This window comes from Pseudomonas sp. LARHCG127 (assembly GCF_052871455.1).
Genome location: NZ_JBIXJT010000004.1, coordinates 1 through 112,941, shown reverse-complemented (window position 1 = coordinate 112,941; position 112,941 = coordinate 1). Strand labels below are relative to the sequence as shown.

At 60.9% G+C, this 112,941-nt stretch carries 106 protein-coding genes, 4 tRNA genes and 1 pseudogene (1 of these 111 only partly in view); 66 read left to right on the top strand and 45 right to left on the bottom strand.

From position 1 onward, the window contains the following. The 8 genes from ACIPQ1_RS08640 to ACIPQ1_RS08605 form a co-directional block, all read left to right on the top strand. Positions 1–297, top strand: the end of a protein-coding gene (locus ACIPQ1_RS08640) for an ATP-binding protein (protein WP_186709229.1). The gene continues 1,173 nt to the left of window position 1, outside the view; only the last 297 of its 1,470 coding nucleotides appear in the window; the start codon falls outside the window, past its left edge; the stop codon is at positions 295–297. 225 nt (positions 298–522) lie between these two features. Next, entirely contained in the window at positions 523–1,782 is a 1,260-nt protein-coding gene (locus ACIPQ1_RS08635) for a D-mannose isomerase (protein ID WP_411386689.1), read from the top strand. 116 nt (positions 1,783–1,898) lie between these two features. Continuing rightward, on the top strand, positions 1,899–3,200 hold the full coding sequence (locus ACIPQ1_RS08630; protein WP_411386690.1) for an ABC transporter substrate-binding protein: 1,302 nt from the start codon (positions 1,899–1,901) through the stop codon (positions 3,198–3,200). A gap of 143 nt (positions 3,201–3,343) precedes the next feature. After that, on the top strand, positions 3,344–4,252 hold the full coding sequence (locus tag ACIPQ1_RS08625; protein ID WP_003198535.1) for a carbohydrate ABC transporter permease: 909 nt from the start codon (positions 3,344–3,346) through the stop codon (positions 4,250–4,252). Next, complete coding sequence (locus tag ACIPQ1_RS08620) at positions 4,245–5,090, top strand: carbohydrate ABC transporter permease (RefSeq protein ID WP_003198539.1); 846 nt, start codon at positions 4,245–4,247, stop codon at positions 5,088–5,090. Before ACIPQ1_RS08625 ends, ACIPQ1_RS08620 begins: the two co-directional genes overlap by 8 nt. Before the next feature lie 2 nt (positions 5,091–5,092). Beyond that, positions 5,093–6,253 (top strand): ABC transporter ATP-binding protein, encoded by a 1,161-nt coding sequence (locus tag ACIPQ1_RS08615; RefSeq protein ID WP_411386691.1) that lies wholly within the window; start codon positions 5,093–5,095, stop codon positions 6,251–6,253. A 200-nt stretch (positions 6,254–6,453) separates the two neighbouring features. Next, a complete protein-coding gene (locus ACIPQ1_RS08610; protein WP_186709222.1) occupies positions 6,454–7,800 on the top strand; it encodes a carbohydrate porin in 1,347 nt (448 codons plus the stop codon). A gap of 270 nt (positions 7,801–8,070) precedes the next feature. Then, positions 8,071–8,925 (top strand): D-hexose-6-phosphate mutarotase, encoded by an 855-nt coding sequence (locus ACIPQ1_RS08605; protein WP_250963226.1) that lies wholly within the window; start codon positions 8,071–8,073, stop codon positions 8,923–8,925. 140 nt (positions 8,926–9,065) lie between these two features. Here ACIPQ1_RS08605 and ACIPQ1_RS08600 read toward each other — a convergent pair whose 3' ends face one another. Further along, positions 9,066–9,926, bottom strand: a complete 861-nt coding sequence (locus tag ACIPQ1_RS08600) for a MurR/RpiR family transcriptional regulator (protein ID WP_170842276.1) — start codon at positions 9,924–9,926, stop codon at positions 9,066–9,068. 196 nt (positions 9,927–10,122) lie between these two features. On the opposite strand from ACIPQ1_RS08600, the gene zwf reads away from it, so the two are divergent. Genes zwf through ACIPQ1_RS08585 form a run of 3 tightly spaced genes read left to right on the top strand, consistent with a single transcriptional unit; the run spans position 10,123 to position 12,975 of the window. Then, positions 10,123–11,592, top strand: coding sequence for a glucose-6-phosphate dehydrogenase (gene zwf / locus ACIPQ1_RS08595; protein WP_186709220.1), 1,470 nt, complete (start codon positions 10,123–10,125; stop codon positions 11,590–11,592). Further along, positions 11,579–12,292: a 6-phosphogluconolactonase gene (gene pgl / locus ACIPQ1_RS08590; protein WP_411386692.1), complete on the top strand. Its 714-nt coding sequence runs from the start codon at positions 11,579–11,581 to the stop codon at positions 12,290–12,292. Before zwf ends, pgl begins: the two co-directional genes overlap by 14 nt. 17 nt (positions 12,293–12,309) lie before the next feature. Then, positions 12,310–12,975, top strand: coding sequence for a bifunctional 4-hydroxy-2-oxoglutarate aldolase/2-dehydro-3-deoxy-phosphogluconate aldolase (locus ACIPQ1_RS08585; RefSeq protein WP_411386693.1), 666 nt, complete (start codon positions 12,310–12,312; stop codon positions 12,973–12,975). A 270-nt stretch (positions 12,976–13,245) separates the two neighbouring features. Here ACIPQ1_RS08585 and ACIPQ1_RS08580 read toward each other — a convergent pair whose 3' ends face one another. Continuing rightward, complete coding sequence (locus tag ACIPQ1_RS08580) at positions 13,246–14,433, bottom strand: aminotransferase class V-fold PLP-dependent enzyme (protein WP_446533945.1); 1,188 nt, start codon at positions 14,431–14,433, stop codon at positions 13,246–13,248. A 15-nt stretch (positions 14,434–14,448) separates the two neighbouring features. Next, positions 14,449–14,685 (bottom strand): DUF3820 family protein, encoded by a 237-nt coding sequence (locus ACIPQ1_RS08575; protein WP_053119117.1) that lies wholly within the window; start codon positions 14,683–14,685, stop codon positions 14,449–14,451. Positions 14,686–14,891: 206 nt separating this feature from the next. On the opposite strand from ACIPQ1_RS08575, the gene ACIPQ1_RS08570 reads away from it, so the two are divergent. The 4 genes from ACIPQ1_RS08570 (at position 14,892) to ACIPQ1_RS08555 (ending at position 18,720) form a co-directional block, all read left to right on the top strand. Beyond that, a complete protein-coding gene (locus ACIPQ1_RS08570) occupies positions 14,892–15,356 on the top strand; it encodes a PA2169 family four-helix-bundle protein (protein ID WP_446533944.1) in 465 nt (154 codons plus the stop codon). A 297-nt stretch (positions 15,357–15,653) separates the two neighbouring features. Next, positions 15,654–17,654, top strand: a complete 2,001-nt coding sequence (locus ACIPQ1_RS08565; RefSeq protein WP_446533943.1) for an FUSC family protein — start codon at positions 15,654–15,656, stop codon at positions 17,652–17,654. Beyond that, on the top strand, positions 17,641–17,847 hold the full coding sequence (locus tag ACIPQ1_RS08560) for a DUF1656 domain-containing protein (protein WP_003198565.1): 207 nt from the start codon (positions 17,641–17,643) through the stop codon (positions 17,845–17,847). Before ACIPQ1_RS08565 ends, ACIPQ1_RS08560 begins: the two co-directional genes overlap by 14 nt. Positions 17,848–17,856: 9 nt before the next feature. Next, positions 17,857–18,720, top strand: a complete 864-nt coding sequence (locus ACIPQ1_RS08555; protein ID WP_446533942.1) for an efflux RND transporter periplasmic adaptor subunit — start codon at positions 17,857–17,859, stop codon at positions 18,718–18,720. A 174-nt stretch (positions 18,721–18,894) separates the two neighbouring features. On the opposite strand, the gene ACIPQ1_RS08550 is transcribed toward ACIPQ1_RS08555, so the two are convergent. Further along, on the bottom strand, positions 18,895–19,365 hold the full coding sequence (locus tag ACIPQ1_RS08550) for a MaoC family dehydratase (protein ID WP_014336929.1): 471 nt from the start codon (positions 19,363–19,365) through the stop codon (positions 18,895–18,897). 40 nt (positions 19,366–19,405) lie between these two features. After that, entirely contained in the window at positions 19,406–20,350 is a 945-nt protein-coding gene (locus tag ACIPQ1_RS08545) for an alpha/beta hydrolase (RefSeq protein ID WP_446533941.1), read from the bottom strand. 224 nt (positions 20,351–20,574) lie between these two features. Here ACIPQ1_RS08545 and fadD2 point away from each other — a divergent pair, with 224 nt between their 5' ends. Further along, positions 20,575–22,263: a long-chain-fatty-acid--CoA ligase FadD2 gene (gene fadD2, locus ACIPQ1_RS08540; protein ID WP_446533940.1), complete on the top strand. Its 1,689-nt coding sequence runs from the start codon at positions 20,575–20,577 to the stop codon at positions 22,261–22,263. Between the two features lie 367 nt (positions 22,264–22,630). Continuing rightward, a complete protein-coding gene (gene fadD1, locus ACIPQ1_RS08535; protein WP_411386697.1) occupies positions 22,631–24,322 on the top strand; it encodes a long-chain-fatty-acid--CoA ligase FadD1 in 1,692 nt (563 codons plus the stop codon). A gap of 219 nt (positions 24,323–24,541) precedes the next feature. On the opposite strand, the gene ACIPQ1_RS08530 is transcribed toward fadD1, so the two are convergent. Continuing rightward, on the bottom strand, positions 24,542–24,919 hold the full coding sequence (locus ACIPQ1_RS08530; protein ID WP_186709198.1) for a hypothetical protein: 378 nt from the start codon (positions 24,917–24,919) through the stop codon (positions 24,542–24,544). A gap of 247 nt (positions 24,920–25,166) precedes the next feature. On the opposite strand from ACIPQ1_RS08530, the gene ACIPQ1_RS08525 reads away from it, so the two are divergent. After that, positions 25,167–26,117: a YihY/virulence factor BrkB family protein gene (locus tag ACIPQ1_RS08525; RefSeq protein ID WP_207966961.1), complete on the top strand. Its 951-nt coding sequence runs from the start codon at positions 25,167–25,169 to the stop codon at positions 26,115–26,117. Next, a complete protein-coding gene (def, locus tag ACIPQ1_RS08520) occupies positions 26,114–26,653 on the top strand; it encodes a peptide deformylase (RefSeq protein ID WP_186709197.1) in 540 nt (179 codons plus the stop codon). Before ACIPQ1_RS08525 ends, def begins: the two co-directional genes overlap by 4 nt. Before the next feature lie 109 nt (positions 26,654–26,762). On the opposite strand, the gene ACIPQ1_RS08515 is transcribed toward def, so the two are convergent. The 3 genes from ACIPQ1_RS08515 to ACIPQ1_RS08505 form a co-directional block, all read right to left on the bottom strand. Then, positions 26,763–27,182, bottom strand: a complete 420-nt coding sequence (locus tag ACIPQ1_RS08515; RefSeq protein ID WP_446533939.1) for a GNAT family N-acetyltransferase — start codon at positions 27,180–27,182, stop codon at positions 26,763–26,765. A 290-nt stretch (positions 27,183–27,472) separates the two neighbouring features. Continuing rightward, positions 27,473–28,027 (bottom strand): hypothetical protein, encoded by a 555-nt coding sequence (locus ACIPQ1_RS08510; RefSeq protein WP_250963214.1) that lies wholly within the window; start codon positions 28,025–28,027, stop codon positions 27,473–27,475. Positions 28,028–28,190: 163 nt separating this feature from the next. Further along, positions 28,191–29,222: a LacI family DNA-binding transcriptional regulator gene (locus ACIPQ1_RS08505; RefSeq protein WP_411386699.1), complete on the bottom strand. Its 1,032-nt coding sequence runs from the start codon at positions 29,220–29,222 to the stop codon at positions 28,191–28,193. 216 nt (positions 29,223–29,438) lie between these two features. Here ACIPQ1_RS08505 and ACIPQ1_RS08500 point away from each other — a divergent pair, with 216 nt between their 5' ends. Continuing rightward, positions 29,439–29,972 carry a gluconokinase gene (locus ACIPQ1_RS08500; protein WP_186613539.1) on the top strand — a complete coding sequence of 178 codons (534 nt, stop codon included), beginning with the start codon at positions 29,439–29,441 and terminating at the stop codon, positions 29,970–29,972. Positions 29,973–30,064: 92 nt separating this feature from the next. Continuing rightward, positions 30,065–31,417 (top strand): GntP family permease, encoded by a 1,353-nt coding sequence (locus ACIPQ1_RS08495; protein WP_053182604.1) that lies wholly within the window; start codon positions 30,065–30,067, stop codon positions 31,415–31,417. A gap of 167 nt (positions 31,418–31,584) precedes the next feature. Here the strand turns inward: ACIPQ1_RS08495 and alaC are convergent, their stop codons facing one another. Then, positions 31,585–32,802, bottom strand: coding sequence for an alanine transaminase (gene alaC, locus ACIPQ1_RS08490; RefSeq protein ID WP_434571924.1), 1,218 nt, complete (start codon positions 32,800–32,802; stop codon positions 31,585–31,587). A gap of 208 nt (positions 32,803–33,010) precedes the next feature. Between alaC and ACIPQ1_RS08485 the strand changes: the two genes are divergently transcribed. Both ACIPQ1_RS08485 and ACIPQ1_RS08480 read left to right on the top strand, forming a co-directional pair. After that, positions 33,011–33,673 (top strand): LysE family translocator, encoded by a 663-nt coding sequence (locus ACIPQ1_RS08485; protein ID WP_446533938.1) that lies wholly within the window; start codon positions 33,011–33,013, stop codon positions 33,671–33,673. Positions 33,674–33,753: 80 nt separating this feature from the next. Beyond that, positions 33,754–34,242, top strand: a complete 489-nt coding sequence (locus tag ACIPQ1_RS08480; RefSeq protein WP_250965678.1) for a GyrI-like domain-containing protein — start codon at positions 33,754–33,756, stop codon at positions 34,240–34,242. Positions 34,243–34,253: 11 nt separating this feature from the next. On the opposite strand, the gene ACIPQ1_RS08475 is transcribed toward ACIPQ1_RS08480, so the two are convergent. Together ACIPQ1_RS08475 and ACIPQ1_RS08470 are read right to left on the bottom strand one after the other, a co-directional pair. After that, on the bottom strand, positions 34,254–34,859 hold the full coding sequence (locus ACIPQ1_RS08475) for a pyridoxamine 5'-phosphate oxidase family protein (RefSeq protein WP_250965680.1): 606 nt from the start codon (positions 34,857–34,859) through the stop codon (positions 34,254–34,256). 34 nt (positions 34,860–34,893) lie between these two features. Continuing rightward, positions 34,894–35,379 carry a GNAT family N-acetyltransferase gene (locus tag ACIPQ1_RS08470; RefSeq protein WP_411386701.1) on the bottom strand — a complete coding sequence of 162 codons (486 nt, stop codon included), beginning with the start codon at positions 35,377–35,379 and terminating at the stop codon, positions 34,894–34,896. A gap of 142 nt (positions 35,380–35,521) precedes the next feature. On the opposite strand from ACIPQ1_RS08470, the gene ACIPQ1_RS08465 reads away from it, so the two are divergent. The 4 genes and pseudogenes from ACIPQ1_RS08465 to ACIPQ1_RS08450 all read left to right on the top strand — a co-directional run bounded on the left by ACIPQ1_RS08465 (position 35,522) and on the right by ACIPQ1_RS08450 (position 37,801). Continuing rightward, positions 35,522–35,956, top strand: a complete 435-nt coding sequence (locus ACIPQ1_RS08465; protein WP_186709181.1) for a YybH family protein — start codon at positions 35,522–35,524, stop codon at positions 35,954–35,956. A gap of 67 nt (positions 35,957–36,023) precedes the next feature. Then, positions 36,024–36,368 (top strand): YciI family protein, encoded by a 345-nt coding sequence (locus ACIPQ1_RS08460; protein WP_186709173.1) that lies wholly within the window; start codon positions 36,024–36,026, stop codon positions 36,366–36,368. 60 nt (positions 36,369–36,428) lie between these two features. Continuing rightward, positions 36,429–36,566: pseudogene (locus tag ACIPQ1_RS08455) on the top strand (SRPBCC domain-containing protein); the annotation flags it as partial. Next, a complete protein-coding gene (locus ACIPQ1_RS08450) occupies positions 36,566–37,801 on the top strand; it encodes an RNA polymerase sigma factor (RefSeq protein WP_446533937.1) in 1,236 nt (411 codons plus the stop codon). The pseudogene ACIPQ1_RS08455 and the gene ACIPQ1_RS08450, both read left to right, overlap by 1 nt. A 283-nt stretch (positions 37,802–38,084) precedes the next feature. On the opposite strand, the gene ACIPQ1_RS08445 is transcribed toward ACIPQ1_RS08450, so the two are convergent. The 4 genes from ACIPQ1_RS08445 to ACIPQ1_RS08430 form a co-directional block, all read right to left on the bottom strand. Beyond that, entirely contained in the window at positions 38,085–39,428 is a 1,344-nt protein-coding gene (locus ACIPQ1_RS08445) for an imelysin family protein (RefSeq protein ID WP_250965675.1), read from the bottom strand. 268 nt (positions 39,429–39,696) lie between these two features. Then, the gene (locus ACIPQ1_RS08440; RefSeq protein ID WP_411386703.1) at positions 39,697–41,748 is read right to left on the bottom strand and encodes a putative bifunctional diguanylate cyclase/phosphodiesterase; all 2,052 of its coding nucleotides are present in this window, start codon (positions 41,746–41,748) and stop codon (positions 39,697–39,699) included. A 295-nt stretch (positions 41,749–42,043) separates the two neighbouring features. Beyond that, positions 42,044–42,640 (bottom strand): superoxide dismutase, encoded by a 597-nt coding sequence (locus ACIPQ1_RS08435; RefSeq protein WP_122566812.1) that lies wholly within the window; start codon positions 42,638–42,640, stop codon positions 42,044–42,046. Positions 42,641–42,816: 176 nt separating this feature from the next. Then, positions 42,817–43,419, bottom strand: coding sequence for a LysE/ArgO family amino acid transporter (locus ACIPQ1_RS08430; protein WP_250965673.1), 603 nt, complete (start codon positions 43,417–43,419; stop codon positions 42,817–42,819). Positions 43,420–43,515: 96 nt separating this feature from the next. On the opposite strand from ACIPQ1_RS08430, the gene ACIPQ1_RS08425 reads away from it, so the two are divergent. The 4 genes from ACIPQ1_RS08425 to ACIPQ1_RS08410 all read left to right on the top strand — a co-directional run bounded on the left by ACIPQ1_RS08425 (position 43,516) and on the right by ACIPQ1_RS08410 (position 47,535). Next, on the top strand, positions 43,516–44,409 hold the full coding sequence (locus ACIPQ1_RS08425; protein ID WP_411386704.1) for a LysR family transcriptional regulator ArgP: 894 nt from the start codon (positions 43,516–43,518) through the stop codon (positions 44,407–44,409). 57 nt (positions 44,410–44,466) lie between these two features. After that, positions 44,467–45,459: an NAD-dependent epimerase/dehydratase family protein gene (locus ACIPQ1_RS08420; protein ID WP_446533936.1), complete on the top strand. Its 993-nt coding sequence runs from the start codon at positions 44,467–44,469 to the stop codon at positions 45,457–45,459. A gap of 106 nt (positions 45,460–45,565) precedes the next feature. Continuing rightward, positions 45,566–46,447: an ATPase gene (locus ACIPQ1_RS08415; protein ID WP_411386706.1), complete on the top strand. Its 882-nt coding sequence runs from the start codon at positions 45,566–45,568 to the stop codon at positions 46,445–46,447. 245 nt (positions 46,448–46,692) lie between these two features. After that, a complete protein-coding gene (locus ACIPQ1_RS08410) occupies positions 46,693–47,535 on the top strand; it encodes a cache domain-containing protein (RefSeq protein WP_411386707.1) in 843 nt (280 codons plus the stop codon). Positions 47,536–48,577: 1,042 nt separating this feature from the next. Here ACIPQ1_RS08410 and rapA read toward each other — a convergent pair. Next, positions 48,578–51,424: an RNA polymerase-associated protein RapA gene (gene rapA / locus ACIPQ1_RS08405; protein WP_411386708.1), complete on the bottom strand. Its 2,847-nt coding sequence runs from the start codon at positions 51,422–51,424 to the stop codon at positions 48,578–48,580. A gap of 229 nt (positions 51,425–51,653) precedes the next feature. Here rapA and ACIPQ1_RS08400 point away from each other — a divergent pair, with 229 nt between their 5' ends. The 3 genes from ACIPQ1_RS08400 (at position 51,654) to ccoM (ending at position 52,513) form a co-directional block, all read left to right on the top strand. Further along, complete coding sequence (locus tag ACIPQ1_RS08400; protein ID WP_250966010.1) at positions 51,654–51,995, top strand: aspartate-semialdehyde dehydrogenase; 342 nt, start codon at positions 51,654–51,656, stop codon at positions 51,993–51,995. 95 nt (positions 51,996–52,090) lie between these two features. Further along, on the top strand, positions 52,091–52,252 hold the full coding sequence (locus ACIPQ1_RS08395) for a hypothetical protein (protein WP_003198631.1): 162 nt from the start codon (positions 52,091–52,093) through the stop codon (positions 52,250–52,252). A gap of 144 nt (positions 52,253–52,396) precedes the next feature. Then, the gene (ccoM, locus tag ACIPQ1_RS08390) at positions 52,397–52,513 is read left to right on the top strand and encodes a cytochrome c oxidase subunit CcoM (protein ID WP_025212288.1); all 117 of its coding nucleotides are present in this window, start codon (positions 52,397–52,399) and stop codon (positions 52,511–52,513) included. 252 nt (positions 52,514–52,765) lie between these two features. Here the strand turns inward: ccoM and ACIPQ1_RS08385 are convergent, their stop codons facing one another. From ACIPQ1_RS08385 to ACIPQ1_RS08375, 3 genes are all read right to left on the bottom strand, one after another. Beyond that, the gene (locus ACIPQ1_RS08385; protein ID WP_186704480.1) at positions 52,766–54,241 is read right to left on the bottom strand and encodes an inorganic phosphate transporter; all 1,476 of its coding nucleotides are present in this window, start codon (positions 54,239–54,241) and stop codon (positions 52,766–52,768) included. 365 nt (positions 54,242–54,606) lie between these two features. After that, on the bottom strand, positions 54,607–54,807 hold the full coding sequence (locus tag ACIPQ1_RS08380) for a hypothetical protein (protein ID WP_003184509.1): 201 nt from the start codon (positions 54,805–54,807) through the stop codon (positions 54,607–54,609). 96 nt (positions 54,808–54,903) lie between these two features. Then, positions 54,904–55,026, bottom strand: coding sequence for a hypothetical protein (locus tag ACIPQ1_RS08375; protein ID WP_284739249.1), 123 nt, complete (start codon positions 55,024–55,026; stop codon positions 54,904–54,906). A 350-nt stretch (positions 55,027–55,376) separates the two neighbouring features. Between ACIPQ1_RS08375 and pcaR the strand changes: the two genes are divergently transcribed. The 11 genes from pcaR (at position 55,377) to pcaC (ending at position 66,506) form a co-directional block, all read left to right on the top strand. Next, the gene (gene pcaR, locus ACIPQ1_RS08370; RefSeq protein WP_003184507.1) at positions 55,377–56,219 is read left to right on the top strand and encodes a pca regulon transcriptional regulator PcaR; all 843 of its coding nucleotides are present in this window, start codon (positions 55,377–55,379) and stop codon (positions 56,217–56,219) included. Positions 56,220–56,360: 141 nt separating this feature from the next. Then, complete coding sequence (locus ACIPQ1_RS08365) at positions 56,361–57,707, top strand: aromatic acid/H+ symport family MFS transporter (RefSeq protein WP_446533935.1); 1,347 nt, start codon at positions 56,361–56,363, stop codon at positions 57,705–57,707. A gap of 312 nt (positions 57,708–58,019) precedes the next feature. Continuing rightward, positions 58,020–58,880 (top strand): CoA transferase subunit A, encoded by an 861-nt coding sequence (locus ACIPQ1_RS08360; RefSeq protein WP_186730795.1) that lies wholly within the window; start codon positions 58,020–58,022, stop codon positions 58,878–58,880. After that, complete coding sequence (locus ACIPQ1_RS08355) at positions 58,877–59,656, top strand: CoA-transferase subunit beta (protein ID WP_181290317.1); 780 nt, start codon at positions 58,877–58,879, stop codon at positions 59,654–59,656. The genes ACIPQ1_RS08360 and ACIPQ1_RS08355 overlap by 4 nt, the downstream gene beginning before the upstream one ends. Beyond that, a complete protein-coding gene (gene pcaF / locus ACIPQ1_RS08350; protein ID WP_411386710.1) occupies positions 59,653–60,858 on the top strand; it encodes a 3-oxoadipyl-CoA thiolase in 1,206 nt (401 codons plus the stop codon). Before ACIPQ1_RS08355 ends, pcaF begins: the two co-directional genes overlap by 4 nt. A 38-nt stretch (positions 60,859–60,896) precedes the next feature. Further along, a complete protein-coding gene (gene pcaH / locus ACIPQ1_RS08345; RefSeq protein ID WP_250965740.1) occupies positions 60,897–61,601 on the top strand; it encodes a protocatechuate 3,4-dioxygenase subunit beta in 705 nt (234 codons plus the stop codon). Between the two features lies 1 nt (position 61,602). Beyond that, positions 61,603–62,169, top strand: coding sequence for a protocatechuate 3,4-dioxygenase subunit alpha (gene pcaG, locus ACIPQ1_RS08340; RefSeq protein WP_446533934.1), 567 nt, complete (start codon positions 61,603–61,605; stop codon positions 62,167–62,169). A 316-nt stretch (positions 62,170–62,485) separates the two neighbouring features. Next, on the top strand, positions 62,486–63,781 hold the full coding sequence (locus ACIPQ1_RS08335; protein WP_250965738.1) for an MFS family transporter: 1,296 nt from the start codon (positions 62,486–62,488) through the stop codon (positions 63,779–63,781). A 144-nt stretch (positions 63,782–63,925) separates the two neighbouring features. After that, entirely contained in the window at positions 63,926–65,290 is a 1,365-nt protein-coding gene (locus ACIPQ1_RS08330; RefSeq protein WP_411386711.1) for a 3-carboxy-cis,cis-muconate cycloisomerase, read from the top strand. Positions 65,291–65,302: 12 nt separating this feature from the next. Next, entirely contained in the window at positions 65,303–66,103 is an 801-nt protein-coding gene (gene pcaD / locus ACIPQ1_RS08325; RefSeq protein WP_250965736.1) for a 3-oxoadipate enol-lactonase, read from the top strand. 10 nt (positions 66,104–66,113) lie between these two features. Then, a complete protein-coding gene (gene pcaC / locus ACIPQ1_RS08320; protein WP_030142291.1) occupies positions 66,114–66,506 on the top strand; it encodes a 4-carboxymuconolactone decarboxylase in 393 nt (130 codons plus the stop codon). A 340-nt stretch (positions 66,507–66,846) separates the two neighbouring features. On the opposite strand, the gene ACIPQ1_RS08315 is transcribed toward pcaC, so the two are convergent. The 4 genes from ACIPQ1_RS08315 to ACIPQ1_RS08300 form a co-directional block, all read right to left on the bottom strand. Then, the gene (locus ACIPQ1_RS08315; RefSeq protein WP_446533933.1) at positions 66,847–68,100 is read right to left on the bottom strand and encodes an OprD family porin; all 1,254 of its coding nucleotides are present in this window, start codon (positions 68,098–68,100) and stop codon (positions 66,847–66,849) included. Between the two features lie 587 nt (positions 68,101–68,687). Further along, positions 68,688–70,145: an AdeC/AdeK/OprM family multidrug efflux complex outer membrane factor gene (gene adeC / locus ACIPQ1_RS08310; RefSeq protein ID WP_411386713.1), complete on the bottom strand. Its 1,458-nt coding sequence runs from the start codon at positions 70,143–70,145 to the stop codon at positions 68,688–68,690. Then, positions 70,142–73,306: an efflux RND transporter permease subunit EmhB gene (emhB, locus tag ACIPQ1_RS08305; RefSeq protein ID WP_411386714.1), complete on the bottom strand. Its 3,165-nt coding sequence runs from the start codon at positions 73,304–73,306 to the stop codon at positions 70,142–70,144. Before emhB ends, adeC begins: the two co-directional genes overlap by 4 nt. A gap of 3 nt (positions 73,307–73,309) precedes the next feature. Continuing rightward, positions 73,310–74,467, bottom strand: a complete 1,158-nt coding sequence (locus tag ACIPQ1_RS08300) for an efflux RND transporter periplasmic adaptor subunit (protein ID WP_207967129.1) — start codon at positions 74,465–74,467, stop codon at positions 73,310–73,312. A 267-nt stretch (positions 74,468–74,734) separates the two neighbouring features. Here ACIPQ1_RS08300 and ACIPQ1_RS08295 point away from each other — a divergent pair, with 267 nt between their 5' ends. After that, on the top strand, positions 74,735–75,367 hold the full coding sequence (locus tag ACIPQ1_RS08295; protein WP_186704494.1) for a TetR family transcriptional regulator: 633 nt from the start codon (positions 74,735–74,737) through the stop codon (positions 75,365–75,367). Positions 75,368–75,738: 371 nt separating this feature from the next. Here ACIPQ1_RS08295 and ACIPQ1_RS08290 read toward each other — a convergent pair whose 3' ends face one another. The 4 genes from ACIPQ1_RS08290 to ACIPQ1_RS08275 form a co-directional block, all read right to left on the bottom strand. Continuing rightward, positions 75,739–76,365: a hypothetical protein gene (locus ACIPQ1_RS08290; RefSeq protein WP_446533932.1), complete on the bottom strand. Its 627-nt coding sequence runs from the start codon at positions 76,363–76,365 to the stop codon at positions 75,739–75,741. Positions 76,366–76,528: 163 nt separating this feature from the next. Further along, positions 76,529–77,578, bottom strand: coding sequence for an alkene reductase (locus ACIPQ1_RS08285; RefSeq protein WP_411386715.1), 1,050 nt, complete (start codon positions 77,576–77,578; stop codon positions 76,529–76,531). 34 nt (positions 77,579–77,612) lie between these two features. Beyond that, positions 77,613–78,779: an MFS transporter gene (locus ACIPQ1_RS08280; protein WP_446533931.1), complete on the bottom strand. Its 1,167-nt coding sequence runs from the start codon at positions 78,777–78,779 to the stop codon at positions 77,613–77,615. Positions 78,780–78,796: 17 nt separating this feature from the next. Further along, the gene (locus ACIPQ1_RS08275) at positions 78,797–79,099 is read right to left on the bottom strand and encodes an ArsR/SmtB family transcription factor (RefSeq protein WP_053182660.1); all 303 of its coding nucleotides are present in this window, start codon (positions 79,097–79,099) and stop codon (positions 78,797–78,799) included. Between the two features lie 156 nt (positions 79,100–79,255). On the opposite strand from ACIPQ1_RS08275, the gene ACIPQ1_RS08270 reads away from it, so the two are divergent. After that, the gene (locus ACIPQ1_RS08270) at positions 79,256–79,840 is read left to right on the top strand and encodes an acyl carrier protein phosphodiesterase (RefSeq protein WP_250965516.1); all 585 of its coding nucleotides are present in this window, start codon (positions 79,256–79,258) and stop codon (positions 79,838–79,840) included. 114 nt (positions 79,841–79,954) lie between these two features. On the opposite strand, the gene ACIPQ1_RS08265 is transcribed toward ACIPQ1_RS08270, so the two are convergent. Both ACIPQ1_RS08265 and olsB read right to left on the bottom strand, forming a co-directional pair. Next, complete coding sequence (locus ACIPQ1_RS08265; protein ID WP_186704499.1) at positions 79,955–80,749, bottom strand: lysophospholipid acyltransferase family protein; 795 nt, start codon at positions 80,747–80,749, stop codon at positions 79,955–79,957. Beyond that, positions 80,749–81,504, bottom strand: coding sequence for an L-ornithine N(alpha)-acyltransferase (gene olsB / locus ACIPQ1_RS08260; protein ID WP_411386717.1), 756 nt, complete (start codon positions 81,502–81,504; stop codon positions 80,749–80,751). The genes ACIPQ1_RS08265 and olsB overlap by 1 nt, the downstream gene beginning before the upstream one ends. A gap of 146 nt (positions 81,505–81,650) precedes the next feature. Between olsB and ACIPQ1_RS08255 the strand changes: the two genes are divergently transcribed. From ACIPQ1_RS08255 to ACIPQ1_RS08235, 5 genes are all read left to right on the top strand, one after another. Next, complete coding sequence (locus tag ACIPQ1_RS08255; protein WP_250965514.1) at positions 81,651–82,523, top strand: acyl-CoA dehydrogenase family protein; 873 nt, start codon at positions 81,651–81,653, stop codon at positions 82,521–82,523. A gap of 184 nt (positions 82,524–82,707) precedes the next feature. Next, positions 82,708–83,802 (top strand): serine hydrolase domain-containing protein, encoded by a 1,095-nt coding sequence (locus ACIPQ1_RS08250; protein WP_446533930.1) that lies wholly within the window; start codon positions 82,708–82,710, stop codon positions 83,800–83,802. Continuing rightward, entirely contained in the window at positions 83,799–84,110 is a 312-nt protein-coding gene (locus ACIPQ1_RS08245; protein ID WP_411386719.1) for an amidase, read from the top strand. Before ACIPQ1_RS08250 ends, ACIPQ1_RS08245 begins: the two co-directional genes overlap by 4 nt. A gap of 276 nt (positions 84,111–84,386) precedes the next feature. Further along, the gene (locus ACIPQ1_RS08240; protein ID WP_250965511.1) at positions 84,387–84,977 is read left to right on the top strand and encodes a YceI family protein; all 591 of its coding nucleotides are present in this window, start codon (positions 84,387–84,389) and stop codon (positions 84,975–84,977) included. A gap of 1 nt (position 84,978) precedes the next feature. Further along, positions 84,979–86,136, top strand: coding sequence for a phospholipase D-like domain-containing protein (locus ACIPQ1_RS08235; RefSeq protein WP_186704504.1), 1,158 nt, complete (start codon positions 84,979–84,981; stop codon positions 86,134–86,136). Between the two features lie 133 nt (positions 86,137–86,269). Here the strand turns inward: ACIPQ1_RS08235 and bglX are convergent, their stop codons facing one another. Continuing rightward, positions 86,270–88,561 (bottom strand): beta-glucosidase BglX, encoded by a 2,292-nt coding sequence (gene bglX, locus ACIPQ1_RS08230; protein ID WP_411386720.1) that lies wholly within the window; start codon positions 88,559–88,561, stop codon positions 86,270–86,272. A gap of 250 nt (positions 88,562–88,811) precedes the next feature. Here bglX and ACIPQ1_RS08225 point away from each other — a divergent pair, with 250 nt between their 5' ends. From ACIPQ1_RS08225 to ACIPQ1_RS08200, 6 genes are all read left to right on the top strand, one after another. Then, a complete protein-coding gene (locus ACIPQ1_RS08225; protein WP_250965508.1) occupies positions 88,812–89,420 on the top strand; it encodes a LemA family protein in 609 nt (202 codons plus the stop codon). 40 nt (positions 89,421–89,460) lie between these two features. Beyond that, on the top strand, positions 89,461–90,210 hold the full coding sequence (locus ACIPQ1_RS08220) for a TPM domain-containing protein (protein WP_446533929.1): 750 nt from the start codon (positions 89,461–89,463) through the stop codon (positions 90,208–90,210). A 28-nt stretch (positions 90,211–90,238) separates the two neighbouring features. Continuing rightward, on the top strand, positions 90,239–90,856 hold the full coding sequence (locus tag ACIPQ1_RS08215; protein ID WP_186704508.1) for a TPM domain-containing protein: 618 nt from the start codon (positions 90,239–90,241) through the stop codon (positions 90,854–90,856). Positions 90,857–91,190: 334 nt separating this feature from the next. After that, on the top strand, positions 91,191–92,408 hold the full coding sequence (locus ACIPQ1_RS08210) for a class I SAM-dependent methyltransferase (protein WP_411386722.1): 1,218 nt from the start codon (positions 91,191–91,193) through the stop codon (positions 92,406–92,408). 231 nt (positions 92,409–92,639) lie between these two features. Then, positions 92,640–93,221 (top strand): DJ-1/PfpI family protein, encoded by a 582-nt coding sequence (locus ACIPQ1_RS08205; protein WP_186704510.1) that lies wholly within the window; start codon positions 92,640–92,642, stop codon positions 93,219–93,221. Between the two features lie 71 nt (positions 93,222–93,292). Next, the gene (locus ACIPQ1_RS08200) at positions 93,293–93,637 is read left to right on the top strand and encodes a YegP family protein (RefSeq protein ID WP_250962708.1); all 345 of its coding nucleotides are present in this window, start codon (positions 93,293–93,295) and stop codon (positions 93,635–93,637) included. A gap of 215 nt (positions 93,638–93,852) precedes the next feature. Here ACIPQ1_RS08200 and ACIPQ1_RS08195 read toward each other — a convergent pair whose 3' ends face one another. Continuing rightward, entirely contained in the window at positions 93,853–94,872 is a 1,020-nt protein-coding gene (locus ACIPQ1_RS08195) for a DUF4917 family protein (RefSeq protein WP_446533928.1), read from the bottom strand. Between the two features lie 142 nt (positions 94,873–95,014). Here ACIPQ1_RS08195 and yiaY point away from each other — a divergent pair, with 142 nt between their 5' ends. After that, entirely contained in the window at positions 95,015–96,163 is a 1,149-nt protein-coding gene (gene yiaY, locus ACIPQ1_RS08190) for an L-threonine dehydrogenase (RefSeq protein ID WP_446533927.1), read from the top strand. 41 nt (positions 96,164–96,204) lie between these two features. On the opposite strand, the gene ACIPQ1_RS08185 is transcribed toward yiaY, so the two are convergent. Further along, entirely contained in the window at positions 96,205–97,368 is a 1,164-nt protein-coding gene (locus tag ACIPQ1_RS08185; RefSeq protein WP_446533926.1) for an MFS transporter, read from the bottom strand. Between the two features lie 13 nt (positions 97,369–97,381). Beyond that, on the bottom strand, positions 97,382–98,617 hold the full coding sequence (locus tag ACIPQ1_RS08180; protein ID WP_250962712.1) for an aminotransferase class I/II-fold pyridoxal phosphate-dependent enzyme: 1,236 nt from the start codon (positions 98,615–98,617) through the stop codon (positions 97,382–97,384). 307 nt (positions 98,618–98,924) lie between these two features. Here ACIPQ1_RS08180 and fos point away from each other — a divergent pair, with 307 nt between their 5' ends. Beyond that, positions 98,925–99,341, top strand: coding sequence for a fosfomycin resistance glutathione transferase (gene fos / locus ACIPQ1_RS08175; protein ID WP_250962713.1), 417 nt, complete (start codon positions 98,925–98,927; stop codon positions 99,339–99,341). A gap of 27 nt (positions 99,342–99,368) precedes the next feature. Here the strand turns inward: fos and ACIPQ1_RS08170 are convergent, their stop codons facing one another. After that, entirely contained in the window at positions 99,369–99,653 is a 285-nt protein-coding gene (locus tag ACIPQ1_RS08170) for a type II toxin-antitoxin system RelE/ParE family toxin (RefSeq protein ID WP_250962714.1), read from the bottom strand. Then, positions 99,643–99,882, bottom strand: a complete 240-nt coding sequence (locus tag ACIPQ1_RS08165; RefSeq protein WP_250962715.1) for a CopG family ribbon-helix-helix protein — start codon at positions 99,880–99,882, stop codon at positions 99,643–99,645. The genes ACIPQ1_RS08170 and ACIPQ1_RS08165 overlap by 11 nt, the downstream gene beginning before the upstream one ends. Before the next feature lie 244 nt (positions 99,883–100,126). Here ACIPQ1_RS08165 and ACIPQ1_RS08160 point away from each other — a divergent pair, with 244 nt between their 5' ends. The 3 genes from ACIPQ1_RS08160 to ACIPQ1_RS08150 all read left to right on the top strand — a co-directional run bounded on the left by ACIPQ1_RS08160 (position 100,127) and on the right by ACIPQ1_RS08150 (position 103,312). Beyond that, complete coding sequence (locus ACIPQ1_RS08160) at positions 100,127–101,476, top strand: diguanylate cyclase domain-containing protein (RefSeq protein WP_446533925.1); 1,350 nt, start codon at positions 100,127–100,129, stop codon at positions 101,474–101,476. A 344-nt stretch (positions 101,477–101,820) separates the two neighbouring features. Beyond that, entirely contained in the window at positions 101,821–102,324 is a 504-nt protein-coding gene (locus tag ACIPQ1_RS08155) for a DUF4142 domain-containing protein (RefSeq protein WP_411386727.1), read from the top strand. Positions 102,325–102,403: 79 nt separating this feature from the next. Further along, the gene (locus ACIPQ1_RS08150; protein ID WP_207965300.1) at positions 102,404–103,312 is read left to right on the top strand and encodes an SDR family oxidoreductase; all 909 of its coding nucleotides are present in this window, start codon (positions 102,404–102,406) and stop codon (positions 103,310–103,312) included. A 45-nt stretch (positions 103,313–103,357) separates the two neighbouring features. Here ACIPQ1_RS08150 and ACIPQ1_RS08145 read toward each other — a convergent pair whose 3' ends face one another. The 8 genes from ACIPQ1_RS08145 to ACIPQ1_RS08110 form a co-directional block, all read right to left on the bottom strand. Next, positions 103,358–103,762, bottom strand: a complete 405-nt coding sequence (locus tag ACIPQ1_RS08145; RefSeq protein ID WP_446533924.1) for a low affinity iron permease family protein — start codon at positions 103,760–103,762, stop codon at positions 103,358–103,360. Positions 103,763–103,917: 155 nt separating this feature from the next. Continuing rightward, the gene (locus ACIPQ1_RS08140; protein ID WP_446533923.1) at positions 103,918–105,747 is read right to left on the bottom strand and encodes a hypothetical protein; all 1,830 of its coding nucleotides are present in this window, start codon (positions 105,745–105,747) and stop codon (positions 103,918–103,920) included. A gap of 92 nt (positions 105,748–105,839) precedes the next feature. Beyond that, positions 105,840–107,222, bottom strand: a complete 1,383-nt coding sequence (locus ACIPQ1_RS08135) for an MATE family efflux transporter (protein ID WP_411386729.1) — start codon at positions 107,220–107,222, stop codon at positions 105,840–105,842. A gap of 104 nt (positions 107,223–107,326) precedes the next feature. Further along, positions 107,327–107,404 (bottom strand) — tRNA-Lys (locus tag ACIPQ1_RS08130). A 50-nt stretch (positions 107,405–107,454) separates the two neighbouring features. Next, positions 107,455–107,532: transfer RNA gene (locus ACIPQ1_RS08125), tRNA-Lys, on the bottom strand. Positions 107,533–107,582: 50 nt separating this feature from the next. Continuing rightward, positions 107,583–107,660 (bottom strand) — tRNA-Lys (locus ACIPQ1_RS08120). A gap of 50 nt (positions 107,661–107,710) precedes the next feature. Continuing rightward, positions 107,711–107,788, bottom strand: a tRNA-Lys gene (locus ACIPQ1_RS08115). 140 nt (positions 107,789–107,928) lie between these two features. Further along, positions 107,929–109,002 carry a D-isomer specific 2-hydroxyacid dehydrogenase family protein gene (locus tag ACIPQ1_RS08110; RefSeq protein ID WP_446533922.1) on the bottom strand — a complete coding sequence of 358 codons (1,074 nt, stop codon included), beginning with the start codon at positions 109,000–109,002 and terminating at the stop codon, positions 107,929–107,931. A gap of 690 nt (positions 109,003–109,692) precedes the next feature. On the opposite strand from ACIPQ1_RS08110, the gene ACIPQ1_RS08105 reads away from it, so the two are divergent. After that, positions 109,693–109,839, top strand: a complete 147-nt coding sequence (locus tag ACIPQ1_RS08105; RefSeq protein WP_207965305.1) for a hypothetical protein — start codon at positions 109,693–109,695, stop codon at positions 109,837–109,839. 237 nt (positions 109,840–110,076) lie between these two features. On the opposite strand, the gene ACIPQ1_RS08100 is transcribed toward ACIPQ1_RS08105, so the two are convergent. Then, positions 110,077–110,706, bottom strand: coding sequence for a LysE family translocator (locus ACIPQ1_RS08100; protein ID WP_250962724.1), 630 nt, complete (start codon positions 110,704–110,706; stop codon positions 110,077–110,079). A gap of 146 nt (positions 110,707–110,852) precedes the next feature. Between ACIPQ1_RS08100 and ACIPQ1_RS08095 the strand changes: the two genes are divergently transcribed. Both ACIPQ1_RS08095 and ACIPQ1_RS08090 read left to right on the top strand, forming a co-directional pair. Continuing rightward, complete coding sequence (locus ACIPQ1_RS08095) at positions 110,853–111,326, top strand: Lrp/AsnC family transcriptional regulator (protein WP_434705280.1); 474 nt, start codon at positions 110,853–110,855, stop codon at positions 111,324–111,326. A gap of 484 nt (positions 111,327–111,810) precedes the next feature. Then, a partial coding sequence (locus ACIPQ1_RS08090; protein WP_446533921.1) for a calcium-binding protein occupies positions 111,811–112,941 on the top strand: 1,131 nt, incomplete at its 3' end.

The following is a 112,941-nucleotide window of genomic DNA, read 5'->3' as shown; positions in this document are numbered from 1 at the left end:
ATCGGTAACCTGATCGACAACGCCTTGAAGTACGGACAGAACGCCCACCTGCACATTGATGACGATGAAACCGCGTTCATCCTGCACGTCGACGACGAAGGGCCGGGTGTGCCGGAACAGCGCCTGGAGCAAGTTTTCGAGCCGCATTTCCGTCTCGCCGGGCAACAGCAGGGCTATGGCCTGGGCCTCGGTATCGCCCGCAACATTGCCCACAGCCATGGCGGCGAGGTGAGCCTGCAGAACCTTCGTGAAGGGGGGTTGCGGGTGACGTTGCAGTTGCCTCGTAGTGTGGATTAGCAACACCGCGTTATCGTTCTTCGCGAGCAGGCTCGCTCCCACAGGGATTTTGTGAACGCCGAAGATCCAGTGTGGGAGCGAGCCTGCTCGCGAAGGCGCCAGTCGCCTCAACGCATCTCTCAAGGAATGTCACAACTCGGTGACATAACTCGCCCCTTTCGTTACCTGCCACTCGCCCTCCCTTGTTTAGACTCCCTGCGTCAAAACAACAAAAAAGGTACTCCGATGGACACCTTCCAACCGGCCTTCAGCAGTTGGCTGAACGCCCCTGCCCACCAGCGTTGGCTCGCCGATGAAGGCGTGCGGCTGCTGGCGTTCGCCAAGGCCTCGAAGCTGCCGGACGGCTTTGGCAACCTGGATGAGCTTGGGCGCCTGCCGGCCGATGCCCGGGCCGAAACCATGAACACCGCGCGCATGACCCACAGCTTCGCCATGGCCCACATCCAGGGCTTGCCGGGTTTCGCCGAGCTGGTGGACCACGGTATCCAGGCCCTCAACGGCCCCTTGCGCGATGCCGAGCATGGTGGCTGGTTCGCCACGTCGCAACCCGATGCGGACAGCACCGGCAAAGCCGCCTACCTGCATGCCTTCGTCGCCTTGGCAGCCAGTTCCGCGGTGGTGGCCCAGCGTCCCGGCGCCCCTGCGTTGCTGGACGAAGCGGTGCGGATCATCGACGCGCATTTCTGGTGCGAAGAAGAGGGCGCCATGCGCGAATCCTTCAACCGCGACTGGCGCGAGGAAGAGGCCTATCGGGGCGCCAACAGCAACATGCACGCCACCGAAGCCTTTCTCGCCCTGGCCGATGCCACCGACGATCCGCGTTGGCTGGCCCGCGCCCTGCGTATCGTCGAGCGGGTGATCCATGACCATGCCGCCGCCAACGACTACTTGGTGGTGGAACATTTCGATCGCCATTGGCAGCCACTGCGCGACTACAACCAGGACAATCCCGCCGATGGTTTTCGCCCCTACGGCACCACGCCCGGCCACGGCTTCGAATGGGCGCGGTTGTTGCTGCACCTTGAAGCGGCGCGGGTGCAGATTGGCATGCTGACCCCGGGTTGGCTGGCCCAGGACGCGCAAAAACTCTTCGACCAGAACTGCCGCCACGGCTGGGACGTCGATGGTGCGCCGGGCATTGTCTACACCCTGGACTGGGACAACCGCGCCGTGGTTCGCCACCGCCTGCATTGGGTCCACGCCGAAGCGGCGGCCGCGGCCAGCGCCTTGCTCAAGCGCACCGACGAGGCGAAATACGAAGCCTGGTATCGGCGTTTCTGGGAGTTCTGTGACAAGCATTTCATCGATCGCTGCAACGGCAGTTGGCATCACGAACTCGATCCGCAGAACCGCCCCAGCGCCGATATCTGGCCGGGCAAGCCGGACCTGTATCACGCCTGGCAAGCAGTCCTGATTCCACGCCTGCCCCTGGCACCGAGCATGGCGTCAGCCCTGGCGCGGTTATCCAGCCCTGCACCTGTGTAACCATGTCGTGACATTTGCACGTCCCTTCGTTACCTGCGAAGGGATTCCCTCTGATTAGAATCCATGCAGCGCAAGCTCCAGACTTGCATGCATAACAACAAGAAAGGTAATTCTAGATGAATGCGATTTCTCGCCTCGCTACTGTCATTTCTCTTGCTTCCCTGCTTCCCGTCGCAGCATTTCCCGTCACTGCCCTTGCCGCCGAATCCAAAGGTTCCGTGGAAGTCGTCCACTGGTGGACGTCGGGTGGCGAAAAAGCCGCGGTCGATGTGCTCAAGGCCCAGGTAGAAAAAGACGGCTTTACCTGGAAGGACGGCGCTGTCGCCGGTGGTGGTGGTTCCACTGCCATGACCGTACTCAAGAGCCGTGCCGTGGCCGGCAACCCACCGGGTGTCGCCCAGATCAAGGGCCCGGACATCCAGGAGTGGGCGTCCACCGGGCTGCTCGACACCGACATCCTCGAGGACGTCGCCAAGGCCGAGAAGTGGGACAGCCTGCTCGACAAGAAAGTCTCCGATACCGTGAAGTACGAAGGTGACTACGTCGCCGTGCCGGTGAACATCCACCGCGTCAACTGGCTGTGGATCAACCCGGAAGTCTTCAAGAAAGCCGGCATCACCAAGAACCCGACCACCCTTGACGAGTTCTACGCGGCTGGCGACAAGCTCAAGGCGGCGGGTTTCATTGCGCTCGCCCATGGCGGCCAGCCTTGGCAGGACAGCACCGTGTTCGAAGCCGTGGTGCTCTCGGTCATGGGTGCCGAGGGCTACAAGAAGGCCCTCGTCGACCTGGACAACAAGGCCCTGACCGGTCCGGAAATGGTCAAGGCGCTGACCGAGCTGAAGAAAGTCGCGACCTACATGGACGCCGACGGCAAGGGCCAGGACTGGAACCTCGAAGCAGCCAAGGTCATCAACGGCAAGGCCGGCATGCAGATCATGGGTGACTGGGCCAAGAGCGAGTGGACCGCCGCGAAGAAAGTCGCCGGCAAGGACTACGAGTGCGTGGCCTTCCCGGGCACCGACAAGGCCTTCACCTACAACATCGACTCCCTGGCGGTGTTCAAGCAGAAGGACGCAGGCACTGCGGCGGGCCAGCAGGATATCGCCAAGGTCGTGCTGGGTGAGAACTTCCAGAAAGTCTTCAGCATCAACAAGGGCTCGATCCCGGTGCGCAACGACATGCTGGGCGACATGGCCAAGTACGGTTTCGACTCCTGCGCCCAGACCGCGGCCAAGGACTTCCTGACGGACGCCAAGTCCGGCGGCTTGCAGCCGAGCATGGCGCACAACATGGCGACCACGCTGGCGGTACAGGGTGCGTTCTTCGATGTGGTGACCAACTACATCAACGACCCGAAAGCCGACCCGGCCGATGCTGCCAAGAAATTGGGTGCAGCGGTTCAGTCAGCCAAGTAATTAGCGCCGCGGTCCCTTTGTGGGAGCGAGCTTGCTCGCGATAGCGGAGTGTCAGGTAGCAGATGAGTCACTGACACACCGTCATCGCCAGCAAGCTCGCTCCCACAGAGGGATACCCCTGTAACCTTGTTTTGGATCTTCCCATGAGTTCTGTTGCTGTGTTCAGCAAGGCCTCGCCGTTCGATGCATTGCAGCGCTGGCTCCCGAAACTGGTGCTGGCGCCGAGCATGTTCATCGTTCTGGTGGGCTTCTATGGCTATATCTTGTGGACGTTCGTCCTGTCGTTCACCACTTCGACGTTCCTGCCGAACTACAAATGGGCAGGCCTGGCGCAGTATGCGCGGCTGATGGACAACGACCGCTGGTGGGTGGCGAGCAAGAACCTGGCGCTGTTCGGCGGCCTGTTCATTGGCATCACCCTGGTGATCGGCGTGCTGCTGGCCGTGTTCCTGGACCAGCGCATTCGTCGCGAAGGTTTCATCCGCACCATTTACCTGTACCCGATGGCGCTGTCGATGATCGTCACCGGTACGGCCTGGAAATGGCTGCTCAACCCGGGCATGGGCCTGGACAAATTGTTGCGTGACTGGGGCTGGGAAGGCTTCCGCCTGGATTGGCTGATCGACCCGGACCGCGTGGTGTATTGCCTGGTGATCGCGGCGGTGTGGCAAGCGTCGGGTTTCATCATGGCGATGTTCCTGGCCGGCCTGCGGGGTGTCGACCAATCGATCATCCGTGCCGCCCAGATCGATGGCGCGAGCATGCCGCGCATCTATTGGAAAGTGGTGCTGCCGAGCCTGCGCCCGGTGTTCTTCAGCGCCGTGATGATCCTGGCACACATCGCGATCAAGAGCTTCGACCTGGTGGCGGCGATGACAGCCGGTGGCCCGGGTTATTCCTCCGACCTGCCTGCCATGTTCATGTATTCGTTCACCTTCAGTCGCGGCCAGATGGGCATGGGCTCGGCCAGTGCAATCCTGATGCTCGGTGCGATCCTCGCGATCATCGTGCCTTACCTGTACTCCGAGCTGAGGACCAAGCGTCATGACTAGTCTCGCTGCCAAACCCTCCATCAGCCTGAGTCGCATCGCGATCTACGCGGTGCTGATCCTCGCCGTACTGCTTTACCTGGTGCCGTTGGTGGTCATGCTGTTGACCAGCTTCAAGACGCCGGAAGACATCAGCACCGGCAACCTGCTGAGCTGGCCGACCGTGGTCAGCGGCATCGGTTGGGTCAAGGCCTGGGCCACGGTCGACGGCTACTTCTGGAACTCGATCAAGATCACCGTCCCGGCGGTGCTGATCTCTACCGCCATCGGTGCCTTGAATGGCTACGTGTTGTCGATGTGGCGCTTCCGCGGTTCGCAGCTGTTCTTCGGCCTGTTGCTGTTCGGCTGCTTCCTGCCGTTCCAGACCGTCCTGCTGCCGGCCTCGTTCACCCTTGGCAAGATGGGCCTGGCCAGCACCACCACCGGTTTGGTGTTCGTGCACGTGGTCTACGGCCTGGCATTCACCACGCTGTTCTTCCGCAACTACTACGTCAGCATTCCCGATGCGCTGGTGAAGGCGGCGCGACTGGACGGTGCGGGTTTCTTCACCATTTTCCGGCGGATCATCCTGCCAATGTCGACCCCGATCATCATGGTTTGCCTGATCTGGCAGTTCACGCAGATCTGGAACGACTTCCTGTTCGGCGTGGTGTTCTCCAGCGGTGATTCGCAACCCATCACCGTGGCGCTGAACAACCTGGTCAACACCAGTACCGGGGCCAAGGAATACAACGTGGACATGGCGGCGGCGATGATCGCCGGGCTGCCGACCCTGCTGGTCTATGTGGTGGCAGGCAAGTATTTCGTGCGCGGCCTGACGGCCGGCGCAGTCAAGGGGTAATCATGGCAACGCTTGAACTTCGCAATGTAAACAAGACCTATGGTGCCGGCCTGCCGGATACCCTGAAGAACATCGAGTTGTCGATCAAGGACGGTGAGTTCCTGATCCTCGTCGGCCCGTCGGGCTGCGGCAAGTCGACGCTGATGAACTGCATCGCCGGCCTGGAGACCATCACTGGCGGCGCCATCATGATCGGTGACCAGGATGTCAGCGGCATGAGCCCGAAGGATCGCGACATCGCCATGGTGTTCCAGTCCTACGCGCTGTACCCGACCATGAGCGTGCGCGAGAACATCGAGTTCGGCCTGAAAATCCGCAAGATGAAACAGTCGGACATCGACGAAGAAGTCAACCGCGTGGCCAAGCTGCTGCAGATCGAGCACTTGCTCAATCGCAAGCCTGGCCAGCTTTCCGGCGGCCAGCAACAGCGCGTGGCCATGGGCCGGGCCCTGGCGCGGCGGCCGAAGATCTACCTGTTCGACGAACCGCTGTCCAACCTCGACGCCAAGCTGCGGGTCGAGATGCGCACCGAAATGAAGCTGATGCACCAGCGCCTGAAGACCACCACGGTCTACGTCACCCACGACCAGATCGAAGCCATGACCCTGGGGGACAAAGTGGCGGTGATGAAGGACGGGATCATCCAGCAGTTCGGCACGCCGAAAGACATCTACACCAACCCGGCCAACCTGTTCGTGGCGAGCTTCATCGGTTCGCCGCCGATGAACTTCATCCCGCTGCGCCTGCAACGCAAGGACGGTCGCCTGCTGGCACTGCTCGACAGCGGCCAGGCCCGTTGCGAGCTGCCGCTGGGCATGCAGGACGCCGGCCTGGAAGACCGCGAAGTCATCCTGGGCATGCGTCCGGAACAGATCGCGTTGGCCGGCAGCGAGCCCAATGGCCTGCCGACCATCCGCGCCGAAGTCCAGGTCACCGAGCCTACCGGGCCGGACACCCTGGTATTCGTCAACCTCAACGACACCAAGGTCTGCTGCCGCCTGGCGCCGGACGTGGCACCGCAGCCGGGGGAAACCCTGACGCTGCAATTCGATCCGTCGAAAGTGCTGCTGTTCGACGCCCAGTCCGGCGAGCGCCTGGGCGTGGCCGGCCAGCCGCAAACCGATGCCCGAAGTGCCAACGTAGCGCAGTTCAAAGGCCGGTGAGAGGCCTGTGTGGGAGCGAGCTTGCTCGCGATGACGGTACATCAGTTGCTGCCGAGGTGAATGACACACCGCTATCGCGAGCAAGCTCGCTCCCACAGAAAAAGGAGTATGCGGTGAGTGGGGGACCATCCATCGCAATCGTTGTAAACCGCGTTAGATAAAAACAGTTAATAACAATAAATAAAGACGAGGATGTAGGGATGAAAAAGCAAAAAAACGCCCAGCGTATCTGCCAGTTGTCAGCCGTTGCGGCGATGATGCTGGCCGGTAGCGCACACGCAGCCGACGCGTTCAGCGCCGATTCGCAGTGGATGACGGGCGACTGGGGCGGTGAACGGACCAAGCTGATCGAGCAAGGTATCGATATCAAGGCGGATTTCGTCGGTGAGATGGGTGCCAACCTCCACGGCGGCTACAACGATGACAAGACCGCGCGCTGGTCCCAGCAGTTTGGCCTGGGCGTCGCGCTCGACCTGGAAAAACTGGCAGGCTGGGGTGATACGGAAGCCAAGATCCAGTTCACCCGACGTGACGGTCGCAACATCTCCAACGACCGCATCGGTGATCCACGCGCCGGTACCCTCAGTTCTTCCCAGGAAGTCTGGGGCCGTGGGCAAACCACGCGTCTGACCCAGTTGTGGATCAAGCAGAAATACTTCGACAGCAAACTGGATGTCAAAGCCGGTTATTTCGGTGAGGGCGAAGACTTCAACACCTTCCCGTGCGAATTCCAGAACCTGGCGTTCTGCGGTTCACAAGCGGGTAACTGGGCGACCGGCATCTGGTACAACTGGCCGATCATGCAGGCGGCGATTCGCGTCAAATACAACCTCACGCCTGAGCTCTATGCGCAAATCGGCGCCTACAACCAGAACCCTTCGCAGCTGGAAAACAACAACCGCTACAAACTCAGCGGCAGCGGTACCAAGGGTACCCTCATTCCGGTCGAGTTGGTCTGGTCGCCGAAGATCAATAACCTGCCGGGTGAATACCGTGTTGGTTACTACAAAAGTACAGCCAAGGCCGATGACGTCCGTGAAGACGAGGATGGCAACGACGCCGCGACCACCGGCAACGCCTATCGCAGCCACAGCAGCAAGGACGGCTACTGGCTCGTCGTGCAACAACAGCTCACCAGCCACAACGGTGATGCTTCGCGCGGCCTGAACATCGCCGCCAACGCTACTTTCCATGACAAGGAAACCAACGTCGTCGACAACTACCAGTCGTTGATGTTCGTGTACAAGGGGCCGTTCGATGCTCGTCCAAAAGACGATGTCGGCATCGGTTTCTCGCGTATCCATGTCAACGAAGACGTGAAGAAAAACTCCGAACTGGTCAACGCCGCCAATGGCGTCACCGACTACGACGATCCGCTGTTCGCGCCACTGCGTAGCACTGAATACAACTACGAGATCAACTACGGTTTCCACGTCACCAACTGGCTGACCGTGCGTCCGAACCTGCAGTACATCACTCACCCAGGTGGTGTGGATGAAGTCGACAACGCGCTGGTGGCCGGCCTGAAAATTCAGTCGGTGTTCTAACGCTGTTGCGATAAGCTCCTCTCTATGTGCGCATATTTGCGGACGGCCAAGGCTGTCCGCTTTTTTTTGCGGAGCGCAGAACCTGTGGCGAGGGAGCTTGCTCCCGCTGGGTTGCGAAGCGACCCTAGAGCCATTCACTGCGGTGTTTGCGCCAGACCGCATTCGCCTCGTTTGCGACTGCTTCGCAGCCGAGCGGGAGCAAGCTCCCTCGCCACAAAAGAACGCGTTGCAAACAGATGAGCAATTCAATGATTCCCAGGACCGCGGCCCATGCATGAGCATCCGCTACAACGCTTTTTCAGATCCTTGCGCGAGCGCCCGGTATTCGCGTGGGAGCGCTATCGGCAGCGCGATGTGTTGGTGATCGATCACCCGTTGTGCCAGGCGGTGTTCAGTCGCCAGGGCGCGCAGTTGCTGCACTTCCAGCCGCGCGGCCAGAAGCCCTGGTTGTGGTGCGCGGCCAAGTGGCCGCAAGTCGGGGCGATACGAGGCGGGGTGCCGGTGTGCTGGCCGTGGTATGGCCGTCATCCCAGCGAAAACGCCTGGCCGTCCCACGGTTGGGCACGGTTGATCGATTGGAAACTGCTAGACAGCCGCAGTGATGAAGGGGGCGTGCATTTGCACTGGCAACTGCAGTTGTGCGACTGGCAAGTGGACCTGCATGCCGACCTGGGTGAACGCATGGAGCTGCGCTTGAGCACCGAGCACCAGGACAGCCTGCCGTGCCAGTTGAGCCAGGCTTTGCACGCTTACTGGCGTATCGGTGATGTCGGTGAGGTAGCGCTGTCTGGGCTCGAAGGCGCCCAGGGTTATGACCAGTTGAGCCGCGAAGCTTGCCAGCAGGAAGGCGAGTTACGGGTCGAGGGCGGTTGTCAGCGGGTGTTCCAGCATGAAGGCGAATTGCAGCTCAAGGATCACGCCTGGCAGCGCGAATTGTGCATCGACACCGGTGACAGCGCCGACACCGTGGTCTGGCATCCCGGCACCCGGCCGTTGCTGGGCGTGAGTTGGGATGAGGTCAGTGAGTTTGTCTGTGTCGAAGCGGCCAGTGGCGGCACCGACAGCCTGTGCCTGGCGCCGGGGGAGCGGGCGCACTTGAGTTTGCAGGCGTGGGTGGGGGCTTAGCTCAGGATCTCCGGTGTGGCGGCTGGCCCCTTCGCGAGCAAGCTCGCTCCCACATTGGATCTTTGGTGTTCACAAAACCCCTGTGGGAGCGAGCTTGCTCGCGATGACGGACTACCAGACGCTAGAGATCCTGGACCGAATCAGTTGAACTCATCCCCCACCGGATACCGGCTGGCATTCAGGCTTTCCTTGATCTTGCGCAGGTGCGGCTGGAAGTCCACGCCACGGCGCAGGGTCATGCCGGTGGCGAGCACGTCCAGCACGGTGAGCTGGATGATTCGCGAGGTCATCGGCATATAGATGTCAGTGTCTTCGGGCAGGGGGATGTTCAGGCTCAGGGTACTGGCCTTGGCCAGCGGCGAACCTTCGGCGGTCAGGCCCAGCACCGAGGCGCCGTTTTCCCGGGCGATGCGTGCCACCTCCACCAATTCGCGGGTGCGGCCGGTGTAGGAAATGATCACGAACAGTTCGCCGGTATGGGCCACCGACGCGATCATGCGCTGCATCAGCACGTCGGCGTGGGCGGTCACCGCCAGGTTGAAGCGAAAGAACTTGTGCTGGGCATCCAGGGCCACCGGGGCGGAGGCGCCGAGGCCGAAGAAGTGGATCTGCCGGGCCTGGATCAGCAGGTCCACGGCGCGGCTGATTAAATTGGGATCAAGGGCCTGGCAGGCGCTGTCCAATGAGGCAATGGCGCTGCCAAAGATCTTGCGGGTATAGGCTTCAGGGTTGTCGTCGGCTTCCACTGCGCGGCTGACATAAGCGGCGCCGCTGGCCAGGCTCTGGGCCAATTGCAGCTTGAGTTCCGGGTAGCCGCTGACGCCGAACGAGCGGCAGAAGCGGTTGACGGTCGGTTCGCTGACCGAAGCCGCCTGGGCGAGGGCGGCGATGCTGAAGCGGGTGGCCTGCTGCGGGTTGAGCAGGATGATCTCGGCCACCTTGCGTTCGGCCTTGTTCAGGTCTTCAAGGCGACTCTGGATCTGTTCCAGTAGATTTCGCACGCGGTCCATACAAGATTCCTAGGAAGACGGGTCTTTGATACGACCCTTTGCGGTGGCCTATCCTACTGATGGCTCCGGCGGACCACCACTCGGAATCAGTATTTTCGAGAAATGTTGTGGTTATTACTACATTTTTCCTTGAGTGATACCTTGAAAAAAGGTATTTGTAGTTTAACTTGATAAAAGAACAAACATCATGCCTTCGATTACGGTTGAACCGTGCACCTTTGCCTTGTTCGGCGCGTTGGGCGATCTGGCCCTGCGCAAGCTCTTTCCTGCCCTGTATCAACTCGATGGCGCTCAACTGTTGCACGAGGACACGCGGATCATTGCGCTGGCCCGTGAACCCGGCGGCGAGCAGCAGCACCTGGCATTCATTGCCGCCGAGCTGCGTCGCTACGTGGGGGAAAAAGACGTGGACGAAGCCGTGCTCGAGCGCTTCCTGGCACGTTTGACCTATCTGCACGTGGATTTCCTCAAGGCCGACGATTACGTAGCCCTGGCCGAAGCGGCCGGTTCGGCCCAGCAGGTCATTGCCTATTTCGCCACCCCGGCGGCGGTGTATGGGGCGATCTGCGAGAACCTGGCGAAGGTCGGCTTGAGCGAAAACACCCGCGTCGTCCTGGAAAAACCGATTGGTTCGGACCTGGAGTCGTCGCGCAAGGTCAACGACGCCGTGGCGCAGTTCTTCCCGGAAAACCGTACCTATCGCATCGACCATTACCTGGGCAAAGAGACGGTCCAGAACCTGATCGCGTTGCGGTTCGCCAACAGCCTGTTCGAGACCCAGTGGAACCAGAACTACATCTCCCACGTGGAGATCACCGTGGCCGAGAAGGTCGGTATCGAGGGTCGCTGGGGCTATTTCGACAAGGCCGGCCAACTGCGGGACATGATCCAGAATCACCTGCTACAGCTGTTGTGCCTGATCGCCATGGATCCTCCGGCCGACTTGTCCGCCGACAGCATCCGCGACGAGAAGGTCAAGGTGCTCAAGGCCTTGGCCCCGATCAGCCCGGAAGGCCTGACCACCCAGGTGGTGCGCGGCCAGTACATCGCCGGCCACAGCGAAGGCAAGGCGGTGCCTGGCTACCTCGAAGAACCCAATTCCAACACCCAGAGCGACACCGAGACGTTCGTCGCCCTGCGCGCCGACATCCGCAACTGGCGTTGGGCTGGGGTGCCGTTTTACCTGCGTACCGGCAAGCGCATGCCGCAGAAGCTGTCGCAGATCGTCATTCACTTCAAGGAACCGTCCCACTACATCTTCGCCCCCGAGCAGCGCTTGCAGATCAGCAACAAGCTGATCATCCGCCTGCAACCGGACGAAGGGATTTCCTTGCGGGTGATGACCAAGGAGCAGGGCCTGGACAAGGGCATGCAATTGCGCAGTGGTCCGCTGCAACTCAACTTCTCCGACACCTATCGCAGCGCACGTATCCCCGATGCCTACGAGCGGTTGTTGCTGGAAGTCATGAACGGCAATCAGAACCTGTTTGTCCGTAAAGATGAAATTGAAGCCGCGTGGACGTGGTGTGACCAGTTGATCGCCGGGTGGAAGAAGTCCGGCGATGCGCCCAAGCCGTATGCGGCCGGGTCGTGGGGACCGATGAGCTCCATTGCACTGATCACGCGGGATGGGAGGTCGTGGTATGGCGATATCTGATGTGAAACTGCCGCAGGGCGTCAGCGCCCATGCATTCAAGAATCCGGTGCTGCTGGCCGAAGGCCTGGCGCTGAAGGTGGCCGAGCAGTTGCGCGACGCAATCGACGCGCGCGGTGCGGCGACCCTGGTGGTCTCCGGTGGCCGCAGCCCGGTGGCGTTTTTCCAGCACCTGGCCAAGCAGGCGCTGGACTGGTCCAAAGTGGTGGTCAGCCTGGCCGACGAGCGCTGGGTACCGGTTGAACACGCCGACAGCAACGCCGGCCTGCTCAAGCGTTACCTGTTGCAAGGCGCGGCGGCCAAGGCCCAGTTCCTGAGCCTCTACAGCGCCAGCGCCAACCTGGAAGCGGCGGCCGAACAGGCGGACCGTTTGCTGGCCGAGCTGCCGCCTATCGACGTGTTGGTACTGGGCATGGGCGATGACGGGCATACCGCCTCGCTGTTCCCCGACAGTCCGAACCTGGCCCAGGCCCTGGACACCAATGGCGCACGCCGCTGCTGGCCGATGCTGGCGCCGACCGTGCCGCACCAGCGCCTGACCATGAGCCGTGCCTTGCTGGCCTCGGCGCAACACAAAGTGCTGTCGATTTCCGGCCAATCGAAGTTGACCACATTGAACGCTGCGGTGGCGGGTGACGACGTCGCCGAAATGCCGATCCGCGCGTTTCTGCAACCTACGTTAGAGATTTACTGGTGCCCATGAACCAAGGATCAGCCGCTATGACAAACCCATCCCCGACCGTTTCCATGGCGGACAAAGTTGCCCTGATCGACAGCCTCTGCGCCAAGGCGCGGATCCTGCCGGTGATCACCATCGCCCGTGAACAGGACATCCTGCCGCTGGCCGATGCCCTGGCCGCCGGCGGCCTGACGGCGCTGGAAGTGACGCTGCGTTCCCAATTCGGCCTCAAGGCCATCCAGGTGCTGCGCGAGCAGCGTCCGGAACTGGTGACCGGCGCCGGCACGGTGCTCGACCGCCACATGCTGGCCGCCGCCGAGGCTGCCGGTTCGCAGTTTATCGTCACCCCGGGCATTACCCGTGATCTGCTCGAAGCCAGCGTCTACAGCCCGATCCCGTTGCTACCCGGCATCAGCAATGCCTCGGGAATCATGGAAGGCTACGGCCTGGGCTATCGCCGCTTCAAACTGTTCCCGGCCGAAGTCAGCGGCGGCGTCGCGGCCATCAAGGCCTTGGGCGGCCCGTTCGGCGAAGTGAAATTCTGCCCGACCGGCGGCGTGAGCCCGGCCAATATCAAAAGCTACATGGCGTTGAAAAACGTGATGTGCGTGGGCGGTAGCTGGATGCTCGATCCGGAGTGGATCAAGAACGGCGATTGGGCCCGCATTCAGGAATGCACCGCCGAGGCCTTGGCGCTGCTGGACTGATTTTTTACCGAACCTCGTTGGGTGTTCTACGGTTTTACGGTGCGCTTGGTCGGCGCACCGTTTTTTTTTTGCCCGGGTTTTTATGCCAGCAAAGATTTCCTGTGGCGAGGGAGCTTGCTCCCACTGGGCTGCGTGTAGGAGCTGTGTAGGAGCTGACGAGTGCAACGAGGCTGCGATCTTTCCACTGACAATTGAGTCGAGAGCGAAAGAGCAAAATCAAAAGATCGCAGGCTTCGCCAGCTCCTACAGAGCCCAGCGGGAGCAAGGGATCTAGGTACGGCTCAGATGGATCAGTGCCTGGGTCAACCGCTCGATATCACTCGCCAAGGTAATCAAACCCGGAGTAATGCGGATGCACGGCCCGGTGCTGGTCTGGCGCACCACCGTGAAGATCCCATGCTCATTGAGCAATCGATCAGCCATCGCCTGTTGATCGGTGTGGGCGGTGAAGCGCATCGCCGTGATGCCGCAATAGAGGCGCCGGTCATCCGGGGTCATGACTTCGATGCCCGGTACATCGCGCACGGCGTCCACCCACAAGTCACGCAGGTAACAGAGGCGCGCGCCCTTGGCCAAGGCGCCCCCCAGGGCCCGATGTTCTTCGAAGACCAGGGGCAGGGTGAGCAAGGCCGGGATGTTCGGCGTGCTGTGGGGCGTGCGGGAGCGGACGTCGGTGGCGGGGTAGCTGTTTTCGTCCATGTCCGGATCGATGTCGGCCAACCGCTGTGGGGCGATGTACAGGAAGCCTTGGGAGAGCGGGCCGCCGATCCACTTCTGCAGGTTGAATCCGGCGAATTCGATCCCGAGCTTCTTCAGGTCGAAATCGATCTGGCCCAGGGCATGGGCACCGTCGAGGATGATATCGACGGCAAACTCCCGGGCGCTCTCGGCAATGGCCTGGACCGGCATCACCAAACCGGTGAGGTGGTTGACGTAGGTCAGCGCCATCAACTTGAGGCGCGGGTAGCGAATGAACGCTTCGCGATAAGTGCCCACCAGGCTTTCGAAGCTGGCGGGGTGCTGGTGGACAATTTCGATCACCTCCACGCCACGCTGGCGGGCCAGCCAGCGCATGGCGCTTTTGACCGAGGCGTACTCCACATCGCAGATCAGCACCTGATCGCCCGGCTTGAGGCCGTTGTAGTTGCGAATCAACGTTTGCAGGGCATCCACGGCGCTGCCAGCCAAGGCCACGCTCTGGGGGGACGCGTGGATCAGCCGGGCCACCTGCCGCCGAATGGCTTCGCCGTGTTCCAGGTCGAAATGCTGGCGCACGTACACCGAATTGCCACGGTTGATGAATTCGATGTTGCGCTGGTACTCCTCCACCACGGTGCGGGACATGCGCCCGAAGTAGCCGTTTTCCAGATTGAGCGGCCCGGCGGGGTCGATGTCGTAGCGGTCGACGAAGGTTCGCCAGAAAACTTCATCATGGGCGCGCAGCGTGTTCTCGGGCATGGCGGTCTCAGTCAGTCAATGGCGAGGTTTGGGCAGGCCATGTTTGGCGCGCAATGGGTCCAGCAGGTCGGACAAGCCGTTGTGGTCGATTTCCTGCATTAAGGCCAGCAAACCGCCCAGCTCTCCCTTGGGGAAACCCTCGCGAGCGAACCAGTTCAGGTATTGACCCGGCAGGTCGGCGAGGATTCGGCCCTTGTATTTTCCGAAGGGCATTTGGCGCGTGACGAGCAATTCGAGCTTTTCCGGATTCATGGCAATTGTCTTGATTCAAACCTGCCTCGAAAATACAGGCATTCTGCATGCAGGCCAAATGACAGATCATGCAAATCGCGCGGATACAGATTTCCTGTTTGTTATTAACTTATTGATTTTAAACTTGTTTTATTAAAATCGATGGCTGGCATGGCCGATGCAATATCCCTTGCAGGTTTTTTATTCACCAGCAAAGGAACTGAAAAATGACTGACATCAACAAAGAATCCATCTCTGTCTTGAACGACCTGATCGAGACCAGCAAGGATGGCCAGGAAGGCTTCAAGACCTGCGCTGAAGACATCAAGCACCCCGAACTCAAGGCTCTGTTTGTCAAGCGCGCCGCAGATTGCGCAACCGCCGCGGCTGAGCTGCAAGCAGCGGTTCGTTCCTTGGGCGGCGATCCGGAAACTTCCACCAGCGTCGCCGGTGATCTGCACCGCCGTTGGGTAGATGTAAAATCCATGTTCACCGGCAAGGATGAAGAAGCCTTGTTGAATGAAGCCGAGCGCGGCGAAGACCACGCGCTGAAGGCGTACAAGGAAGCCATCGAGAAGATCAACAAACACAACCTGGTGGGCATTCGTGACCTTGTGGAGCGTCAGTACCACGGCGTGCAACGCAACCATGACCAGGTCAAGGCGCTGCGTAACCAGGCGCGCGCGAGCTAAACAACGCGTCCTGATCCAAAAAAACGCCAGCCTGCCTGGCGTTTTTTTGTGGGGAACGACTCTGGGTGAAGGTGAGCACTCTTGTGGCGAGGGAGCTTGCTCCCGCTGGGCTGCGCAGCGGCCCTGTTTTTTGGGGCTGCTGCGCAACCCAGCGGGAGCAAGCTCCCTCGCCACGAAAGCCTTTGCATGCGAGTCGACAAACAGCTCTGGACTCTAATAGGTAGCTAGCTAATAATTGCATCGCCTATCCCCCGCATTGCATCTATTGTTACTGGCGTCCCCCAAAGAGTTTTCCGCGTGCCCATTACCTTCCAGGCCTTGTTCGCCCCCGACCGCCTCGCTTTGCAGTTCGCCATCAAGACCGTGCTTGGCGGTGGGTTGGCGTTGTGGCTGGCCTTGCGCTTGGGGCTGGAGCAGCCGTCGTGGGCGCTGATGACCGCGTTCATCGTCGCCCAGCCCTTGTCCGGGATGGTGGTGCAGAAGGGCTTGGCGCGATTGCTCGGCACATTGGTGGGCACCGTCATGTCGGTGGTGTTCATGGGCCTGTTCGCCCAGGCACCGTGGTTATTCCTGCTGGCGTTGGCACTCTGGTTGGGCCTGTGCACGGCCTGCTCGACGCTGCTGCGCAGTGCCTGGTCGTACTCATTCGTGTTGGCCGGTTACACGGTGGCGATCATTGCCTTGCCGGCCCTTTCCCATCCGCTGGGCGTGTTCGACCAGGCGGTGGCGCGCTGCACCGAGATCAGCCTGGGCATCGTCTGCGCCACGGCGGCCAGCGCCTTGCTCTGGCCGTTGCGGGTCGAGCGGCAATTGGCCGGTCAGGCCCTGGCGGCGTGGCAAAGCGGCATGCAGGCCGCCCGTGCGACCCTGGCCGGCGATGCCCAGGCCCGCAAAGGGTTGCTGGAAATCCTGGGCAGGATTGTCGCGGTGGATGCCCAGCGTGAACATGCCTGGTTCGAAGGCAGCCGTGGCCGGCAGCGCGCCCGGGCCATCAGCGGCTTGAGCCAGAAGTTACTGATGCTGTTGCGCCTTTCACGCTCGGTGCGGCGGCAGTGGAAGCAGCTCGACCCCGAGGAAACCGTGGCGCTCCAGCCATGGATGAACGAGGTGCAGCAAGCCCTCGACGCCGACAGTGCGACCCTCCAAGCCTTGCGTCCCCGGGTGTGGGATGCGTCCCACGACCCGCAGTTCAGCGCGGCGCAAAGTTACTGCCTGGCCCGCTTCGCCTTGTTGCTCGATACCGCCCTGGCCGCCTGCGCCGCCTTGACGGCAGTGCAGGAGGGTAGGGAAGCGGCGGATCCACCTCGCACCCTGGCGCCCCATCGCGACTTGTCCTTGGCCATGGTCTTCGGCGCTCGCAGCGCCCTGGCGTTCCTGGTCGTTGCCTGTTTCTGGCTGGCGACCGCCTGGCCCGCCGCATCGGGTGCGATGCTGCTGACGTGCGTGGTGTGCAGCCTGTTCGCCAGTCGCGAAAACGGCGCGCAGATCGGCATGAGTTTTCTGCGGGGTATCCTGTTGGCCGTGCCCACGGCGTTCGTGATCGGCGAGCTCATACTTCCGCAATGGAGCAGTTTCGCAATGCTGTGCATGGCCATGGGCGTGCCGTTGTTTTTCGGCGCATTGGGCATGGCCAAGCCGCAGATCTTCGCCACGGCGACGTCGTTCTGCCTGCATTTCGTGGTGCTGATTTCGCCGCTCAATGCGATGAAATACGACGTCGCGGCGTTCTTCAACAACGCCCAGGCGATGATGATCGGTGTGGGCGCGGCGGTGCTGGCTTTCAATCTGCTGATTTTGCGCAACCCGGCCTGGCACAGCCGCCGCCTGCTGGCGGCGACGCTCCACGATCTGGTGCGCCTGACCCATCGCAGCCTGCGTGGCGCCGAGAGCTGGTTCGGTGGGCGCATGGCCGACCGGCTGTTGCAGCTGGCGCGGCATTACCCTGAATTGCCGGTGCAGGCGCGCACCCGTTGGGATGATGGTTTGCTTGGCTTGGACATTGGCGATGAGTTGCTGCATTTGCGCCTGAGCCTGGCCGTCGCCCAAGTGCCCGATACCCGGGCGCAGCGCCGTTATTTCGAAGCGCTGGAGCAGGTACTCGAACGCGGCCCGGCCGGTGACCAGGCCGATGCGCTGGCCCCGGCGAGCGCCGAGTTCCTGAGCGTGCTGGCTGCCCAGCCGCCCGGTGACGCACTGAAGCTGGCCCAAGGCGCGGTGGTGCAATTGCAAAACAGCTGGCGCGCCTGGTGCCGCCAGCACGAACCTGAACGACGGGAGCACAGCCATGGGCTTGCGTGAGTGGTCGATCGGCGGGGTGTTGCTCAGCCCGTTCCTGATTTATGTGGTGCTGGCCTTGCTGGTGACGGGTGCGTTGCGCCTGTTGCTCAGCCTGGTGCCGGCCGGGCGCTGGATCTGGCATGAAGCCTTGTTCGACTGTGCCCTGTATGTCTGTGTCCTGACTGTTATTACCGTGGTCCTCGGGCCGCTATAGGAGTTGAACATGCGTACATCCGTACGTGTTGCCGTCACGCTGTGCATGGTGGCCGTGGCGATCTTCGCCGGCTTTCACCTGTGGCAGTACTACATGCTCACGCCCTGGACCCGCGATGCGCGGATCCGCGCCGATGTGGTGGTGATTGCCCCCGATGTGTCGGGGTGGGTGCGCGAGCTCAAGGCGGTGGATAACCAGCAGGTCAAGGCTGGCGACCTGCTGTTGAGCATTGATCGCGAGCGTTTCGAGGCGGCATTGGAGAAGGCCCGGGCCGTGGTCCAGACACGCCAGCAGCAGTTGAGTCTGCGTGAACACGAAGCCAGTCGCCGCGCCGCCTTGGGCCCCCAGGCCATCAGTGCCGAACTGCGGGAAAACGCCCAGATCAACGCGGGCATCGCCCGGGGCGAATTGCGCGAAGCCCAGGCCGAGGCCAAGGTCGCCGAACTCAACCTGGCCCGCAGCCAGGTCCTGGCCCCCCGCAGCGGCCACATCACCAACCTGCGCCTGGCCGAAGGCAACTATGTGAATGCCGGGCAGCCGGTCATGGCGCTGATCGACGACTCGACATTTTATGTGCAGGCCTATTTCGAAGAGACCAAGTTGCCCAGGATTCGTGTGGGCGATCCGGTCAAGGTCTGGCTGATGAGTGCCGGCCATGCGCTGGAGGGGCATGTCGAAAGCATCAGTCGTGGCATTACCGACCGCAACACCAACCCCGATGCGCAGTTGCTGGCGGAGGTCGAGCCGACCTTCAACTGGGTGCGCCTGGCCCAGCGGATCCCGGTGCGGATCAGGCTGGACAAGGTGCCTGAGGGCGTGAACCTGAGCGCCGGGATGACGGCGAGCGTGCAGGTGCGCGAAGACCCGCAATAACCGCCGCGCTGCGTTCCCTGTGGCGAGGGAGCTTGCTCCCGCTGGGGCGCGAAGCGCCCCCAAGAAAGGCGCCCACGTTAGATCTGATCAAACGCGGGCGCTTTTTTTACGACGGCTTCGCCGCCGAGCGGGAGCAAGCTCCCTCGCCACAGTTCATTCAATCCACAGGGTGGATCAACCGACAGTAATCGCCGGCAACGTCGGCAACGTCACGGTCTGCTGCTTGCGCGGGGCGAGGATCTCGGCTTCGCCGTCCACCACCAGCTCGTCGCGCTGGTTGAACACGCGGGTGGCGATACGTACGCGGAACTTCGGCAGTTTCTCCAGGATTTCCAGGCGCACGGTCAGGGTGTCGCCGATTTTCACTGGCTTCTGAAAACTCATCTGCTGGCCGATGTAGATAGTGCCCGGCCCAGGCAACTCACACGCCACCGCCGCGCTGATCAGCGCACCGCTGAACATGCCATGGGCGATGCGCTCCTTGAACATGCTCGCCGCGGCGAATTCGGCGTCCAGGTGCACCGGGTTGTGATCGCCCGACATCGCCGCGAACAGCTGGATGTCGCGTTCCTCGACGGTCTTGCTGTAGCTGGCGGTCTGGCCGATTTCGAGGGCTTCGTAAGGGGTGTTGGTAACCTGGGTCATCTGTTTCAGATCCTGTGGGGTAAAGAAAAACGTCGCAAACCTACTCGCTGCGTGGCGGCCGCTTGTGGTTCAAGGCCTGGGCGATCCAGGCCAGCACGTCGGCGGTCACTTCATCGCGGTTGGTGTCATTGAACAATTCGTGTCGGGCCTGCGGGTAAATCGTCAATTGCAGGTGTTGGCTGCCGGCGTCGCGCAGGGCGTCGGCCAGATCCTTCAGACGCTTGCCTTCGCTCACCGGATCACATTCACCGCCGATCACCAGCAGGGGCAGGCCCGGATCGATCTGGGCGAGATTGGACGCTTTGCTGATTTGCTGCAAGCCGCCGAGCAGGTCGACCCAAAGCTGATTGGTGCAACGGAAACCGCACAAGGGGTCGTGGGTGTATTTATCGACTTCGACCGGGTCACGGCTGAGCCAGTCGAAGGGGGTACGCGTCGGTTTGAATTTCTTGTTGAAACTGCCGAACGACAGCCACTCGATCAGGGCGCTGCGCCCCGCCGCACCTTGGCGCCGGCGTTCGAAGCGCGCAATCAGGCGAGCGCTGCGATAGAGCGCCACCGGTTGAAAGTTCGAGCCGCTGAGAATCGCCCCGTGCAGGCTGGCGCTGTGATGCAGCAGGTAACCCTGGGCCAGGTAGCTGCCCATGCTGTGGCCCAGTAGCAGAATAGGCGTATCCGGATGTTGCTGGCCGATGTGATGGTTGAGGCTGGCCAGGTCGCCCACGACCTTGGCCCAGCCGTCCTCGTCGGCAAAGTGGCCGAGGATCGCTTCTTCGCCGGTCTTGCCATGGCCGCGCAGGTCCAGCGCGTAGACTCCGTAACCTTCGTCGCACAGCGCCTGGGCCAGGCGGGCGTAGCGGCCGCTGTGTTCGGCCATGCCATGGGCCAGCATGACCACCGCCAACGGGGCGGTTTCAGGCAGCCACTGGTTGACGAACAGGCGGCTGTGGTCGGTCGCGGTCAGCCAGAACGTTTGGTGGATCATGGCGGTTCCTTTGCACAAAGTCAGACGCTGCGTCGCTGCATTGTATAGCGCATCCGCTGCGTCTCGCCTGATCAGGCTGATCCATGGGAGGAAGATTCACACAATCTATGACGCAGGTTGCCATATTTGCCTGATTCGCCATAGCTGCTAGTGTCCCAGGAGCTCCGCCTCTGCAAGCGATACAGACGCGGCCCGGATATGCTCAGGTAAAGAGGACAAAAACAATGCAGCCTGATTTCTGGAATGACAAGCGCCCGGCCGGCGTGCCCCTGGATGTCGACCTCGGGGCCTACAAGTCGGTGGTCGAGGTGTTCGAGCGTTCCTGCAAGAAATTCGCCGACCGCCCGGCGTTCAGCAACATGGGGGTGACCCTCACGTACGCCGAGCTCGAGCGCTACAGCGTAGCCTTCGCCGGTTACCTGCAAGCCCATACCGACCTGGCGCCGGGCGATCGTATCGCGGTGCAGATGCCTAACATCCTGCAGTACCCGATCGCCGTGTTCGGTGCGTTGCGCGCCGGGCTGATCGTGGTCAACACCAACCCGCTGTACACCCCGCGGGAAATGCGTCATCAGTTCAAGGACTCCGGTGCCCGGGCGCTGGTGTACCTGAACATGTTCGGGCAGAAAGTCCAGGAGGTTTTGCCCGACACGGACCTGCAATACCTGATCGAAGCGAAGATGGGCGACCTGATGCCCACCGCCAAGGGCTGGCTGGTCAACACGGTGGTGAGCAAAGTCAAGAAAATGGTCCCGGACTATTCGCTGCCCCAGGCCATTTCCTTCAAGAGCGCCTTGCGCCTGGGACGCGGCCAGGGTATCAAGCCGTTGAAGGTCAGCCTCGATGACATTGCCGTGCTGCAGTACACCGGCGGCACCACCGGGTTGGCAAAGGGGGCGATGCTGACCCACGGCAACCTGGTGGCCAACATGCAACAGGCCCGGGCGTGCCTGGGACAGCTCGGCGATGACGGCCAGCCGCTGTTGCGCGAAGGCCAGGAGGTCATGATCGCGCCATTGCCGCTGTACCATATCTATGCGTTCACGGCGAACTGCATGTGCATGATGGTGACCGGCAACCACAACGTGCTGATCACCAATCCGCGGGACATCGGTGGCTTCATCAAGGAACTGAAGAACTGGCGTTTCTCGTTATTGCTGGGGCTCAACACGCTGTTCGTGGCGCTGATGGACCATCCGGATTTCAAGACCCTGGATTTTTCCCACCTCAAGGTCACCAACTCCGGCGGCACCGCGTTGATCAAGGCCACCGCCGAGCGCTGGCAGCAGATTACCGGTTGCGGCATTACCGAGGGGTATGGCCTGACCGAAACCTCGCCGGTGGCCAGTGCCAATCCTTATGGCGGTAAATCCCGCCTGGGCACGGTGGGAATGCCGGTGCCGGGCACGCTGATGAAAGTGATCGATGACGAGGGCGTCGAGCAACCCCTGGGCGAGCGTGGCGAGCTGTGCATCAAGGGGCCGCAGATCATGAAAGGCTACTGGAACAAACCCGAGGCCACGGCCGAAGTGCTGGACAGCGAGGGCTGGTTCAAGTCCGGCGACATCGCGGTGATCGACCCGGACGGGTTCGTGCGCATCGTTGACCGCAAGAAGGACATGATCATCGTCTCGGGTTTCAACGTGTACCCCAACGAAATCGAAGACGTGGTGATGGCCCACCCCAAGGTGGCCAACTGCGCGGTGATCGGCGTGCCGGACGAGCGTTCGGGAGAGGCGGTGAAGTTGTTCGTGGTGGCGCGGGAAACCGGGGTCAGCCTTGAAGAGCTCAAGGCCTACTGCAAGGAGAACTTCACCGGCTACAAGATTCCCAAACACATCGTCTTGCGGGAATCGTTGCCGATGACGCCGGTGGGCAAGATCCTGCGGCGGGAGTTGCGGGATATCGCCTGAGCATAAGGAAGACCAATAGAAACCCTGTGGGAGCGAGCTTTCTCGCGATAGCGGTGGGTCAGTGACAGAAATGTTGGCTGATACACCGCTATCGCGAGCAAGCTCGCTCCCACAGATTTTTGTGTATTCAGGGCGATGCAGTGGGGGTTTGGAATTTTTACTCTAAAAGTGACCATTGAATGGTCATGAGTCATGTTTATGACTATGGGGGTTGTTTTTGGCTCTAGGCGACCCTCGGCAAAGCTGCTACTCTCGGCGCGCTTTTGTGACTTCTCGGCCTTGATTCAAGCCAGATTCACCAATAAACACACCAATAATAATCGCATCAAATGCGGTGAGAATTCGCGTTGCTGAGGAGTGGGCTTCCATGATCGAAGACTTTTGGAAGGATAAGTACCCAGCTGGGATTGCTGCCGACATCAATCCAGACGAGTATCCGAATATTCAGGCGGTGTTGAAGCAGTCCTGCCAACGCTTTGCCAACAAGCCGGCATTCAGCAACCTCGGCAAGACGATCACCTACGGTGAGCTCTACGAGTTGTCCGGGGCGTTTGCCGCGTACCTGCAACAGCATACCGATTTACAGCCGGGCGATCGAATCGCCGTGCAGTTGCCCAACGTTCTCCAGTACCCGGTGGCCGTGTTCGGTGCGATCCGCGCCGGGCTGATCGTGGTCAACACCAACCCGCTGTACACCGCGCGGGAAATGGAACACCAGTTCAATGACTCCGGCGCCAAGGCGTTGGTGTGCCTGGCGAACATGGCGCACCTGGCCGAGACCGTGGTGCCGAAGACGGGCGTCAAGCACGTCATCGTCACCGAAGTCGCCGACCTGCTACCGCCACTCAAGCGCCTGTTGATCAACAGCGTGATCAAGTACGTCAAGAAAATGGTCCCGGCCTATCACTTGCCCAAGGCCGTGAAGTTCAACGACGTGTTGAGCAAAGGCCACGGCCAGCCCGTGAACGAAGCCAACCCCTCCAGCGACGATGTGGCCGTGCTGCAATACACCGGCGGCACCACCGGCGTGGCCAAGGGCGCGATGCTCAGCCACCGCAACCTGGTGGCGAACATGCTGCAGTGCAAGGCGCTGATGGGCTCCAACCTCAATGAAGGTTGTGAGGTACTGATCACGCCACTGCCGCTGTACCACATTTATGCGTTCACCTTTCATTGCATGGCGATGATGCTGATCGGCAATCACAACATCCTGATCAGCAACCCGCGTGACCTCTCGGCGATGGTCAAGGAACTGTCGAAGTGGAAGTTCAGCGGTTTCGTCGGCCTCAATACGCTGTTCGTGGCCCTGTGCAACAACGAAGCCTTCCGCAAGCTGGATTTCTCGGCCCTGAAAGTCACCCTGTCCGGCGGCATGGCCCTGCAACTCGCGGCAGCCGAGCGCTGGAAAGCGGTCACTGGTTGCCCGATCTGCGAAGGTTACGGCATGACCGAAACCAGCCCGGTGGCCACGGTCAACCCGATCCAGCACATCCAGGTCGGTACCATCGGCATCCCCGTGCCGTCGACGCTGTGCAAGGTGATCAATGACGCGGGCGTCGAACAGCCGTTGGGCGAAATCGGCGAGTTGTGCGTGAAAGGCCCGCAGGTCATGAAAGGCTACTGGCAGCGCCAGGAAGCCACCGATGAGATCCTCGACAGCGAAGGCTGGCTCAAGACCGGTGACATCGCGCTGATCCAGCCGGATGGCTACATGCGCATCGTCGATCGCAAGAAAGACATGATCCTGATCTCCGGTTTCAACGTGTACCCCAACGAGCTGGAAGATGTGCTGGCAACCCTGCCGGGCGTGCTGCAATGCGCGGCCATCGGCATCCCGGACGAGAAGTCTGGCGAGGCGATCAAGATCTTCATCGTCGCACGGCCGGGTGTCACATTGACCAAGGAACAGGTGATGGAGCACATGCGCGCCAACGTCACCGGCTACAAGGTGCCCAAGGCCGTGGAATTCCGCGATGCCTTGCCGACCACCAACGTGGGCAAGATCCTGCGGCGCGAGTTGCGGGATGAAGAGCTTAGAAAGCTGGGGCTGAAGAAGTAAGGCCGTTGCCAATGACAAAGCCCCGCTGATGCGGGGCTTTTCATTGTGCGGCGAATGTCCCGGGGCGGGGCAGCTTTTTGTGGCGAGGGAGCTTGCTCCCGCTGGGCTGCGCAGCAGCCCCCTCCGATCCCACTGACACACCGCAAGGGGCCGCTGCGCGTCCAGCGGGAGCAAGCTCCCTCGCCACAAGAGCTCCCTGCAATCAACCTATGTGGAGCATTACAACCTGAACTGCGCAAAATCCAGGTTGGTGCCCCCCGGCCGCATGTCCTGCAGGTAGGAGTCTTTGTCGGCGCTCAGCTCCAGGCTCAGGGCTGCCTTGCGTTTGCCCTGGTTGCGCACTTCCAGGCCTTCCATCTTTTCGCGCAGGAACACGGTCGGCACTTTCAAGTGCAGCAGCTCATCGGTGGCCGGCGTGTGCAGCAGCAGGTGGATCCATTCGTACTGACCGATGGCCAGGCGCGCCACCGGGATATCGAACCAGAAGATGTTGCGGTTGCGGTTCAATTCGCTGAAGTGGCAGTTGTTGACGCCCAGTACGGCGCCGCCCAGTTCAAGGTTTCTGCGGGCGATGGCCTGCTTTTTATCGAGTTTCATAACGTTCCTACGGGGTTGGAGCTTCAGGCCGCCGCCTGAATACGTGGGGCATTCTCGGTGGTTGCCGGGTAAACATAAAGCCCCGCCTGTACGAACGATGAAACTTGGCTTGGCAATCATCGGTCAACTCAGCGTCGGGCCTGAAAAGACGAAATTGATCCAACGTCGCCAAACAGGCTACTTTGTTGTGGCAACGCCCCCTGAGTCGCCAAGCGACCACCCCTTTTTGCGGCGAAAGGAGACGCACATGATGTTCCCGGCCTTGAAAGGCTTACCCTTGCATCGTGTGATGATGCGCACTGTGACCGAGTTTCTCGACGACGAGATGTCGACTTACGCCTCGGCTTTGGCCTACCAAATGCTGTTTTCGCTGTTCCCGTTCATTCTCTTTCTGATTGCATTGATTGGCTTCCTGCACCTGCCGGACTTCTTCTCCTGGCTGCGCCTGCAATCGGAACTGGTGCTGCCGCCCCAGGCCCTGGAACAGGTCAACCCGGTGATTGACCAGCTCCAGCAATCCAAGGGCGGCTTGTTGTCGGTGGGTATCGTCATCGCCTTGTGGACCGCTTCGGCGGGCGTGCGGCTGATGATGAGCGCGATGAACGCCGCCTACGACGTGGTGGAGGGCCGTCCGGCCTGGAAGCGCTTTCCGCTGTCGATCTTCTACACGGTCGGCATCGCCGGCATGCTGCTGGCCGCCGCGGCGCTGATGGTGCTCGGGCCGCAGGTGATGGGCTGGATTGCGGCCCAGGTCGGCCTGGAGGAGTTCATCGTCACGCTCTGGACGATTGTGCGCTGGCCTGTGATCGTGTTCTTGCTGATGGTCGCCGTGGCGCTGATCTATTACGTGATGCCCGACGTCAAGCAGGAGTTTCGCTTCATCACCCCAGGGTCGGTGCTGGCGGTGGTGGTGTGGATCATCGCCTCCCTGGGCTTCGCGTTTTACGTCAAGACCTTCGCCAACTACAACGCCATGTATGGCAGCATCGGCGCGATCATCGTGTTGTTGCTGTATTTCTACATCTCTTCGGCGGTGCTGCTGCTCGGTGCGGAGATGAATGCGGTAATCGAGCACATGTCCGCCGAGGGCAAGAATCCAGGTGAAAAGAACCCGGGCGAGCATGAAAAGCAGCACGTGTCCGGCCTGGGGCGCGACCATTCCATCCCTCACACCCACCCTGACGAAGCCCGACCATGATCCGTGAAATCCTGAAAATGGGCGACGAACGCCTGCTGCGCATCGCCCCGCCGGTGCCCGCCGACCTGTTCGACAGCCCTGAGTTGTGGCAATTGATCGACGACATGTTCCAGACCATGGAAAGCGTCGGCGGTGTCGGTCTGGCGGCGCCGCAGATCGGTGTCGACTTGCAACTGGTGATCTTCGGCTTCGAACACAGCGAGCGTTACCCCGACGCCGAGGCGGTGCCCCAGACGATTCTGATCAACCCATTGATCACTCCGTTGGGCCCGCAGATGGAAGAGGGTTTTGAGGGTTGCCTGTCGGTACCGGGCCTGCGCGGTGCGGTGGATCGCTACCAGGACATCCGCTACGAAGGCTTCGACCCCAAGGGCGAGCCGATCGTGCGCTACGCGTCGGGCTTCCATGCGCGGGTGGTGCAGCATGAATGCGATCACCTGATCGGGCGGTTGTACCCGTCGCGCATCACGGATTTCAGCAAGTTCGGCTTTACCGAGGTGATGTTTCCGGACCTGGACCCCATGGCCGACGACTAACTCTGTGGGAGCGAGCTTGCTCGCGATGGCGGTGTGTCAGCCACCCTTGATGCAACTGACCTGACGCCATCGCGAGCAAGCTCGCTCCCACAGTGGGCTGCGTTGATCTTCAGGGTTTTGCAGATGCCAACCCCATCGCAATCATCGGCTTGCTGCGCGCATACCGGCTCAGGCGCTCGGCCATGGCATAGGGCAGTTCAGGATCGAAGCTGAAACCACGTCGCTCATAAAAACCACGCAAGTCCGGGTGACAGAACAACCACACCGGCTCATCCAGGTCTTTCACTGCCTCGGCGATCAACCGCGCGCCAATGCCCTGCACGCGGTACGTCGGGGCGACGAACAACCCGGTCAACCAATGCCCGCCCGACACCGGCCGCAGGCACAGGGCGGCGACGATCTCATCGCGTCTTGCCACCCACAATTGTGCGTCACGCACCGCTTTCATCGAAGATTGGTGGGCGCGGTAAAACTTGTTCATCAGTGGCCACAGCGGCTCGTCGAGTTGCGTGTAATGGATTTCAGACATGGCAGGGTCGTGGCGCAGAAGGGGGAGGCGATTATAAAAGAACGCGGGTGCGGCGATAGGTGTATACCTGACTGCACATCCCGTATGAGTGGAGTACGTATCATGGCCAAAGGCATGGATTCAAAAAAAGCGGCAAAGAAAAAACCGGCGAAGAGTGCTGATGAAAAGCGTGCCGACAAGAAGGCCAAGAAGGTGAATCTGTTCGGTCATTGAGCCGCTACCGTCTCGGTTGGCCTCAGTTTGAGCTGGGGCGGTCGGCCCAGCTCAAACCCTTCGTTATGTGTCGAAGCTCAGAGCGAGGCGAGAAACATGTCCGTGGCCGAGGCCGTGTCCCCTGTGCGGCTTTCCTCGGCCTTTTCCACTTGTGCCATCGCCGATTTGTCCTGCATGCGCTGGGCAATCTCCTGACTGATGGCCATCTGCTTCTCGGGCGGCATCGCCTCCAACTCTTCCTGGGTAATGCCCATCTCTTCAAGGATGCTGTCGCGCAGGCGCTCTTCGGGCGTCTTGCTCATGTAGTCCTTGAATTCTGCCGTCGCGGAGCCGCCAAGCGTCGTGGTTTCTTCGGGCGCTGACGAAGCAACGGTCTGCAAGTGCACGCGGGTCTTGGCGAATGCCTCGTCCACCTTGTCGCTGATGGCGGTGGCGGCGCTGACCTGCTGCGTGGCTTGTCGGGTGAAGGCGTCCTGGACCTGGGCACTGCCCTGGCTGGCCCGGGCCTGGACGTTATCGCGCAACGCCTGCAATGCGGCGCTTTGCAGGCCGCTGGCGGCTTCGGCGGTGGGATCCTCGCCCGGGCGCTTGAGCGGCAAGACCATCGCTTGCTGTTTTGCACTGACCAACATGATGAACACCTTGTAGGTAATGGCTGAGCGAGGGGCAGGAGCAATTCCCATGCCGTTGCCGCGAGAACCTTATGCCAAGGGCTTTTAGACGGGCGTGCTGCGAGCGCGGCGGCCAATCCTTGCCGTTCGTCGGCATGGATTGACCGCCTCGTGCCGAGGCTGTTCAGGTGCTTTCGCGAACCTTGAGCTCAAAGCCCATGTCCACCACCGGCTGGGCGATGCGGTTGCCAGCCATCAGCGTCAGCATCTGTTCGGCGGCGCGACGGCCGATGGCTTCCCGTGGGGTGCTGATACTGCTCAGGCGCGGCACCATGTGGGCCGAGGCGGGCAGGTCGTTGAAGCCCAAGACCGAGACCTGCTCGGGGATCTTGATGCCGCAGCGCAGGGCCTCGAACAAGGCGCCGTGGGCCAGGTCGTCGTTGCCGAAGAAAATCGCATCGACGTCCGGGTGGCTGTCGAGCAATTGCAGGAATAATTCACCACCCAGGCCCACCGAGGAGGGGCGCGGGGTCAGCAGTTCCAGGTCCGGGTCATACAAGCCGGCTTTCTGCAGGGCGCGACGAAAGCCTTCGCCGCGCAGCAGGGTACGTTGGTCCAGCTGTGCACCGATGTAGGCCAGGCGCTTGCGGCCTTTGGAAATCAAGTGCCCGGCCGCCGTTTCCCCCGCCTTGAGCTGGGAAAAACCAACGCAGTTGAGCCCGGCGCCGGGGTCCAGTTCCATCATGTACACGCAGGGAATGTTGCTGGCCTCGATCATCCGCCGGGCGCTTTCGGTGCGGTCGAAACCGGTCAGCAGCAAACCCCGTGGCTGATAGGCCATGTAGTTGCGCAACAGGTCTTCTTCCTCGTCCCGGGAATAGTGATAGTTGCCGATCACCACCTCGAAACCCTTGGGCCGCAGGACCCGATGGATGGCTTCCAAGGTGTCGATGAACAACAGGTTGGACAACGACGGCACCAACACCACCACCGAATGGCTCTGGGCCGAAGCCAGGGCGCGGGCAGCGGGATTGACGACGTAGTTGAGCTCCACGGCGGCCTGGCGGACTTTTTCCACCAGTTCCGAGGCTACGGTGCTGACGCCGCGCAGGGCACGGGAGGCAGTGATGGGGCTGACACCGGCCAGGCGTGCGACTTCGTTGAGCGTGGGGCGACCGGTGGTGCGAGTATTCTTATCGTTTTTAGAGGCGGTCATCAGGGCGGCTTGCCAAACAAAAATCAAGGCACTAAGGTAGCGCTGTCTCGACGCCGCTGCAAATGCGTGAACGGGGGTTGCCTGATCTCCCGTCCGCTCGCGTCGTGAACGAACATGCTGCAACCACAAAAATGACAAGAAGGCGTCGGCAACTTCTGCTTTTGCTGCGGTGTCATAACTGGCAAAGGTAGCGCTGTCTGCGCGCTGAGGTGTTACATGAACAATCCCATCACCGCCCTGGTCATCATGGGCGTTGCCGGTTGCGGCAAGACATGCGTCAGCCAGGCCCTGTGCCAATTGAGCGGCGCCACCGCCATCGAAGGCGACACCTTCCACCCCGCGGCCAACATCCAGAAGATGAGCGCCGGTATTCCCCTGAACGACGACGACCGTGCCGGCTGGCTCGACAGCCTGTGCGATGAGTTGCGCCGTGTCGACGCCACGGGCGAGCGCCCGGTGCTGACCTGCTCGGCCCTCAAGCACAGTTATCGCGAGCGTCTGCGCAGTGCCTTGCCCGGCCTGGGCTTCGTATTCCTTGAATTGACCCCCGAAGTGGCCGCCGACCGTGTTTCCCACCGTCCCGGTCATTTCATGCCGTCGACTCTGATCGACAGCCAGTTTGCCACCCTCGAATCCCCTGTCGGCGAGCCCCTGACCCTGGCTCTCGACGCGTCCAGCCACAGCATCGACGAACTGGCGCGCCAGGCTTACGTCTGGTGGTTGGCCCACGGTTTGAAGCTTGCCGGCTGAGTTTCAAAAAATTCGCGTCAGAAAGATAGCGCTGTCCCGACGGCTCATAAATAACTGCTTCAATAACAACAACAAATCAGGAGACACCTCCCATGTTCGGCATGTCCCACGAGACGTTCCTACTGCTTGATGCAGTGGTCACGGTGATCGGACTCATCGTCCTCATCACCAAGTTCAAATTCCACCCGTTCATTGCACTGACCATCGCCGCCGCGTTCCTCGGCCTGACGTCGGGCATGCCGACCGGCACCATCATCAAGGCGTTCCAGGACGGCTTCGGTGGCGTGCTCGGCTTTGTCGGCATCATCCTGGCGCTGGGCACGATGCTCGGCAAGATGATGGCCGAGTCGGGCGGGGCCGATCAGATTGCCCAGACCCTGATCCGTGCCTTCGGCAAGGACAAGGTGCAGTGGGCGATGATGTTCGCCGCGTTCCTGGTGGGCATCCCGTTGTTCTTCGAGATCGGCTTCGTGTTGCTGATCCCGCTGGTGTTCATCGTGGCGCGCCGCACCGGCGTGTCGATCATCAAGATCGGTATCCCGTTGCTGGCCGGCCTTTCCGCAGTCCACGGCCTGGTGCCACCGCACCCGGGTCCGCTGCTGGCGATCGGTATCTTTGGCGCTGACATCGGCAAGACCATTCTCTATGGCCTGATCGTCGCACTGCCGACCGCCATCATTGCCGGCCCGATCTTCGGTACGTTCATTGCCAAGCACATCCCCGGCCATCCGAACCAGGAACTGGTGGATCAACTGGCCCGCGAGACGAACGCCGCCGAGCTGCCAAGCTTCAGCATCACCCTGATCACCGTACTGTCGCCGGTGTTCCTGATGTTGCTCAAGACCTTTGCTGACGTAGCGCTGCCGGACGGCAACCTCTTCCGCGTCTGGATGGACATGATCGGCCACCCGATCTCGGCCTTGCTGCTGGCGTTGCTGCTGTCGCTGTATACCTTCGGCTACAAGCAGGGCATCGGCTCCAGCCAGATGCTCAAATGGCTGGACGCAAGCCTGGCCCCGACTGCCGCGATCATCCTGATCATCGGTGCCGGTGGCGGCTTCAAGCAGATGCTGGTGACCAGCGGCGTGGGCGATGTGATCGGCCACATGGCGGTTAGTGCGCAGATTTCGCCGATCCTGTTGGCCTGGCTGGTGGCGGCGGTGATTCGGATTGCGACGGGTTCGGCCACTGTGGCGACCATTACGGGGGCCGGGATCGTGGTGCCGGTGGTGGGGATGATGCCAGGCGTGAACCGTGAGCTGCTGGTGCTGGCGACCGGTGCCGGTTCGTTGATCCTGTCCCACGTGAACGACGCAGGTTTCTGGCTGGTCAAGCAGTACTTCAACATGACCGTGGCCGAAACCTTCAAGACCTGGACCGCGATGGAAACCATCCTGTCCGTGGTGGGGCTGATCTTTATCCTGCTGTTGTCGCTGGTGATTTAAACCTGAAGCAATGCCCAACTGTGGGAGCAAGCTTGCTCGCGATTGCGGTGTGTCAGCCATCATTGATGCGACTGACCTGACGCCATCGCGAGCAAGCTCGCTCCCACACTGGTTTTTGGTGATCAGCAGTTCCAGGGTAGGCGCAAACTTCCACCGTTGGTTGGGTGTCAGGCGTTAGGTTTGCTTACCAACCCATCCGCCCGAAACATCCCACGAATCCCCCGCACAGCCTGGCGAATCCGGTCCTGGTTCTCAATCAGCGCAAAACGCACATGATCATCCCCGTATTCCCCGAACCCCACCCCCGGCGAGACGCAGACCTTGGCTTCGGCCAACAGCTTCTTGGCGAATTCCAGCGAGCCCAGGTGCGCATAGGCGTCGGGAATCTTCGCCCAGACGTACATCGATGCCTTGGGGTTTTCCACCATCCAGCCCAGCTCATGCAGGCCCTTGACCAGCACATTGCGGCGCTGGCGGTACTGCTCGGCGATGTCGCGCACGCATTGCTGGTCGCCTTCGAGAGCGGCGATGGCGGCCACTTGCAGCGGCGTGAAGGTGCCGTAGTCGTGGTAGCTCTTGATCCGCGCCAGGGCGCTGACCAGTTCCGGGTTGCCGACCATGAAACCGATGCGCCAGCCAGCCATGTTGTAGCTCTTGGACAGAGTGAAGAACTCCACCGCGATGTCTTTCGCGCCAGGCACCTGCATGATCGACGGGGCTTTCCAGCCGTCATAGACAATGTCGGCGTAGGCCAGGTCGTGGATCACCAACACGTCGTACTGCTTGGCGAGGGCGATGACCCGTTCGAAGAAGTCCAGCTCCACGCATTGGGCGGTGGGGTTGGAGGGGAAGCCCAGGATCATCATCTTTGGCTTGGGAATCGAGCCGCGAATGGCCCGTTCCAGCTCATCGAAGAAATCCACGCCAGGCACCAGCGGCACCGAACGCACCTGGGCGCCGGCGATTACCGCGCCGTAGATGTGGATCGGATAGCTGGGGTTGGGCACCAGCACCGTGTCGCCCTGGTCCAGGGTGGCCAGCATCAGGTGTGCCAGGCCTTCCTTGGAACCGATGGTGACGATGGCTTCGCTTTCCGGGTCGATGTCCACTTCATAGCGGTCCTTGTACCAGCGCGAAATGGCGCGGCGCAGGCGCGGGATGCCTTTGGACGTGGAGTAGCCGTGGGTGTCTTCACGCTGGGCGACGGTGACCAGTTTCTCCACGATGTGCGGGGGCGTGGCGCCGTCGGGGTTACCCATGCTCAAGTCGATGATGTCTTCGCCGCGCCGACGCGCAGCCATCTTCAGCTCGGCAGTGATATTGAATACGTACGGGGGGAGTCGATCGATGCGCGCAAAGCGGCGCGGCGAACCTTGTTCGGCCATTGTTGCCTCGAGATACGTGAGCGCCCGGAACCGTCCGAGCGACGTTGGCCACTGCGGTGGCCTGCGGCGCAAGATAATCGGGCGGATGTCGGATTGTCCAGTAGCCGCGTCGAACTATTTTCGACGACACTGTCGCCCAGGCTGCGGCGCTATCGATGGTCGCCGCGGCATGTTCAACCTGTCTCACCCAATCCTGATGGAATGAATGATGGAATTTTCCAGCGGCTTCCTGCTGAGCCTTTCCCTGTGCCTGGACATTGGCGTGGCCAATATCGCGATGATCACCCTGGCGATGCAGCGTGGCTATTTCCAGGGTTTCGCCTTGGGCCTGGGCACTTGCGTGGGCGACCTGGTCTACGCCGTCCTGGCCCTGGCCGGCATGACCGTGCTGCTGCAATACGAAGCGGTGCGCTGGGTGCTGTGGGTCGGTGGCTCGGTGTTGTTGCTGTACTTCGCGGCGAAGATGATCCATTCGGCGATCTATCACAGCACCGTGCTGGCCGAGGCGAGTGAGATGCAAGGCAACTCTTCGCGCCAGGAGTTTTTTCGCGGGATCTTCCTTGCCATGTCATCGCCCAGTGCCATCCTCTGGTTCGCGGCGGTGGGCGGCACGCTGATCGCTCGCTCGGGCGGCGGAACGTTGCTCAGCTCGGCGCTGTTCCTCAGTGGTTTTCTCTGTGCCGGGCTGCTGTGGTGCGCGGCCTTGTGCCTGGCCGCGATCCAGGGCGGCAAACTGTTGGGGGATAAACTGTTGCGTTATTCCTATTGGGCATCTGCCGCGATCTTCTGCTATTTCGCAGTGTATGTGGTTGTTTCTGGCTACAACGAGTTTGTAGGAAAAGCCGTCACCGGCACCGTGCCTGGTCTCTGACAAGCGAAACGGTCCTGCCAATCACGGTTTGGCTTCTATACTGCCAAGCCCGACTTCACGTTTTGCTGGAGTGTTGCCGCATGGAAAAGCCCAAACGCGATTACACAGCCGTACCACGCTTTGAACAGGGACGTTTTCAGCTCATCGCTGGCTTTGGTGCCCGGTTTACCGAGGACACCGCCCAAGACATTCCTTTGCTCTGGGAAAAGTTCCTGCCCTGGCTCGGCAAAGTGCCAGGGCAGAAAGATGAAGTGACCTACGGCGTGTGTTGCAACCCGGACGGGAAGGGTGGGTTCGAATACATCGCCGGCGTGGAGATCAGCCGGCTCGACGATTTGCCGGAGCAATACCGTTGGATCGAAATCCAGCCAGGGCATTACGCGGTCTTCGAACACAAAGGGCCGTTGAAACAGCTGCCGGACACGTTCCAATACATCTGGAATGAGTGGTTGCCGCATTCCGGCCACGAAGCGGCCGAGTTGCCGGAGTTCGAGCGCTACAGCGAGGATTTCAACCCCAGGACTGGCCAAGGCACCCTGGAGATCTGGATCCCGCTCAAGCCGAGCTGATCGTTGCGGCTTCAGTACAAACTGGCCTGCACCCGCGCAGGCGCTTCACGGTCGTAAGTCTCGGCATCGAACTGCCCATCATTCAAACGCTTGTGGATCGCCCCGGCGCTGGGCAGGGCTGAGCGCTCGAGATGGCGGGCCGGGTTCCACAGGTCTGAACGCACGATGGCTTTGGCACAATGGAAAAACGCCGCTTCGACCGTCACCAGCAGCACGGTGCGAGCCGGCTTGCCGTTGACCGCAAAGCGTTCCAGCAGTGCCGGTTCGGCGCTGATCCGGGCGGTGCCGTTGACCCGCAAGGTCTCGCCAATGCCTGGAATAAGGAACAGCAGCGATACCCGTGGATCGTGCAGAACGTTGCGCAGCGTGTCGATGCGGTTGTTGCCGGGACGATCCGGCAGGGCCAGGGTCCGCTCGTCGAGGATCTGCACAAAACCTGGCACGTCGCCCCGGGGCGAGCTATCGAGGCCGTCGGGGCCTGCGGAACCGATGACCACCAGCGGCGAGGCCCGGACCATCGCCTGATAGTCCTCGTTCAGGAACGGGATCTGTTTACGCACTGCCCGTTCGTGAGGCAAGCCATACAGGGCTTCCAACTGTTCAATCGACGTCACCATCATCCATTCATCCTGAGTCTATGGGCCAAGGTCTTCAAAACACCAACCCCATCCGCCGCTCATAACCGATGCGGCCCTTGTAGGCTTCGCCACTGTCGACCCAGCCCATCCGCGTGTACAGGCCGATGGCCGAGTCGTTGTCGGCGTCCACCGAGAGCTCCAACCCGCGGATCTCCGGCCAGGCGGCGCGCGCCACGGCGGGCAGCGCCTGCAGGCAGGCCTTGCCATAACCTTGGCCTTGGGCCCGGTGGTCGACTTGCAAGGCATGCAGGGTGGCGCTGTGTTCGTTGGCCCAGGCGGGCAATACCGGTGGGCGCTTGAGCAGAAGGAAGGCTACCGGCACCTCCTGCGCCAATAGCGCAAAGCCTTTGACCCCCGGGCCGGGTTTGGACAGCAGCGTATGCAGGGCGCCGTGGATATCGCCGGCGAACTTGATCTGTCCGGGGTGGATTTCGATGGCGGTGACCTGTTCGCGTTGACGCGGGGTCAGGTCTTCGTAGGGGACGAGCTGAACGGTCACAAAAACATCCATTGTTTGCCGGCTAAATGAGACGTGGATTCTAGCGAATTTTTTTCTTTGGATTATTTTTGTTGGATTGTCGATTCGCTGTTTCTCCAAACGACCAAGGGTGTCTTCAACAAAAAAACTGCGGAGAATCACCATGAATACCCAAACCACTGAAACCCAGATCCAGGCCCTGATCGACACCTATCGCCAGGCCGTGATGACCAAGGACGTTGAAAAGGTCATGGCGCTCTATGACGAGGACATTGTCTCGTTCGATGCCATCCAGGCCTTGCAGTTCAAGGGCAAGGCCGCTTACCGGGCCCATTGGCAAGCCTGCATGGAAATGTGCCCCGGCCCGCACAAGTTCGACTTTCATCAGGTCAAGATTACCCCGGCCGATAACATCGCCTTCGCCCATTGGCTCGCCTATTGCGGCGGCACCAACGAAAAGGGTGAGGAACAAGCCTGCTGGATGCGCGTGACGGCCTGCTATCAGCGTGTTGCCGGACAATGGCGGATCGTCCATGAACATTGGTCCGCCCCGTTCGACCCGATGGCCGGGACGGCGCTGTTCGACCTGCAACCCTGATCGTCGGTTTTTTTGCCGAGGGTCATTCTGCCGTCCATAGTTGATCAGTCCGATCACGGAGCCTTCCATGAAGTACCTATGCCTGGTGTATAGCAACGAACACACGCTGCACAACTCGCCCGACAGCCCGGAGGACGCCGAGTGCATGGCCTATGCCGAGTCGATCCAGGGCAGCGGGCGCATGGTGGCCGCCGAGGCCCTGGAGTCGGTACAGACCGCCACCACGGTGCGCATGCGCGGCGGCAAGCTGTCGATCACCGACGGCCCGTTCGCCGAAACCAAGGAGCAACTGGCGGGCTTCTATTTGATCGACGCCAAGGACCTCAACGAAGCCATCCAGGTCGCCGGCAATATTCCGGCGGCCCGGGTCGGCTGCGTCGAAGTACGACCGGTACGCCAACTGAACCCCTGAACAACAAGCACAAACAGGATTTCATTCATGAACCTCACAACTGCCTCTCATGCGTTAACCCAAACCCGTTACACCGCCCGTGCGCTGCACTGGAGCGAGGAGGATCGCCAGACGCACGAAGCCATGGGCTTCCATGAAGGGTGGGGCGAGAGCCTGGACCGGCTTGAAGCGCTGGTTACCCGGGGCATGCCCGACTGATGTCGGCCGAAACGGTCAAGGCGCGGGTCGAGCAGGTTTATCGGCAAGACTCGCGACGGATCCTGGCGACCCTGATTCGCCTGCTGGGAGACTTCGATCTTGCGGAAGAGGCCTTGCATGAGGCCTTTTTCATTGCGGTCGAGCGCTGGCAGCGCGACGGAGTGCCGGACAATCCACGGGCCTGGCTGGTGTCTGCCGGGCGTTTCAAGGCCATCGACAGTTTGCGCCGACGGGCGCGTTTCGCCGCGTCCCAACCGATGTTGATCGCCCAACTCGAGGAACTGGAACAGGGCCAGTGGAGTGACGAAGACGTGGAAGACGATCGCCTGCGGCTGATTTTTACCTGCTGCCACCCGGCCCTGGCGGCGGATGCCCAGGTGCCCCTGACGCTACGGGAAGTCTGCGACCTGACCACCGAGCAGATCGCCCGGGCATTCCTCGCCGCCCCGGCGGCCATTGCCCAGCGCATCGTGCGGGCCAAGGCGAAAATCCGCGATGCCAGGATCCCCTACCAGGTGCCGTCCCGGGCGGAGCTGCCGGAGCGTCTGGACAGCGTGCTGCGAGTGATCTACCTGGTGTTCAACGAAGGGTATTCGGCGTCGATGGGCGCCGAGCTGACCCGCGAAGACCTGACGCGCGAAGCCATCCGCCTCGGGCGTCTGCTGATGGAGTTGCTGCCCGAGGCCGAGGTCATGGGGCTACTGGCGTTGATGCTGCTGCACGAATCCCGGCGACCGGCGCGAACGTCGTCGACCGGTGAGCTGATCCTGCTGGATGAACAGTCCCGATCCTTGTGGGACACCGAGCTGATCGCCGAGGGCTGCGCGTTGGTGGAAGCCGCGTTGAAGACCCGGCGGTTCGGGCCGTACTGCTTGCAAGCGGCGATAGCGGCGGTGCATGCCGAAGCGCCGACGGCCGAGGAGACCGATTGGCCGCAGATCGTCGGGCTCTATGATGTGCTGCTGCGGGCCGTGCCGTCGCCGGTGATCGAACTCAACCGAGCCGCCGCCCTGGCCAAGCGCGACGGGCCCCAGGAAGGGCTGCGCCTGGTTGACGGAATACTCGCCAGGGGCGATTTGACGGACTATCACCTGGCCCATTCGGCACGGGCGGAGTTCTGTCGGCAGTTAGGGCAGGTGGACGAGGCGAGGGCTGCCTACCGGCGTGCGCTTGAACTGACGCAGCAACTGCCGGAACGGCGATTTATCGAAGGGCGGCTTGCGGGGTTGCAGTGATGCACCCCTGTGGGAGCGAGCCTGCTCGCGATAGCGGTGGATCAACCAACATCGATGTCGACTGACATACCCTCATCGCGAGCAGGCTCGCTCCCACAAGGGAAGTGATGGCTGATCGCACATTTTCGAAACCCCAGAAAGCACTGTGGGAGCGAGCCTGCTCGCGATAGCGGTGGATCAGCCAACATCGATGTCGACTGATAGACCCCTATCGCGAGCAAGCTCGCTCCCACAGGTTTTGTGGCGTGGCTGGCTGCGTTAATCCTCAGCCAGCCGGCGTTGATCAGAACTCGTGATCAGCGCTGTCCGGGTTCAGGTCGCTGATGCCCAGTTTGCCCGCGGCCTGCTCGATCGAACCGGTCTGCTTGACCAGTGCGGCGATGGCGTCGCGGACGATCTGGTTGCCAGCGGTGTTGCCGGCGGCGATCAGTTGATCGTAGTGCTCACCCTTGTTGGCGTGATCGACCATGACCTGGATCTTGGCCTCGGTGTCGGCCAGGTCGGCCTTGAGCGCGGTGTCCGCGGCCGGGTCGGCCTTGGCGACCAGGGACGACAGGCTGGCGCCAGCCAGCTTGGTGCCGTCGACGCGGGTGTATTCGCCCAGGTACACGTTACGCACGCCCTTGGCATCGTAGAAGTGCGAGTTGTGGGTGTTGTCGCTGAAGCAATCCTGCTCGTCTTCTGGCGAGTTGGCTTCCAGGGACACCTTCATGCGCTCGCCCGCCAGTTCACCCAGGGACAGGCTGCCCATGCCGAACAGCATCTTGCGCAGGCCGCTCTCGGCCGGCTCGGCTTCCAGGGTGGCGCGGTAGTTGTCGGCCACGTTCGGCTTCCAGTTGCCGACCATTTCCTGCAGGTCATTGACCAGCAGTTGGGTCACGGACTTGAGGTAGGCACGACGACGGTCGTTGTGGCCGCCGGTGGCGCCGGCGCCTTCCAGGTAGTCCGAAGCTGGGCGATTGCCAGCGCCCGGACCGGTACCGTTGAGGTCTTGGCCCCACAGCAGGAATTCGATGGCGTGGTAGCCGGTGGCGACGTTGGCCTCGGAACCACCCAGCTCGTTCAAGCTGGCGAGTTTTTCCGGGGTGATGTCTTTGACGTCGACCTTGTCTTCGCCAACCTGGACTTCGGTGTTGGCGATGATGTTGGCGGTGGCGCCCGGGTTGCCCAAGGCGTGTTCGTAGGACTTGTCGACGTAGTCGATCAGGCCTTCGTCCAGGGGCCAGGCGTTCAATTGGCCTTCCCAGTCGTCAATGATGGTGTTGCCGAAGCGGAACACTTCGCTTTGCAGGTACGGTACGCGTGCGGCGACCCAGGCAGCCTTCGCGGCTTTCAGGGTCTCGGCGTTCGGCTTGGCCAGGAACGCGTCGACGGCGGTTTGCAGGGTTTTCGCCGTGGATTCGGCATCGCTGTAGACGGCGTAGACGATGTCGGCGTAGTGCGCGACAACAGCCTTGCCGGCGGCTTCGTCGATTTTGCCAGCGGCAGCAGGGGCGACCGGTGCCGCGGTGCTGGCGGCCGGCGTTGGCGCTTGGGGCGCGGCGGCCTTGTCTTTGCCTTCGCCGCAACCGGCGAGGGAAATAGCGATGGCCAGCAGACTGGCGGTAGCCAGGGGCATACGAATCATGGCGAACATCCTGCTTCGGTGATGGATGGGACAGGCGCGAGGGTGCGCAAAAACTGCGACATAATGCGAAAGATTTGCATTATGTGTAAAGGGTTATGGTTGTAAATATTTCTTGTTTAATGATGAGAATCACCCCCTGTAGGAGGCGTCTGTAGGAGCTGCCGAGCGAAGCGAGGCTGCGATCTTTCCCCTGGCGCTTGAATCCCAAGCGAACAAACCAAAGATCGCAGGCTTCGCCAGCTCCTACGAAGGCTTGGTGCTGGGGGGGTCAGATTATGGAAACCTTGCTGCGCTCGGCCTGCTTCAGGTAAATACCCAACTCCCGCGCCGGCAGCGGTTTGCTGTAATAGTACCCCTGACCTTCATGGCAGCCCTCGGCGATGATGTAGGCTTCCTGCTCCACCGTCTCGACGCCCTCGGCAATGACCTGCATCCCCAGGCTCTTGCCCAACTGGATGATGGCCCGGACGATGGTCGCGTCGTCCTCGTCGTCGAGCAGGTCCTGGACGAAGCTCTTGTCGATCTTGATCTTGTCCAGCGGCAGGCTCTTGAGGTAGCTCAGGGACGAATAGCCGGTGCCGAAGTCATCGATGGCAATCAGCGCCCCGGAGCGGCGCAGGCTCAGCAAGTGCTGGGCCGCGGTGGTGATGTCTTCCATCAGGCCGGTCTCGGTGACTTCCAGTTCCAGGCTGCGCGGCGGCAGCCGGTACATCTGCAGGAGATTGTTCACCACCCGCGGCAGCTCGGCGTGGTGCAGTTGCACCGTCGACAGGTTGACCGCCATGCGCAGGTCGAGGAAACCCTGGTCGTGCCATTCGCGCAATTGCCTGCACGCCTGGTCCAGCACCCATTCGCCGATAGCGATGATGGTGCCGTTCTGTTCGGCCAGGGGAATGAACAAGTCCGGCGGCACCAGGCCGTGCTCGGGATGGTGCCAGCGAATCAAGGCTTCGGTGCCGACTATCCGCAGGTCGCGGTAGCTGATCTGCGGTTGGTACACCAGGCTGAACTGCTCGCGGGCAAGGGCCTCGCGCAGGTCTTTTTCCAGTTCGCGACGGCGGCGCATCTCGCTGTCGACGCTGGCGATGTAGAACTGGTAGCGATTGCGCGAGCGGCTCTTGGCCAGGGTCATGGTCTGCTCGGCTTTCTGCAACAGTTTCTCGGTGCTGTCACCGTCTTCGGGGAAGAGGGTGATGCCAATAGTGGCCCGCAGGCGGATCTGCTGATCATCGATGGCGAACGGCGCTTCCAGGTCATCGAGGATGCTCTGGGCCAGCTCGGCGGCCTCGTAGGGCTGCTCGATGTCGGCTTGGACCAGGGCGAACTGGTCGCCCCCCAACCGCGCCAGCGCGCCGAGCCGGCCGCTGTGGGCCCGCAGCCGATCCGCCAGGGCCAGCAGCAACTGGTCGCCGGTCTGATAGCTGAACTGCTCGTTGATGCCCTTGAAGTCATCCAACCCCACACACAGCACCGCCACCCGACGTTGCAGGCGCCCGGCGTCCACCAGGATCTTGTCCAGTTGCTGTTGCAGTTGCTGGCGGTTGGGCAGGCCGGTGAGAAAATCGTACTGGGCCATGCGCAGCAGGCTGTTTTCCGCTTCGTGGCGCAGGTGCGTGTTGCGTTCGATGGATTCGAGCAATTGGTTGGCCGTGTTGATCCACAGGCCCAGCTCGTTTCGTTCATGGCCGCGCAGCTGCGGGATCTTGTGCGCGCTGGGGCGATCGGGGTTGATTTCGGTCAGGTGCTCGATGATCCGCGACAACGGCTTGGTCAGCAGCCAGTGATAGACCAGGTACAGCACCAAGCCCATGGCCAGGGCCCGCAGCATCCCGGAGATAAAGATGATCACCGAGCTGACGATGAAGCCCTCGCCGTAGGTGGCGGTGTCGAGGGTGATGCTCAGGTCGCCGTAATATTCGCTGTAGGGGCCGCGTCCCACCAGTTGCGTGGTGAAGGTGCGCTCTTTGCCCAGGATCAGGTCGGTCAGCCAGCGGCTGTCGGAGTGCTTCAAGGGTCGGGCTTTTTCGGCGAGCATGGTTTCGCGGGGGTGGCCGATGGACGCCATGCGTACGGCTTCGTCCTGGAACAGGCCCTCGATCACCTGCATGCCCATTTCCCGGTCCAGGCTGTAGACGGCCTGGGTCGAAGGGTCGCGGAACATGTCGAGGATACGTTGGGCGTCAGTGGCGACGGCCTGGTTGGTTTTGTAGGCATCGAACACGATCTGGGCGCAGCTCAAGACCACACCAACGATCAATGCCGAGAGGAGCACGACCCGGAGCAACTTCACAGACAAGCTGTTCTTGAGTTCCAGCTTCAAAGAGTGGTTCCTTGTTCCGTGCGGGTAGCGTCAAGTTGCCATGAGTATTGGCAATCCTGTGATGTCAGTCAAAGGGACAATCAAACACAAGGGTTTTCGCTTGAAACCTGACCGGTATACGTTTTTTCCAGAGTGATTGCTCTACGACCATTGTGTCGGTTGAAAGGCACCGCAACTTGAGGCCCGCCGGGATTTTTTCTTGCTTTCCAGACGCGAGGTGTCTTGTCTGCGATCATTTTTCGCCGTGCAAAAAAAACCCGGCATGGCGCCGGGTTTCTTTGGTCTGGCATCGAGCTTAGGCAGTGAAGGCTTTACCTTCGAACTGCTCGGCGACGAATTTCCAGTTGACCAGGTTCCAGAACGCTTCGACGTATTTCGGACGAACGTTGCGGTAGTCGATGTAGTAGGCGTGTTCCCACACGTCGCAGGTCAACAGCGGGGTGTCGCCGTTGGTCAGCGGGTTGCCGGCGCCGATGGTGCTGGCCAGGGCCAGGGAACCGTCAGCTTTTTTGACCAGCCAGCCCCAGCCGGAACCGAAGGTGCCGATGGACGTCTTGCTGAACTCTTCCTTGAACTTGTCGAACGAACCGAAGGCTGCATTGATGGCTTCAGCCAGGGCGCCGGTTGGTTGACCGCCGGCGTTTGGCGCCAGGCAGTTCCAGTAGAAGGTGTGGTTCCAGACCTGAGCGGCGTTGTTGAAGATACCGCCCGAGGAAGTCTTGACGATTTCTTCCAGGGTCTTGCCTTCGAACTCGGTGCCAGGCACCAGGTTGTTCAGGTTCACGACGTAGGTGTTGTGGTGCTTGTCGTGGTGGTACTCCAGAGTCTCTTTGGAGATGTGCGGCTGCAGTGCATCGTGTGGATAGGGCAGCGGCGGCAATTCGAAAGCCATGGTGATTCTCCTAATCAGGTCAGGTTGCGGTGAGCGCAAGGCCGATCACGGGCGGCCAGACTAGCGCCGGGGAGTTTGTACTCTTTGCGGCGCAGGAGTCGGATCATAGCACCGGGGGTGCGGCATAACCACGCAACAACTGTGTGGAATAGAGGTTCCAGAGCGGTTTGGAATAATCAGCCGGTGACGATCAATTGCATCGCCACGGTAAACATCATTACCGCTACCAAGAGGTCCAGGAACCGCCAAGTGCTTGGGCGGGCCAACCACGGTGCCAGCCATGCCGCGCCGATGGCCAGGGTGAGGAACCAGAGCAGCGAGGCACTGGCCGCCCCTATCACGTAGGCGCCGGGCACGCTCTGCTGGGCGCCGAGGGAACCGATCAGCAGCACCGTGTCGAGGTAGACGTGGGGGTTGAGCAGCGTCACCGCCAGCGCGCTGAGCAACACCGCCCGCAGCGAGCGTACGGCGTGGTTCTCACTTTGCTTCAGGCTCTGCTTCGAGCAGGCCCGACGCAAGGCCTGGCTGGCGTACCAGAGCAGGAACGCCGCACCGCCCCAGCGGGCAATCGACAGCAGCAACGGACTCTGGGCCAGCAAGGTCGCCAGGCCGAAAACCCCGGCGGCGACCAACAGGGCATCGCAGGTGATGCACAGCGCCGCTACCGGCAAGTGATGCTCGCGGCGTAGGCTCTGGGCCAGTACGAACGCATTCTGGGCGCCGATGGCCATGATCAGCCCGAGGGCCACCACGAGCCCGTTCACATAGCTTTGCCACATTTTTTTATCCCCCGGTCAGTTGCTGTCGCTGGTCATTTTCCCGGGAAGGGCTGTATAAGAAAAACCAATATTGCTGATTGCCCATTAGGATTACTGATGTTCGACTACAAATTGCTCTCTGCCCTGGCCGCCGTGGTCGAGCAGGCCGGTTTCGAGCGCGCAGCCCAGGTGCTGGGTTTGTCGCAGTCGGCCATTTCCCAACGAATCAAGTTGCTGGAGGCGCGTGCCGGCCAGCCCGTCCTGGTGCGGGCCACGCCGCCGGTGCCGACGGAAATCGGCCGCCGGCTGCTCAACCACGTGCAACAGGTGCGGCTGCTCGAGCGTGACCTGCAAAGCCTGGTGCCGGCGCTGGATGAAGAGGGCCTGCCGGAGCGTCTGCGCATCGCCTTGAACGCCGACAGTTTGGCGACCTGGTGGGCCGCTGCCGTGGGCGATTTCTGCGCCGACCAACACCTGTTGCTCGACTTGGTGGTGGAGGACCAGACCGTTGGCCTCAAGCGCATGCGCGCCGGTGAAGTGGCGGCCTGTGTCTGCGCCAGCGAACGCCCGGTGGCGGGCGCCCGCAGTGTCTTGCTGGGGGCGATGCGTTACCGGGCGTTGGCCAGCCCGGCCTTCATCGCCCGGCATTTTCCCGGCGGCGTGCGAGCCGATCAACTGGCCCGTACGCCAGCCTTGGTGTTTGGTCCGGATGATTTCCTGCAACACCGCTACCTCGCGTCCGTGGGCGTGGAGGGCGGTTTCGAGCATCATCTGTGCCCCTCGTCCGAAGGTTTCATCCGTCTCGCTGAAGCGGGACTGGGCTGGGGGCTGGTGCCGGAGCTGCAAGTGCGCGAACAGCTGGAACGAGGCGTGCTGGTGGAATTGTTGGCAGATAAACCGATCGATGTGCCGCTGTACTGGCATCATTGGCGCAATGGTGGACAGTTGCTCGGCTTATTGACCGAGCGACTGATCGCAGCGGCAAGCAGCACGCTGCAAGCAGTCGGTTAAAAGCCCTTGGCTTGAAGCTTGAGGCTTGTAGCTCGAATCTGATTTTTAGGAGCATGCATGAAGATTTTGGTCACCGGCGCGAGCGGCTTCATTGGCGGGCGCTTTGCGCGTTTCGCCCTGGAGCAGGGCCTGGATGTGCGGGTCACCGGTCGCCGGGCCGAGAGTGTGGAGCACCTGGTGCGGCGCGGTGCGCAATTCGTCCAAGGGGACTTGAGCGACCCGCTGCTGGCCCGCGACCTGTGCCTGGATGTCGAGGCCGTGGTGCATTGCGCCGGTTCCGTTGGGCTGTGGGGTCGCTACCAGGATTTCCACCAGGGCAACGTTCAGGTCACGGAAAATGTCGTCGAGGCCTGCCTCAAGCAGAAGGTGCGTCGCCTGGTTCATCTGTCCTCGCCGTCCATTTACTTTGATGGCCGTGACCACCTCGGGTTGACCGAAGAACAGGTGCCCAAGCGCTTCAAGCATCCTTATGCCGCCACCAAGTACCTGGCCGAGCAGAAAGTCTTCGGCGCCCAGGAGTTCGGCCTAGAAGTGCTGGCCCTGCGCCCGCGCTTCGTGACGGGTGCCGGTGATATGAGTATTTTTCCGCGCCTGTTGAAAATGCAGCGCAAGGGGCGCCTGGCCATTGTCGGCAACGGCTTGAACAAGGTGGATTTCACCAGCGTGCAGAACCTCAACGAAGCGTTGCTCAGCAGTCTGCTGGCTAGCGATTCCGCCTTGGGCAAGGCCTACAACATCAGCAACGGCGCACCGGTCCCATTGTGGGATGTGGTCAATTATGTGATGCGCCAGATGGAAGTCCCACAGGTCCGACGTTATCGTTCCTACGGCTTGGCTTACAGCGTCGCGGCCCTGAATGAAGGGGTCTGCAAGCTCTGGCCGGGCCGCCCCGAACCGACGCTGTCGCGCCTGGGCATGCAGGTCATGAACAAAAATTTCACCCTGGACATCAGCCGGGCCCGGCATTATCTCGATTACGATCCGCAAGTCAGCCTCTGGACCGCCCTGGATGAATTTTGCGCCTGGTGGACGGTCCAAAACGCCCGCTGATCGGCCCGCCATGAACCGAGTGCCCGGTTCGGGGTCAATCGGTGCGGCGGGCGACGGGGTTATACTCGCCGCATCAAGCCATTACCGGTTTCCCAAAGGTCGAACCATGCCCATGCGTAACGATGCCAACGACGACTTCGATGATGTACCGAGCCTGCGGATGCGGGCCGACATTCCCGATGACGATGATTTCCTGCCCAACCGCCAGCCGCCCCACGTACAAGCGCGCCCGGCGCCGGCTGCCGCGGCGAAGGTCAAGGTCAAGGGGCCCAGCACCGGGCCGCTGTGGGCATTGGTCGGCGCGCTGTTGTGTGCGTTCGGTTTCCTGGCCTGGTGGAGCTTCCAGCAGATTTCCCTGATGGAGCAGCAGTTGGTGGCGACTCAGGAAAGCTTCGCCCGGATCAGTGAAGATGCGGCGGGGCGCTTGCAGGACATTTCCGGCAAGGTGGTCGCCGGGCAGTCCAATGTCATGAGTGACAGTGAAGCCTTGAAATTGCAGATCAAACAGTTGGACAACAAGCTGCAGGAGCAGGCCCGGCAATTCGACGGCAAGCTGCAGGAGCAGTACCGGCAGCAACAAGCCACGTTCGGTCCGTCCGCCGACCTGGACAAGGAACTGGCCCAGCTCATTGCCCAGGCTTCTGACCAGCAGAACACCAACACTCAACTGCAAGCTTCCAACAAGGAGCTCCAAGCCCAGGTCAAGGCGCTGGCCGCTGAAGTGACCGCCTTGAAGAATCAAGGCGAGGGTGGTGCCCTGGATGCCCAGCTCAAGAGCATCGGTGCCGACATCACCGCCCTGAAAAGAGCCACCTCCAACTCTGCCATCGAGCGCCTGGAGCAGGACGTGATCGTGCTCAAGAGCCAGCAGGATAACAGCAACACCGCCGAGTTCGACGCCTTCCGCGGGCAGGTCACCCGCAACATCAATACCTTGCAAGCGCAGATCCAGCATTTGCAGCAGCAACTCAGCGCTCGGGCTCAATAGTCGGGGGGCGTTTGTTCGCGATAGTGGAGTATCCCGGCGCATCCTTCTGAATGTGCCGCCGCCATCGCGAGCAAGCTCGCTCCCACAGTAAACGCGGTCCAGTGGGAGCGAGCTTGCTCGCGATAGCGCCATGTCAGTCGATATCAATCCCACTGACTCGACTCCCCAGCAATCCCCTGAATACTCCAACATTAACCCACGCCGTCTACGCTCTGGAAACACCAACAAGAACGAGGGGCGCACGCATGGGTTTTTTTCACAGGATGGCCTGGCTGGGCGCAATGCTCATGCTGGGGATGGCCCAGGCCCAGGCGGCCACTGCGGACGATGGCCACGCGGCCCGGGCGCTGCTGGAGAAGGCCTTGGCCTATTACCATGACAACGGTGACAAGGCTTTCGCCGCCTTCAGCCGCCAAGGGGAATTTGTCGACAAGGATCGTTATGTGTTCGTGGTCGATACCCAGGGTGTGATGCTTGCCAGCGGCGGACCTTCCTCGGCGTTGATCGGGCGGGACGTGTCCGAAGTACTGGGGCCGGATTTGCGCAAAGCCTTCAAGGACGCCTTGAAAACTCCCGAGGCCAGCGGCATTCAGCAAGCCGAGTACCGTTGGCAGAACTGGGCAGACGGCAAGGTCGAGCGCAAACATGTGTATTTCCAGCGTGTTGGTGAGCGAATCCTGGCCGTCGGTTATTACTTGCCGCGTGCTTCAGCCGAACAGGCCCGGGCACTGCTGGACAAGGCCTCGAGTGACCTGCTGAAAAACGAGAAAGCCACGCTGACGGCAGTCAACGCTCTGAAGGGCGGGTATCTGCAGGATGATTTGTATGTCTTTGTCGTCGACCTCGATACCCGGCGCTATGTTGGCCATGGCACCAACCTGCGTTTGATCAATACCGACTTTGCCAAGGTCAAGGACCCGGATGGCAAACCGGTGGGGGAGCCGATCCTGGCCATGATCGGCAAGCAGGATGTGGGGGAGTATGAGTATCGTTGGAAGAATCCGGTGACCGGGAAGATTGAGGACAAGCACGCGTATCTGAAGAAGGTTGGGCATTTTCTGGTGGCGGTGGGGTATTACAGTCCTTGAGGCTTGGGGGCTGGGGCTGGGGCTGGGGCTGGGTTTTGGGTTTTGGGTGTATATCCGTTTCTTAGGTAACGGCCACTGGCGGTTCCGCCCTTACGGCGGGTCACTTTTGGAAGAGCGCCAAAAGTAACCAAAAGCGCTTTGCCCCACCACTCGGTGCCTCGCTTAGGCTCGGCATGCCCTCACTCCGGCATTGCTCCGTGGGCCGCCGCGAAGGGCCATCCATGGCCCAGCGCGGCTATCCCGGCATCCATGCCGGGATGCCCACTGCGCAATGCCTGCGTTCGGCCATCGTGGTTAACGGGGCGCTCAGATCAAGATCAAGATCCAAAGCAAGAGCAAGAGCAAGAGCAAGAGCAAGAGCAAGAGCAAGAGCAAGAGCAAGAGCAAGAGCAAGAGCAAGAGCAAGAGCAAGAGCAAGAGCAAGAGCAAGAGCAAAAGCGGGGCACATGCCTGCATTTATTTGGCTGAGCCACCGCTATCGCGAGCAAGCTCGCTCCCACAATGGGCCGCAGTGAACACAAAACTCATGAACACCCAAGATCCCCTGTGGGAGCTTGCTCGCGAAGAGGCGGCACATCTAACATCACCGCAAACTGACACACCGCTATCGCGAGCAAGCTCGCTCCCACAATGGGTCTGCAGTGAACACAAGACTCATGAACACCCAAGATCCCCTGTGGGAGCGAGCTTGCTCGCGAAGAGGCCGGCGCACCAACATCACCGTCAACTGACACACCGCTTTCGCGAGCAAGCCCGCTCCCACAATGGGCCGCAGTGAACACAAAACTCATGAGCACCCAAGATCCCCTGTGGGAGCGAGCCTGCTCGCGAAGAGGCCGGCCCATCCAACATCACCGCAAACTGACCCACCGCCTTCGCGAGCAGGCTCGCTCCCACATTAGGGGAAACGCGATCACCCTGAGCCAGGTCGGCTATCAGGCCGCCTCGCGGCGGCGCTGTAAAAGCGGAACCGCCAGCGGCCGTTACCGAAAAAACGGATATACACCCGATAAAAGCACCACAGCCGGGATCCCAGCCAAACTCAGCCCGCCACCAACACCCGAATCGCCTCCAAACGCAGCGCTGCCTTCTCAAGCATCGCCAAGCCTTGCTCCCGCTGTTGGCGCAGGGCCACCAGTTCGCTGTCGCGCACGGTCGGGTTGACCGCTTGCAGGGCGGTCAGGCGTGCCAGTTCCTCGTCGGTATCGGCCGCCAGGCGGCGCTGGGCCTCGGCCACGCGCTCGGCGTGACGCGGGGCGATCTTCTCTTCGCCGGCATTGATACGAGGCGTGAGCTGGTCTCGCTGGGCCTGGATGAACTTGTTGGCGCTGGCGCGCGGCACGCTTTCGAGCTGGTCGTTCAGGGTTTCGAACGAGACCCGGGCGGCCAGGTCGTTGCCGTTGGCGTCCAACAGGCAGCGCAGGGCGGCCGGCGGCAGGTAGCGGCCCAGTTGCAGCGAGCGCGGCGCAACCACCTCACTGACGTAGAGCAGCTCCAGCAACACGGTGCCGGGCTTGAGCGCCTTGTTCTTGATCAGTGCCACGGCGGTGTTGCCCATGGAGCCGGACAGCACCAGGTCCATGCCACCTTGCACCATCGGGTGCTCCCAGGTGATGAACTGCATGTCTTCGCGCGACAGCGCCTGGTTGCGGTCATAGGTGATGGTCACGCCTTCGTCGTCGCCCAGCGGGAAGCTGGCGTCGAGCATTTTTTCGCTCGGCTTGAGGATCAGTGCGTTTTCCGAATGGTCTTCGCTGTCGATACCAAAGGCGTCGAACAGGGTTTCCATGTAGATCGGCAAGGCAAACTGGTCATCCTGCTCGAGAATGGCTTCCACCAGCGCATCGCCTTCACCGGCGCCGCCGGAGTTGAGCTCCAGCAAACGGTCGCGACCGGTGTGCAGCTCGGCCTCCAGGCGCTCGCGTTCGGTACGGGCCTCGTCGATCAGAGCCTGCCACTGGCCATCATCGGCTTCCTCCAGCAAGGGCAGCAGGCGCGGGCCGAACTGGTGTTGCAAGGCGTTGCCGGTCGGGCAGGTGTTGAGGAAGGCATTCAGGGCTTCGTGATACCACTGGAACAGCCGCGCCTGGGGGCTGGTTTCCAGGTAGGGCGCATGCAGCTCGATGGTGTGCTTCTGGCCGATCCGGTCCAGACGACCGATACGTTGTTCCAGCAGGTCCGGGTGCGCCGGCAGGTCGAACAGCACCAAATGATGGGCAAACTGGAAGTTACGCCCCTCACTGCCGATTTCCGAACAGATCAGTACCTGGGCACCAAACTCTTCGTCGGCGAAATAGGCCGCCGCGCGGTCGCGCTCCAGGATATTCATGCCTTCGTGGAACACCGTGGCCGGGATGCCGGAGCGCACGCGCAGGGCGTCCTCCAGGTCCATGGCGGTTTCGGCGTGGGCACAGATCACCAGCACTTTGGTGCGCTTGAGCATCTTCAGGGTGTCGATCAGCCACTCGACCCGCGGGTCGAAACGCCACCAGCGTTCTTCTTCGCTGGCGTCCGGCTGGGCCTGGAAGCTGACTTCCGGGTACAGCTCGGGGTGATCGCCCAAGGGCAGTTCGAGGTACTCGGCCGGGCACGGCAGCGGGTAGGCGTGCAGCTTGCGCTCGGGGAAGCCCTGTACGGCGGCGCGGGTGTTGCGGAACAGCACGCGACCGGTACCGTGGCGATCCAGCAGTTCACGCACCAGGCGAGCACTGGCTTCGACATCGCCATCATTGACGGCGGTCAGCAATGCTTCGCCTTCGTTCCCCAGGAAACCCTGGATGGTCTTGTGGGCTTCGGGCGAGAGGCGGCCTTTGTCCAGCAGCTCCTGCACGGCTTCGGCCACCGGACGATAGTTTTCGCTCTCGGCGCGGAAGGCCTTGAGGTCATGGAAACGGTTCGGGTCCAGCAGGCGCAGGCGGGCGAAATGGCTGTCCTGACCCAGTTGTTCCGGGGTCGCGGTCAGCAGCAGCACGCCCGGGATGGTTTCGGCAAGCTGCTCGACCAGGGCGTACTGCGGGCTAACCTGGTCTTCGTGCCACACCAGGTGATGGGCTTCGTCGACCACCAGCAGGTCCCAGCCGGCGGCGAACAGCGCGTCCTGGGCCTTTTCGTCGTCCACCAGCCACTCCAGCGCCACCAGGGCCAATTGGGTGTCTTCGAACGGGTTGCTGGCATCGCTTTCGATGAAGCGCTCTTCGTCGAACAGCGCGACCTGGAGGTTGAAGCGCCGACGCATTTCCACCAGCCACTGGTGCTGCAGGTTTTCCGGCACCAGGATCAGGACGCGGTTGGCACGGCCGGACAGCAACTGGCGATGGATGACCAGGCCGGCTTCGATGGTCTTGCCCAGGCCCACTTCGTCGGCCAGCAATACCCGCGGCGCAATGCGGTCGGCCACTTCACGGGCAATATGCAGTTGGTGGGCGATTGGCTGGGCACGTACGCCGCCCAGGCCCCACAGGGAAGATTGTAGCTGGCGGCTGGTGTGTTCCAAGGTGTGATAGCGCAGGGAGAACCAGGCCAGCGGGTCGATCTGGCCGGCGAACAGACGGTCGCTGGCCAGGCGGAACTGGATAAAATTCGACAATTGGGTCTCGGGCAGGGTGACCACTTCGTTCTGCTCGTTGAGACCGTGGTAGACCAGCAGCCCATCGACGTCATCGACTTCGCGCACGGTCATTTTCCAGCTTTCGAAGTGAGTGATCACATCGCCCGGCGAAAACCGTACACGGGTAAGTGGCGCATTCCGTAGCGCGTACTGGCGAGTGTCGCCAGTGGCCGGATAGAGCACGGTCAACAAGCGGCCGTCCTGTGCCAGAACGGTGCCTAAACCCAGCTCGGCTTCGCTGTCACTGATCCAGCGTTGCCCCGGTTGATACTGCTGCGCCATGCTGCCTGACTCCCGCCTTGAAAAAGCCGGTTATCTTAACGGAAGGATCCTTCATACCAAAGGATTTACGTACGCTGATTCGTCGCGATGCTACGGAACTTATGCTTGCCCGGCGATCAAACAAGCTCGGCCCTGGTCATCGCCGCAATTGCCAACTGGGTCACAAGTTTCGGACCGGCGGTTCAAGCTGCCACTTTAGCCGCCGACAACCTGAAGACAGGAGAACCTTATGTTGCCACCCATACTCCCTTTGAGCGTTGTACCCATCACCGCTCAACAGGATCCGGTTCGCCAGCGACCGGACATACCGCCCGTGGTCCCGGTGCAGCAAAGCTCCAACGAAAGCACCATCGACCTGCAAAACCGCGACCCGGAAGAGACCGCGCTGCTGTTGCGCGAGGAGCAGCAGCGCCAGCAGGAGCGCGAGCGCCGCCGCCGCGAGGCCGATGAAGACCCTGAAGAGCACCTGGCCGTACCGGGTACCGAACTCAACGCCGACAATACCGTGCCGGTGGTGCCGCTGATCGACGAAGAGCCGCGCCAAGGCCTGTGGGTCGATATCCAGATCTGATCCCGGGTGTCTGGCTGCATTCACAGGCTGGTCAACGCCGCCAACAGCCCGCATCATGGGCGCATCCGCAATTCACTGCACGATGCCCACACGCCATGAGCCAAGACGACAAGCTGATCGACCTCAGTGCCGAGCGCGCCAAGCGCGTTCACGACCTCAACGAAAAACGCCTCAATGAAGTCCGCCAGGCGTTCGAGCAGGCCATGCCGTTGGGCAAGCCCAAGAAAAAGTCGAAGAACAAGCCGAAAAAGCGCTGAACCCCCTCGATCCATTGATGCAGATCAGTTATTTCCCCACCTTTGCGCCCCGTCGAGGGCGTTATTGACCCCGGTCAATTTTCATCCAGGCCTGATTGGTTACCTTGAACCCATCGCAACAGGGGCAAGACCAGGAGGCCAGTCATGTTTTTCGATAATGTGGTGTTTGCGGGGGTGTTGACGGTCGGCCTCATGTTCGTGTTTTTCGCAGGTTTTGGATTATTCATCTGGAAAGACGCACACAAGCGGAAAAAACCGTAGGTCTTTCTGGCTACAACGAGCACGCAAGGCATTTTGGGCGACTTCGGTCGCCCTTTTTTTTGGCAAATTTTCCCGGTTCCACACGAAGCCATTGTGGGAGCGAGCTTGCTCGCGATAGCGGTATGCCTGTAACTACAGATGTCGACTGACCCACCGCCATCGCGAGCAAGCTCGCTCCCACAGGTGTCTGGTGTCCGGGCATAAAAAAGGTGCGACCCGCAAGGGTTGCACCTTTTTTGTGAGCCGCTGGAATCAGCTGCCGATGGCCTTGGACGCCAGCCAGAACAGCGCCGCCGACAGTGCCACCGTCGCTGGCAGGGTCAGTACCCAGGCCAGCAGGATGGTGCGTACGGTGCCGCCTTGCAGGCCGCTCTTGTTAGCGACCATGGTGCCCGCCACGCCGGAAGACAGCACGTGAGTAGTAGAAACCGGCAGGCTGAAGATATTCGCCGCGCCGATCATGCACGCGGTGGTGATCTGCGCCGACATACCTTGCGCATAGGTCATGCCTTGTTTGCCGATCTTCTCGCCGATGGTCAGCACCACACGCTTCCAGCCGACCATGGTGCCCAGGCCCAGTGCCAGCGCGACTGCCAGGATCACCCAGAACGGGGCGTACTCGGTGGTGGCGGTCAGGTCCTTGCGCAGCTTGTTCAAGTCATCTTTTTCGCGAGCTGCCAAGCCTGGCAACTTGCCTACCTTCTTCGCCGTGTCGTCCAGGCAGAGCAGGTAGCGACGAACCTCGATGCGTCGTTCCGACGGCAGCGAATGGTAGTCCGCCACGCCTTTGAGCGTGTCGAGCAGGGCATTGATGGTCGGCTCGGTCTGCTGCGGGTTGCAGCGGAATTTCTCGGGCAGATCGCCGTTCACGCTTTTGCCCAGCGCCAGGTATTCACCCAGGGACTCGTGGTTGCGTTGGTAGAACTGGCTCAGGTGCAAGGTTGCGTCACGGGTCCGCTCGATCTGGTAGGTGGTGCTGCCCAGATCCAGTACGAACTGCGCCGGCACGATACCGATCAGCACCAGCATGATCAGGCCGATACCTTTCTGGCCATCGTTGGAACCGTGGACAAAGCTGACGGCCATGGCCGAGATCACCAGTACCAGGCGGTTCCAGAACGGCGGGTGTTTCTTGTCGTCGATCTGGCGGCGCTGTTCCGGCGTCTTGTGCATCTTCGACAGCGGACGCCACCATTTCAGGCCGATCAGCACCAGGGCGGCGATCAGGAACCCGGCCATGGGCGAGAACACCAGGGAAGCGCCGATATCGATCGCCTTCTGCCAGTTCACCCCGTCGGCCAACGGGATATCGTTGATCAGCGCGTTGGCCAGACCCACGCCGAGGATCGAACCGATCAATGTGTGGGAACTGGATGCCGGGATACCGAAGTACCAGGTGCCCAGGTTCCAGGTGATGGCCGCTGCGAGCAGCGAAAACACCATGGCCAGCCCGTGTCCGGTGTTCACATTGATCAGCAGCTCCACGGGCAACAGGTGAACGATGGCGTACGCCACCCCCACGCCGCCCAGCAACACACCGAGAAAGTTGAACACACCGGAAAAGAACACCGCCAGGTGAGGCGGCATGGCTTTGGTGTAGATAACAGTGGCAACCGCGTTAGCGGTGTCATGAAAGCCGTTGATGAACTCGAAGGCGAGGACAAAAGCCAGGGCGAGCAAGAGGCTCACAAGCACCCAAGCATCCAGTCCGCTGAATAAATCGATCATGAAGGTTTTCTGACCCGGTCATAAGGGGGCGCGATTATGCCAGAAAACCTCGGTAATCGATGCACTGCCTGCTCATCGGTAACATTCTTCAACGAAAATAATTGTAGGGCAGCCCCAAGCGCCAGGTTTGCCGCGGGTTGCGTAACCCTTTGAATCAGGGGCGCAAAGCACACTTGGCCAGGATCACGGCAAGCTGAATGATGCCGTGAGCGGTTGTATGAAATTTCTGAAAAGGAGGTCGGCCATGACCCTTCCCGACCGTCGGGCAGGAGCGGATGGCGGCCCGCTCATGGCGGGCGTGCGCTACGGATTCCAGCCTGGGTGGCGGCCGGAAACCTCTTCACAGGAACCTCGGGCGCTGAGCGTCACTGCTCTTCGGCTTTGAGTTCCTTTTCCATTTTCTGGAGTTCTTGGGTGAAGGCCTGGTCCTGAACGGTGGCGCGCTTACGCCAGGGTTTGCGTTCCGGTTCAGGTTGCGCGGCGTAGGTGGTGACTTCCCCGCCGTAAACTTCCTTGTAACGTTGTTCCTGGCGCTCAAGTTCCGCGCGCAGTTCGTCTTTCGTCACAGTTTTACCTAAATTAATTGAAGTTGAATCTGGTGATACGCACTGCATGTGGACATGCAGACGGCCACGGCACCAGAGCTGACAGCTGACGTAGCATCAGGGCTTCGCGTTGTTGCCAAACAGGGGAAGCGACCATAACGGCGCTTCGGGCACCAGGGTAATGACCACGGCGCCTGCGTACGGGAACGGTCGATTGGCCGTACCGTCACTGTTTTGCATTATAGCGGCCCAGCCGAATAACACTATCGGGAAAATTAAAAGGTGCTGTTGTTGTGTGAACTCATGTTTGTATGTGCAACTTGTATCACCGCGTGCAAAAAGGTCGGCGAGTACCGCTATCCAGATGCCATTCACGCCGACAAGTTCAATTGGCCCACGCCTTCACGCCAGACAAAATCATTGTTTCCTGCAACTTAACTCAACGGTGTTCGCAGCGGGAGCCATTCGATAGCTGACCCGATTGCGATTATCGGTCGACGGTTCGATAATCGAACGCTCTCGGCCGGCGGCCCTTGCTTGCCCATCGGGCAGCCGCTTGAATAGCCGTCATTCCCGGGGAAGGATCAAACATGAACGACCAATTGCGCAATGCCTTCACTTCCGTCGCGCCACCGATCGTCGCCTCGCCGGCCAAGCGGATCCAGGCCTTGACTGGTGACCCCGACTTCATGACGTCCTTGGCTCGCGGTTTGGCCGTGGTCCAGGCCTTCCAGGAACGCAAGCGGCACCTGACCATCGCCCAGATCAGCCACCGCACGGAAATTCCCCGCGCCGCTGTCAGGCGTTGCCTGCATACCTTGATCAAGCTGGGCTACGCCACCACGGACGGGCGCACCTATTCGCTGCTGCCCAAAGTGTTGACCCTCGGTCACGCCTATCTGTCTTCCACACCCTTGGCCGTTTCTGCCCAGCCGTACCTGGACCGCATGAGCGAGCAACTGCACGAAGCCTGCAACATGGCCACGCTCGAAGGCGACGACATTCTCTATATCGCCCGCTCCGCGACCACCCAGCGCCTGATTTCGGTGGACCTTTCGGTGGGCGGGCGCCTGCCAGCCTATTGCACCTCCATGGGCAGGATTCTCCTGGCGGCCCTGGATGATGCGTCGTTGCGCGACTACCTCGACCACGCCGACCTGCAGGCCAAGACCAGCCGCACCTTGCACACACCTGAGGCTTTGCTCGAGTGCCTGCAACAGGTGCGGCAGCAGGGCTGGTGCATCGTCGACCAGGAACTGGAACAGGGTCTGCGTTCGATTGCCGTACCGGTGTACGACGCTTCCGGTCAAGTAGTGGCCGCGCTAAACGTCAGTACCCATGCCGGGCGGGTCAGCCGCAATGAGCTGGAGCAACGCTTCCTGCCTGGCCTGCTGGGGGCCAGTCGCGACCTGAGCGCGCAGCTGTTCACTTAAGCTGTTCGATAAACGCACACAGTCGGCGGCGATGAATTGACGGTATTTGCCCGGCCTCATTAATGTCGCGCAGCGTCATCCGGCGTGTGTCGCCGGGTCTCCGTTCGTCCGCCTGCGTTTTTCGCTTGGAATAAAAATAAAATGAACCAGCCCCAGACCTCCGTAGGCAATTGCCTCGATGTGCAGTCCTTCATCAATACCCAGCCCATATCGCGTTATCAGTGGCGGGTGGTGATTCTGTGTTTCCTGATTGTATTCCTCGACGGCCTCGATACGGCCGCGATGGGTTTCATCGCCCCGGCGTTGTCCCAGGATTGGGGCATCGATCGCGCCAGCCTCGGCCCTGTAATGAGTGCCGCGCTGATCGGCATGGTGTTCGGCGCACTGGGTTCAGGGCCGTTGGCTGACCGCTTCGGGCGAAAAGTCGTACTGGTGGGCGCGGTCGTGCTGTTCGGCGCGTTCAGCCTGGCCTCGGCCTACAGCACCAACGTCGATCAATTGCTGGTATTGCGGTTCTTGACCGGCCTGGGCTTGGGCGCCGGGATGCCGAACGCCACCACTTTGCTCTCGGAGTACACCCCGGAACGCAAGAAATCGCTGTTGGTGACTAGCATGTTCTGTGGCTTCAACCTGGGCATGGCGGGCGGCGGGTTCATCTCCGCCAAGTTGATCCCGGCCTTCGGTTGGCACAGCCTGCTGCTGATCGGCGGGGTGCTGCCGTTGATCCTGGCGGTCGTGTTGCTGTTCTGGCTGCCGGAGTCGGCGCGTTACCTGGTGGTGCGCAATCGCGGCACCGATAAAGTGCGCAAGACCCTGGCGCCGATCGAGCCGCACACGGTTGCCCAAGCGGCGAGCTTCAGCGTACCGGAACAGAAAACCGTCAAGGCCCGCAACGTGCTGGCGGTGATTTTCTCCGGCACCTACAGCGCCGGCACCTTGCTGCTGTGGCTGACCTATTTCATGGGCCTGGTGATTGTCTACCTGTTGACCAGTTGGCTGCCGACCTTGATGCGCGACAGCGGCGCGAGCATGGAACAGGCCGCGTTTATCGGCGCGTTGTTTCAATTCGGCGGCGTATTGAGCGCTGTGTTTGTCGGTTGGGCGATGGACCGATTCAATCCGCACAAGGTCATCGGCCTTTTCTATCTGATGGCCGGGGTGTTTGCCTACGCGGTGGGGCAGAGCCTGGGCAACATCACCGTGCTCGCCACCCTGGTGCTGGTGGCCGGCATGTGCGTCAACGGCGCGCAATCGGCGATGCCTTCCCTGGCGGCGCGTTTCTACCCGACCCAGGGCCGGGCCACCGGGGTCTCGTGGATGCTGGGCATCGGTCGTTTCGGCGCGATCCTCGGCGCCTGGATGGGCGCCACACTGCTGGGGCTGGGCTGGAACTTTGAACAGGTCCTGACGGCGCTGGTTATTCCTGCGGCGCTGGCGACCACGGCGGTGGTGATCAAGGGCATGGTCAGTCATGCGGATGCGACCTGAGCTGTTCACCTGCACGAAACCCTGAGTCCACACCTGTGGCGAGGGAGCTTGCTCCCGCTGGGGCGCGAAGCGGCCCTCTATATTAGGGCTGCTACGCAGCCCAGCGGGAGCAAGCTCCCTCGCCACGGGTTCCACCTGTTTTCGATGTGAGGGCAAATCGATAGCCAAACAACAATCTGTTCGATAAACGAACACTCAGTCGATTATCGGATTGTTTTGCCGCCATCCCGAAGCTTAATCTTCAGTCACTCCGGCGCTTAACCTCGCGCCTTTTTCTTCATGTCGGTCTACTGGATAACGGGAGCCTGCCCCATGGCTGAAATCCTTTCGCTGCACGACGCGGTGAAGCAATTCGTCAATGACGGCGATACCGTCGCGCTCGAAGGCTTCACTCACCTGATTCCTACGGCGGCGGGTCATGAAATCATTCGTCAGGGCAAGAAAGATCTGACCCTGGTGCGCATGACGCCTGACCTGATCTATGACCAGTTGATCGGCGCCGGTTGTGCTCGCAAGTTGATTTTCTCCTGGGGCGGCAACCCTGGCGTCGGGTCGTTGCACCGCTTGCGCGATGCCGTGGAGAAACAATGGCCACACCCGCTGGAGATCGAGGAACACAGCCACGCCGACCTGGCCAATGCCTACGTCGCTGGCGCTTCCGGCCTGCCGTTCGCAGTGTTGCGGGCCTACGCCGGTTCTGACCTGCCGAAGGTCAACCCGCTGATCAAGAGCGTGACCTGTCCCTTCACCGGTGAAGTCCTGGCCGCCGTGCCTTCGGTGCGCCCGGACGTCACGGTGATCCATGCCCAGAAAGCCGACCGCAAGGGCAACGTGTTGCTATGGGGCATCCTCGGTGTGCAGAAAGAAGCTGCCCTGGCCGCCAAGCGTTGCATCGTCACCGTGGAAGAAATCGTCGACGACCTGAACGCGCCGATGAACGCCTGCGTGCTGCCGACCTGGGCGTTGAGCGCCGTGTGCCATGTCCCCGGCGGTGCCCATCCGTCCTACGCCCACGGCTACACCGAGCGTGACAACCGTTTCTACCAGGCGTGGGACCCGATCGCCCGGGACCGTGAGACCTTTACCGCATGGATCAACGAATACATTCACGGCACTCGAGATTTCAGTGAATTCCAGGCCCGGCTGGCAGCCGCTTCGCAGGTGAAACCATGAACTACTCCACCAACGAAATGATGACCGTCGCCGCTGCGCGTCGCTTGAAGAACAATGCCGTGTGCTTCGTCGGCATCGGCCTGCCGTCGAAAGCGGCCAACCTGGCGCGGCTGACCTCGTCGCCGGACGTCGTGCTGATCTACGAATCGGGTCCGATCGGTGCCAAGCCCAGCGTACTGCCGCTGTCCATCGGCGACGGTGAGCTGGCGGAAACCGCGGACACTGTCGTACCGACCGGTGAGATTTTTCGCTACTGGCTGCAGGGCGGGCGTATCGATGTCGGTTTCCTTGGCGCGGCCCAGGTCGACCGTTTTGGCAACATCAACACCACGGTGGTGGGCGACTACCATCAGCCGAAAGTCCGCTTGCCGGGTGCCGGTGGCGCGCCGGAAATCGCCGGTTCCGCCAAAAGCGTGTTGATCATCCTCAAGCAGTCGGCGCGTTCGTTTGTCGACAAGCTGGATTTCATCACCTCGGTGGGCCATGGCGAAGGCGGTGATTCGCGCAAGCGTCTTGGCCTGCCGGGGGCGGGGCCCGTGGGCATCATCACCGATTTGTGCATCATGGAACCGGAAGCCGGCAGCCATGAATTCGTGGTCACCGCGCTGCACCCCGGCGTGACCCGCGAGCAAGTCATTGCGGCCACCGGGTGGGCGATTCGTTTCGCCGACCAGGTGCAAACCACCGCCGAGCCGACCGAGGTGGAGTTGCGCGCACTGCGCGACCTGGAAGCTCGCACCGCGGCGGCCCACGGCCAGGCACCGGGAGAAGCTTGATGCGCGACGTGTATATCTGTGATGCGATTCGAACCCCGATCGGTCGGTTTGGCGGCGGTTTGTCTGCCGTGCGCGCCGATGACCTGGCCGCTGTGCCGATCAAGGCGCTGATGGAACGCAATCCATCGGTGGACTGGAATGCGGTGGATGAGGTGTTCCTCGGCTGTGCCAACCAGGCCGGCGAAGACAACCGCAACGTGGCGCGCATGGCGCTGTTGTTGGCGGGCCTGCCGGAAAGCATTCCCGGCGTGACCCTCAATCGCCTTTGCGCCTCGGGCATGGACGCCATCGGCACCGCGTTCCGCGCCATTGCCAGCGGCGAGATGGAACTGGCCATCGCTGGCGGCGTGGAGTCGATGTCTCGGGCGCCGTTCGTGATGGGCAAGGCCGACGCCGCGTTTTCCCGCAACATGAAGCTGGAAGACACCACCATCGGCTGGCGTTTCATCAACCCATTGATGAAAGCCCAGTACGGCGTGGACGCGATGCCGCAGACTGCCGATAACGTGGCCGATGACTACGCCGTGTCCCGCGCCGACCAGGACGCTTTCGCCTTGCGCAGCCAACAGCGAACGGCGGCGGCCCAGGCGGCAGGTTTTTTCGCCGAAGAAATCGTGCCGGTGCGCATCACTCATAAAAAAGGCGAAACCGTGGTCGAACAGGACGAGCACCCGCGCGCCGACACCACGCTGGAAACCTTGGGCAAACTCAAACCGGTCAATGGCCCTGACAAGACCGTCACCGCCGGCAACGCTTCGGGTGTCAACGACGGCGCGGCCGCCTTGATCCTGGCGTCGGCCGAAGCGGTGAAAAAACATGGCCTGACGCCTCGGGGCAAAGTGTTGGGCATGGCCAGCGCCGGCGTCGCGCCACGGGTGATGGGCATTGGCCCGGTGCCGGCAGTGCGCAAGCTCACTGAACGCCTGGGCCTGGCGGTCGCGGATTTCGATGTGATCGAACTCAATGAAGCCTTTGCCAGCCAGGGCCTGGCGGTGCTGCGGGACTTGGGGCTGGCGGACGATGCGCCGCAGGTCAACCCGAACGGCGGCGCTATCGCCCTCGGCCATCCACTGGGCATGAGCGGGGCGCGCTTGGTGATGACGGCGTTGCACCATTTGGAAAAGACCGGCGGCAAGAAAGGCCTGGCGACCATGTGCGTCGGCGTCGGCCAGGGTCTGGCATTGGCCATCGAACGCGTCTGACGCGTCGCTCTACTAATAAGAAAACCGAGGAATGCTTCATGACTGACAAGCCTGGTTATCGTCGCCCCCAAGCGGGCACCCAGCCGGAGTATCTGCACCCGCCTTACCAGTCCACCAACCTGCGCTCGCCGTCCAAGCCGTTGGTGTTCCTGCCCCATTCGCTGTCGGAAATTACCGGCCCGACGGTAGGCGCCGACCGCTTGCAGGAAAAGGACCACGACCTGACCGCCCAGCATGCCGGCGAGCCACTGGGGGAGCGGATCATTATTCACGGGCGGGTGCTGGATGAGCACGGCCAGCCGGTGTCCGGCATCCTGGTGGAAATCTGGCAGGCCAACGCCGCCGGCCGCTATAACCATGACCGTGACGACCATGACGCGCCGCTGGACCCGAACTTCACCGGCACCGGTCGCACCGTGACCGATGCCGACGGCTGGTATCAGTTCCAGACCATCAAGCCCGGCGCTTATCCGTGGGGCAACCATCACAACGCCTGGCGCCCGGCGCATATCCATTTCTCACTGTTCGGGCCGAGCATCCTGACGCGCCTGGTGACGCAGATGTATTTCCCGGGCGATCCCTTGCTGGAATACGACCCGATCTACAACTGCGTGCCGGACACCCGCGCCAAGGAGCGCCTGATCGCCCGGTTCGACCTGGAAAAAACCGTCCCTCACTACGCCCTCGGTTACCGCTGGGACATCGTCTTGCGCGGCCGCGATGCCACGCCGATGGAGAAATAAGATGACGCTCACCGCCACCACGTCCCATACCGTTGGCCCTTACTACCACATCGGCCTGACCTGGCTGAACCGCGAAGACCTGACCGTTGCCCAAACCCTTGGCCAACGTGTGGCAATCACCGGGCAGGTGGTCGACGGTAATGGCCAGTTCGTCAACGACGCGATGCTGGAAGTCTGGCAGGCCAACGCCGCCGGCAAATACGCCCACCCGGAAGACGACCAGGACAAGCCCCTGGACCCGCACTTCGAGGGCTTCGGTCGAGTGCCGGTGGATGCCGAAGGGCGCTTCCGCTTCACCACCATCAAGCCGGGCACTGTGCCAGGGCTGGGCGGTGCGACCCAGGCGCCGCATCTGGTCGTGCTGGTGTTCGCACGTGGGCTGGTCAAGCATTTGCTGACACGCATCTACTTTGACGGCGAGCAGGCCAACGAAGCTGACCCGCTGTTGGCCTGCGTGCCCGAGGAGCGCCGCGGCACCCTCGTCGCCAAGCCCGATGCGTCGGGCGTGTACCAGTGGAACGTGATCCTGCAGGGCACGGACGCCGAGACGGTGTTCTTCGATTACTGAGTGATGGGCGATTTTGTGGCGAGGGAGCTTGCTCCCGCTCGGCTTTGTAGGAGCTGGCGAAGCCTGCGATCTTTTGATCTTTCACTTGAAACTCGAGTGATTGGGAAAAGATCGCAGCCTCGCTTCGCTCGACAGCTCCTACGGGCGCAAGCCAGCGGGAGCAAGCTCCCTCGCCACAAAGAAGATGCAACCCTGTGGGAGCGAGCTTGCTCGCGATGGCCGCAGTACAGGCACTACACGTCGAAAAACTGTTTGTGGAACGGGAGTGTTACGAAGTGTGTCTAGACTTCGTCAGCCCCCAACGAGTGAATAACCCATGACCATCCCAATCAGCCACTACACCGGTGAAGAACGCAGCAAGCGCATCTTCGCCATCGTCGGTGCTTCATCCGGCAACCTGGTCGAATGGTTCGACTTCTACGTCTATGCATTCTGTGCGATTTATTTCGCGCCGGCGTTCTTCCCCTCGGACAACCCGACGGTGCAACTGGTCAACACGGCCGGTGTGTTCGCCGCCGGGTTCCTGATGCGGCCCATCGGCGGTTGGATTTTCGGTCGGGTGGCGGATCGCCACGGGCGCAAGAATTCGATGATGATCTCGGTGCTGATGATGTGCTTCGGCTCGTTGCTCATCGCCTGCCTGCCCACCTACAAGGACATCGGCGTCTGGGCGCCGGTGCTGCTGTTGTTCGCGCGCTTGCTGCAAGGCCTGTCGGTGGGCGGCGAATACGGCACTACCGCCACCTACATGAGCGAAGTGGCCCTCAAGGGCCAGCGCGGCTTTTTCGCCTCGTTCCAGTACGTGACGCTGATTGGCGGGCAGCTGCTGGCGGTGTCGCTGGTGGTGGTCCTGCAACAGTTTCTCAACGAGGACGAACTGCGTGCCTACGGTTGGCGGATTCCGTTCGTGGTAGGCGCCGCGGCGGCGTTGATTTCCCTGCTCCTGCGGCGTTCCCTGAAAGAAACCAGCAGCAAGGAAATGCGCGAGAACAAGGACGCCGGCAGCATCGCCGCGCTGTTTCGCGACCACAAGGCGGCGTTTATCACCGTGCTCGGCTACACCGCCGGTGGTTCGCTGATTTTCTACACCTTCACCACCTACATGCAGAAATACCTGGTGAACACCGCAGGCCTGCACGCCAAGACCGCCAGCTACATCATGACCGGCGCGCTGTTCCTCTATATGTGCATGCAACCGCTGTTCGGCATGCTGGCGGACAAGATCGGCCGGCGTAACTCCATGCTTTGGTTCGGTGGCCTGGGAGCGTTGTGCACGGTGCCGATCCTGCTGACGCTCAAAAGCATCAGCAGCCCGTTCCTGGCGTTTGTCCTGATTACGCTGGCGCTGGCCATCGTCAGTTTCTATACCTCCATCAGCGGCCTGGTGAAAGCCGAAATGTTTCCACCTGAAGTGCGGGCACTGGGAGTAGGGTTGGCTTACGCGGTGGCCAATGCGATTTTTGGCGGATCGGCCGAATACGTCGCCTTGAGCCTGAAGGCCCAGGGCATGGAAAACGCCTTTTATTGGTATGTCACGGTGATGATGGGGGTGGCGTTCCTGTTCAGCCTGCGCCTGCCCAAGCAGCCGGCGTATTTGCACCATGACCTGTGAGTGGTGAACCGAAGGCCCGTTAGATTCATTGTGGCGAGGGAGCTTGCTCCCGCTGGGCTGCGCAGCAGCCCTATCTTGTGAGCGCTTCGCACTCAAGCGGGAGCGATCTCTGGCCAAAGGCATCCATTTTTCGAAGGACTGTTTATGAGCGAACGACCGGGCAATCAGCTGTTCGATGCCTACTTCACCGCCCGCGACATGCGCGAGGTGTTCTGCGATGCAGGGCGGGTGCAGGCCATGCTGGACGTCGAGGCCGCATTGGCCCGGGCCCAAGCGCGAGTGGGATTGATCCCCCAGGCCGCGGTGGCGCCGATCGAGAACGCCTGCCGTGCCCAGTTGTACGACTTTGGCGCGTTGAGCGAAGCGATTGCCAGTGCCGGCAACTCGGCGATCCCGCTGGTGAAGGCATTGGGCAAGCGCATCGCCACCGAGAGCGCCGAGGCCGAACGCTACGTGCACCTGGGCGCCACCAGCCAGGACGTGATGGACAGCGGATTGGTGCTGCAACTGCGCCGAGCGTTGGACTTGATCGAGGCAGAGCTGGCGCAACTGGCCGCGACCCTGGCCCGACAAGCCGAACGCTACGCCGCCACACCGCTGGCCGGGCGCACCTGGTTGCAACACGCAACCCCGGTAACCCTGGGCATGAAGATCGCCGGTTGGCTGGGGGCGATCACCCGCAGTCGCCAACGCTTGCGGGAACTCAAGCCGCGTTTGCTGGTGCTGCAATTCGGCGGCGCCTCCGGAACGCTCGCCGCCTTGGGGGAACAGGCGCTGCCGGTCGCCGAAGCCCTGGCCGCCGAGTTGCAACTGAACCTGCCGGAGCAACCGTGGCACACCCAGCGCGATCGCCTGGTGGAGTTCGGCGCGGTGCTAGGGTTGATCGCCGGCAGCCTGGGCAAATTGGGGCGCGACATCAGCCTGTTGATGCAGACCGAGGCCGGTGAAGCCTTCGAACCTTCTGCACCGGGCAAGGGCGGTTCGTCGACGATGCCGCACAAGCGCAACCCGGTGGGCGCGGCGGTGCTGATCGGCGCGGCGACACGAGTGCCTGGCCTGTTGTCGACGCTGTTCAGCGCCATGCCTCAGGAACACGAGCGCAGCCTGGGCCTGTGGCACGCCGAATGGGAAACCCTGCCGGAGATCTGCTGCCTGGTCTCCGGCGCCTTGCAACAGGCGCGACTGCTGGCCGAAGGGCTGGAAGTGGACACGGCGCGCATGGCCCGCAACCTAGAACTGACCCAGGGGTTGGTGCTGGCCGAAGCGGTGAGCATCGTCCTGGCCCAGCGGGTTGGCCGTGACACCGCCCATCATCTGCTGGAGCAATGCTGCAAGCGCGCCGTGGCCGAACAGCGGCATTTGCGCGCTGTGCTGGGAGACGAACCCCAGGTCAACGCGCAGTTATCCGCCACCGAGCTCGACCATCTGCTCGACCCGGCCCACTACCTCGGCCAGGCCCAGACCTGGGTTGCCCGAGCCGTGGCCGAACACCTTGCCTTGAATGCCTGAAAGGAGATTGTTGTGGGATTCGTCAAACTCGCCGAGGGCGATCTGAACTACCGATTGGACGGGCCGCAAGACGCCCCGGTGCTGGTGCTCTCCAACTCCCTGGGCACCGACCTGCACATGTGGGATGAGCAGATCCCGGCCTTCAGCGAACATTTTCGCGTGCTGCGTTTCGACACCCGTGGTCATGGCCAGTCGCTGGTGACCGAAGGCCCCTACAGCATTGAACAGCTGGGTCGCGATGTGCTGGCGATGCTTGATCAGTTGAAGATCGACAAGGTGCATTTCTGCGGCTTGTCGATGGGGGGCTTGATCGGTCAATGGCTGGGCATCAATGCCAGTGAACGCTTGCACAAACTGGTGGTGTGCAACACCGCGGCCAAGATCGGCGACCCGTCGATGTGGAACCCGCGCATCGAAACCGTGCTGCGTGACGGCAAGGATGCGATGGTGGCGTTGCGCGATGCGTCGATTGCCCGCTGGTTTACCCCCGACTTTGCCGAGGCCCAGCCTGCGACGGCAAAAAAAATCACTGAGATGCTGGCCGCGACCTCGCCCCAGGGTTATGCCGCCAACTGCGCGGCGGTGCGTGATGCCGATTTTCGCGAGCAGTTATCATCGATTCGCGTGCCGCTGCTGGTGATCGCCGGCACCGAAGATGCGGTGACGCCACCGTCGGGTGGGCACTTTATCCAAGAGCGCGTCAATGGCGCCGAGTACGCCGAGTTCCATGCCGCGCACCTGTCCAACGTCCAGGCCGGTGCTGCGTTCAGTGCGCGGGTCTTGGATTTCCTGCTTGATTCTGGCCGTGCCTGAGGAGTTTCCTGTGGACGAGAAACAACGTTACGACGAAGGCATGCAAGTACGCCGCGCGGTGCTGGGCGATGCCCATGTCGATCGCAGCCTCAATGCCCTGACCGAGTTCAACAGCGAATTCCAGGAGATGATCACCCGCCACGCCTGGGGCGACATCTGGACCCGCCCGGGCCTGCCGCGCCATACCCGTAGCCTGATTACCATTGCCATGCTGATCGGCATGAACCGCAATGAAGAGCTCAAGCTGCACCTGCGCGCCGCCGCCAACAATGGCGTAAGCCGCAGCGAGATCAAGGAAGTGATCATGCAGAGCGCCATTTACTGCGGCATTCCGGCGGCCAATGCCACCTTCCACCTGGCCGAATCCGTCTGGGATGAGCTGGGTGTCGAATCGCGGGGTTAGGACATACCTCGATTCCTGTGGGAGCGAGCCTGCTCGCGAAAGCGGTGGGTCAGTTGCATCGATGTTGAATGTGATGACGCCATCGCGAGCAAGCTCGCTCCCACACTGATCTCCAGCGGCCATTGAATCTGCGTCCACCGCCAATTCCCTGTGGGAGCGAGCCTGCTCGCGAAAGCGGTGTGTCAGTTTTCGAAGATACTGAATGTGCCGTCGTCTTCGCGAGCAGGCTCGCTCCCACACTGATCTCCAGCGGCCATTGAATCTGCGCCCACCGCCAATTCCCTGTGGGAGCGAGCTTGCTCGCGATGACGGTGGTACAGCCTCCATCCATATTCAGCTTTTACAACAAACCGATCGGATAGCTGACGATCAACCGGTTCTCATCGAATTCATTGGTGCTGTAATCCCGGCGCATCGTCGAGTTACGCCATTTCACATTCAGGCTTTTCAGCACACCGCTCTGCACGGTGTAGGCCAGTTCACTTTCGCGGCCCCATTCCTTGCCGTCATCGACGGTGGCGGTGTGAACGTTGTCACCGCTGATGTAGCGGTTCATCAGGGTCAAGCCCGGCACGCCGACGGCGGCGAAGTTGAAGTCGTGGCGCACTTGCCAGGATTTTTCCTTGGCGTTGTCATAGCTGGAGTTGTAGCTGTCGTTCGCCAGGGTGCCGCCGCTGGTGCCGTTGACGCGCATCCAGGCATCGTCGCCGCCGACTTTTTGCAGGCCGACGTAGAAGGTGTTGCCGCCGTATTTGGCCGAGAGCATGGCGAACGCGGTTTTGTTGTCCAGGTCGCCGGCCAACGCGCTGCCGTTTTCCTTGCCGGTGAAGTAGCCAAGGTTGGCGCCCAGGGTCCAGTCGCCGATGGGCTGGCTGTGGGTCAGGTTGAAATATTGCTGTTGGTAGATGTCGGACAGTTCCGCGTACCACACGCCGACCTGGGTGCGTTTTTCGTTGAAGGCGTATTCGCCGCCGCCGAAGTTGAAACGGTCGGAGGTGAACGCACCGCGACCGTTCATCGACATGTCTTCCATGCTCGCGTCGTTGCGCGGGCTGTTGCCACGGAACTGGCCGCCGTAGAGGCTCAGGCCATTGATTTCGGTCGAGGTGACCTGGCCGCCGCGGAAGGTTTGCGGCAGGGAACGGCCATCGTCGGAACGCAGGATCGGCAGCACCGGCATCCATTCGCCGACCTTCAGCTCAGTCTTCGAGACCTTGGCCTTGAGGGCCACGCCGAGGCGCCCGAAGTCATCGGCGGGGCGACCGTCATCGTGTACCGGCAGCAGTTGTGTACCTGCCGTGCCACCACCGCCGTCGAGCTTGACCGAGTACATGCCCAGCACGTCCACGCCGAAACCGACCGTGCCTTGGGTGAAACCGGACTTGGCGTCGAGGATGAAGCTCTGGGTCCACTCTTCAGCCTTGCCTTGGGCATTGTTCGGGTTGGTGAAGTTGCGGTTGAGGTAGAAGTTGCGCAGGTTCAACGTGGCCTTGGCATCTTCGACGAATCCCGATTCCGCGGCCAGGACGGGCAGGGCGGTGCTGGCCAGGGCTACGGCGATAAGGCTGGGGAACAGGTGCTGTGTGGGCTTCATGGGCGTTGTCTCTATTTTTTGTGGACGAAGCGAGTTGCTGCCGCACTTTTGAGGTGCTGGCGGTACGGGGTAGCCAGGGGCGTCAGGGCGATCGGAATCAGCCGGGTGGGACGGGGCGTTGGGGCATGGCGTCGAACCTGTTGTTATTGGTTTTGTGCGAGCGATGGTGAAGGGCGGCCCGGGATCGGTTCAATTGCCGTTTGCGGGTTTTGGGCGATTATCGAACGGCAAAACGGCCGATTGGATGGTCGCAATCCCTTGTGGGAGCGAGCTTGCTCGCGATGGCGGTCTGACAGTCTTGGCGGAGTACATATCCATTCCTGCGGTAACGGCCGCTAATGGTTCCGCCCTGACGGCGGGTCACTTTTGACTGGGCCGGCTTCCGGGCTCTTCAAAAGTGAGCCGCCGTCAGGGCGGAACCCTAAGCCGCCGTTACCGCGAAAATGGATATGTACCCAGTCAACAAGAGCAAGGCCAGCTGTCAGGCCGCCATCGCGGGCAAGCCTTGCTCCCACATAGGCCAGCGTTAAAAGGTGCACAAACAAAAAGCCCACCTTTCGGTGGGCTTCGTGTTTTTAAGCATCGGATCAGAACAACTTCGTCTCCGGCGCTTTCTCCGCCACCGGCTCGTTCCTACCCGTCTCGGCATTCCAACCACCGCCCAGTGCCTTGTACAGATTGACCTCGCTGGTCAGTTGCGCAAGACGGTCAGTGATCAGCGATTGCTGCGCGCTGAACAACTGGCGCTGGGCATCGAGGAAGGTCAGGTTGCTGTCGACGCCGATGCGGTAGCGACGCTCAGCCAGGCGGTAGTAGTCCTGGTTGGCGGCGACGAAGTCGGTCTGGGCCTGCAACTGCTCGTTGTAGGTCTGACGTGCGGCCAGGCCGTCGGAGACTTCCTGGAACGCGGTCTGAATCGACTTCTCGTACTGCGCGACGTTGATATCTTTCTGAATCTTCGCGTAATCCAGGCTTGCTCGCAGGCTGCCGGCATTGAAGATCGGCAGGTTGATCTGCGGCGCGAAGCTCCAGGTGCCCGAACCGCCCTTGAACAGGCCGGACAGGTCCGGGCTCAGGGTGCCGGCGTTGGCCGTCAGGCTGATGCTCGGGAAGAACGCGGCCCGCGCGGCGCCGATGTTGGCGTTGGCGGCCAACAGGTTGCGTTCGGCCTGGAGAATGTCCGGACGACGTTGCAGCAGGTCCGACGGCAGCCCGGCCGGCACTTCGCTGAGCAGGTCATCGCTCAACGGTTGCGCGTTCAGGTTGGCCGGCAGGCCGGTGCCCAGCAGCAGGGTCAGGCTGTTCTCATCCTGGGCGACTTGGCGAGTGTAGCGGGCCAGTTGCACGCGGGCGTTTTCCACGGCGGTGCGCGCCTGGCTCAAGTCCAGGGCCGAGGCCACGCCGACTTCGGCGCTGCGCGAGGTCAGCTTGAAGCTTTGCTCGTAGGCGCCGAGGGTTTCCTGGGTCAGCTTGAGCAGTTCCTTGTCGGCCTGCCAGGTCAGGTAGGCATTGGCGACGTTGGCCACCAGGCTGATCTGGGTGCTGCGGCGGGCTTCTTCGGTGGCGAAGTAGCTTTGCAACGCTTGCTCGCTCAGGCTGCGAACCCGACCGAACAGGTCCAGCTCGTAGGCGCTGATCCCCAGTGTTGCCGAGTAGGAACTGCTGATCGCCGCTTCGCCGGTTTGCGAAGCCCGTGCCGGTACCCGCTGGCGGCTGCCGGAGCCGGTGGCCGAGACTGCCGGGAACAGGTCCGCGCGTTGGATGCGGTACTGCGCGGCGTAGGCATCGATATTCAATGCCGCGACGCGCAGGTCGCGGTTGTTTTCCAGGGCGACCTGGATCAGCTGTTGCAACGCCGGGTCATGGAAAAACTGCTTCCAGCCTTGCTCGGCGGCGGCCTGGCCGGGCGCCTTGGCGGCCTCGTAGGCCGGCCCTTGCGGGTATTGCGCCGCAACCGGTGCGTCGGGCCGCTGGTAGTCGGGGATCAGCGAGCAACCGCTGAGCACGACGGCGGCGATGGTCAGGGAGAGTAGCGACTTGCTCATTGGCCAGCCTCTTTGGAAGTTTCAGGAGTGTTGTCCTGGTCGATATTTTTGCGACGACCCATCGACGACACGGTCACGAAGAACAAGGGCACCCAGAAGATCGCCAGGATGGTCGCGGTGAGCATACCGCCGATCACACCCGTACCGATGGCATGCTGGCTGCCCGAACCGGCCCCCGTGGAAATCGCCAGCGGAACCACACCGAGGACGAACGCCAGGGACGTCATGATGATCGGCCGCAGACGCATCCTACAGGCTTCGATGGCGGCTTCCACCAGGGTTCGGCCCTGTTCGTGGAGTTCCTTGGCGAACTCCACGATCAGAATGGCGTTTTTCGCCGCCAGGCCGATGGTGGTCAGCAAGCCCACCTGGAAGTACACGTCGTTGGACAGGCCGCGCAGGCTGGTCGCCATCAGCGCCCCGATGATCCCAAGGGGCACCACGAGCATGACCGCGATCGGAATCGACCAGCTTTCATACAGCGCCGCCAGGCACAGGAACACCATCAGCAGCGACAAGGCATACAACGCCGGCGCCTGGGAGCCCGACAGACGTTCCTCGTAGGACAGGCCCGTCCAGGAAATACCCACACCGGCCGGCAACTTCTTGGCGATGGCTTCGACTTCGGCCATGGCTTCGCCGGTGGAGTAGCCCGGGGCAGGAGCACCGAGGATTTCCATCGCTTCCACACCGTTGTAGCGGGCCAGTTTTGGCGAACCATAGACCCACTCGCCCTTGGCGAACGCCGTGAACGGCACCATGGTCCCGGCGCTGTTGCGTACGTACCACTTCTGCAAGTCTTCGGGGCTCATGCGGGCACCGGGCTGACCCTGCACGTACACTTTCTTCACCCTACCACGGTCGATGAAGTCGTTCACGTAGCTACTGCCCAAGGCAATCGACAGGGTGTTGTTGATGTCCGACAGGGTGATGCCCAGCGCGCTGGCCTTCTCGTCGTCGATTTCCAGCTGGTATTGCGGCTCGTCGTTCAGGCCGTTCGGACGCACCTGGGAGAGGATCTTGCTCTGGGAAGCCATCCCCAGGAACTGGTTGCGGGCCTCCATCAGCTTGTCGTGGCCGATACCGGCACGGTCCTGCAGGAACACGTCGAAACCGGTGGCGTTACCCAGTTCCAGCACCGCCGGCGGGGCGAAGGCGAACACCATCGCGTCACGGAACGTGAAGAAGTGCTGCTGGGCGCGGGCCGCGAGCTTGAACACGCTGTTGTCGGCGTTACGCTCCTCCCATGGCTTGAGCATGATGAAGGCCATGCCGGAGCTCTGGCCACGACCGGCGAAGTTGAAGCCGGTCACCGTGAACACCGACGCCACCGCATCGCCTTCGCCGCCATCCTTGCTCGGACGCAGCAGGAACTCACGCATCTTGTCCACCACCACCTGGGTGCGCTCGGCACTGGAACCGGCCGGGGTCTGCACCTGGGCGAATAGTACGCCCTGGTCTTCTTCCGGCAGGAACGCCGTCGGGATGCGAGTGAACAGCCAGATCATGCCAACCACGATGAGCACGTAGGCCAGCAGGTACGGGGCCTTGTGCTTGAGCATATTGCCCACGCCGCGCTCGTAGCTGCGAACGCCACGGTCGAAATTGCGGTTGAACCAGCCGAAGAAGCCGCGTTTCGGTGTGCCGTGCTCACCCTTGGGGATCGGTTTGAGCATGGTGGCGCACAGGGCCGGGGTGAAGATCAACGCCACCAGCACCGACAAGGCCATGGCCGAAACGATGGTGATGGAGAACTGTTTGTAGATCACACCCGTCGAACCGCTGAAGAACGCCATCGGCAACAGCACCGCCGACAGCACCAGCGCGATACCCACCAACGCACCCTGGATCTGGCCCATGGACTTCTTGGTGGCTTCCTTGGGTGACAGGCCTTCTTCACTCATCACCCGTTCGACGTTTTCCACCACGACGATGGCATCGTCCACCAGCAAGCCGATGGCCAGTACCATGCCGAACATGGTCAGGGTGTTGATGCTGAAGCCGGCCGCCGCGAGGATGCCGAACGTACCCAGCAACACCACCGGCACCGTCATCGTGGTGATGATGGTAGCGCGGAAGTTCTGCAGGAACAGGAACATCACCAGGAACACCAGAGCGACCGCTTCGACCAGGGTTTCAACCACACCCTTGATCGACTCGCTCACCACCGGCGTGGTGTCGTACGGGAACACCACTTCCACACCTTGCGGGAAGAAGGGCTTGAGGCCGTCGATGGTATTGCGCAGGGCCTTGGCCGTGTCGAGGGCGTTTGCGCCGTTGGCCAGTTTGACCGCCAGGCCCGACGCCGGGGCGCCGTTGAACTGGGCGCTGACACTGTAGTTCTCACCGCCCAGGCCGACATCGGCGACGTCGCCGACGCGCACTTGCGAGCCGTCCGGGTTGACCTTGAGCAGGATCGCCTTGAACTGCTCGGCGGTCTGCAGACGGGTCTTGCCGATGATGGTGGCGTTCAGTTGCTGGCCGGGCAGGGCAGGCAAGCCGCCAAGTTGGCCGGACGAGACCTGGACGTTTTGCGCGGCAATGGCGTTTTTCACGTCCACCGGGGTGAGGTTGAAGTTGTTCAACTTGGCCGGGTCGAGCCAGATCCGCATGGCGTACTGGGCACCGAAGACCTGGAAGTCACCGACACCCGCAGTACGCGAGATCGGGTCTTGCAGGTTGGACACGATGTAGTTGGCCAAGTCGTCCTTGGTCATGCTGCCGTCACGCGACACCACGCCGATGACCATGAGGAAGTTCTTCACCGCCTTGGTCACGCGGATACCCTGCTGCTGCACTTCTTGCGGCAACAGCGGGGTGGCCAGGTTCAACTTGTTCTGGACCTGGACCTGGGCGGTATCGGAGCTGGTGCCCTGTTCGAAGGTCGCGGTGATGGTCATGCTGCCGTCGGAGTTACTTTCCGACGATACATAACGCAGGTTGTCGATACCGTTGAGCTGCTGCTCGATCACCTGCACCACGGTGTCCTGCACGGTTTGCGCGGACGCGCCCGGGTAGGTCACCTGGATCGCAATGGCCGGTGGCGCGATGCTCGGGTATTGGTTGATCGGCAACTTGAGGATCGATAGAGCCCCGACCAGCATGATCACCAGGGCGATCACCCAGGCGAAAATCGGACGGTCGATAAAAAATTTCGACATGGTTTACTCCCCTTTGCCTTCGGCTGCTTTATCAGCTGCCTGAGCGGGGGCCGGGTTCTGGGTGTTGACGTTGGTGGCTTCGGTGGCTTTGACTTCCACCCCCGGCCGTACGTACTGCAACCCTTCGGTGATCAGGCGATCGCCGGCCTTGAGCCCGTCTTCGATCAGCCACTGGCTGCCGACGGTGCGGCTGGCCTTGAGCTGGCGCAGTTCGACTTTGTTATCGGCGCCCACGACCATGGCGGTCGGCATGCCCTTGAGGTCGCGGGTCACGCCTTGCTGCGGTGCCAGGATCGCCGCGCTGTTCACACCCGCCTGCAATTGGGCGTGGACGAACATGCCCGGTAGCAGGGTGTGGTCAGGGTTGGGGAACACGGCGCGCAAGGTCACCGAACCAGTGGTCTGGTCAACCGAGACTTCGGAGAACTCCAACTTGCCTTCGTGCGGATACTGGCTGCCGTCTTCCAGGGTCAGCTTGACCATGGCGGCGTTCTCGCCGGCCTTTTGCAGACGACCGCTTTCCAGCTCGCGGCGCAGTTGCAGCAGCTCGACCGAGCTCTGCGTCACATCAACATAGATCGGGTCCAGTTGCTGGATGGTCGCCAGGGCATCGGTCTGGCCGTTACTGACCAGCGCACCCTCGGTCACCGAGGAACGACCGATGCGACCGGAAATCGGCGCATAGACCTTGGTGTAGCGCACGTTGATCTGGGCAGTCTGCAGGTTGGCTTCCGACTCCAGGCGATTGGCCACGGCGGTGTCGTATTCCTGGCGGCTCACCGCCTGTTCGTCCACCAATTGCTTGTAGCGGTCGGCAATCGACTTGGTGGAACGCAGGTTGGCCTCGGCGCTCTTGAGAGTCGCTTCATAGACAGCCGGATCGATCTGATACAGCTGCTGGCCGGCCTTGACGTCGGCGCCTTCCTTGAACAAGCGCTTGAGAATGATCCCGTTGACCTGTGGCCGTACTTCCGCGACGCGGAACGCGCTGGTGCGGCCCGGCAGTTCCGAGGTCAAGGTGAAGGGCTGGGTCTTGAGGGTTACGACGCCGACCTGAGGAGGGGGAGCAGCAGGTGCAGCCTCTTCCTTTTTGCATCCGCTGAGCAGCGATGCCAGGGCGATGGCGGTAACCAGAGCAGTAACAGCTGGCTTGAATTGCATGGAAATCCTCGGGTCCAGGCGCGCAACGGGGCGCACTCGAAAGGTGGAAAGGTAAAAAAGCAGCAGTAATTCAATTAGTAGGATGCTAAGAAATATACTTACGTACACGGTTGTTTGTAAACAGCCAAATTGCGTAATATCCGGATTTACAAAAGCCTGACAAAGGCCAGCGTAGATCGGCGACGCGCTCCAAGGGACGTCGCCTCATATTTGTTCAGCTGATTCTTACGCATTGCTGACCGCATCCTGATTGAGGTGTTTACTGCCATGGTCCGTCGTACCAAAGAGGAAGCCCAGGAGACTCGCAGCCAGATCCTCGAAGCCGCCGAAAAGGCCTTTTTCGAGCGTGGCGTGGCGCGTACAACCCTGGCGGACATCGCGACACTGGCCGGGGTGACGCGCGGGGCTATCTATTGGCATTTCAGCAACAAGGCGGATTTGCTCCAGGCGATGCTCGATACCCTGCACGAGCCGCTCGACGAGTTGGCCCGTGCCAGTGAGAGTGAAGAGGAGCTTGACCCGCTGGGCTGTATTCGCAAGCTGCTGGTCCGGTTGTTCCAGCAAGTGGCCCTGGACCCGAAAACCCGACGCATTAATGAGATCCTGTTCCATAAGTGTGAATTCACCGATGAAATGTGCGATTTGCGCCAGCAGCGACGCGAGGTCAGCCTCGACTGCAATGTGCGCATCGCCCTGTCGTTGCGCAATGCGATGAAACGCGGCCAGTTACCGGATGATCTGGACCCGGAAAGGGCGGCAGTCGCCATTCATGCCTACATCGATGGCATTCTGTACCAGTGGCTGCTGGCCCCCGACAGCTTCGCCCTGGCGGGTGAGGCCGAGCGTTGGGTGGAGATCGGGCTGGACATGCTGCACCTGAGCCCCAGCCTGCGCAAATGAAACAAAATGCGTAATTGCGTCGGTTTGTGTCAATACAGCGCGTAAGGGTGCTTTTATAAACCGACGTTGGCGCGGTTGGTAGGCAATTGGCGGCGAATTTTGTAGGAAATTTGTTTCGCGCTGGTAAACGTGTAGGAATAATTCGCTCGGCAAGGCTGTCCGAACAGGTCAGTAGATACTCCGCCAGATTGCCTTGGCGAGACGGTAATTCTGTTCCCTTAAGACAAATGATGAACCAGTGGCGAGGGAGCTTGCTCCCGCTGGGCTGCGTAGCGGCCCCATTTTGTGAGCGCTTCGCACTCAAGCGGGAGCAAGCTCCCTCGCCACAGATAAGCCTTAAGTGAACAGCATTACCGGCAAGGCTGCATTTTTCAGCTCACCGTGAGTTCCACGGTAAAACCATAAGGTTCTTCATTGGCTGTGCGAGTGATTCGAGTCGTGCATTGGATCGGGCTCATTCCAATGGAGGTTACTTGGTGGATCCGGACGGGTGTCAGCGTTGGTGAAATGACACCGAAGGACGTATTGACGCGCAAACCGAAGTCAAACCGAAAGCCAAATTCTTCATCGCCGAACACAATGAAGTGTTTGAACATGTCCTTACTGCGACTGCCCAGGCGTCGGCTATAAGCAAGATCGAATTTCAACGCTTGGATATCCCAAGGAAGAATCGCTGAAAAGTTCTGCCTGTCCGCATTCGAATGCAGATTGTGTTCACTGACTTCAAAGTCCAGGTCGGTATGATTGATCAACTTAACGACGAGACGAGTGCGGTTCGGGTCGACGCGTTCCTGTTCCCAGGCCTGGATCTGCTTATTGATCTTGTCATTCTGGCTCGCTTTCTCCATCAGCGCCGTGAGCATCGGCTTGTACTCTTGCATATCGAGCGATCTGAGGTACTGGGACAACACGGCCAACGGTGCCCAGTTGAATTGAGCGGCGAAGACTTCATAAATACTTTTGTCAGCCTGTGGGCTGTTTTCAGGGGTGGCGTTCATTTGAAATCCTTTTCAAAGAGAGTGATTGCAAGACGCTTTGTCTTGTGGCTGGCGATAATAAGAAGGGTTGAAGGGACTTTAGAAGTTTGGATGTTTGACGGGATATTTAGCGCGCATAAAAAAGCCCTGGCTCTTTCGAGGCAGGGCTTTTGTTTTTTACGATTTACATCACTGGATAATCGATATAACCCACCGGCCCTTTGCCATAGAAGGTCTCCGGATGCGCTTCGTTCAGCGGCGCATCGGCTTGCAGGCGTGCCGGCAGGTCCGGGTTGGCAATGAATGGCACGCCGAAGGCCACGGCGTCAGCCTTGCCTTCTGCCAGCCAGGCATTGGCGCTCTCTTTGGTAAAGCGTTCGTTGGCGATGTACGGGCCGCCGAAAGCCTGTTTGAGTTGTGGGCCGATGCTGTCTTCGCCCTCCTTCTCACGGGAGCAGATGAAGGCGATGCCACGCTTGCCCAGTTCGCGAGCCACGTAGCTGAAGGTTTCCAGGCGGTTCTCGTCACCCATGTCATGGGAGTCGGCGCGTGGCGCCAGGTGCACGCCAACCCGGCCGGCGCCCCAGACTTCGATGGCGGCGTCGGTCACTTCCAGCAGCAGGCGGGCACGGTTTTCCAGGGAGCCGCCGTAGTTGTCGGTGCGCTGGTTGGTGCTGCTTTGCAGGAACTGGTCGAGCAGATAGCCGTTGGCGCCGTGGATCTCCACGCCGTCGAAACCCGCGGCCTTGGCATTCTCGGCACCGACGCGGTAGGCGTCGACGATGTCGGCGATTTCAGCGGTTTCCAGTGCGCGCGGCGTTGGGTAGTCGGCCAGCGGACGGACCAGGCTGACGTGGCCCTTGGGCTGGATCGCGCTGGGCGCCACCGGGGTTTCGCCGTTCAGGTACGACGGATGGGAGATCCGGCCGACGTGCCACAGTTGCAGGAAGATCTTGCCGCCGGCGCCGTGGATCGCCTTGGTGACGTTGGACCAGCCGCGTACCTGGTCGTTGGACCAGATGCCCGGGGTGTCCGGGTAGCCCACGCCCATCGGCGTGACGGAGGTCGCTTCGCTGAGGATCAGGCCAGCGGAGGCGCGTTGCACGTAGTACTCGGCCATCAGCGCATTGGGCACGCGGCCTGCATCGGCGCGGCAGCGGGTGAGCGGGGCCATGATGATGCGGTTCTTCAGCTCGATGTCGCCGAGTTTGATGGGGTCGAAAATAGTCGCCATGAAAATACAACCTCGAAAGTGGAAGGGTTAACAGTCAACGAGTTGCCGGGGCCAGGTCGGCATTGCCGCCCTGGCGGAAAGTGATCAGGGTGACCAGCAGCGCCAGCACGGCCAGCGCGCCGGCGGCCAGGGGTACGGCAGTCAGGCCCAGGCCTTGGTCGATGACGCTGCCGCCGACCCAGGCGCCCAGGGCATTGCCGACGTTGAAGGCGCCGATGTTCAGGGTGGAGACCAGGTTGGGCGCGTCCTTGCCGAAGGTCACCACGTTGACTTGCAGGGCCGGCACGGCGGCGAAGCAGGCGGTGGCCCAGAGGAACAGGGTGATTTCAGTGGGGATCAGCGCCACGCTGGTCCAGCTCAGCACGGTGGACACCACGGCCATGGTGATGAAGACGCCCATCAAGGTGTTTGCCAGGCTCTTGTCCGCCAGCTTGCCGCCGATGATGTTGCCCAGGGTCAACCCGAGGCCGATCAGCACCAGGGTCCAGGTCACGCCACGGGGCGATACGCCGGTCACTTCACCCAACAGCGGAGCGACGTAGGTGAAGAGGGTGAACACCGAGGCGGAGAACAGCGCGGTCATGCTCAGGGACAGCCACAGACCGGCGCCTTTGAGCGCCACCAGCTCCGAGCGCATGTCGAGTTTTTCTTCATCGCGCTTGGCCGGCAGGAAGCGGACCAGGCCGATCAGTGCCACCACGCCGATAACCGTCACTGCCCAGAAGGTCGAACGCCAGCCGGCTTCCTGGCCCAGTGCGGTGCCCAGCGGCACGCCGAGCACATTGGCCAGGGTCAGGCCGGTAAACATCAAGGCCACGGCCGAGGCGCGCTTGTTGGGCGCCACCAGGCCGGCGGCCACCACCGAGCCGATACCGAAGAACGCACCGTGGCACAGGGCCGTGACGACCCGGGCGAACATCAGCACGTTGTAGTCGCTGGCGATGGCGCAGAGCAGGTTGCCGACGATGAAAATCCCCATCAACGCCACCAGGGCGGCCTTGCGCGGCAGCCGGGCGGTGGCCAGGGCCATGAACGGCGCACCGATGGCCACGCCCAGGGCGTAGCCGGTCACCAGCCAGCCGGCGCCGGGAATCGACACGCCCAGGTCGGCCGCCACGTCGGGCAACAGGCCCATGATGACGAACTCGGTGGTGCCGATGGCGAAGGCGCTCAGGGCCAGGATCAGGAGTGAAAGGGGCATGATGGGTCCTTGTCAGGTCAGAGCTCTTGGCTCATTTGCTTGAGGAACTGCTGGATCACGTCCTCGTTGCGTTTGAAGAAGTGCCATTGACCGACCTTCTGGCTGGTGATCAGCCCCGCCCGTTGCAACACCGCCAAGTGCGCAGACACCGTGGATTGCGACAGGCCGCAACGCTGGTCGATCTGCCCGGCGCAAATGCCGAACTCATGGTTGTGCAACTGGTCAGGGAACTGGACCTTGGGGTCTTTGAGCCAGTTGAGGATGTCTCGCCGTACTGGGTGCGCCAGGGCTTTTATTATTTCGTCGAGGTCGAGGGTCATGGTGGCAGGCTCGGGGTGAGTAAAACGCTATATCGCGATGGAGCGAACCTTAAATCGTTACTTTGCGATATACCAATATGGATTTGATCTGAGCGCCGAACAAATCGCTATATCGGGTTATAACGATATGGGCGCGGGAGTGCTAAGCTGCGGGCCATGAACTATCTCGCGCACCTGCACCTCGGCGGCCCTGGCCGGGAACAACTGCTCGGCAGCCTCTACGGCGACTTCGTCAAGGGACCGCTGCAAGGGCTCTACGACCCGCGGATCGAGGCGGCGATTGCCCTGCATCGGCGCATCGACATGTATACCGACCGTCATCCGCTGGTGGACATCGCCCTGTCGCGCTTTTCCACGGTGCGACGGCGCTATGCCGGGATCGTGCTCGACGTGTTTTTCGATCATTGCCTGGCCCGGGACTGGCCGTTGTACGGCGAGGAGCCGCTGCTGGATTTCACGTCCCGGGTTTACCAGGTGCTCGGCACCGAACCGCAGTTGCCAGGACGCCTGGCGCACATCGCCCCGCACATGGCGGCGGATGACTGGCTGGGGTCTTATCAGGAATTCGAGGTGTTGGGGCAAGTACTGCGCGGTATTTCTCGCCGCCTGTCCCGTCCCGAGGAACTGGCCGGGGCGATGCCGGAGTTGATCAGGCTCTATGAGCCGTTGAGCGAAGACTTTCGGTTGTTCTATCCGCAGCTTCAGGATTTTGCGTTGAACCAGACGACGCCACAAAACTAATGTGGGAGCGAGCTTGCTCGCGATAGCGGTGTACCAGCCAGCACATCGGCTGAATGTTAAGCCGCTATCGCGAGCAAGCTCGCATCCCACAGGGGATGCTCCGCAGAGATCGGGTCAGGCCGCAATTGCCGCAGGTCGCACCGGCACTTGCTGTTTCTCGGGAATCGCGCCGAACAACGCCTTGTGCACCGCCTGCTGCGCCTGGAAGGCCAGGGCCGCGCGTTCCTGGCCATGGCAGGCAATCGGTTCCAGCAGGTGGATGTGCACCTCGCCCCGATCATTGGCGAACAGGCGCATCAGGTGCGACAGCAAATCATCATCGCCAATGAACGGCGCCAAGGAATCCGGCTCGCCGTTGCGCAGATAACGAATCGCCACCGGTTGCAAGGCAACATCGGCATCGATCGCCGCCGACAACAAGCGACCGTGGAAGGTGCGCAGGGAACGGCCGTCGGTGGTGGTGCCTTCCGGGAACATCAACAACGGATGGGCCTGTTCCAAGTGGCGGCTCATCTGTTTGCGGATCAGCTGGCTGTCACCCGAGCCGCGACGGATAAACAGGCTGCCGGCCTTGGCGGCCAGCCAGCCGGCGACCGGCCAGGTGCGCACTTCGGCCTTGGACAGGAACGACAGCGGCGTGAGCATGCCCAGCAGCGGGATGTCGGTCCAGGACACATGGTTGCTGACCCAGAGCATCGGTCGTTGCGGCAGTTGACCATGGACGGTGACGGCAAAGGGCAGGGCATGGCTCAGCCGGGCCATGAAGAACCGCGACCAGCGCTGGCGACGCACCATGGAGTTGGCGATCCCCAGGCGTTCGAACAAACCGAACACGCTGGCCATGCTCAGCCCCAGCGTCACCACCAGCAAGACTCGCGCGATACGCGCGTACACCCGCAACCGACTCATCACACCGCTGCCTTGAAGTGACGGGCGTAGCGCGGGCAGAGCTCGTCGCGCTTGAGCAGGATGAACACATCGGCCACCTGGAAATCCTCGTCCCAGCACGGCTCGCCGCAGATCTTCGCGCCCAGGCGCATGTAGGCCTTGAGCAGCGGTGGCATCTCGGCAATGACGTTGGACGGCACGTCCAGGGTCGGCAGTGGTTTTTTCGGCACGGCTTGCAGGTGTTCGGTGCACAGGTAGCGTTCGCGCAGGCGCTGCATGATCGCCTGGGCCTGGATGCCGCCATCCTGCATCGGAATGCTCGCGCAGCCCATCAGGTAGCTGTAGCCGCCTTCGTTCAGGACTTCGGCCAGCTCGCCCCAGAGCACCGCGATGGTGCCACCGTTGCGGTAGGCCGGGTCGACGCAGGTACGGCCGATTTCCAGGATCGGGCCCTTGAGGTGGACCAGGCCGTGGAGGCTGAATTCTTCTTCGCTGTAGAACCGGCCCAGGCTGCTGGCGGCCTGGTGGTCGAGCAGGCGGGTGGTCGCCACGAGGCGGCCGGTGTTCAGGTCGCGTACGCCGATGTGGGCGCAGTGAACATCATAGTCATCCATGTCCAGACCCATTTCCGCGCCTTTGAGCTTGGCGTTGAACTCGCCACTGAAGACGTTGAAGCGCAGGGCCTGGGCTTCTTGCAAGGCGTGGGCGCCGACCAGGCGTTCGGCTTGCAGGCGGCGTTCATTGCCGGTGTCGCTGATGCGGGCGATCTGAGTCATAGCGAATCTCCGTGCGGGCTGTTCAGTTGCAGCCTGTCGACTTTCTTTATGCAGCCATGTTGTGCAAAGTCAGGCTATGTAGCCCCGGTGTCATCGCCATGAAGCTTTGGTGATGCTTATATGACAGCCCTCAAGGAGTCCGCCCAATGCCCTGGCAAACCCTGATCGAACACGGCGAGCGCTTGCCCGCCCATCCGGACCTGGCCGAAGGTTATGCCGCGTTGCTGCAACGCCTGGGGCCGGTGACGCCGTTCGAGCTGGCCGTGCTTGGGGCTCGGTCGATGGCCACGCCGGGGCTGGCGTTCCTGGTGGGCTACCAGGCGGCACTGCGGGTGCTTTGGCCCAGTGCGCCGCAGAGCCTCGGCGCTCTGTGTGCCACTGAGCAGCGCAGCGTGCGGCCGGCGGACATGCACACCCGTCTCGACGATTTGCGCCTGAGCGGACGCAAGGATTTCGTCACCGCTGGCGACGCCGCCGAATGGCTGTTGATTGCTGCCCGCTGCGAAGCGCCCGGTGAAACGCCACGGCTGAACCTGGCGGTGGCCTACGCGGGCGAGCCCGGCGTGACCTTGGAGAAACTGCCCGCCATAAGCCTGATGCCCGACATCAGCCATGGCCGCGTGCTGCTCGACGGCGCGTTGTGCGAGTTACTGGCGGGCGACGGTTGGGACGCCTACGTCAAACCGTTCCGCACCCTGGAAGACCTTTATGTGCTCAGCGCGATGACGGCCTGGTTGCATGGCGTCGGGCAGGAGTGCGCCTGGCCCCAGGCGTTGCAACTGCGCCTGCTGGCGTTGCTCGCCGGCTGTGCGGAGGTGAGCCGGCATAACCCTTCGAATGCTGCCGGGCATGTGCTGCTGGGCGGGTTGTTCGCCCAGTTCCATGGGCTCGACGGTGAACTCAACGCTGCCCTGGCCGGCGGACCTGCGACGTGGCGCGAGCTGTGGACACGGGATAAAGGCGTGATGGACATTGCGGCGGGGGCGCGGGCCAAGCGGTTGGCCAAGGCGTTGGGATAGCCCTTCAAACCACTAACCACCTGTGGGAGCGAGCTTGCTCGCGATAGCTGTCTGTCAGTCGCCATATGCTTAGCTGACACTCTGCTATCGCGAGCAAGCTCGCTCCCACAGGGGACTGCACAACACTCGAAACTGTCATCAAGTCTGAATAGGCTCTGAAGGTTCAACCCTGCGAGCCCCAAGCATGTCCAAAGGCTGGTTCCTGATCCCGCTGTTGTTGCTCAACCTGAGCGTCCACGCCGAAGACTGGCCCGGCGAGCAATGGCCAAGCGGCCCGACGCCGAGCGGGCCGGCCATCGAAGCCTTGGCGCAATACGCCTTCCCGCCCCGGGACGATGTGAGCCGCGAGGGCATCCGCACCGATGCGCTGCTGGTGATCCAGGACGGTCGGCTGGTCTATGAACGCTACGCCGGATCAACCACCGCCCAGACCCCGCACCTGACCTGGTCCATCAGCAAAAGCCTGTTGGCGGCGGTGTTTGGCGTGGCCTACGGTGAACAGCGCTTTGCCCTGGACGATCCGGCCGCCAAGTACTACCCGCCGCTGAACCGACATCCGGGCCTGACCCTGGCCAATCTTTTCCATTGGGCGTCCGGCCTGGACTGGCAGGAAGACTACGAATACGCGCCGCTGAAGTCATCGGTGGTGGCGATGCTCTACACCCGCGGGCGTCATGACATGGCGGCGTTTACCGCGCAGCATGAACGCTTCAGTCCGCCGGGGCAGGCGTTCCGTTATTCCAGTGGTGACAGCAACCTGTTGGCGGCGGCCCTGAAAAGTATCGTCGGCCCGGCACGTTATCCCGATTACCCTTGGACGGCCCTGTTCGAACCCCTGGGCATCCACAATGCCACCTGGGAAACCGACGCCAGCGGCACGTTCGTGGGGTCATCCTACGCCTACCTGACGGCGCGGGACCTGGCACGTGTCGGCTTGTTGATGCAGCGGGACGGCCGCTGGGGCGAACGGCAGCTGATTCCCAAGGCTTGGGTCACGTTCAGCCGTGAACCGTTCGTGCACTTCCAGGCCGGCCAGGATGAAGCCGTGCCGGGCGGGCACTGGTGGCTCAATCGCGCCGCCGATCCGGCGATCCACCCCTGGCCCGACGCGCCGCCGGACACTTTTGCCGCCCTGGGTCATTGGGGCCAGGCGCTGTACGTCATTCCCAGCGCCAAACTGGTGATCGTGCGCTACGGCGACGACCGCGACGGCCGCTATCGCCATAACGAACTGCTCAAGCGGGCCATGGCGGCGTTCGCCGGGACGGTGCAGCCATGAGGCGCAACGTGTTGCTGACCCTGCTGTCGGCGGTGCTCATCGCCCTGTTCAGTTGGATGTGGCTGGAGCGGGTGGCGTTGCGGGCCTTTCCCGACATCATTAGCGCCTACACCGCCAAGCAATATTGCTCGTGTCGCTATGTGATGGAGCAACCGGCCGAGTATTGCCGGGGTTATGTGAAGCAGTCGGTGCCCACCAGTGATTTTCTCGAGACCGTTGCAGCCAAGCGCGTCACCGTCAGCGGGTTGGGGCGCAGCAACAGTGCGCGGTGGATGGGGGAGCGGCAGGGGTGTCGGTTGGAACCCTGAAAGTTGATTCGATGATGGCTTTTGTGGCGAGGGAGCTTGCTCCCGCTGGGCCGTAGGAGCTGTGTAGGAGCTGACGAGTGCAGCGAGGCTGCGATCCTTCCAAGGGCACTTGAATCTCAAGCGAAAGATCAAAAGATCGCAGGCTTCGCCAGCTCCTACAGATCCCAGTGGGAGCAAGGGTTATGTGCGCAGCAGGGATGTTCTGAAACAGACAGTTTGCAAGCGCCCTCGGCCCGGTTAAGGTTCGCCACAGGTTTATCTACCCTCCGAGTGCATATGTTCAAGCGGTTCTTCCCACGCGTGGTCGCCAGCGTGCTGCTGGCCTGCGCAGCGCTGCCGGCCCAGGCCGACTGGTACCTGGACGGCGAGTCGTCGCGGCTGTCGTTTATCAGCAGCAAAAACGGCAACATTTCCGAAGTCCAGCGTTTCCTGGTGCTGCACGGCCAAGTCCAGCCCGACGGCTTGGCGCGCCTGGAAGTGGAACTCGAATCCATCAACAGCGGTATCCCCCTGCGGGACGAGCGCATGCGCGCCGAGCTGTTCGAGATCAAGCAGTTCGCCGAGGCCACGGTCACCGCCAAGATCGACCTGATGCCGATCCAGGACCTGGCCAACGGCGCACAGCTGGAATTGCGCCTGCCGCTGACGGTGAACCTGCATGGCAAGCAGCATGAATATCCCGTTGAGTTGCTCGCGACGCGCCTGGATGAGCGTCGCTTCCAAGTGGTGACCTTGGAGCCGGTGGTGCTCAACGCGGCGGATTTCGATTTGGCGCCGGGCCTGGAAAAGCTGCGCAACCTGGCCGGGTTATCGGCCATCAGCTTGTCGGTGCCGGTGAATGCGGTGCTGATTTTCACGGCGCGCTGACATGAGCGGCCCGGTGTTTCCCTGGCGTGAAGGCAATCGCTTCGAGCTGTTGGTCGACGGCCCGGAATTCTTTCCGCGCATGCTGGTGGAAATCGCCCGTGCCCGGGAACAGGTCGAGCTGGAACTGTACCTGGTGGAGGCGGGGGCCTGCGCCGAAGCAATGGTCCAGGCACTGGTCCAGGCCGCCGAGCGTGGCGTTCGCGTGCGCTGCCTGTTCGATGACTACGGCAGCCTGGCGTTTACCCTGGCCCTGCGCAAGCGCCTGACCGAGGCCGGGGTGGAGTTGCGTTTCTACAACCGCCTGAGCTGGCGGCGCTGGGTGCGCAATCTGTATCGGGATCATCGCAAGCTGTTGTTGGTGGACCAACGCCTGGCCGTGGTCGGCGGCACCGGGGTGACCGATGAATTCTGGAACCCCCTCGACGACCGCAGTGAGTGGCATGAAGTGATGGTGGAAATCGTCGGCCCCCTGGTGCTCGACTGGCAACTGCTGTTCGATCGCCAGTGGCTCGCCAACCGTCATCGGCGTGCCTGGAAACCGGCGTCCAACTTCGGCTTGCCGCGCCTGCCTCGCGTGCCGCCGGTGGGCGAGGGCATGGGCCGGGTGGCGTATGCCGACGCCCGTCAGCATCGCGACATCCTGCAATCGCTGTCCCGGGCATTGAACAGCGGCCAGAAACGCATCTGGATGGCAACGCCGTACTTCCTGCCGACCTGGAATGTGCGCCGCTCCTTGCGCAAGGCCGCCGCCCGCGGCATCGACGTGCGCCTGCTACTGACCGGCCCACGCACCGATCACCCGTCCGTGCGCTACGCCGGGCACCGTTACTATCCGCGACTGCTCAGGGCGGGTGTGCAGATCTACGAGTACCAGCCGTGTTTCCTGCACTTGAAGATGGTGCTGGTGGATGATTGGGTCAGCATCGGCTCCTGCAATTTCGATCACTGGAACCTGCGTTTCAACCTGGAAGCCAACCTCGAAGCCTTGGACTCCAAGCTCAGCAGTGCCGTGGCGGCCAGCTTCGAACGGGATTTCGCCCAGAGCCTGCAAGTCAGCCTCGACGCCTGGCAGCGCCGACCGTTGTGGAAGCGGTTCAAGCAGCGCCTGTGGGGGTGGGTGGATCGGTTGGTGGTGAATCTGCTGGATCGGCGGGGCTAGTCCGAACACCCAGATACAACTGTGGGAGCGAGCTTGCTCGCGATGGCGTTGGATCAGTCACATCGATATCGACTGATACTCCGCTATCGCGAGCAAGCTCGCTCCCACAGGGAGGATTGAGTTGTTCTGGAGGTCAGAGCAACTCAAAACTCTGCTGTTTCACATCCTGGGAATCCAGGCCGATCTGCACGTTGAACTTGCCTGGCTCCGCGGCGTACTTGAGCTGGGCATTGAAGAACTTCAGGTCGTCTTCGGTGATGGTGAAGTGGATGACTTTCTTCTCGCCGGCCTTGAGCATCACCTTGCGGAAGTTCTTCAGCTCCTTCACAGGGCGGATGATCGAACCGGTCACGTCCTGGATGTACAGCTGCACCACGGTCTCGCCGTCACGCTTGCCGGTGTTTTCCAGCGTCACGCTGGCATCGAGCTTGCCGGTCTTGTTCAGCGTGGTGGACGACAGCGCCATGTCCGACAGGCTGAACTCGGTGTAGCTCAGGCCGTAGCCGAACGGGTAGAGCGGGCCGGTGGTGTCGTCGAAATACTGCGAGGTGTAGTTGCCCGGCTTGCCCGGCGTGAACGGCCGGCCGATGCTCAGGTGGTTGTAGTAGGTCGGAATCTGCCCTACCGAGCGTGGGAAGGTGATCGGCAGCTTGCCAGACGGGTTGTAGTCGCCGAACAGCACGTCCGCGATGGCGTTGCCGCCTTCGGTGCCGCTGAACCAGGTTTCCAGGATCGCATCGGCCTGCTGCTTTTCTTCCAGCAACGACAGCGGACGGCCGTTCATCAGCACCAGCACCAGGGGCTTGCCGGTGGCCTTCAGGGCCTTGATCAGCTCGCGTTGGCTGGCGGGGATGTTCAGTTCGGTACGGCTCGACGATTCATGGGACATGCCACGGGACTCACCCACGGCGGCCACCACCACATCGGCGGACTGCGCGGCCTTCACCGCTTCGTCGATCAGCACTTGGGCCGGGCGCGGGTCATCCACCACTTCCGGGGCGTCGAAGTTGAGGAAGTTCAGGTAGTCGAGGACCTTCTTGTCGCCGGTGATGTTGGCGCCACGGGCGTAGATCAGCTTCGACTCACCGCCCAGCGCGCGGGCCATGCCGTCGAACAGGGTGACCGACAGCGCCGGGCGCCCGGCGGCAGCCCAACTGCCCATCATGTCGATGGGTGCCTTGGCCAAGGGACCGACCAGGGCGATCTTCGCGGTTTTCTTCAGGGGCAGGGTCTGGTTGCGGTTTTCCAGCAGGACCAGGCTGCGGCGCGCCACATCGCGGGCATCGGCGCGGTGCATGCGGGTGTCGGCGTAGACGTCGGCGGGGTCATCCTCGGCCTTGCCGATGCGCAGGTACGGGTCCTTGAACAGGCCCATGTCGTACTTGGCCGCGAGCACTTCGCGCACCGCATTATCGATGTCGCTCTGCTCGATCTCGCCAGCTTTGAGCAGCCCTGGCAATTCCTTGCCGTAGAGCGAGTCGTTCATGCTCATGTCGATGCCGGCCTTGATCGCCAGCTTCGCCGCTTCGCGACCGTCCTTGGCGACGCCGTGCTTGATCAGTTCGAAGATGGCGCCGTGGTCACTGACCGCCAGGCCCTTGAAGCCCCATTCCTTGCGCAACAGGTCGTTCATCAGCCAGGTGTTGGCCGTGGCCGGCACGCCGTTGATGGAGTTCAGCGCGACCATCACACCGCCGGCGCCGGCGTCGATGGCGGCGCGGTAGGGCGGCAGGTAGTCCTGGTACATTTTCAGCGGACTCATGTCCACGGTGTTGTAGTCCCGACCGCCTTCCACGGCGCCATACAGGGCGAAGTGCTTGACGCTGGCCATGATGCTGTCGGCGGCGTTGGCCCCGCTGCCCTGGAACGCCTTGACCATCACCCCGGCAATGCGCGACACAAGATAAGTGTCTTCGCCGAAGCCTTCTGAAGTCCGGCCCCAGCGCGGGTCGCGGGAAATATCGACCATGGGCGCGAAAGTGATGTCGATGCTGTCGGCCGCCGCCTCCTTGGCTGCGATGCGGCCGGAGTGGTAGATGGCGTCCATGTCCCAGCTTGAAGCCAGGGCCAGGGGGATCGGGAAAATCGTGCGGTGGCCGTGGATCACGTCATAGGCGAAGAACATCGGGATCTTCAACCGGCTGCGCATGGCCGCGTCCTGCATCGGACGGTTCTCATCGCGGGTGATGGAGTTGAACGTACCGCCGATATTGCCGGCGGCGATTTCCTTGCGAATCATCTCCCGGGGCATTTCCGGGCCGATGCTGATCAGGCGCAATTGGCCGATCTTCTCTTCGAGGGTCATCTGCTTCATCAGGTTACTGATGAACGCATCCTTGTTCTCTATGGGGGCGGGCAGGTTGTCGGCTAATACGGAGTAACTGGCCAGACTGACAAACAGGCCCAGCAAACACAGCTTCTTCATGAATAATTTTCTCGCAAGCCTAAAGGGCGGTGATCAGGACACGCCGGTCAGCCGAAATGTGAGGAGCGGCTATTGTTGTTCAATTAAATGCAGCAGACTTTCGAACCCATTGGGCTGAACTTAGTTTCGCACTGCGCATCTTTTAGCCCATCGGCCCGTTTCAATCCAGCGCGACGGCAGATTATGCCCCAGACGTCGGCGGGATAGGTGGCCGGGTTTTCCTATGTCATGCAAGGGAGCGCCATATCCGATGAATCCTCGACTGAATCACCTTCGCAGCCTGCCGATGCTGGCGCTGATGCTGCTCACCACGTTGTTGGCCGGTTGCGGCATCAACAACATCCCGACCCTGGACGAACAGGCCAAGGCTGCCTGGGGCCAGGTGCAGAACCAGTACCAGCGCCGCGCCGACCTGATTCCCAACCTGGTGGAAACCGTCAAGGGCTACGCCCGGCACGAGCAGGACACCCTGACCGCAGTGATCGAGGCGCGGGCCAAGGCCACGTCGATCCAGGTGGACGCCAGCACCTTGGACAACCCGGAAAAACTCAAGCAGTTCCAGCAGGCCCAGGACCAACTGAGCGGCGCATTGAGCCGGCTGATGGTGGTGGTCGAGCGTTATCCGGACCTCAAGGCCAACCAGAATTTCCTGGCGTTGCAATCGCAGCTCGAAGGCACCGAGAACCGCATCGCCGTGGCCCGCCGCGACTTCATCCTGGCGGTGCAGAAGTACAACACCGAGATCCGCACGTTCCCGGGGCGCCTGTGGCACAGCGTGATGTACAGCGACCTGCCGATCCGCGAAACCTTCGAGGCCACCAGCCCCAATGCTGAAAAAGCCCCTGAAGTGAAGTTCTGAAGCAGTGTGGGAGCAAGCTCGCTCCCACACAGGAGTTCCAATGCGAGTGTTGAAATTCGGCCTGGTGCTGTTGCTCTGGGTCTTTACATTCACGGCCCAGGCCGAATTGAAGTTTCCGGAACTGACCGGGCGAGTGGTGGATGCCGCCCAGATGCTCGACCCTTCGGTGCGCGCGCAACTGGACATGCAGCTCAAGGCCCATGAACAGGCGACCGGCGAACAGGTGGTCGTCGTGACCCTGGCGGACTTGCAGGGCAGCAGCATCGAGGACTTCGGCTATCGACTGGGGCGCCATTGGGGCATCGGGCAGAAGGATAAAAACAACGGCGCGCTGCTGATCGTCGCCCGGGATGACCGTAAACTGCGCATCGAAGTGGGTTATGGCCTGGAGGATCGCCTGACCGACGCCCAGAGTTCGGTGATCATCCATCAGGTGATCACGCCGGCCTTCAAGACGGGCAACTTCAACAAAGGCATCAGCGACGGCGTCGCGGCGATGCTGGTGGTGCTGGGCGGCAACCCGCTGGACGAGCCGGCGACTGCTTACAATACGGATGGGCAGCAGGGCGATTTTGTCGAGCGTCACCCGGGGCTGTTCATCTTCCTGGTGATACTGTTTATTTTGACGATATTGGTCTGCCAGATGCTCGGTATCCTGCCGACCGGGCGCGGTGGCTCCAGCGGCTCGGGCGGCTACGGTGGCGGAGGCTTCGGCGGTGGAGGCGGTGGGGGCGGCTTCAGCGGCGGTGGTGGCAGTTTTGGGGGCGGCGGTTCGTCGGGCGGCTGGTGATAATAATAATGAGCAGGCACTTTTAACCATGGCATTACTGACTGAACACGAACAACGCAAGGTCGCCGAGGCCATCGCCCGGGTCGAGCGGCATACCGACGCCGAACTGGTCACGGTGCTGGCCGCTCGCGCCGACGACTACGCCTATATCCCGCTGCTGTGGGCCAGCCTGCTGGCCCTGGTGGTGCCCGGCGTGGTCCATTACCTCAGCGGGTGGCTGGCCGTGCACAGCCTGCTGCTGGTGCAGTGGGTCAGTTTCATCGTGTTGTGCCTGGTGTTCCGCATCCCCAAGATCACCACGCACCTGATTCCCCGTTCCGTGCGCCACTGGCGGGCCTCCAACCTGGCGCGCCGGCAATTCCTCGAACAGAACCTGCACCACACCGTGGGCAGCACGGGCGTGCTGATCTTCGTCTGCGAGGCCGAGCGGTATGTGGAAATCCTCGTCGATGAAGGCATCTCCAAGCACCTGGACAACACCTGCTGGGACGCCATTGTCGCAGCGTTCACCCAGCAGGTTCGCCAGGGGCAGACCTTGCAAGGTTTCGTGACGTGCATCGAGGCCTGCGGAGAATTGCTCAAGGAACACGTGCCGCTGACCCAGGAGCGCAATGAACTGCCGAATCGGTTGGTGGTTTTAAGCTGATTGTCGATCACCATGGCCAGAGCCGCTTTTGTGGCGAGGGAGCTTGCTCCCGCTCGGCTGCGAAGCAGTCGTAGATTTGCGAGCTCGTTGCCCGACCTTGGAACCGATGGGGACCGCTTCGCGGTCCAGCGGGAGCAAGCTCCCTCGCCACAAAAGCTCCAGTGAGCCACAAATGCCCCAGTGAGCCACAAAAAGTTCAGTGAGCCGCAAAAGCCGGGCCTTCATAAAAAGGGCCTGGATTTTCTACCACTGGGGAAATTCCCCGTGCCCTCGCTGCCCATCCCCCCTAAAATACCCGCCATTCCCGATCCGCCCGCCCCGAGGCCGCTTGTTCATGTCCGCCACCGCAACTCCAGCCCGTCCCGCGCCGGATCACCACGCCCAATTCATCGAGCTGCTGCGCACCAGCCTTGAACAAAACGCTTTCATCAAACTGGTACTGGCCAAGTACGTGGGGGACGAAGCGGACCTCCAGCGGCTGATCATCAAGCAGCTGACGGTCAAGGACCAGCCATGCCTGTCCTTCGTCTACCGCTACAAGACCCGCGACATCACCAAGAATTTCCCACTGGCCGAAGGCGTGGACACCATCGCCGCGCTGTTGCCGGCGTCGTTCAAGAACGCGCATTTGCTGGCGGTCACCGACGAGGCGCAGCTGGAGTACAGCAAGAAGGGCAAGAGCTCGCTATTCAAGAGCAAGCCCCAGCAACTGCGGGAAGTGCCGTCTGCCGAGCACAACCGTGAGAAAAATCGCTTCCTCGACCTGAGCCGGCCATTTTTGGCTGACCTGGGCGTGACCAACCACAAGCACGAGCTGATTCCGGCGATGTCGCGCAAGTGGAAGCAAATCAACAAGTTCATCGAGGTCTTCAGCCATGCGCTGACGTCTTCGCCCCTGGCCTTGGACAAACCGGTGCGGGTCTCGGATTTCGGTTCGGGCAAGGGCTACCTGACCTTCGCCATCCATGACTACCTGCGCAACACCTTGCAGGCCGAGGGCGTGGTGACAGGGGTCGAGCTGCGCGAAGACATGGTCAAGCTCTGCAACGAAGCCGCCGCGCGCCTGGAGCACCCGGGCCTGAGCTTCCAGCACGGTGACGTGCGCAGCGTGGCGCCGAGCGCGGTGGATGTGATGATCGCCTTGCACGCCTGCGACATCGCCACCGACTACGCGATCCACATGGGCATTCGCTCGGGCGCCTCGATCATCATGTGCTCGCCGTGCTGCCACAAGCAGATCCGCCTGCAGATCCAGAGCCCGGCGCTGCTCAAGCCGATGCTGCAATACGGCCTGCACCTGGGCCAGCAAGCGGAAATGGTCACTGACAGCTTGCGGGCGCTGTTCCTCGAAGCGTGTGGCTACGAGACCAAGGTGTTCGAGTTCATCTCCCTGGACCACACCAACAAGAACAAGATGATCCTGGCCGTCAAACGCGCCGAACCGGCGGACCCCACCGAGCTGCTGGCAAAAATCGAAGAACTCAAGGCCTTCTACCACATCACCGAGCACTGCCTCGAAACGCTGCTGCGGGCGGATGGTTACCTCGCCTGACAACACTGACCTGAACCCTGTGGGAGCGAGCCTGCTCGCGAAGAACGATAACGCGGTGCATCTGACAAACCGCGTTGTCTGATTCGCGAGCAGGCTCGCTCCCACAAATGTTCACCATCAGCGAGCTACGATGCAGCCCGTCAGCTCGCGGCCAGAGATTCTCCCCGTTCTGTTACAGCGGACTACCTTTAATGCGTCCACCCCTCACGCATTCCCAAAGGAGTCCTTCCCATGGCCGCCAAGAAAATCCTGATGCTGGTCGGCGATTACGTCGAAGATTATGAAGTCATGGTGCCGTTCCAGGCCCTGCAGATGATCGGCCACACCGTGCACGCCGTGTGCCCGGACAAAACCGCAGGCCAAACGGTGCGCACGGCGATCCACGATTTCGAAGGCGACCAGACCTACAGCGAAAAACCGGGGCACTTGTTCGCCCTCAACCATGACTTCGCCAACGTCCAGGCCGCCGACTACGACGCGCTGCTGGTGCCGGGTGGCCGGGCGCCGGAATACCTGCGCCTGAACGAAGCCGTCCTGCAACTGGTGCGTGATTTCGATCTGGCGGGCAAGCCGATTGCCGCGGTGTGCCACGGTGCGCAATTGCTGGCGGCGGCGGGCATCCTCGAAGGGCGCGAATGCAGCGCCTACCCAGCGTGCGCTCCGGAAGTCCGGCTGGCGGGCGGGACCTATATGGACATTCCCGTGACCCAAGGCCATGTCCAGGGCAACCTGGCGACCGCACCGGCCTGGCCTGCGCACCCGAACTGGCTGGCGGGATTCCTGACCCTGCTGGGCACGGCCATCACTTTGTAGTAACGGACTGGCGGGACAAGCGCAGCGGGTCTTTACTCTCGGGGCATGTCCTCATTGCCTGGAGAACAATCATGTCCGGATGGTACGAAGTCAGCAAAAGCAGCAGCGGCCAGTTTCGTTTTGTGCTCAAGGCGGCCAACGCCGAGACAATCCTGACCAGCGAGTTGTACACCACCCGCAGTGGCGCCGACGGCGGCATCGCTTCGGTGCAGAAAAACAGCCCGTTGGCCGAACGCTATGAACTCAAGACCACCAAGGACGGCCACCCGTACTTCAACCTCAAGGCCGGCAACCACGAAGTGATTGGCAGCAGTGAGGCGTATTCATCAGATGCAGCCCGGGACAAAGGCATCGCTAGCGTCAAGGCCAATGGACTGACGACGGTCATCAAGGACAAGACGGTGGCTGCGCTCTGAATTCATCTCTATGGGAGCTTGTTCCCGCTCGGCTGTAAATGCTGTAGGAGCTGTCGAGTGCAACGAGGCTGCGATCTTGTCCCAGACAATTGAGTCTCAAGGCGAAAGATCAAAAGATCGCAGGCTTCGCCAGCTCCTACAGAGCCGAGCGGGAGCAAGCTCCCTCGCCACCCACGCTGACCTGAAGGGTTGAGCTTAAGGTCAGCCTTGCGAGGCTAAACCTCCACCGGCACCGACAATTTCGGATCGCCCAACGGATGGCTCTTGGCATCGAAGAAGTGCAATTGTACGTCCAGCCCCTCGAACACCTTGGCGTAATGCCGCTTCTGATGCTGGATGAACGCCTGGCTTCGCGGATAGATCGAAACCGCCACGGTTTTCGGGGCGGCCAGGCGCAGGGCATGGACAATGTGCCGATCCTGCTCGCCCAAGGCATGGCCGAACAGGCACAGATTATCGCCATGCTGCAACAACTGGTCGTAGCAGAACGACAGGTAGTCGCTGCTGCGGATGGTCTTGAGCTTGTCGGTGCTGGGACCTTCATTGACGAACAGCGGCACGTCGTCGAGGGTCTTGATCGTGTTGTTGATGGCGAAACTGCCCAGCAAGGTGCCTTCGGTGGACGTGAGCTTGCGCGCCGTGCCGTCCTGGTTGCGCACCAGGTGCAGGCCGCCGTGGAGGTACAGCAGGCGCGGTTTGTCCGCGCTCGCCTGGCTCAGGTCGAAACTGTGGTCATCGCCAAAGAACAGATCGCTGAGGGTCTCGGCCCCATGCTGGATCGCCCAGTAATTGAGCAAGTCGTAATTGGTGGTGAACACCGTGCGGTAGCGGCTCAGTTCCTGATTGATCGTCGCCAGGGTCGATGGCTGCACCAGCCGCCACGGGATATGCACCGCGTGCACGGTGTTGATCAGCGCCTCCTTGATTGCGTAATAGCGGTTACGCGGGGCGGCGGAACTGACGGCCAGGGCCTTGTTGACCCGGCTGGTGGTTTTCAGCGCCCCGAGCACCTGTTCGAAGCTGCGCGTCTGCATCGCGTCGAACACGCTCAGTTCCGACGGGCTCAAGGGTTTTTCCTCGACGGTGCGGGCATTTTCGAACAGCGAGTCATAGCCGAAATCGTCCCACACCGCACGGCTGGCGCCATTGCCCAGCAGCAGGCCGCTGAAGGCAGTGTCGGCGCGCAAGGCCTCCCAGTCTTCGAGCCGGGTGTCGTATTCCTGGAAATCGGTCATCGCAAGGATCATCTCAAAACGTGGCAAAGGCAGGCCGCGACTTTATCACGACCCAGTCTTGAGCCAGATCAAGATACGTTGTGACTACTCGGTCAATCCTGTACGCCCCTGCCGATTCGGCCTCTTCCAGGAGCGTGACCCCATGAGCAGCACTTTTTTCATTCCCGCCGTGAACATCATGGGGCTGGGCTGCCTCGATGAAGCGATGACCGCTATCCGCAACTACGGCTTTCGCAAAGCCCTGATCGTCACCGACGCAGGGCTGGCCAAGGCCGGCGTCGCCACCAAGGTGGCCGAGTTGTTGGCGCAACAGGATATCGACTCGGTGATTTTCGACGGTGCCAAGCCCAACCCGAGCATTGCCAATGTCGAGCTCGGGCTGGGCTTGCTCAAGGAAAGCCAGTGCGATTTCGTCGTGTCCCTGGGCGGCGGTTCACCCCACGATTGCGCCAAGGGCATCGCCCTGTGCGCCACCAACGGCGGACAGATCCGTGACTATGAAGGGGTGGACCGTTCGAGCAAGCCGCAACTGCCGCTGATCGCCATCAACACCACGGCGGGCACCGCCAGCGAGATGACCCGTTTCTGCATCATCACCGACGAGACCCGCCACGTGAAAATGGCGATTGTCGATCGCAACGTGACCCCGCTGATGTCGGTGAATGACCCAGCGTTGATGGTGGCGATGCCCAAGGGCCTGACGGCCGCCACTGGCATGGATGCGCTGACCCATGCGATCGAGGCTTATGTCTCCACCGCCGCCACGCCGATTACCGATGCCTGCGCCCTGAAGGCCATTACCCTGATCAGCAACAACCTGCGCCTGGCCGTGCGCGACGGCACCGATCTGGCGGCGCGGGAAAACATGGCCTATGCGCAATTTCTCGCGGGGATGGCGTTCAACAATGCGTCGTTGGGTTTCGTGCACGCGATGGCGCATCAACTGGGTGGTTTTTACGACTTGCCTCACGGCGTGTGCAATGCCGTGCTGTTGCCCCATGTACAGAGTTTCAACGCCTCGGTGTGCGCCGCTCGCCTGACCGACGTGGCCCATGCCATGGGCGCCGATACACGGGGTTTCAGCCCGGAAGAGGGTGCCCGGAACGCTATTGCGGCGATCCGCAGCCTGGCCCAGGACGTGGACATTCCGGCCGGTTTGCGTGATTTGGGCGTGCGCCTCAACGACGTTCCGGTGCTGGCCGCCAACGCCTTGAAAGACGCGTGTGGCCTGACCAACCCACGGGCGGCGGACCAGCGGCAGGTCGAAGAGATTTTCCGCAGCGCGTTCTAGGCTTTGTATGAAAAGTCGCGCAGGCACTTTTCGTAAAAAGCCTAAGCGACCCGGGGCGGCACGAACCTCACACAGAGCATCGCCGTCGCCCCCAGCAGTGCGCACAACGCCGCCAGCGGCCAGGCTTGCTGGCTCAACAGCAGGCTGGCCATGGCGCCGATCACCGACGCCATCAGTTGATGCAGGAACCCGCTCAATGCCATGGCATAAGCGCCGGCCACCGGTGAGCCTTCATTGGCCAGGGACAGGCTGATGGGGTAGATCAACGACTGGCCGAACACCGCGAAGCAGTAAGGCAGCCAGAAGAGCAACGCGATACCGCTCAGGGTGAGGCTGCCTGCCAGCATGGTCATGCTGCCGCCGAGCACCAGCGCGATGCCCCAGCCCATCATTCGCCGTTGACCGGTGCGCAGCACAAAGGCATTCACCGCCAGTGCCCCGAGCAGGTACGCGGCACTGATCGGCCAGCCCAGCAAGCCGTATTCAATGGCCGACCAGTGGAAGCTCTCCTGCAGGATCAGCGGCGCGGCGGTATTGAAGGCGACGATCACGCCGTAACCCAGCCCACCGGCCAAGGCCGGCAGCAGGAACGCCCGCTGCCGGAATATCTGCCCGTAGATACCCCACGCCGATTGCCCGCTGCTGGCCTGTATCAGCACCGGGAAACGGGCCCTGGACACCGCCGCTGCCATGGCCAGGCTGACGGCGCCCAATCCCTGGAAAATCGCCTCCCAGCCGAAAGCCGCCTGGATCAGCGAGCCCAGGTACTGGCCAATACCGAGGGCAATCACAAAGGCGATCGATATCCAGGACAGGGCCTTGGCCAGCAGGTCACCGCTGAAGCTGTCACGAATCAGGACCCGCGCCATCACCGAGATACCACTGGCGCCGATGCCCTGGATCAACCGAAGCGTCAGGAACGCCTCGATTGTCGTGCCCAGCGGCAAGGCCAGGTTGCCCAGGCCGTACAACCCCAAAGCCACCAGCAAGACCGGCTTGCGCCCCAGGCGCTGGCTCAGGCTGCCCCACAGCAACATGGGCAGCGCCATGCCGATCAAGTACACCGACAGGCCCCATGACACCCGGGACGTGTCGGCACCGATATCCCGGGCGATATCCGGCAGGGCGGGCAAATAGATGCTCATGCCCAGTTGTGCCAGGAAGACGGTGGTGCAAGTGACGATCAGGGTTGTACGGTTTTTCATCAAGCGTCCTGTCTCAGGGGCGGAGGTCACGCCCGTGGGTCAGCAGCAGTTCGGTGATCTTTTCGCAAAACGAGCGAATCACGTCAGGCTCCATGTCGGCGCGCAGGGTAATGCGAATGGCGGCCTTGCCTTGCGGCACCACGGGAAAAAACACCGCCGAGGTGAAATACCCCAGTTCGGCCAATTCGATCGCCAGGCTGTTGGCCAGGGATGCTTCACCGCAAGGCACCATACGGATCGCCATGGGAGTGCCGCGCTGTCCGGTCCGCACGAGGCTGTCGAAGAGGCGGATATTAGCCTGCAAACGCGCCTGCAAGGCGCTGAATTCCAGACTGCGGTGCAGGCGGATCGAAGCCATGCCGGCACCGATGGCCGCTGCGTTCAGGCTCTGGGACCAATTGCTCGGTCCACCGTAACGCTGCACCAGCGCCTTGTGCCGTTCACTGCCAAACATGACCAGCCCGCCACTGGCGCCGAATGACTTGGCCAGCGAGGCGACGACCAGGGTGCGCTCGTCCACCGCCGGGATGCGCGAACGGACAAGGCCGGCGCCGGATTCCCCGACCGCAGACAGGGCGTGGGAATCGTCCAGGTAAAGAAACAGGCCATAGCGCTGCTTGAGGTACATCAGGCTGTCCAGGTCCGCCATCCCGCCCATGCTGTAGGCGCCGTCGGCTACATACGCCACCTCGCGCTGGCGTTTGCACACGTCCTCGATGAAATCCATGTCGTTGTGCGGGCAGGTGATGACCTGGGTTTCGTCGGCGCAGGCGGCCTTGCTGTGGTTCATCGAATAATGGGCCTGTTTGTCGAACACCATGACGGGCGCCCGATTTTGCGTGAATGCGCCGCTGGCCAGCAGCGGCAGGATCCCGGCGCTCGCCGCACTGCAAGACAGGGCGCTGAGGCAACTGGCGCCAAACAGCTCCGATAACTGGGTTTCGTACTGGTCCAGGATCGCCAGCTTGCAGCGATTCCTTGAATTGGCGACCCGTAGGGTCCCGGCTTCCCACAGGGCGGTCATGGCGCCGTCCAGCAGCGCGGGGTGATAGTCCAGGCCCAGGTAGGACGTGGTGCAGAAGTGATGAAAGGTCCGACCGTATTGGTCGACCAGGACGTTGGGTGTCCTGACCTCGACATTCAGGCCTGAGACTTTCCCGGCTTCGGTGCTCTGCCAATCCCGGTCTGCGAGGGAAATGAGCTTGCGGTAGTTGGTGAAGTAATGAGGTGATTGAGCCGTCTGGTTCATGGTGCGAGTACATTCCTTGGTGGAGGGTGCTGTCCGTGGGGTGTTTCGATTGCGGCGTGTTTCCAGACTTTACAGATTGTTGTGCAGGGCTTTGAATCGGCTGTTTCCGGCGTGCTTGCGTGTCACTGGAGATTTCTGCGTAGGACTTTGCCTAGTGGCCTGTACGGTTAATTTGAGTGCACGAATTAGCCACACAGGCCACTAGGACCTTGGACGGGGAATCCATCGGTGATGTCGGAGCCTGGGAGCATCCTCGGTTTGCCCCAAGCCCGCTGGGTTATCACTCTTTTCGGAAGGTAGCTTGCTGATGCTCTCAGGTCTCAATCATCTGACCCTTGCGGTCACCGATCTGGATCGCAGTGTGGCTTTTTATGGCGAGCTCTTGCAGCTGCGTCTTGAGGCCAAATGGAACAGCGGGGCGTATTTGTCGCTGCCGGGGTTGTGGTTGTGCCTGTCTCTCGACCCGTTACGCGGGCCCGAGCCGGCGGCGGACTACACCCATTACGCGTTCAGCATCGGCGCCGACCATCTCCCGCTGCTGGTGGCGCGGCTGAACGCGGCCCAGGTGTCGTCGTGGCGAGACAACCGCAGCGAGGGGGATTCGTTCTACTTTCTCGACCCCGACGGGCACAAGCTGGAGGTCCATGTGGGCGACCTCGCGTCGCGGTTGAAGGCTTGTCGGCAGGCACCGTATGCCGGCATGGTGTTTTTTACGGAGTCGTGACGGGGCGTTGCGAGTCGAGTTATTGGCCTACCAGGCGTTGGGCGGCAGCCGTCGCGTATGGAACAGTCGCAGGATTTGCACGCGCCCGTGGCGAACGCGATAGGGAATCAGGTACGGACGGTCGGGGACAACCCATTCACGGGTTCCCGCCAGGCGGCCTTCACGACCGGACGCTGGGAATTGGGCGAGTTGCTCGACGCTCGTGAGGATTGCCTTGATGAAGTGCGCCGCTGCTTTTGGATTGTCCAACGCAATATAAGCGGCTTCGTCGTCCAGATTCTTGAGGGCAGTACGCAGCCACTCAACCTGCATTGTTCATCCATTTTTCGGCAATCGCGTCGACATCCTCGGGGCTGGCGAAATCACCCGCATCTGCCTCATGCAAGGCTTCTTGGATTTCCTTGATCTGCCAGGCTTCACGGGCCAGGTATTCGCGTAGCGCATCGACTGCCAGGAACGACTTGCTGCGCCCGGTAGCCTTGGCCAATACCGCTAGGGTTTCGGCGACTTCATCGGGCAATCGCAATGACATGATGGACATGATGGTCTCGATGTAGTGGTTTGTAATACAACATACTACACGTCCTTAGAGAGTCGCCAGCCCCGTTGGTCTTCATCGTCTGTGTGAATGTTCGTCTCGATATCGACGCTCATCCCCTACGGTTGATTGCCTGCGCTATCCTCATCGGTATTGGCCGCGTCGGTCTCGCTGGTTGTGTCGGCGTCACGAACTGACCATCCCCCGCTTCGCTCACCGCTGCATTACCCGGATGACCTCCAGCCCCATGGACACTTCAAGTTCCGCGCCGCTGGCCAGCTACATCGACCTTCTGCTGGACGCCGTGTGTGCCGTCGACGGTCAAGGGCGTTTCGTGTTTGTCAGTGCCGCCTGCGAGCGTATTTTCGGCTACACCCCGCAGGAGCTGATCGGCCAGCCGATGATCGATCTGGTGCACCCTGCCGACCGCCAGCGGACCCTCGAGGCGGCGCGGGAAATCATGGGGGGCGAGCCCAAGCTCAATTTCGAGAACCGCTACCTGCGCAAGGACGGGCGGGTGGTGCACATCCTGTGGTCGGCGCGCTGGTCGCCGTTGGACCAACTGCGCATTGCCGTGGCCCGGGACATCACTGAACGCAAGCAGGCCGAGTCCCGGCAAGCGGCGTTGTATGCGATTTCCGAAGCGGCCCATGCCGCGGCTGACTTGCTGGCGCTGTTCAAGCGCATCCACCTGATTATTGGCGAGTGGCTGCCGGCGCTGAATTTCTCGGTGGCGCTGTATGACGAACAATGCTCACAGTTGAATTTCCCCTATCACGTCGATGACCGGGAAGGGCAGCCCGAATTGCCGGGCACGGTCACCGGGCGTTTGTGCGCCGAGGTGATTCGCAGTGGCCAGCCGATCCTCCTGACGCCCGGTGGCAGCTCGTTGCCTGCGGGGTTCGACGACCTGATGGCGCAACCGGACGCGCCATGCTGGCTGGGCGTGCCGCTGAACGCCCAGAGCGGCACGATTGGCGCGCTGATCGTCAAGAGTGCGCCGGACAACGAACGCTACACCGAACAGGACAAGGAGCTGTTGCAATACGTTTGCGCACAAATCACCGTCGCCATCGAGCGCAAGCAGTTGCACGCCCGGTTGCAGCACATGGCTCAGTACGATCAGTTGACCCAGGTGCCCAACCGCGAATTGCTCCGTGAGCGGTTCAAGTGCGCAGTGGCGGCCGCTCGTGCTGCGTCTGGGCGCATGGCCTTGCTGTATATCGACCTGGATCGTTTCAAGCAGGTCAACGACACCTATGGCCACGGCGTGGGCGACATGCTGCTGCAAGCGGTGGCCAGTCGCCTGAAGGGCTGTATCCGCGACACCGACACCGTGGCGCGTATTGGTGGAGATGAATTCGTGGTCCTGCTGCACAGCATCCAGGCCTTGGAGGACGCCCATCGCGTGCAGGACAAAATCCATCATGCACTGGCCCAGCCGCTGCGTCTGGACGGGCATTGCTTGAGTATCGAACCGAGCATCGGCGTGGCCTGCTTTCCCGACCATGGCACTGAAGACATCGCACTGTTCCGCCACGCCGACGAGGCGATGTACGCCGCCAAACGCCACAATCACCGGGCGTTCGGCATCTGAAAACGCGTCACCGTTCGTCGTGGCGCCCGCAGCTTTCTCAAACCTTCAGCCCGCATCCCATTCGAATATAGGGCAGGGCTCGCGCGCCCGGCATTCACGAATACGGAGGGCTGAACCATGCCTGGTTCAAGCAGTATTTATCCGACAAACAGTGCCCATGATCGAACGAAGGTGTCCGAAGCAGGTCGCAAAAGTGGGAGAACCACCATCACGACCGTCGATAGAAGCCCGTCGAAAGCCGAAATTGGCCGAAAGCCGGGTCGGACGTGTCGCTGAATATTCTGGGTTGGTTCTGATTCAAGGTGGATAACCCACCAGAACTTTTATCAGAGGAGGGCGCGATCATGAGCCGTATGGCCAGTTTATTTCGCACCACCAGTCTCGTCGTGCTGATGGGCCTGGGTGCCAACAGTGCCTGGGCCCAATCGCCTGTCGAATTCATCAACGATGCGTCTGCCAAAGGCATGGCCGACATCGAGGCCAGTCGCATGGCCCATGGGAAAGCCGAATCCAGGGAGGTCAAGGACTACACCATCATGGTGATCAACGACCGCACCACCGCCAATCAACACCTGGCGAAGATCGCCAAGAAGCTCGACTTGCCTGTCGCCCCCCGGGAAGAAGTGGCTGACAAGGCCAAGACGCTGATCCCGCAGGTACAGGAAGGCGAGTCGTTCGAGGCCGCGTATGCTGCCAGCCAGATCAAGGCGACCGAGGAGGCCATCGCGCAGATCCAGCAGCAAGCCCAGACCACCGAAGTGCCGGAAATCAAGGCTTTCGCCGACGAAACCCTGCCTAAATTGCAGACCCATCTCGAAATGGCCAGGGCGCTGCAGGCCAGCCGTTGACCTGCCGCGTCCGGTTTTACATTCAGGACCGGGACGTCAGCGTCCCGGCAGATTTTGCCCGCCGAAAAGGAGAACCTCGATGTCCACACGCCGAGAACCCAACCAATACGCGATGCAGAACCCGCTGACCCAATATCCTCGCCCGGAATTTCCCGACCAACCGCAATCGCCGCCTGGCATCGATCAGGACATGCTGCCGCAACCCGATCATGGCGAAAAAAGTTACCAAGGTTTCGGCCGCCTGGAGGGGCGCAAGGCGCTGGTCACCGGTGGTGACTCGGGGATTGGTCGCGCCGCGGCGATCGCCTACGCCCGGGAAGGTGCCGATGTGGCGATCAACTATCTACCCAGCGAAGAGCGCGACGCCCGGCAAGTCATTGAGTTGATCGAAGCCGAGGGCCGCAAGGCGATTGCGATTCCTGGCGACCTCAAGGACGAAGCGTTCTGTGTGCAAATGGTCAAGATGGCGCAACAACAGCTCGACGGGCTGGATATCCTCGTAAACGTTGCCGGTAAGCAGGAAGCGCAAAAAGACATTGCCGACATCACCACTGCGCAGTTTGACGACACCATGAAGACCAACATCTATGCGATGTTCTGGATCTGCAAGGCTGCGGTGCCGCTGATGCCGGCGGGAGCGACCATTATCAATACCGCCTCGATCCAATCCTACGACCCGTCCGCGACCTTGCTGGATTATGCCACCACCAAAGCGGCCATCGTAGCGTTTACCAAGGCGCTGGCTGGACAGGTCATTGGCAAGGGCATCCGGGTCAATGCCGTGGCACCGGGGCCGATCTGGACCGTGCTGCAACCGAGCGGCGGTCAACCTCGGGAAAAGATTCCCACCTTTGGCTCCCAGGTACCGATGAAGCGCCCGGGCCAACCGGCCGAGTGCGCGCCGCTCTATGTCCTGCTGGCATCGCAGGAGTCGAGTTACATCACCGGGGAAGTATTTGGCGTGACGGGCGGTAACCCGCTGCCTTGATACCTGACAGATGCGCGAGTGGTTGGCGCCACTCGCGCATAGGCATCAGCACTGGTTCAGGTCGATCTTGTTCTTTTGTTCCACGCCATCAAGGCCCTTGGCTTCGTCCTTGCCCATGTCTTGATAGTGCTTGCGCAGCGCTTCAAGTTGCTTGAGGTCTAGCGACTCGAGGCCGAGCATTGCGTTCTGTGCGTCCTTGGACGCCCGCAGCAATTCATCTACTTTCAAATGCAAGATGTCCGTATCGCGGTTCTGGGTGTTCTGGATCAGGAACACCATCAGGAAGGTGATGATGGTGGTCGAGGTGTTGATGATGAGTTGCCAGGTGTCGTTGAAGCCGAAGAAAGGTCCGCTGGCGGCCCAGATCGACAACAACACGATGGCGCCTAGAAAGGTTTTGGGGCTCCCCGCCCAAAGGGATAGTTTTTGCGCGACTTTTGCGAACGTCATTGCCGTGTTTCCTTATTGGATGCACCTGTCTGGTCTGACAGCAACGAGACGGCGAAAATTCTACTCACATTTCAGCCGGTCCCCCCTCGTTCATCGTCCGGCACGATGACAGTCGCAACCAGTGCTCCTGCCGCAGGTCCCCCTGAAAACCCTCATCAATCCAATTTTATTATGAGGCAGCTCACTATACCGGACAGGTTGTTCCCGAAAGATTCGAAGAACGGTATGAGTCCATGCGGCATCGCCTGATAGATTTCCATCCCGTGATAAAAGCGCCGCAGATAACGAGGCTTCACCGGTAGCCCCATATGAAAAATCGCCTGGGTTATGAACTGCTTTGGGACATTGTTGTAGGTCGCCTTGCAGTTAATGTAATAGGCGCTCAATCCACAGCGCTTGGCGAATTCAGCAACGCTGTCCAAGATGTCCCGCACCCGTTCTTCAGATTGCAGCAAGCGGCCGCCGCCCTCGACGCCGTCAAGCAATAGCCCGGGCACACCTTTGACATCTGCCACGGCAATCAGATTGATACGGCCAATGCGCCGCCCTTGATACCAGACATACAGGCGACATAAATTCGGCTCAACCAAATATCCTGGGGCATTGTTGACAGCGTAGTCACCGATACCGGTACAGGAATAAAACTCGTCGGAGCGACTGTAGTCCTGCCATGGGTTTCTGTTCCAGGTACTAATGAAGCCCCGCTGCCTTGATTGACGTTCCCTTAAACCCTCCCAATCCTTATCGTCGAGATAGGTTCTGATACTTGTTATATTTTCAGGCTCTGCCGATCCAACGCTGTCTCTGGGGAAGGCTACATCTATCATTGACCGCAAGCGGGTTTCGGTGTACTCGGCGTGTCGGTCGAACAATGATTTGTTCCGGTGCACCAAGGTTTGCCGGGCGCCTTTGTCGTAGGTCGCTTCTATAGCCTGTCCTATCAGCGCCCTGAAACGGGCAATACCCATTTCCCCGCCCCAATAGTTGAACGGTAAAAACCAGGCGCCGGCATAAGAATCGGTGATGTGCGCGCGCGCATTGGCGAAAGCGTGTTGCTGTTCGAACCACTTATTGAAATCGTCAATCGCCAACTGATACCGCATATTCTCGATTGTTCGAGAGTCCATGAAGTTTATATTGGAAATGATCGCAGAGATTAACCCTCCATCGAATACCCCGGGTGCATCGATATGCGAGGTCAGACTCGCGGCATCCAATTGATCGAGCGAAGCGGCGATGGTACGCACCACCCCGACCTCCGGCAAACCATTGACCAACAGATAATGGAAGTAGTCGACGTTGTTGTCTGACAGCGCATCAAGACGGTTGTGTACTGTCTGAATGCTATGGTGTTCAAATACCACATCAGCATTTTCCAGCAACGCAACGGCACCAAAACTGCCATAACGAGCGTGCACGGCGCAAATCAATGCCACCAGCGCATCCAGGTCCGTGGCAGGCAAGTGCCGATAGTAGTTCTTGATATGAATGAGCAAAGGGGCGCAGCAAGGGCCTAATGCATCCTTGTGGCGTAGCACGCAGTCCATGGCGGCCTGATAATAAGCCACGCCTACGGCCTCAAGGATCGACTCCAGATCATCGCACGAGGCAGAGTCGGATGTGCCGATCAGGTAGGACAGGCCGCGTGCAGATTGATCCTTGATGGCCAACAGGAATTCTACGAACGCCTGCATATCCAAGTGACGCTTGAGCAGTGGGATCTTTTCTATCAGATACGCCGCGACAAAGGCGCTGTTGCGTTCCAACTCAAGAATGCCGGGCAAGAACCACGTCCATTCCTCATCGCTGAGTTCAAGTATATGGACATGATATTTAAGTACATTGTTGACCAGCGCATCATCGCAGGCAGCAATCCTTGACAGTAATTCACCTACCGCCGTCGCAAGCTCGGCGTCATGTAACTGCTCAAGGCAGTTGATTGAAACTTCATAAGCGTCGATGTAAGTAGCCAGTACTTCACGCATACGCATTTCCCCTCATACCAACCGGTGATGGTTGCAAAAGCTTTGATGATCAGCCTCTCGGCCTGTCTCGACAGGCGTGATGAATGTGGCGACTAGTCGTGTGTAGGGCTTGCGCTCAGTAACGGGCTGTTGGGTTTGGTGACCCGTACCAGCCGTACCATCAGCATCAGCAGCGAAAGGAGATGGCTGAGAATCAATGCCACCCATAGGCCGACTACGCCTTGATCCATGTTGAACGCCAAGTGATATCCACCGGCCACGCCGATCAACCAGGCGGTAATGATATTGATAAGGAAGGGCACCTTGGTATCTTCCAAACCCTTCAATGCGCCCAGCAGCATGACCTGGACGCACTCAACGACGATGCTCAGCGTCGCCAGGCAAACAATCAGGTTGAACTGGGTTAGAAGATCAGAGTTCGAGGGGGCTTTGACGTCGAAGAACATGGATGCGACCAACGTGGAGTCGAAAAATACGATAAAGGCAAAAGGCAACAAGACCAGTATGCCGACCATGGATGCCACCGCCGTCAGTTTCCGCACCTTGTGCACGTTATCCAATGCATGCTCTTGAGCGACACGAATGGCAATGGCTTCACGAACCCCTTCAACCAGCATGTATATTGGAAAGATATAGGAGAACACCAGTTGCGCCGCTGCCAGCTCCAACGTGCCCACGTTCTCTGTAAAGAACATAAGGACGATGAACATCAGTGAAATGACCAAGCTATTGGCGGAGAGTGGCAACCCCATCGCCAGGTATTTTTTAATCAGGGAAAGTTTAGGTGCCGCCCAGCCCGTGAAGATTGCGTATGCCTTGGCGGATCTGCGATTGCTCAGGGAGTAGAGCCCGATCTCCGCAGCCAGCATTCCCCAGCTTACCAAGGAGGTCGAAAGTCCCGCACCGTATGCACCCAGCCGCGGAAAACCGAACTCACCGAGAATCAGTGCGTAGGAAATCACCGCTTTAAATACGCTGGCAAACAGCGTGATATAGAAAATGGACGAAAAGTCGGAAACCGCCGCCGAGTGGTCCCGCAGGACGCAAAACAACGCTAACGGCAAGATTGAGTAGACCGCGCCTTGTGCGTATTGATCAGCCTGGAAAGACACCGCTGGGTCTATATTGAAGGCAAGCAGCAAACTGCCAAGGTTCAAGGTCAGCAGAACGACTGGCAGGCTAAGTAGAACGCACATGTAGAAACCATGTTGCACATGCACTTCCACGGCCCGTTTGTTCTGGATTGCGTCGTACTTGGCTGAAAAAACCGCAACCATGCCAATGACGCACAAGCAAATGACATTGGCGGCGTCGAAAACAATGCGAGCACCTAAACCATAGCCAGCGATTTCATCCGCACGAAAACGGCCCATGAATACGGAGTCAACGAATGCCATCATGCTCTCAATCAGATAGACGATTGAAAGTGGTACCGCAATTTTGATGATGCGCCGACTCTCTGCAACCCACTGCATATCCTGCATCCTTCATTCAAATCACCACAGACGAGAAGATATAAATGCTTGCAAGCTATTTAAATTGTCTCGCGCTGAGCTGAACAAACCGAGCTTCCGATAATTGGTGGAGGAGAGTGAGACTCGAACTCACGACCACCAACTTAAGTAGTTGGCGCCCAAGCCACCGGGCGTTCTCCCCCGTTACATGCCTTGCCTCTCGAACGCGAAGCAACCGCGACCGAATAAAAAATGGTGGAGGAGAGTGAGACTCGAACTCACGACTACCAACTTAAGTAGTTGGCGCCCAAGCCACCGGGCGTTCTCCCCCGTTACATGCCTTGCCTCTCGAACGCGAAGCAACCGCGACCGAATAAAAAATGGTGGAGGAGAGTGAGACTCGAACTCACGACTACCAACTTAAGTAGTTGGCGCCCAAGCCACCGGGCGTTCTCCCCCGTTACATGCCTTGCCTCTCGAACGCGAAGCAACCGCGACCGAATAAAAAATGGTGGAGGAGAGTGAGACTCGAACTCACGACTACCAACTTAAATAGTTGGCGCCCAAGCCACCGGGCGTTCTCCCCCATTACATGAGGTGTGTGTCGGCCGCGAATGACGACGACCGAAAAAAAGCGGTGGAGGAGAGTAATCCCAATTCACTCCACCCATTTAAGTCGCTTAAGTCCGCTGAAGACGTTGTTGCGTTATAGCGTTATTCACGCCACTCAGTCTTTCAGTACTGCGGCGTGGAATGAAACAGCGCTGGCACGTTGTGCATGCTTGGCCATATCCAGGTTCCGGTTGTAAAGATGTTCGTCTGTCCCATGCTTGAGATAGTGCATGACCGAGCTGATTGCCACGCCCGCCATCTCATCCCACACGGCAGCGGTCGACGCACCTATGTAGGGGGTGCAGATGAAACGGTCATCAGGCAGCTCAAGCATGGCGATCGGCATATTGATCGCCTCGCCATTCTTGATGAGTGGTGGCATATCCCAGTTCTTGTCGTCGAACGCGGCCCCTGCAATTTTCTGCTCGAGCAGGGCCTTGTAGAGTGCCCTGCCATCAACCAACGAGGCCTCTGATGTATTGATCAGAATGGCGGAGGATTTCATCAGGGCAATTTCCTGCTCCCCAATGAGGCCCAAGGTGGAGTCGTTGTACGGACAGGCCAGAATCACAACGTCACTACTCTCCAGCAAGGAGGCCATCGACAAGCGTTGGGCCTGGGTATCGCGTTCTATGTCGGGCTTCTGCGAGTTAGCGGTGTAGACGATCCTGGACTTGAACGCATCGTGCATCATCCGGGCAACCCGGGAGCCGACCCTGCCCAAACCGATGATGCCAATCACCGCATCCTTGAGAAGCGGAGTATCCATTTCATGCAGGCGACCTTTTTTCTGTTCGGTGTGGAAGTAGATCAATTTTCTTCTTAGCCCAATAACCAATCCCATGAGGAACTCGCCCATGGCTTCGTACATCACTTTCAAGTCTGGCGTATTGGTAACCGAGATACCCAGGCGGTCAGCTGCTTCAATATCGACCAAGTGCTCGGCCCCTGTAGCCAGGCATGCCACGAGCTGCAATTGGCCAGCGTGCTGCAGGATCTCTTCGGTCAATATTTCCTCACCGGCTTGAATGTAAATATGTGCCTCGGTGATTGCAGAGATAATCCGCGCCTGATCAGGAAATGATTCATGGATCAAGTTTACGTCGTAATGCGTTGAATTAAATTTACAGATTTGGTTTTGATCCAGGCGATCAGCTCCGGAAATAACTACTTTGATGCGCTCTGACACGGCAATACCCTAGGATGTAGTGTTGCGAAAACGGTTTTTAATATGAATATAACGTACGTTCAAGTGGCTGCAGAGAAGGGTGTCAACATGAAATATATCCTTTTGGATCTGGCGTTTACTACGCCAAAGAGTAGTCAGTGATCGTTGTTTCGTGGGTAAGGTTTTCAATGCCTTGAAAATGCATTGCCATATAAAATGATAGTTTGTTTTGGGTGTCAAATTTCTCTTTGTAAGTTTTTAAGGCTTGATGGGGTTGCTCGTCGGTGGGCGTTTGTTTGTACGCTGTTGATGGTAAGCTCCACGGATAAGCGTTGTCTGTCTGAATAATAGTTTTGTTTGTTCTGATTGTGTTGGAGTCCTGTGTTGCATTGTTTTTCAATGTCCAACAAGTTGTTTCTCGGGAGCGGTTGTTCTGCCATGACAGAGCCAGTGACGGAGAATGGAGGTGGCATTATTTCGAACCGCCAACCTTAATGATTGCGACGTGGCGCTTGATTGGTGCCGTACGTGACACATTGGGCCAGCCGTCGGCGATCAACTAGGATTGCGCCTGTGGGTGCGACGGCAACGAGGCGGTGAAACAGCAAGTCGCAAACATCCGCCGTCATTCATCGCCCGGCACGATGGTCATTCGCAACCATTGGGTCTCTTGCAGGTCACTCCTGAAAGTCCTCATGATTGGAGTACACCATGAATTTCATCCGCACCTTCTGCCTCGCCTGCTGCCTGTTTGCCTTGCACGGCTGCTTCGACAACTCGGATAACGAGACCAAGGACAATACTGACGGCACCAAGTCTTCGGTGCAGATGCAGGAGTCCAAGTCTGAAGATAAATAGATGTCATAGCCCTGGCGTGGCTAAGAAAAACTGAGGGAGCGAGCTTGCTCGCGAATGCGTCGGGTCAGCCAAGATCAATGTTGAATGACACACCACTTTCGCGAGCAAGCCCGCTCCCTCAGGGGATTTGCGGTGAATGCGTTACCTGAGAACAACTCGGAAAATGTGGGAGCAAGCTTGCTCGCGATGGCGTTTGATGTTCATCCCACGATCACCGCGTTGGTTTATCCACAGCAACTATGACTGCTGTACAAACGTCAGCCGTACCGCAAACCCAATCAAAAGACTCCCAAACAACCACTGCTGCACGCGCTGGGCCGAAGGCGAGCGCTGAAGCCAGCGGCCGAGTGCCACGCCGACCAACGCGTAGGCGCAGTCGAACAGCAGGCCGACGCCGACCAGCACCACGCCCAGGATCGCGAACTGCCCCAGCACCGACCCGGCCTGTGGATCAATGAATTGCGGTAACAACACCGAGCAAAACAGCAAGGCCTTGGGATTGAGCAGGTTCGTCAGCAGCCCGCGTTGAATGGCCTCGTAATAATGCCGTTTCCCAACCTCGACAGTGGCGCCTTCAAAATTCGGCAGCAACGTGGTCCGAAGGCATTGAAAACCAATCCATAACAGGTAGGCAGCACCGGCCAGGCGGACAACATCGAAGGTCCATGGCGCGGTCTTGAACAAGGCCGAAAGCCCTAATGCCGCCAACGCAACATGACACCCACGAGCAACTCCCAGGCCCACCGCCGTCGCCAACGCCGCGCCCCTGCCCTGACGGGCACCGGTTTGCAGCAGCAGGATCATGTCCGGCCCGGGCAATAGATACGCCACCGTCAACGCCATCAAAAACAACCCGAGCCCTGCCATGCCACCCCCCTTTTTATCAACGATTCGCAAGTGCCAAGTCTATGGCTGACGGGCAGGGCAGGTGGTTGCGAAGACAGCTTCTAAAGCGTCTGAAATTGGCATAACCTGCCAAGCATCTGCGTCATCCAATCGGAAAATGCCAACTCATGAAACTGGACGCTTTCGATCGCAAAATTCTCGTCGCGCTGCAACGCGACGGGCGCCTGAGCAACGTGCAACTGGCTGAAGAAATCGGCCTGTCCCCGTCACCCTGCCTGCGCCGCGTGCGGATGCTCGAAGAGGCGGGGGTGATTCGTGGTTACCAAGCCGTCCTGGACCGCGACGAAGTGGGCCTCGGGCTGACGATCTTCGTCGGCGTCAAGGTCGAACGGCACAACGACGAGCGAGCCGAAGCATTTCGCCAGGCAGTGACGGCATTGCCCGAAGTGATCTCGGCGTTCCTGGTATCGGGCGAGTCGGATTTTCTATTGCAAGTCGTGGTGCCGGACCTGCGGGCTTATGACCGTTTTGTCACGGGGCAGTTGTTGAAATTGCCCGGGATCAGCGACATCCGGAGTAACTTTGCGATTAATACGGTGAAGACGCCGGGGGCGTTGCCGTTGGGGCATTTGCCAAATTGAGCGCTCCGCGCTCAAGCGGGAGCAAGCTCCCTCGCCACAGGGCTCATTTATTCCCAAGCCGTATTGTCTCTCTTCCCGGTAAAGATCCTGTTGTCGGGTTTGCGCAACGTCTCGCGATAGTCGTCAGCACGCTACCCTCCCTTAGGCATCAGACTCTTGTGTAAGGCGATGTTGTCGTGCTATCACGCAAGGACGTTTGATGCCCGGTTAACTTCCCAGTAGGGGAGGCGTTTTGGATGGAACTCAGCATGGATCGGCTGCGCCTACACGCAATTGATGTAAAAAATCAAACATGTCCCGTTTCGTCACATCGGGCGGTTTTTGTCATGCCTGAAATTTGATAAATGCCACTTAAATTGCCCATTTTCTAGACGAAATGTCCGCTCAAGCTTTACTGGCCACAGCCGAAATTCTTGCTGCGGTTTTCTAAATAAACACTGATTTTACGAGACCTCCTCTACCATCCTTAAAGCAAGGAAGAAAAATGGCAGTTATTAATGGAACAGCTGGCGCAGATGCACTGATTGGCACCGCAGCGGATGATGAAATCAACGCGCTGGGCGGGAACGATGTCATCAAGGGCACTGCTGGCGCAGACAAAATCGATGGTGGTGCGGGTTTAGATACCGTTGACTATTCGGCGTCTACTGAAGGTATCAGTATCGATTTGCGCCAGGGTACTGGACTTGTTGGACGGGGGGGCGACGCAGAGGGCGATATCCTCATCGGTATCGAAACCGTCATCGGCTCCGCCTTCAACGACGTGCTTTCCGCAGGTCCGTACACCATTGCCACAGCGGTACGGCTGGAAGGCGGGGCTGGCGACGACATCTACAACATCAACATGGGCCAGACTCCCACCATCATCGAACAGGCCGGTGGCGGCAACGATGAAGTCCGCGTGTCGGTGATCAATCCCAGCGGCACGGTCCTGGCGGCCAACGTCGAGCGCATGACCTATGTTGGCACTGGCGCATTTACCGGTTACGGCAACGACAGCGACAACATCATTACCGGCGGTTCGGGCAACGACACCTTGTTCGGCGGCGCGGGCGCGGATCAGTTCATTGGCGGTGCCGGCCATGACATCGCGGGTTATACCGACAGCAAGGAAGCGGTGAGCATCAACCTCAAGACGGGTGTGCATAGTGGGATCGCGGCAGGTGATACCTACACCGACATCGAGGCGATCAGGGGATCGAACTTTAACGACACGTTCGTGGGTGATGGTAGCGGTATTGATTTCGACGGCGGTGCCGGAGTCGACACGGTCGATTACTCGGGCTCGACGGCCGGGGTAAACGTCAACGTCCGTCTCGGGACGGGCACCGCAGGAACGGGCGGGGATGCCGAAGGCACTATTTTAACGGCTATCGAAACGGTCGTAGGCTCCGCCTTCAACGACGTGCTTTCCGCAGGTCCGTACACCATTGCCACAGCGGTACGGCTGGAAGGCGGGGCTGGCGACGACATCTACAACATCAACATGGGCCAGACTCCCACCATCATCGAACAGGCCGGTGGCGGCAACGATGAAGTCCGCGTGTCGGTGATCAATCCCAGCGGCACGGTCCTGGCGGCCAACGTCGAGCGCATGACCTATGTTGGCACTGGC

Coding starts and splice junctions, on each gene's coding strand:
- bglX (WP_411386720.1), bottom strand. CDS start 88,561: ATGAAGAAGCTGTGTTTGCTGGGCCTGTTTGTCAGTCTGGCCAGTTAC.
- ACIPQ1_RS08400 (WP_250966010.1), top strand. CDS start 51,654: ATGTTGCCACCCATACTCCCTTTGAGCGTTGTACCCATCACCGCTCAA.
- ACIPQ1_RS08250 (WP_446533930.1), top strand. CDS start 82,708: ATGTCCAAAGGCTGGTTCCTGATCCCGCTGTTGTTGCTCAACCTGAGC.
- ACIPQ1_RS08105 (WP_207965305.1), top strand. CDS start 109,693: ATGAATTTCATCCGCACCTTCTGCCTCGCCTGCTGCCTGTTTGCCTTG.
- ACIPQ1_RS08335 (WP_250965738.1), top strand. CDS start 62,486: ATGACCATCCCAATCAGCCACTACACCGGTGAAGAACGCAGCAAGCGC.
- ACIPQ1_RS08165 (WP_250962715.1), bottom strand. CDS start 99,882: ATGTCCATCATGTCATTGCGATTGCCCGATGAAGTCGCCGAAACCCTA.
- ACIPQ1_RS08635 (WP_411386689.1), top strand. CDS start 523: ATGGACACCTTCCAACCGGCCTTCAGCAGTTGGCTGAACGCCCCTGCC.
- ACIPQ1_RS08485 (WP_446533938.1), top strand. CDS start 33,011: ATGGAATTTTCCAGCGGCTTCCTGCTGAGCCTTTCCCTGTGCCTGGAC.
- ACIPQ1_RS08275 (WP_053182660.1), bottom strand. CDS start 79,099: ATGACCCTCGACCTCGACGAAATAATAAAAGCCCTGGCGCACCCAGTA.
- ACIPQ1_RS08200 (WP_250962708.1), top strand. CDS start 93,293: ATGTCCGGATGGTACGAAGTCAGCAAAAGCAGCAGCGGCCAGTTTCGT.
- ACIPQ1_RS08560 (WP_003198565.1), top strand. CDS start 17,641: ATGGGCTTGCGTGAGTGGTCGATCGGCGGGGTGTTGCTCAGCCCGTTC.
- ACIPQ1_RS08235 (WP_186704504.1), top strand. CDS start 84,979: ATGAGCGGCCCGGTGTTTCCCTGGCGTGAAGGCAATCGCTTCGAGCTG.
- fadD2 (WP_446533940.1), top strand. CDS start 20,575: ATGCAGCCTGATTTCTGGAATGACAAGCGCCCGGCCGGCGTGCCCCTG.
- ACIPQ1_RS08435 (WP_122566812.1), bottom strand. CDS start 42,640: ATGGCTTTCGAATTGCCGCCGCTGCCCTATCCACACGATGCACTGCAG.
- ACIPQ1_RS08265 (WP_186704499.1), bottom strand. CDS start 80,749: ATGAGTCGGTTGCGGGTGTACGCGCGTATCGCGCGAGTCTTGCTGGTG.
- ACIPQ1_RS08515 (WP_446533939.1), bottom strand. CDS start 27,182: ATGTCTGAAATCCATTACACGCAACTCGACGAGCCGCTGTGGCCACTG.
- ccoM (WP_025212288.1), top strand. CDS start 52,397: ATGTTTTTCGATAATGTGGTGTTTGCGGGGGTGTTGACGGTCGGCCTC.
- ACIPQ1_RS08225 (WP_250965508.1), top strand. CDS start 88,812: ATGAATCCTCGACTGAATCACCTTCGCAGCCTGCCGATGCTGGCGCTG.
- ACIPQ1_RS08545 (WP_446533941.1), bottom strand. CDS start 20,350: ATGATCCACCAAACGTTCTGGCTGACCGCGACCGACCACAGCCGCCTG.
- zwf (WP_186709220.1), top strand. CDS start 10,123: ATGCCTTCGATTACGGTTGAACCGTGCACCTTTGCCTTGTTCGGCGCG.
- ACIPQ1_RS08280 (WP_446533931.1), bottom strand. CDS start 78,779: ATGCCCCTTTCACTCCTGATCCTGGCCCTGAGCGCCTTCGCCATCGGC.
- rapA (WP_411386708.1), bottom strand. CDS start 51,424: ATGGCGCAGCAGTATCAACCGGGGCAACGCTGGATCAGTGACAGCGAA.
- ACIPQ1_RS08195 (WP_446533928.1), bottom strand. CDS start 94,872: ATGACCGATTTCCAGGAATACGACACCCGGCTCGAAGACTGGGAGGCC.
- ACIPQ1_RS08330 (WP_411386711.1), top strand. CDS start 63,926: ATGAGCGAACGACCGGGCAATCAGCTGTTCGATGCCTACTTCACCGCC.
- ACIPQ1_RS08415 (WP_411386706.1), top strand. CDS start 45,566: ATGCCCATGCGTAACGATGCCAACGACGACTTCGATGATGTACCGAGC.
- pcaR (WP_003184507.1), top strand. CDS start 55,377: ATGAACGACCAATTGCGCAATGCCTTCACTTCCGTCGCGCCACCGATC.
- ACIPQ1_RS08375 (WP_284739249.1), bottom strand. CDS start 55,026: ATGCAAAACAGTGACGGTACGGCCAATCGACCGTTCCCGTACGCAGGC.
- ACIPQ1_RS08210 (WP_411386722.1), top strand. CDS start 91,191: ATGTCCGCCACCGCAACTCCAGCCCGTCCCGCGCCGGATCACCACGCC.
- ACIPQ1_RS08100 (WP_250962724.1), bottom strand. CDS start 110,706: ATGGCAGGGCTCGGGTTGTTTTTGATGGCGTTGACGGTGGCGTATCTA.
- ACIPQ1_RS08570 (WP_446533944.1), top strand. CDS start 14,892: ATGACTGACATCAACAAAGAATCCATCTCTGTCTTGAACGACCTGATC.
- ACIPQ1_RS08615 (WP_411386691.1), top strand. CDS start 5,093: ATGGCAACGCTTGAACTTCGCAATGTAAACAAGACCTATGGTGCCGGC.
- ACIPQ1_RS08550 (WP_014336929.1), bottom strand. CDS start 19,365: ATGACCCAGGTTACCAACACCCCTTACGAAGCCCTCGAAATCGGCCAG.
- fos (WP_250962713.1), top strand. CDS start 98,925: ATGCTCTCAGGTCTCAATCATCTGACCCTTGCGGTCACCGATCTGGAT.
- ACIPQ1_RS08290 (WP_446533932.1), bottom strand. CDS start 76,365: ATGAACGCCACCCCTGAAAACAGCCCACAGGCTGACAAAAGTATTTAT.
- ACIPQ1_RS08365 (WP_446533935.1), top strand. CDS start 56,361: ATGAACCAGCCCCAGACCTCCGTAGGCAATTGCCTCGATGTGCAGTCC.
- ACIPQ1_RS08480 (WP_250965678.1), top strand. CDS start 33,754: ATGGAAAAGCCCAAACGCGATTACACAGCCGTACCACGCTTTGAACAG.
- ACIPQ1_RS08580 (WP_446533945.1), bottom strand. CDS start 14,433: ATGCCCGAGAACACGCTGCGCGCCCATGATGAAGTTTTCTGGCGAACC.
- ACIPQ1_RS08495 (WP_053182604.1), top strand. CDS start 30,065: ATGTTCGGCATGTCCCACGAGACGTTCCTACTGCTTGATGCAGTGGTC.
- pcaG (WP_446533934.1), top strand. CDS start 61,603: ATGACGCTCACCGCCACCACGTCCCATACCGTTGGCCCTTACTACCAC.
- ACIPQ1_RS08510 (WP_250963214.1), bottom strand. CDS start 28,027: ATGTTGGTCAGTGCAAAACAGCAAGCGATGGTCTTGCCGCTCAAGCGC.
- ACIPQ1_RS08530 (WP_186709198.1), bottom strand. CDS start 24,919: ATGAAACTCGATAAAAAGCAGGCCATCGCCCGCAGAAACCTTGAACTG.
- ACIPQ1_RS08255 (WP_250965514.1), top strand. CDS start 81,651: ATGCCCTGGCAAACCCTGATCGAACACGGCGAGCGCTTGCCCGCCCAT.
- ACIPQ1_RS08295 (WP_186704494.1), top strand. CDS start 74,735: ATGGTCCGTCGTACCAAAGAGGAAGCCCAGGAGACTCGCAGCCAGATC.
- ACIPQ1_RS08630 (WP_411386690.1), top strand. CDS start 1,899: ATGAATGCGATTTCTCGCCTCGCTACTGTCATTTCTCTTGCTTCCCTG.
- ACIPQ1_RS08425 (WP_411386704.1), top strand. CDS start 43,516: ATGTTCGACTACAAATTGCTCTCTGCCCTGGCCGCCGTGGTCGAGCAG.
- fadD1 (WP_411386697.1), top strand. CDS start 22,631: ATGATCGAAGACTTTTGGAAGGATAAGTACCCAGCTGGGATTGCTGCC.
- ACIPQ1_RS08355 (WP_181290317.1), top strand. CDS start 58,877: ATGAACTACTCCACCAACGAAATGATGACCGTCGCCGCTGCGCGTCGC.
- ACIPQ1_RS08450 (WP_446533937.1), top strand. CDS start 36,566: ATGTCGGCCGAAACGGTCAAGGCGCGGGTCGAGCAGGTTTATCGGCAA.
- ACIPQ1_RS08430 (WP_250965673.1), bottom strand. CDS start 43,419: ATGTGGCAAAGCTATGTGAACGGGCTCGTGGTGGCCCTCGGGCTGATC.
- olsB (WP_411386717.1), bottom strand. CDS start 81,504: ATGACTCAGATCGCCCGCATCAGCGACACCGGCAATGAACGCCGCCTG.
- ACIPQ1_RS08420 (WP_446533936.1), top strand. CDS start 44,467: ATGAAGATTTTGGTCACCGGCGCGAGCGGCTTCATTGGCGGGCGCTTT.
- ACIPQ1_RS08140 (WP_446533923.1), bottom strand. CDS start 105,747: ATGCGTGAAGTACTGGCTACTTACATCGACGCTTATGAAGTTTCAATC.
- ACIPQ1_RS08585 (WP_411386693.1), top strand. CDS start 12,310: ATGACAAACCCATCCCCGACCGTTTCCATGGCGGACAAAGTTGCCCTG.
- ACIPQ1_RS08385 (WP_186704480.1), bottom strand. CDS start 54,241: ATGATCGATTTATTCAGCGGACTGGATGCTTGGGTGCTTGTGAGCCTC.
- ACIPQ1_RS08145 (WP_446533924.1), bottom strand. CDS start 103,762: ATGACGTTCGCAAAAGTCGCGCAAAAACTATCCCTTTGGGCGGGGAGC.
- ACIPQ1_RS08475 (WP_250965680.1), bottom strand. CDS start 34,859: ATGGTGACGTCGATTGAACAGTTGGAAGCCCTGTATGGCTTGCCTCAC.
- ACIPQ1_RS08185 (WP_446533926.1), bottom strand. CDS start 97,368: ATGAAAAACCGTACAACCCTGATCGTCACTTGCACCACCGTCTTCCTG.
- ACIPQ1_RS08395 (WP_003198631.1), top strand. CDS start 52,091: ATGAGCCAAGACGACAAGCTGATCGACCTCAGTGCCGAGCGCGCCAAG.
- ACIPQ1_RS08410 (WP_411386707.1), top strand. CDS start 46,693: ATGGGTTTTTTTCACAGGATGGCCTGGCTGGGCGCAATGCTCATGCTG.
- emhB (WP_411386714.1), bottom strand. CDS start 73,306: ATGTCGAAATTTTTTATCGACCGTCCGATTTTCGCCTGGGTGATCGCC.
- ACIPQ1_RS08245 (WP_411386719.1), top strand. CDS start 83,799: ATGAGGCGCAACGTGTTGCTGACCCTGCTGTCGGCGGTGCTCATCGCC.
- pgl (WP_411386692.1), top strand. CDS start 11,579: ATGGCGATATCTGATGTGAAACTGCCGCAGGGCGTCAGCGCCCATGCA.
- ACIPQ1_RS08555 (WP_446533942.1), top strand. CDS start 17,857: ATGCGTACATCCGTACGTGTTGCCGTCACGCTGTGCATGGTGGCCGTG.
- pcaH (WP_250965740.1), top strand. CDS start 60,897: ATGACTGACAAGCCTGGTTATCGTCGCCCCCAAGCGGGCACCCAGCCG.
- ACIPQ1_RS08500 (WP_186613539.1), top strand. CDS start 29,439: ATGAACAATCCCATCACCGCCCTGGTCATCATGGGCGTTGCCGGTTGC.
- yiaY (WP_446533927.1), top strand. CDS start 95,015: ATGAGCAGCACTTTTTTCATTCCCGCCGTGAACATCATGGGGCTGGGC.
- ACIPQ1_RS08160 (WP_446533925.1), top strand. CDS start 100,127: ATGGACACTTCAAGTTCCGCGCCGCTGGCCAGCTACATCGACCTTCTG.
- ACIPQ1_RS08360 (WP_186730795.1), top strand. CDS start 58,020: ATGGCTGAAATCCTTTCGCTGCACGACGCGGTGAAGCAATTCGTCAAT.
- ACIPQ1_RS08465 (WP_186709181.1), top strand. CDS start 35,522: ATGAATACCCAAACCACTGAAACCCAGATCCAGGCCCTGATCGACACC.
- ACIPQ1_RS08525 (WP_207966961.1), top strand. CDS start 25,167: ATGATGTTCCCGGCCTTGAAAGGCTTACCCTTGCATCGTGTGATGATG.
- ACIPQ1_RS08460 (WP_186709173.1), top strand. CDS start 36,024: ATGAAGTACCTATGCCTGGTGTATAGCAACGAACACACGCTGCACAAC.
- ACIPQ1_RS08270 (WP_250965516.1), top strand. CDS start 79,256: ATGAACTATCTCGCGCACCTGCACCTCGGCGGCCCTGGCCGGGAACAA.
- ACIPQ1_RS08445 (WP_250965675.1), bottom strand. CDS start 39,428: ATGATTCGTATGCCCCTGGCTACCGCCAGTCTGCTGGCCATCGCTATT.
- ACIPQ1_RS08155 (WP_411386727.1), top strand. CDS start 101,821: ATGAGCCGTATGGCCAGTTTATTTCGCACCACCAGTCTCGTCGTGCTG.
- ACIPQ1_RS08620 (WP_003198539.1), top strand. CDS start 4,245: ATGACTAGTCTCGCTGCCAAACCCTCCATCAGCCTGAGTCGCATCGCG.
- ACIPQ1_RS08610 (WP_186709222.1), top strand. CDS start 6,454: ATGAAAAAGCAAAAAAACGCCCAGCGTATCTGCCAGTTGTCAGCCGTT.
- ACIPQ1_RS08135 (WP_411386729.1), bottom strand. CDS start 107,222: ATGCAGTGGGTTGCAGAGAGTCGGCGCATCATCAAAATTGCGGTACCA.
- ACIPQ1_RS08215 (WP_186704508.1), top strand. CDS start 90,239: ATGGCATTACTGACTGAACACGAACAACGCAAGGTCGCCGAGGCCATC.
- ACIPQ1_RS08300 (WP_207967129.1), bottom strand. CDS start 74,467: ATGCAATTCAAGCCAGCTGTTACTGCTCTGGTTACCGCCATCGCCCTG.
- ACIPQ1_RS08625 (WP_003198535.1), top strand. CDS start 3,344: ATGAGTTCTGTTGCTGTGTTCAGCAAGGCCTCGCCGTTCGATGCATTG.
- ACIPQ1_RS08315 (WP_446533933.1), bottom strand. CDS start 68,100: ATGAAGCCCACACAGCACCTGTTCCCCAGCCTTATCGCCGTAGCCCTG.
- ACIPQ1_RS08095 (WP_434705280.1), top strand. CDS start 110,853: ATGAAACTGGACGCTTTCGATCGCAAAATTCTCGTCGCGCTGCAACGC.
- ACIPQ1_RS08505 (WP_411386699.1), bottom strand. CDS start 29,222: ATGACCGCCTCTAAAAACGATAAGAATACTCGCACCACCGGTCGCCCC.
- def (WP_186709197.1), top strand. CDS start 26,114: ATGATCCGTGAAATCCTGAAAATGGGCGACGAACGCCTGCTGCGCATC.
- ACIPQ1_RS08605 (WP_250963226.1), top strand. CDS start 8,071: ATGCATGAGCATCCGCTACAACGCTTTTTCAGATCCTTGCGCGAGCGC.
- ACIPQ1_RS08205 (WP_186704510.1), top strand. CDS start 92,640: ATGGCCGCCAAGAAAATCCTGATGCTGGTCGGCGATTACGTCGAAGAT.
- ACIPQ1_RS08220 (WP_446533929.1), top strand. CDS start 89,461: ATGCGAGTGTTGAAATTCGGCCTGGTGCTGTTGCTCTGGGTCTTTACA.
- ACIPQ1_RS08575 (WP_053119117.1), bottom strand. CDS start 14,685: ATGAATCCGGAAAAGCTCGAATTGCTCGTCACGCGCCAAATGCCCTTC.
- ACIPQ1_RS08240 (WP_250965511.1), top strand. CDS start 84,387: ATGTTCAAGCGGTTCTTCCCACGCGTGGTCGCCAGCGTGCTGCTGGCC.
- ACIPQ1_RS08285 (WP_411386715.1), bottom strand. CDS start 77,578: ATGGCGACTATTTTCGACCCCATCAAACTCGGCGACATCGAGCTGAAG.
- ACIPQ1_RS08170 (WP_250962714.1), bottom strand. CDS start 99,653: ATGCAGGTTGAGTGGCTGCGTACTGCCCTCAAGAATCTGGACGACGAA.
- ACIPQ1_RS08150 (WP_207965300.1), top strand. CDS start 102,404: ATGTCCACACGCCGAGAACCCAACCAATACGCGATGCAGAACCCGCTG.
- adeC (WP_411386713.1), bottom strand. CDS start 70,145: ATGAGCAAGTCGCTACTCTCCCTGACCATCGCCGCCGTCGTGCTCAGC.
- ACIPQ1_RS08180 (WP_250962712.1), bottom strand. CDS start 98,617: ATGAACCAGACGGCTCAATCACCTCATTACTTCACCAACTACCGCAAG.
- alaC (WP_434571924.1), bottom strand. CDS start 32,802: ATGGCCGAACAAGGTTCGCCGCGCCGCTTTGCGCGCATCGATCGACTC.